The sequence below is a fragment of the Mesorhizobium sp. P2_F8 genome, assembly GCF_056403655.1.
Map to the genome: position 1 here is coordinate 1 of NZ_JBFUFB010000013.1, position 113,047 is coordinate 113,047.

110 protein-coding genes and 1 pseudogene (1 of these 111 cut by a window edge) are annotated in these 113,047 nt (G+C 63.1%); 58 read left to right on the plus strand and 53 right to left on the minus strand.

All coding sequences use genetic code 11. The features are described 5' to 3' along the window. The 7 genes and pseudogenes from AC1DZP_RS27500 to AC1DZP_RS27530 form a co-directional block, all read left to right on the plus strand. A partial coding sequence (locus tag AC1DZP_RS27500; RefSeq protein ID WP_477306754.1) for a TOBE domain-containing protein occupies nt 1–487 on the plus strand: 487 nt, incomplete at its 5' end. Nucleotides 488–533: 46 nt separating this feature from the next. Further along, nucleotides 534–1,967 (plus strand): ABC transporter substrate-binding protein, encoded by a 1,434-nt coding sequence (locus AC1DZP_RS27505; protein ID WP_477227854.1) that lies wholly within the window; start codon nt 534–536, stop codon nt 1,965–1,967. 80 nt (nt 1,968–2,047) lie between these two features. Then, nucleotides 2,048–3,109, plus strand: coding sequence for a carbohydrate ABC transporter permease (locus AC1DZP_RS27510; RefSeq protein WP_010911632.1), 1,062 nt, complete (start codon nt 2,048–2,050; stop codon nt 3,107–3,109). A gap of 3 nt (nt 3,110–3,112) precedes the next feature. Then, the gene (locus AC1DZP_RS27515; protein ID WP_095084794.1) at nt 3,113–4,051 is read left to right on the plus strand and encodes a carbohydrate ABC transporter permease; all 939 of its coding nucleotides are present in this window, start codon (nt 3,113–3,115) and stop codon (nt 4,049–4,051) included. Between the two features lies 1 nt (nt 4,052). Beyond that, nucleotides 4,053–5,141 carry an ABC transporter ATP-binding protein gene (locus AC1DZP_RS27520; protein ID WP_477306756.1) on the plus strand — a complete coding sequence of 363 codons (1,089 nt, stop codon included), beginning with the start codon at nt 4,053–4,055 and terminating at the stop codon, nt 5,139–5,141. Continuing rightward, complete coding sequence (locus AC1DZP_RS27525; protein ID WP_457152532.1) at nt 5,138–5,578, plus strand: hypothetical protein; 441 nt, start codon at nt 5,138–5,140, stop codon at nt 5,576–5,578. The genes AC1DZP_RS27520 and AC1DZP_RS27525 overlap by 4 nt, the downstream gene beginning before the upstream one ends. Before the next feature lie 41 nt (nt 5,579–5,619). Then, nucleotides 5,620–6,450: pseudogene (locus AC1DZP_RS27530) on the plus strand (ABC transporter ATP-binding protein); the annotation flags it as partial. Nucleotides 6,451–6,482: 32 nt separating this feature from the next. Here the strand turns inward: AC1DZP_RS27530 and AC1DZP_RS27535 are convergent. After that, nucleotides 6,483–7,475 carry an AraC family transcriptional regulator gene (locus tag AC1DZP_RS27535; protein WP_477306758.1) on the minus strand — a complete coding sequence of 331 codons (993 nt, stop codon included), beginning with the start codon at nt 7,473–7,475 and terminating at the stop codon, nt 6,483–6,485. A 184-nt stretch (nt 7,476–7,659) separates the two neighbouring features. Here AC1DZP_RS27535 and AC1DZP_RS27540 point away from each other — a divergent pair, with 184 nt between their 5' ends. Beyond that, nucleotides 7,660–8,874, plus strand: coding sequence for an MFS transporter (locus AC1DZP_RS27540; protein ID WP_477306760.1), 1,215 nt, complete (start codon nt 7,660–7,662; stop codon nt 8,872–8,874). Between the two features lie 130 nt (nt 8,875–9,004). Here AC1DZP_RS27540 and AC1DZP_RS27545 read toward each other — a convergent pair whose 3' ends face one another. Beyond that, nucleotides 9,005–9,352, minus strand: coding sequence for a GFA family protein (locus AC1DZP_RS27545; RefSeq protein WP_477306762.1), 348 nt, complete (start codon nt 9,350–9,352; stop codon nt 9,005–9,007). 119 nt (nt 9,353–9,471) lie between these two features. Here AC1DZP_RS27545 and AC1DZP_RS27550 point away from each other — a divergent pair, with 119 nt between their 5' ends. Next, a complete protein-coding gene (locus tag AC1DZP_RS27550) occupies nt 9,472–10,767 on the plus strand; it encodes an amidase (protein WP_477306764.1) in 1,296 nt (431 codons plus the stop codon). Nucleotides 10,768–10,780: 13 nt separating this feature from the next. On the opposite strand, the gene AC1DZP_RS27555 is transcribed toward AC1DZP_RS27550, so the two are convergent. The 5 genes from AC1DZP_RS27555 to AC1DZP_RS27575 are packed head-to-tail and all read right to left on the minus strand — an operon-like array spanning nt 10,781 to nt 15,035. Continuing rightward, on the minus strand, nt 10,781–11,170 hold the full coding sequence (locus AC1DZP_RS27555) for a hypothetical protein (protein ID WP_477306766.1): 390 nt from the start codon (nt 11,168–11,170) through the stop codon (nt 10,781–10,783). A 42-nt stretch (nt 11,171–11,212) separates the two neighbouring features. Then, the gene (locus AC1DZP_RS27560) at nt 11,213–12,193 is read right to left on the minus strand and encodes a hydroxyacid dehydrogenase (protein ID WP_477306768.1); all 981 of its coding nucleotides are present in this window, start codon (nt 12,191–12,193) and stop codon (nt 11,213–11,215) included. Nucleotides 12,194–12,198: 5 nt separating this feature from the next. Continuing rightward, entirely contained in the window at nt 12,199–12,915 is a 717-nt protein-coding gene (locus tag AC1DZP_RS27565) for a FadR/GntR family transcriptional regulator (protein ID WP_477306770.1), read from the minus strand. Between the two features lie 2 nt (nt 12,916–12,917). Continuing rightward, on the minus strand, nt 12,918–14,087 hold the full coding sequence (locus AC1DZP_RS27570; RefSeq protein ID WP_477306772.1) for a mandelate racemase/muconate lactonizing enzyme family protein: 1,170 nt from the start codon (nt 14,085–14,087) through the stop codon (nt 12,918–12,920). 60 nt (nt 14,088–14,147) lie between these two features. Next, entirely contained in the window at nt 14,148–15,035 is an 888-nt protein-coding gene (locus tag AC1DZP_RS27575; protein WP_477227860.1) for a sugar phosphate isomerase/epimerase family protein, read from the minus strand. 400 nt (nt 15,036–15,435) lie between these two features. Here AC1DZP_RS27575 and AC1DZP_RS27580 point away from each other — a divergent pair, with 400 nt between their 5' ends. The 3 genes from AC1DZP_RS27580 (at nt 15,436) to AC1DZP_RS27590 (ending at nt 18,717) form a co-directional block, all read left to right on the plus strand. Continuing rightward, the gene (locus AC1DZP_RS27580) at nt 15,436–16,491 is read left to right on the plus strand and encodes a sugar phosphate isomerase/epimerase family protein (RefSeq protein ID WP_095085008.1); all 1,056 of its coding nucleotides are present in this window, start codon (nt 15,436–15,438) and stop codon (nt 16,489–16,491) included. Between the two features lie 147 nt (nt 16,492–16,638). Then, nucleotides 16,639–17,826 carry a Gfo/Idh/MocA family protein gene (locus tag AC1DZP_RS27585; RefSeq protein WP_477306774.1) on the plus strand — a complete coding sequence of 396 codons (1,188 nt, stop codon included), beginning with the start codon at nt 16,639–16,641 and terminating at the stop codon, nt 17,824–17,826. Nucleotides 17,827–17,865: 39 nt separating this feature from the next. Next, nucleotides 17,866–18,717, plus strand: a complete 852-nt coding sequence (locus tag AC1DZP_RS27590) for a sugar phosphate isomerase/epimerase family protein (RefSeq protein ID WP_477306776.1) — start codon at nt 17,866–17,868, stop codon at nt 18,715–18,717. A 23-nt stretch (nt 18,718–18,740) separates the two neighbouring features. Here the strand turns inward: AC1DZP_RS27590 and phnE (AC1DZP_RS27595) are convergent, their stop codons facing one another. From phnE (AC1DZP_RS27595) to phnG, 13 genes are all read right to left on the minus strand, one after another. Next, the gene (phnE, locus tag AC1DZP_RS27595; RefSeq protein WP_477306778.1) at nt 18,741–20,108 is read right to left on the minus strand and encodes a phosphonate ABC transporter, permease protein PhnE; all 1,368 of its coding nucleotides are present in this window, start codon (nt 20,106–20,108) and stop codon (nt 18,741–18,743) included. Between the two features lie 103 nt (nt 20,109–20,211). Beyond that, the gene (gene phnE / locus AC1DZP_RS27600; RefSeq protein ID WP_477306780.1) at nt 20,212–21,168 is read right to left on the minus strand and encodes a phosphonate ABC transporter, permease protein PhnE; all 957 of its coding nucleotides are present in this window, start codon (nt 21,166–21,168) and stop codon (nt 20,212–20,214) included. Between the two features lie 55 nt (nt 21,169–21,223). After that, nucleotides 21,224–22,132, minus strand: a complete 909-nt coding sequence (gene phnD, locus AC1DZP_RS27605; RefSeq protein ID WP_477306782.1) for a phosphonate ABC transporter substrate-binding protein — start codon at nt 22,130–22,132, stop codon at nt 21,224–21,226. A 101-nt stretch (nt 22,133–22,233) separates the two neighbouring features. Then, a complete protein-coding gene (gene phnC, locus AC1DZP_RS27610) occupies nt 22,234–23,082 on the minus strand; it encodes a phosphonate ABC transporter ATP-binding protein (RefSeq protein WP_095084778.1) in 849 nt (282 codons plus the stop codon). Nucleotides 23,083–23,216: 134 nt separating this feature from the next. Continuing rightward, entirely contained in the window at nt 23,217–23,927 is a 711-nt protein-coding gene (locus AC1DZP_RS27615; protein WP_477306784.1) for a DUF1868 domain-containing protein, read from the minus strand. Between the two features lie 86 nt (nt 23,928–24,013). Next, the gene (locus AC1DZP_RS27620) at nt 24,014–24,631 is read right to left on the minus strand and encodes a DapH/DapD/GlmU-related protein (protein ID WP_477306786.1); all 618 of its coding nucleotides are present in this window, start codon (nt 24,629–24,631) and stop codon (nt 24,014–24,016) included. Beyond that, complete coding sequence (gene phnL, locus AC1DZP_RS27625) at nt 24,628–25,335, minus strand: phosphonate C-P lyase system protein PhnL (protein ID WP_477306788.1); 708 nt, start codon at nt 25,333–25,335, stop codon at nt 24,628–24,630. The genes AC1DZP_RS27620 and phnL overlap by 4 nt, the downstream gene beginning before the upstream one ends. A 3-nt stretch (nt 25,336–25,338) precedes the next feature. Then, nucleotides 25,339–26,115 carry a phosphonate C-P lyase system protein PhnK gene (gene phnK, locus AC1DZP_RS27630; RefSeq protein WP_023760811.1) on the minus strand — a complete coding sequence of 259 codons (777 nt, stop codon included), beginning with the start codon at nt 26,113–26,115 and terminating at the stop codon, nt 25,339–25,341. Then, the gene (locus tag AC1DZP_RS27635; protein ID WP_477306790.1) at nt 26,112–26,558 is read right to left on the minus strand and encodes a hypothetical protein; all 447 of its coding nucleotides are present in this window, start codon (nt 26,556–26,558) and stop codon (nt 26,112–26,114) included. The genes phnK and AC1DZP_RS27635 overlap by 4 nt, the downstream gene beginning before the upstream one ends. After that, complete coding sequence (locus AC1DZP_RS27640) at nt 26,551–27,471, minus strand: alpha-D-ribose 1-methylphosphonate 5-phosphate C-P-lyase PhnJ (RefSeq protein WP_477306792.1); 921 nt, start codon at nt 27,469–27,471, stop codon at nt 26,551–26,553. The genes AC1DZP_RS27635 and AC1DZP_RS27640 overlap by 8 nt, the downstream gene beginning before the upstream one ends. Then, entirely contained in the window at nt 27,468–28,580 is a 1,113-nt protein-coding gene (locus AC1DZP_RS27645) for a carbon-phosphorus lyase complex subunit (protein ID WP_477306794.1), read from the minus strand. The genes AC1DZP_RS27640 and AC1DZP_RS27645 overlap by 4 nt, the downstream gene beginning before the upstream one ends. 1 nt (nt 28,581) lies before the next feature. Further along, the gene (gene phnH / locus AC1DZP_RS27650) at nt 28,582–29,193 is read right to left on the minus strand and encodes a phosphonate C-P lyase system protein PhnH (RefSeq protein ID WP_477306796.1); all 612 of its coding nucleotides are present in this window, start codon (nt 29,191–29,193) and stop codon (nt 28,582–28,584) included. Further along, complete coding sequence (gene phnG, locus AC1DZP_RS27655; protein WP_477306798.1) at nt 29,193–29,654, minus strand: phosphonate C-P lyase system protein PhnG; 462 nt, start codon at nt 29,652–29,654, stop codon at nt 29,193–29,195. Before phnG ends, phnH begins: the two co-directional genes overlap by 1 nt. 120 nt (nt 29,655–29,774) lie before the next feature. On the opposite strand from phnG, the gene phnF reads away from it, so the two are divergent. Continuing rightward, complete coding sequence (phnF, locus tag AC1DZP_RS27660; protein WP_477306800.1) at nt 29,775–30,524, plus strand: phosphonate metabolism transcriptional regulator PhnF; 750 nt, start codon at nt 29,775–29,777, stop codon at nt 30,522–30,524. A 103-nt stretch (nt 30,525–30,627) separates the two neighbouring features. On the opposite strand, the gene AC1DZP_RS27665 is transcribed toward phnF, so the two are convergent. From AC1DZP_RS27665 to AC1DZP_RS27690, 6 genes are all read right to left on the minus strand, one after another. After that, entirely contained in the window at nt 30,628–31,644 is a 1,017-nt protein-coding gene (locus AC1DZP_RS27665) for a zinc-binding alcohol dehydrogenase family protein (RefSeq protein ID WP_477306802.1), read from the minus strand. 74 nt (nt 31,645–31,718) lie between these two features. Then, nucleotides 31,719–32,687 carry an ABC transporter permease gene (locus tag AC1DZP_RS27670; RefSeq protein WP_477227872.1) on the minus strand — a complete coding sequence of 323 codons (969 nt, stop codon included), beginning with the start codon at nt 32,685–32,687 and terminating at the stop codon, nt 31,719–31,721. Then, entirely contained in the window at nt 32,684–34,237 is a 1,554-nt protein-coding gene (locus tag AC1DZP_RS27675; RefSeq protein ID WP_477306804.1) for a sugar ABC transporter ATP-binding protein, read from the minus strand. Before AC1DZP_RS27675 ends, AC1DZP_RS27670 begins: the two co-directional genes overlap by 4 nt. Nucleotides 34,238–34,395: 158 nt before the next feature. Then, nucleotides 34,396–35,388: an ABC transporter substrate-binding protein gene (locus tag AC1DZP_RS27680; RefSeq protein ID WP_095084765.1), complete on the minus strand. Its 993-nt coding sequence runs from the start codon at nt 35,386–35,388 to the stop codon at nt 34,396–34,398. Nucleotides 35,389–35,721: 333 nt separating this feature from the next. Continuing rightward, a complete protein-coding gene (locus tag AC1DZP_RS27685) occupies nt 35,722–36,720 on the minus strand; it encodes an aldo/keto reductase (RefSeq protein WP_457152184.1) in 999 nt (332 codons plus the stop codon). Nucleotides 36,721–36,867: 147 nt separating this feature from the next. Next, on the minus strand, nt 36,868–38,373 hold the full coding sequence (locus AC1DZP_RS27690; RefSeq protein ID WP_457152185.1) for a UxaA family hydrolase: 1,506 nt from the start codon (nt 38,371–38,373) through the stop codon (nt 36,868–36,870). 228 nt (nt 38,374–38,601) lie between these two features. Between AC1DZP_RS27690 and AC1DZP_RS27695 the strand changes: the two genes are divergently transcribed. The 6 genes from AC1DZP_RS27695 to gndA all read left to right on the plus strand — a co-directional run bounded on the left by AC1DZP_RS27695 (nt 38,602) and on the right by gndA (nt 44,455). Then, nucleotides 38,602–39,504: a GntR family transcriptional regulator gene (locus tag AC1DZP_RS27695; protein WP_457152186.1), complete on the plus strand. Its 903-nt coding sequence runs from the start codon at nt 38,602–38,604 to the stop codon at nt 39,502–39,504. A 121-nt stretch (nt 39,505–39,625) separates the two neighbouring features. Further along, nucleotides 39,626–39,982 (plus strand): DUF2946 family protein, encoded by a 357-nt coding sequence (locus tag AC1DZP_RS27700; RefSeq protein ID WP_095085006.1) that lies wholly within the window; start codon nt 39,626–39,628, stop codon nt 39,980–39,982. A 97-nt stretch (nt 39,983–40,079) separates the two neighbouring features. Further along, on the plus strand, nt 40,080–40,616 hold the full coding sequence (locus AC1DZP_RS27705) for a copper chaperone PCu(A)C (RefSeq protein ID WP_457152187.1): 537 nt from the start codon (nt 40,080–40,082) through the stop codon (nt 40,614–40,616). Between the two features lie 40 nt (nt 40,617–40,656). Beyond that, a complete protein-coding gene (locus AC1DZP_RS27710; RefSeq protein WP_457152188.1) occupies nt 40,657–41,175 on the plus strand; it encodes a YcnI family copper-binding membrane protein in 519 nt (172 codons plus the stop codon). An 89-nt stretch (nt 41,176–41,264) separates the two neighbouring features. Continuing rightward, entirely contained in the window at nt 41,265–42,869 is a 1,605-nt protein-coding gene (locus AC1DZP_RS27715) for a copper resistance CopC/CopD family protein (RefSeq protein WP_477306806.1), read from the plus strand. A gap of 158 nt (nt 42,870–43,027) precedes the next feature. Beyond that, a complete protein-coding gene (gndA, locus tag AC1DZP_RS27720; protein ID WP_477227876.1) occupies nt 43,028–44,455 on the plus strand; it encodes an NADP-dependent phosphogluconate dehydrogenase in 1,428 nt (475 codons plus the stop codon). A gap of 7 nt (nt 44,456–44,462) precedes the next feature. Here the strand turns inward: gndA and AC1DZP_RS27725 are convergent, their stop codons facing one another. Then, nucleotides 44,463–45,515: a LacI family transcriptional regulator gene (locus tag AC1DZP_RS27725; protein ID WP_477306808.1), complete on the minus strand. Its 1,053-nt coding sequence runs from the start codon at nt 45,513–45,515 to the stop codon at nt 44,463–44,465. A 402-nt stretch (nt 45,516–45,917) separates the two neighbouring features. On the opposite strand from AC1DZP_RS27725, the gene AC1DZP_RS27730 reads away from it, so the two are divergent. From AC1DZP_RS27730 to mgrA, 7 genes are all read left to right on the plus strand, one after another. Further along, the gene (locus tag AC1DZP_RS27730; RefSeq protein WP_477306810.1) at nt 45,918–47,174 is read left to right on the plus strand and encodes an ABC transporter substrate-binding protein; all 1,257 of its coding nucleotides are present in this window, start codon (nt 45,918–45,920) and stop codon (nt 47,172–47,174) included. A 208-nt stretch (nt 47,175–47,382) separates the two neighbouring features. Next, nucleotides 47,383–48,279 (plus strand): carbohydrate ABC transporter permease, encoded by an 897-nt coding sequence (locus AC1DZP_RS27735; protein WP_477306812.1) that lies wholly within the window; start codon nt 47,383–47,385, stop codon nt 48,277–48,279. Next, complete coding sequence (locus tag AC1DZP_RS27740; RefSeq protein WP_477306814.1) at nt 48,276–49,211, plus strand: carbohydrate ABC transporter permease; 936 nt, start codon at nt 48,276–48,278, stop codon at nt 49,209–49,211. Before AC1DZP_RS27735 ends, AC1DZP_RS27740 begins: the two co-directional genes overlap by 4 nt. A 5-nt stretch (nt 49,212–49,216) precedes the next feature. Next, the gene (locus AC1DZP_RS27745) at nt 49,217–50,314 is read left to right on the plus strand and encodes an ABC transporter ATP-binding protein (RefSeq protein WP_095084756.1); all 1,098 of its coding nucleotides are present in this window, start codon (nt 49,217–49,219) and stop codon (nt 50,312–50,314) included. Nucleotides 50,315–50,356: 42 nt separating this feature from the next. Then, a complete protein-coding gene (locus tag AC1DZP_RS27750) occupies nt 50,357–51,103 on the plus strand; it encodes a sugar phosphate isomerase/epimerase family protein (RefSeq protein WP_477306816.1) in 747 nt (248 codons plus the stop codon). A gap of 11 nt (nt 51,104–51,114) precedes the next feature. After that, nucleotides 51,115–52,257 (plus strand): Gfo/Idh/MocA family protein, encoded by a 1,143-nt coding sequence (locus AC1DZP_RS27755; RefSeq protein WP_477306818.1) that lies wholly within the window; start codon nt 51,115–51,117, stop codon nt 52,255–52,257. Between the two features lie 119 nt (nt 52,258–52,376). Continuing rightward, entirely contained in the window at nt 52,377–53,423 is a 1,047-nt protein-coding gene (gene mgrA, locus AC1DZP_RS27760) for an L-glyceraldehyde 3-phosphate reductase (protein WP_457153347.1), read from the plus strand. A 73-nt stretch (nt 53,424–53,496) separates the two neighbouring features. Here the strand turns inward: mgrA and AC1DZP_RS27765 are convergent, their stop codons facing one another. After that, on the minus strand, nt 53,497–54,591 hold the full coding sequence (locus tag AC1DZP_RS27765; protein ID WP_477306820.1) for a S1 family serine peptidase: 1,095 nt from the start codon (nt 54,589–54,591) through the stop codon (nt 53,497–53,499). A gap of 348 nt (nt 54,592–54,939) precedes the next feature. Between AC1DZP_RS27765 and AC1DZP_RS27770 the strand changes: the two genes are divergently transcribed. Both AC1DZP_RS27770 and AC1DZP_RS27775 read left to right on the plus strand, forming a co-directional pair. Then, nucleotides 54,940–56,034 (plus strand): trypsin-like serine peptidase, encoded by a 1,095-nt coding sequence (locus tag AC1DZP_RS27770; protein WP_477306822.1) that lies wholly within the window; start codon nt 54,940–54,942, stop codon nt 56,032–56,034. Between the two features lie 153 nt (nt 56,035–56,187). Then, nucleotides 56,188–58,020, plus strand: coding sequence for an MORN repeat-containing protein (locus AC1DZP_RS27775; protein ID WP_477306824.1), 1,833 nt, complete (start codon nt 56,188–56,190; stop codon nt 58,018–58,020). A gap of 174 nt (nt 58,021–58,194) precedes the next feature. Here AC1DZP_RS27775 and amrB read toward each other — a convergent pair whose 3' ends face one another. From amrB to AC1DZP_RS27800, 5 genes are all read right to left on the minus strand, one after another. Next, complete coding sequence (gene amrB, locus AC1DZP_RS27780; protein ID WP_477306826.1) at nt 58,195–59,859, minus strand: AmmeMemoRadiSam system protein B; 1,665 nt, start codon at nt 59,857–59,859, stop codon at nt 58,195–58,197. A gap of 53 nt (nt 59,860–59,912) precedes the next feature. After that, a complete protein-coding gene (locus AC1DZP_RS27785; RefSeq protein ID WP_477306828.1) occupies nt 59,913–62,939 on the minus strand; it encodes a caspase family protein in 3,027 nt (1,008 codons plus the stop codon). A 2-nt stretch (nt 62,940–62,941) separates the two neighbouring features. Beyond that, complete coding sequence (locus AC1DZP_RS27790; protein ID WP_477306830.1) at nt 62,942–63,652, minus strand: DUF4760 domain-containing protein; 711 nt, start codon at nt 63,650–63,652, stop codon at nt 62,942–62,944. Next, the gene (locus AC1DZP_RS27795; RefSeq protein ID WP_477306832.1) at nt 63,649–64,068 is read right to left on the minus strand and encodes a hypothetical protein; all 420 of its coding nucleotides are present in this window, start codon (nt 64,066–64,068) and stop codon (nt 63,649–63,651) included. Before AC1DZP_RS27795 ends, AC1DZP_RS27790 begins: the two co-directional genes overlap by 4 nt. Before the next feature lie 73 nt (nt 64,069–64,141). Beyond that, entirely contained in the window at nt 64,142–66,346 is a 2,205-nt protein-coding gene (locus tag AC1DZP_RS27800) for a caspase family protein (RefSeq protein WP_477306833.1), read from the minus strand. A 260-nt stretch (nt 66,347–66,606) separates the two neighbouring features. On the opposite strand from AC1DZP_RS27800, the gene AC1DZP_RS27805 reads away from it, so the two are divergent. Beyond that, nucleotides 66,607–67,011, plus strand: a complete 405-nt coding sequence (locus tag AC1DZP_RS27805; protein ID WP_477306835.1) for a transcriptional repressor — start codon at nt 66,607–66,609, stop codon at nt 67,009–67,011. Here AC1DZP_RS27805 and AC1DZP_RS27810 read toward each other — a convergent pair. Next, on the minus strand, nt 67,008–67,628 hold the full coding sequence (locus tag AC1DZP_RS27810) for a LysE family translocator (protein WP_095085001.1): 621 nt from the start codon (nt 67,626–67,628) through the stop codon (nt 67,008–67,010). The genes AC1DZP_RS27805 and AC1DZP_RS27810 overlap by 4 nt on opposite strands. Before the next feature lie 10 nt (nt 67,629–67,638). Continuing rightward, on the minus strand, nt 67,639–70,593 hold the full coding sequence (gene polA / locus AC1DZP_RS27815) for a DNA polymerase I (protein ID WP_477306957.1): 2,955 nt from the start codon (nt 70,591–70,593) through the stop codon (nt 67,639–67,641). 421 nt (nt 70,594–71,014) lie between these two features. Between polA and AC1DZP_RS27820 the strand changes: the two genes are divergently transcribed. The 8 genes from AC1DZP_RS27820 to AC1DZP_RS27855 all read left to right on the plus strand — a co-directional run bounded on the left by AC1DZP_RS27820 (nt 71,015) and on the right by AC1DZP_RS27855 (nt 77,689). Further along, nucleotides 71,015–72,400, plus strand: a complete 1,386-nt coding sequence (locus AC1DZP_RS27820; protein ID WP_477306837.1) for a M20/M25/M40 family metallo-hydrolase — start codon at nt 71,015–71,017, stop codon at nt 72,398–72,400. A 126-nt stretch (nt 72,401–72,526) separates the two neighbouring features. Then, complete coding sequence (locus tag AC1DZP_RS27825) at nt 72,527–73,147, plus strand: ribonuclease D (RefSeq protein WP_095084743.1); 621 nt, start codon at nt 72,527–72,529, stop codon at nt 73,145–73,147. Nucleotides 73,148–73,240: 93 nt separating this feature from the next. Continuing rightward, nucleotides 73,241–73,444, plus strand: coding sequence for a hypothetical protein (locus AC1DZP_RS27830; RefSeq protein WP_095084999.1), 204 nt, complete (start codon nt 73,241–73,243; stop codon nt 73,442–73,444). 109 nt (nt 73,445–73,553) lie between these two features. Beyond that, on the plus strand, nt 73,554–73,808 hold the full coding sequence (locus AC1DZP_RS27835) for a GlsB/YeaQ/YmgE family stress response membrane protein (protein WP_457153965.1): 255 nt from the start codon (nt 73,554–73,556) through the stop codon (nt 73,806–73,808). 25 nt (nt 73,809–73,833) lie between these two features. Beyond that, the gene (locus AC1DZP_RS27840; RefSeq protein ID WP_013529552.1) at nt 73,834–73,980 is read left to right on the plus strand and encodes a hypothetical protein; all 147 of its coding nucleotides are present in this window, start codon (nt 73,834–73,836) and stop codon (nt 73,978–73,980) included. Nucleotides 73,981–74,170: 190 nt separating this feature from the next. Next, nucleotides 74,171–76,450 (plus strand): transglycosylase domain-containing protein, encoded by a 2,280-nt coding sequence (locus AC1DZP_RS27845; RefSeq protein ID WP_477306839.1) that lies wholly within the window; start codon nt 74,171–74,173, stop codon nt 76,448–76,450. A 48-nt stretch (nt 76,451–76,498) separates the two neighbouring features. Then, nucleotides 76,499–76,822, plus strand: a complete 324-nt coding sequence (locus tag AC1DZP_RS27850) for a hypothetical protein (protein WP_477306841.1) — start codon at nt 76,499–76,501, stop codon at nt 76,820–76,822. Nucleotides 76,823–76,936: 114 nt separating this feature from the next. Next, nucleotides 76,937–77,689 carry an SDR family NAD(P)-dependent oxidoreductase gene (locus tag AC1DZP_RS27855; RefSeq protein ID WP_095084738.1) on the plus strand — a complete coding sequence of 251 codons (753 nt, stop codon included), beginning with the start codon at nt 76,937–76,939 and terminating at the stop codon, nt 77,687–77,689. Between the two features lie 24 nt (nt 77,690–77,713). Here AC1DZP_RS27855 and AC1DZP_RS27860 read toward each other — a convergent pair whose 3' ends face one another. Then, entirely contained in the window at nt 77,714–78,634 is a 921-nt protein-coding gene (locus AC1DZP_RS27860; protein WP_477306843.1) for a zinc-binding dehydrogenase, read from the minus strand. Nucleotides 78,635–78,835: 201 nt separating this feature from the next. Here AC1DZP_RS27860 and AC1DZP_RS27865 point away from each other — a divergent pair, with 201 nt between their 5' ends. Beyond that, nucleotides 78,836–79,645 (plus strand): AraC family transcriptional regulator, encoded by an 810-nt coding sequence (locus AC1DZP_RS27865; RefSeq protein WP_477306845.1) that lies wholly within the window; start codon nt 78,836–78,838, stop codon nt 79,643–79,645. Nucleotides 79,646–79,737: 92 nt separating this feature from the next. Here AC1DZP_RS27865 and AC1DZP_RS27870 read toward each other — a convergent pair whose 3' ends face one another. Beyond that, on the minus strand, nt 79,738–81,525 hold the full coding sequence (locus AC1DZP_RS27870; RefSeq protein WP_477306847.1) for a cation:proton antiporter domain-containing protein: 1,788 nt from the start codon (nt 81,523–81,525) through the stop codon (nt 79,738–79,740). A 487-nt stretch (nt 81,526–82,012) separates the two neighbouring features. Here AC1DZP_RS27870 and cysG point away from each other — a divergent pair, with 487 nt between their 5' ends. The 7 genes from cysG to AC1DZP_RS27905 all read left to right on the plus strand — a co-directional run bounded on the left by cysG (nt 82,013) and on the right by AC1DZP_RS27905 (nt 89,439). After that, the gene (gene cysG, locus AC1DZP_RS27875) at nt 82,013–83,464 is read left to right on the plus strand and encodes a siroheme synthase CysG (RefSeq protein ID WP_477306849.1); all 1,452 of its coding nucleotides are present in this window, start codon (nt 82,013–82,015) and stop codon (nt 83,462–83,464) included. After that, nucleotides 83,461–83,766, plus strand: coding sequence for a DUF2849 domain-containing protein (locus AC1DZP_RS27880; RefSeq protein WP_477306851.1), 306 nt, complete (start codon nt 83,461–83,463; stop codon nt 83,764–83,766). The genes cysG and AC1DZP_RS27880 overlap by 4 nt, the downstream gene beginning before the upstream one ends. A gap of 42 nt (nt 83,767–83,808) precedes the next feature. After that, entirely contained in the window at nt 83,809–85,479 is a 1,671-nt protein-coding gene (locus AC1DZP_RS27885) for a nitrite/sulfite reductase (protein WP_477306853.1), read from the plus strand. After that, nucleotides 85,454–86,221, plus strand: a complete 768-nt coding sequence (locus AC1DZP_RS27890; protein ID WP_477306855.1) for a phosphoadenylyl-sulfate reductase — start codon at nt 85,454–85,456, stop codon at nt 86,219–86,221. The genes AC1DZP_RS27885 and AC1DZP_RS27890 overlap by 26 nt, the downstream gene beginning before the upstream one ends. A 166-nt stretch (nt 86,222–86,387) precedes the next feature. Further along, entirely contained in the window at nt 86,388–86,921 is a 534-nt protein-coding gene (locus AC1DZP_RS27895) for a DUF934 domain-containing protein (protein ID WP_477306857.1), read from the plus strand. A gap of 96 nt (nt 86,922–87,017) precedes the next feature. Next, nucleotides 87,018–88,625: a GMC family oxidoreductase gene (locus AC1DZP_RS27900; RefSeq protein WP_477306859.1), complete on the plus strand. Its 1,608-nt coding sequence runs from the start codon at nt 87,018–87,020 to the stop codon at nt 88,623–88,625. Nucleotides 88,626–88,818: 193 nt separating this feature from the next. Next, nucleotides 88,819–89,439, plus strand: coding sequence for a DJ-1/PfpI family protein (locus tag AC1DZP_RS27905; protein ID WP_184876947.1), 621 nt, complete (start codon nt 88,819–88,821; stop codon nt 89,437–89,439). A gap of 109 nt (nt 89,440–89,548) precedes the next feature. Here the strand turns inward: AC1DZP_RS27905 and AC1DZP_RS27910 are convergent, their stop codons facing one another. The 3 genes from AC1DZP_RS27910 to AC1DZP_RS27920 form a co-directional block, all read right to left on the minus strand. Continuing rightward, the gene (locus tag AC1DZP_RS27910) at nt 89,549–90,568 is read right to left on the minus strand and encodes a fatty acid desaturase (protein WP_477306861.1); all 1,020 of its coding nucleotides are present in this window, start codon (nt 90,566–90,568) and stop codon (nt 89,549–89,551) included. Between the two features lie 161 nt (nt 90,569–90,729). Beyond that, nucleotides 90,730–91,107, minus strand: a complete 378-nt coding sequence (locus AC1DZP_RS27915; protein ID WP_477306863.1) for a hypothetical protein — start codon at nt 91,105–91,107, stop codon at nt 90,730–90,732. Between the two features lie 98 nt (nt 91,108–91,205). Further along, nucleotides 91,206–91,406, minus strand: coding sequence for a hypothetical protein (locus tag AC1DZP_RS27920; protein WP_457151052.1), 201 nt, complete (start codon nt 91,404–91,406; stop codon nt 91,206–91,208). Between the two features lie 239 nt (nt 91,407–91,645). Here AC1DZP_RS27920 and grpE point away from each other — a divergent pair, with 239 nt between their 5' ends. Further along, nucleotides 91,646–92,278 (plus strand): nucleotide exchange factor GrpE, encoded by a 633-nt coding sequence (gene grpE, locus AC1DZP_RS27925; protein ID WP_477306865.1) that lies wholly within the window; start codon nt 91,646–91,648, stop codon nt 92,276–92,278. 107 nt (nt 92,279–92,385) lie between these two features. Further along, nucleotides 92,386–93,018 (plus strand): trimeric intracellular cation channel family protein, encoded by a 633-nt coding sequence (locus tag AC1DZP_RS27930; RefSeq protein ID WP_095084726.1) that lies wholly within the window; start codon nt 92,386–92,388, stop codon nt 93,016–93,018. 1 nt (nt 93,019) lies between these two features. On the opposite strand, the gene AC1DZP_RS27935 is transcribed toward AC1DZP_RS27930, so the two are convergent. The 7 genes from AC1DZP_RS27935 to AC1DZP_RS27965 all read right to left on the minus strand — a co-directional run bounded on the left by AC1DZP_RS27935 (nt 93,020) and on the right by AC1DZP_RS27965 (nt 100,395). Further along, on the minus strand, nt 93,020–93,376 hold the full coding sequence (locus tag AC1DZP_RS27935; protein ID WP_477306867.1) for an MmcQ/YjbR family DNA-binding protein: 357 nt from the start codon (nt 93,374–93,376) through the stop codon (nt 93,020–93,022). A 4-nt stretch (nt 93,377–93,380) separates the two neighbouring features. Then, nucleotides 93,381–94,256 (minus strand): l-ornithine N(alpha)-acyltransferase, encoded by an 876-nt coding sequence (gene olsB / locus AC1DZP_RS27940; protein ID WP_477306959.1) that lies wholly within the window; start codon nt 94,254–94,256, stop codon nt 93,381–93,383. 205 nt (nt 94,257–94,461) lie between these two features. Further along, nucleotides 94,462–96,744: an ATP-binding protein gene (locus AC1DZP_RS27945; RefSeq protein WP_477306869.1), complete on the minus strand. Its 2,283-nt coding sequence runs from the start codon at nt 96,742–96,744 to the stop codon at nt 94,462–94,464. A 143-nt stretch (nt 96,745–96,887) separates the two neighbouring features. Then, a complete protein-coding gene (acuI, locus tag AC1DZP_RS27950) occupies nt 96,888–97,877 on the minus strand; it encodes an acrylyl-CoA reductase (NADPH) (RefSeq protein WP_477306871.1) in 990 nt (329 codons plus the stop codon). Nucleotides 97,878–97,934: 57 nt separating this feature from the next. Further along, nucleotides 97,935–98,432, minus strand: coding sequence for a signal peptidase II (lspA, locus tag AC1DZP_RS27955; protein WP_477306873.1), 498 nt, complete (start codon nt 98,430–98,432; stop codon nt 97,935–97,937). Nucleotides 98,433–98,445: 13 nt separating this feature from the next. Beyond that, nucleotides 98,446–99,303 carry a TrmH family RNA methyltransferase gene (locus AC1DZP_RS27960; RefSeq protein WP_477306875.1) on the minus strand — a complete coding sequence of 286 codons (858 nt, stop codon included), beginning with the start codon at nt 99,301–99,303 and terminating at the stop codon, nt 98,446–98,448. Next, nucleotides 99,304–100,395 carry an RsmD family RNA methyltransferase gene (locus tag AC1DZP_RS27965; RefSeq protein WP_477306877.1) on the minus strand — a complete coding sequence of 364 codons (1,092 nt, stop codon included), beginning with the start codon at nt 100,393–100,395 and terminating at the stop codon, nt 99,304–99,306. A gap of 326 nt (nt 100,396–100,721) precedes the next feature. Between AC1DZP_RS27965 and AC1DZP_RS27970 the strand changes: the two genes are divergently transcribed. The 5 genes from AC1DZP_RS27970 to AC1DZP_RS27990 all read left to right on the plus strand — a co-directional run bounded on the left by AC1DZP_RS27970 (nt 100,722) and on the right by AC1DZP_RS27990 (nt 104,222). Continuing rightward, nucleotides 100,722–101,942 (plus strand): RNA ligase RtcB family protein, encoded by a 1,221-nt coding sequence (locus AC1DZP_RS27970; RefSeq protein ID WP_477306879.1) that lies wholly within the window; start codon nt 100,722–100,724, stop codon nt 101,940–101,942. Next, entirely contained in the window at nt 101,929–102,540 is a 612-nt protein-coding gene (gene prfH / locus AC1DZP_RS27975; protein WP_477306881.1) for a peptide chain release factor H, read from the plus strand. Before AC1DZP_RS27970 ends, prfH begins: the two co-directional genes overlap by 14 nt. A gap of 73 nt (nt 102,541–102,613) precedes the next feature. Next, a complete protein-coding gene (locus tag AC1DZP_RS27980; protein ID WP_477306882.1) occupies nt 102,614–103,303 on the plus strand; it encodes a helix-turn-helix transcriptional regulator in 690 nt (229 codons plus the stop codon). Nucleotides 103,304–103,392: 89 nt separating this feature from the next. Further along, nucleotides 103,393–103,788, plus strand: coding sequence for a VOC family protein (locus AC1DZP_RS27985; protein ID WP_477306884.1), 396 nt, complete (start codon nt 103,393–103,395; stop codon nt 103,786–103,788). Further along, nucleotides 103,785–104,222, plus strand: a complete 438-nt coding sequence (locus AC1DZP_RS27990) for an EVE domain-containing protein (RefSeq protein WP_477306886.1) — start codon at nt 103,785–103,787, stop codon at nt 104,220–104,222. The genes AC1DZP_RS27985 and AC1DZP_RS27990 overlap by 4 nt, the downstream gene beginning before the upstream one ends. On the opposite strand, the gene lhpI is transcribed toward AC1DZP_RS27990, so the two are convergent. From lhpI to sppA, 4 genes are all read right to left on the minus strand, one after another. Continuing rightward, nucleotides 104,219–105,184, minus strand: a complete 966-nt coding sequence (gene lhpI / locus AC1DZP_RS27995; RefSeq protein ID WP_477306888.1) for a bifunctional Delta(1)-pyrroline-2-carboxylate/Delta(1)-piperideine-2-carboxylate reductase — start codon at nt 105,182–105,184, stop codon at nt 104,219–104,221. The two genes, AC1DZP_RS27990 and lhpI, sit on opposite strands and share 4 nt — an antisense overlap. Nucleotides 105,185–105,221: 37 nt before the next feature. Next, complete coding sequence (locus AC1DZP_RS28000; protein ID WP_477227907.1) at nt 105,222–105,578, minus strand: DUF1049 domain-containing protein; 357 nt, start codon at nt 105,576–105,578, stop codon at nt 105,222–105,224. Between the two features lie 42 nt (nt 105,579–105,620). Then, nucleotides 105,621–105,905 carry an integration host factor subunit beta gene (locus tag AC1DZP_RS28005; protein ID WP_006200394.1) on the minus strand — a complete coding sequence of 95 codons (285 nt, stop codon included), beginning with the start codon at nt 105,903–105,905 and terminating at the stop codon, nt 105,621–105,623. 81 nt (nt 105,906–105,986) lie between these two features. Further along, nucleotides 105,987–106,943, minus strand: a complete 957-nt coding sequence (gene sppA / locus AC1DZP_RS28010; RefSeq protein WP_477306890.1) for a signal peptide peptidase SppA — start codon at nt 106,941–106,943, stop codon at nt 105,987–105,989. Nucleotides 106,944–107,357: 414 nt separating this feature from the next. Here sppA and lptC point away from each other — a divergent pair, with 414 nt between their 5' ends. From lptC to ptsN, 6 genes are all read left to right on the plus strand, one after another. After that, nucleotides 107,358–108,071 (plus strand): LPS export ABC transporter periplasmic protein LptC, encoded by a 714-nt coding sequence (gene lptC / locus AC1DZP_RS28015; RefSeq protein WP_477306892.1) that lies wholly within the window; start codon nt 107,358–107,360, stop codon nt 108,069–108,071. Continuing rightward, nucleotides 108,058–108,639, plus strand: coding sequence for an LptA/OstA family protein (locus AC1DZP_RS28020; RefSeq protein WP_095084711.1), 582 nt, complete (start codon nt 108,058–108,060; stop codon nt 108,637–108,639). The genes lptC and AC1DZP_RS28020 overlap by 14 nt, the downstream gene beginning before the upstream one ends. After that, nucleotides 108,639–109,457, plus strand: coding sequence for an LPS export ABC transporter ATP-binding protein (gene lptB, locus AC1DZP_RS28025; RefSeq protein ID WP_095084710.1), 819 nt, complete (start codon nt 108,639–108,641; stop codon nt 109,455–109,457). Before AC1DZP_RS28020 ends, lptB begins: the two co-directional genes overlap by 1 nt. Nucleotides 109,458–109,656: 199 nt before the next feature. Then, a complete protein-coding gene (gene rpoN / locus AC1DZP_RS28030) occupies nt 109,657–111,189 on the plus strand; it encodes an RNA polymerase factor sigma-54 (RefSeq protein ID WP_477306961.1) in 1,533 nt (510 codons plus the stop codon). A 266-nt stretch (nt 111,190–111,455) separates the two neighbouring features. Next, nucleotides 111,456–112,040: a ribosome hibernation-promoting factor, HPF/YfiA family gene (gene hpf, locus AC1DZP_RS28035; RefSeq protein ID WP_095084708.1), complete on the plus strand. Its 585-nt coding sequence runs from the start codon at nt 111,456–111,458 to the stop codon at nt 112,038–112,040. Nucleotides 112,041–112,099: 59 nt separating this feature from the next. Beyond that, nucleotides 112,100–112,564, plus strand: a complete 465-nt coding sequence (gene ptsN / locus AC1DZP_RS28040) for a PTS IIA-like nitrogen regulatory protein PtsN (RefSeq protein WP_013529589.1) — start codon at nt 112,100–112,102, stop codon at nt 112,562–112,564. Between the two features lie 73 nt (nt 112,565–112,637). Here the strand turns inward: ptsN and AC1DZP_RS28045 are convergent, their stop codons facing one another. Both AC1DZP_RS28045 and AC1DZP_RS28050 read right to left on the minus strand, forming a co-directional pair. Beyond that, on the minus strand, nt 112,638–112,895 hold the full coding sequence (locus AC1DZP_RS28045; RefSeq protein ID WP_095084707.1) for a BQ00720 family protein: 258 nt from the start codon (nt 112,893–112,895) through the stop codon (nt 112,638–112,640). Between the two features lie 65 nt (nt 112,896–112,960). Then, nucleotides 112,961–113,047, minus strand: partial view of an Hsp20 family protein gene (locus AC1DZP_RS28050; RefSeq protein WP_477306894.1) — the 3' portion only. It continues 339 nt past the right edge of the window; 87 of the gene's 426 nt are visible here — the last part of the coding sequence; the start codon falls outside the window, past its right edge — the gene reads right to left on this strand; the stop codon is at nt 112,961–112,963.

Genomic DNA, 113,047 nt, shown 5'->3' on the forward strand with positions numbered 1-113,047 from the left:
GGGCGAGACGGGCGAGACGATCGCCGTCATGCGCGATGGCGGCATCGTCCAGATCGGCACGCCGGACGAGCTTTACGAACAGCCGATCCATACCTATGTCGCCAGCAAGATCGGCTCGCCGCACATGAATCTGTTCACGGCCTCGGTGCGCGCCGACACCAGGTCTTTCGACACGCCGCTCGGGACACTGGTTCCGGCGACGGCGCCAAAGACTGCCGATGCCGGCGAGGCCGCGCTGATCGGCATTCGCCCGAGCGACATTCGGCTCGCCGCCAAGGGCGAAGCCGGGGTTGCCTCGAAGGTGCATCTGGTCGAACCGCTCGGCGACATCACGATCGTCTCGGTCGAGGCCGGCGGCGAGATGTTGCGCATGGTGCTGCCGGAAGCGATCGCCGCCAGCATCAGGACCGGCGATTCGGCATCGATCGCCATCGATAACAGGAAAATCCACGTCTTCCGCGCCGTGAGCGGCCAGGCAATGACCTGACGCGAACGGCGAGAAGCAATCCGGTTAACCAAGGGAGGAAACGCGAATGACGGCGATGACCAAAGTGAAAGGGCTAGCGACAGCCGCAAGCTTCGCTGCCACGCTACTGGTGGGAGGCGTGACCTATGCCTCTGCCGAAGAAGTGACGTTGACGATGGCGGTGCCGGATTGGCCCCCGACCCGCATTATGAAGAAGTTCTTCGACGAGCAGTACAAGCCCAAGTCTGGCAATACCGTGAAGCTCGATGTCGACTTCATTCCGTGGCCGGATTTCTACACCCGCGTCAACGCCTCGTTGACCTCGGGCGAAAAGAAGTACAACTTCATCGTGTCGGACTCGCAGTGGCTCGGCGCCTTCGTCGAAGGCGGCTACTTCCGCAAGATCAACGATCTCATCGATGCCGACCCGGAACTCAAGGCGGCGATGGAGTCGATGCATCCCGCCGTGCTCAACGCCTACTCGACCTATCCCAACAGCACGCCGAACTACTACGGCTTCCCGCAGTTCCCGGACGTGCTGGTCACCTACGGCCGCAAGGACGTGCTCTGCAACGACGACGAGCAGGCCGCCTTCAAGGCGAAGTACAATGAGAAGCTGCCCTGCACCGGCGAAGAAATCGACGCCATGGACTGGAACACGTTCGAGCATGTTGGCGAATTCTTCCAGCGCAAGAAGGGCGACAAGCTCGCCGGCCAGGTGCTCGATGACGATTTCTACGGCATCGCCTATCAGGCAGGCAAAGGCTACGACTTCTCGACGAGCTCGGTCCACACGTTCGTCTGGGAGCATGGCGGCGGCATCTGGGATGAAACCAAGGCCCCGACCGGACATGCCGAAGGCGTCGTAAACTCCCCGAAGTCCATCGAGGGCATGGAGCATTTCCTCAAATTGCTGAAGTACATGCCGCCGGTGGTCAAGACCGGCACCATGGACATCTTCGTCTCGGACCAGTTGTTCCGTGAAGGCAAGGTGGCCATGAACATCGACTGGATCGGTCTCGGCGAAGCCTCGCTCGATCCCAAGACGTCGAAGGTTGCCGACAAGCTGGTGTTCGGATTGGCGCCAGGCCTGCGCGGCCCCGACGGAAAGGTGAATCGTACGTCACAGATCGGCGGACAGCCTTTCGTTCTCACCACCTGGACGACGCCTGAGCAAATCAAGGAAGCGGTGGGCTTCGTGAAGTGGTGGCTCTCGCCCGATATCCAGCACCAGTTCGCCGCCGCCGGCGGCCAGTCCGCGATCAAGTCGGTCTACAGCGATCCGAAATACGTGACCTATCGTCCGTGGGACCGCGCCTGGGCGAACTCGCTCGACTGGCAGAAGGACATGTGGCACGTGCCGCAGTTCTTCGAACTGCTCACCCAGCAGCAGGATCAGTACGACCTAGCCATCACTGGCAAGCAGGACGCCAAGACCACCCTGGATAACATCGCCAAGTTCCAGGAGGACCTCCTGAAGAACGCTGGCCTTATCCAGTAACCTTCCAACATAGCTGCGGGGAGCGGGCAAAAGCCGCTCCCCATCATTGCCACGTCAGGCGCTCCATATTTCGGACTCTCATGACCGCTGTTTCAAGCACGCTGCTGACACCACGCCTTACCGCGGTTGTTGCCCACAACTGGAAACTCGCCATCGCTGTCGCTGTCGTCGTGTCGGCCATATCAATGGCGGGCTTGCCGGCGGCTGTCTCCTTCTGGGTGGTGGGCGCCGCGGCGGCGTTGGTCGCGGCCGCATTTACCGTCAACGCGTATCGCCGCCACTACTTCGGCGCCCTGCTGGTCGCTCCGGCAATCGCCGTTCTGTTTGTGATGAATATCTTCCCCCTGCTGTGGTCGCTGGGCCTTTCGTTCTTCGCCTACCAGGCAAACCAGCAGACGATCCGCTTCGTCGGACTCGGGAACTACGTCCGGATCCTTACCAACGATCTCGCTGCTCACGCGACTTGGGGCGCGCTGATCAATACCGCCATGTTCGTCGTGTTCACCGTCTCCGCGCAGATGATCGTCGGCTTTCTGCTGGCCATCCTGTTCGCCAAGCAATTTCCGCTGCGCAAGTATTTGTTGATCCTGGTGCTGACACCGATGATGCTTTCGGTTGTCGCCTCTGGCGTGTTCTTCACCTACTACTATGACCCGACATTCGGGATTCTCAGCTACGTCATCAATTCCATCTCCGGCAACCAGTTCATCCTGATGAGCAACAAAGTCGGTGCCGTGGCGGGAATCGTTTTCGCCGACGCATGGATGTGGTCGCCCTTCGTCATGCTCCTTGTGCTGGCGGGCCTCGTCTCGGTGCCGAAATACCTTTACGAGGCCGCTGCCATCGACCGTATTTCCAGCTGGCGGCAATTCTGGATGATCACCTTCCCCTACATCCGCGGCCTTCTGATGTTGGCCCTTCTCTTCCGCACCATCGAGGCATTCAAGCTGGCGGATCTCGTCATCCTCCTCACCAAGGGCGGCAACGACACACTGACGATCTCCTATCACTTGATCCGCATCGCCAACGAGCAGAACAAGACGAGTGAGGGCGCGGCGATCTCCTATCTGATGCTGTTCATGGTGATCGTTCTCACCAACCTCTACCTGTACCTCGCAAACCGCCGTACGAAGGGAGCCTGACCCGTGGCCGAATCGATATTGGGAAAGCTCGGCTTCGGCAGGGCCAGCGGAGTAGACAAGGCCGGCTGGGGGCGGACGCTCGCCGTGGCCGTCGTCGCCTTTATCTATTTTCTGCCGGTGCTGTTCATCATATTCACCGCCTTCAAACCGCAGGGCGACGCGCTCCTGGTGCCTCCGACGCTGTCGCCCACGTCGCTGTTCGGCTTGATTCCGGACCATTTTGTATTCAAGCCCACGCTCGAAAATTTTGGGTCCGTCTTTTCCCGCTCGATGACGCCGGACGGTGCCCCGGAAGCGACAGGATTCGACCGTTATTTCTTCAACTCGATCTTCATCGCCTCGGCGTCGGTGCTGCTGGCGCTGGTCATCGGCACCCTGGCGGCCTTCGGCTTCTCGCGCTATCCGCTGAAAGGCAATGACACCTACCTGTTCATCATCCTGACCACGCGCATGCTGCCGGCGATTGTGGTGATCATTCCGGTGATCCTGATGTTCCGCGTAGTGGGCCTGTCGGGCTCGTATCTCGGCATCATCATGCTCTACACCGCCTTCAACCTGGCCTTCACCATCTGGATGATGAAGAGCTTCTTCGATGAATTGTCGCCAGACGTCGAGGATGCCGCCCGCATCGACGGATCGTCCGGAATGCGGGTGTTCTTCAAGATTTGCCTGCCCCAGGTCATTGCCGGGCTCGCCGCTACGTTCGTGTTCGGCCTGATCCTCACCTGGAACGAGTTCCTCTTCGCCCTGTTGCTCTCGGGGCCCGACACGAGAACGGTCCCGGTCGCCATGAACCAGGCCGTGTCGTCGGGTGGACGCGGCACCGACTGGACTTTGCTTGCCGCCATCGAAACCCTGTTCCTCGTCCCAGTCTTTCTGGTCACCTTCTTCTTGCAAAACCATCTGTTGCGCGGCGTTACCTTCGGCACCGTGAAGCGCTGAAATGTCAACCATCGAACTCCGCAAAGTCACCAAGCGTTTCGGCTCCTTCACCGCGGTCAAGGACGTTGACCTGTCGGTGGCCGCCGGTGAGGTCGTCTGCCTTCTCGGCCCGTCCGGCTGTGGCAAGACGACGACCCTGCGCGTCATCGCCGGGCTGGAAAGCGTCACTGACGGCGAGGTCGTCATCGCCGGCAAGGTGATGAACAACCTGCCGCCCGAAAAGCGCGACATCGCCATGGTGTTCCAGTTCTACGCGCTCTACCCGTCGGCATCGATCGGCGAGAACATCGCCTTCCCGCTCTATCATGACGGCATTTCCAGGGCTGAGCGGACTGCCCGCGTCAACCGCGTCGCCGCGATCCTCCACTTGGAGCACGTTCTCGACCGGCTGCCGAACCAGATATCCGAGGGCGAAAAGCAGCGCGCCGCCATGGCCCGCGCCATCGTCCGCGACCCCAATTGCTTCCTCTTCGACGAGCCCTTGTCGCGTCTCGATGTCGAACTGCGCCAGAGCATGCGTGGCCAGATCAAGGAAGTGCTGCAGGGCCTCTCCAAAGCGACCGTGATCGTGACCCATGACCAGCTCGAAGCGCTCACCATGGCCGACCGCATCGCCATCATGAAGGACGGCCTGATCGAGCAAGTCGGCTCACCGCACGAGGTTTTTGCCAAGCCCGCCAATGCTTTCGTGGCGAGCTTCATCGGCACGCCGCAGATGAATCTTCTCGAGGCCGACCTCAAGACCTTCGCCGATGGCACGGCGGAGATGGCCGTGGCCGGCATTAATCTGGCGATCCGCACGGACGCGGCGGTTGCGCGCCTGCAGCCCGGCAAGGTGACGATCGGTGTCCGCCCCCGCGCCTTCACCGCGACCGATACGGGGGACCGTGGCACCATCTCCGCCCGGGCCGAGCTCATCGAGCCCATGGGCGCCGAAACCCTTATTCATGCCCGCACGGCGGCAGGCGCCGACATCCGCGTCGTGGTGACGAGAAGCCAGCGGGTCAAGGTCGGCGAGGCGCTGAATCTACGCCCCGATCCCAAGCAAACCCATGTCTTCGATGGCGCCGGAAAGGCGGTGCGGTCATGAGCGAACGTTCTTCCGGCATGAGCCGGGCCGGCGCGTACTGCCTCGAGGTCTTCATCATTGGCCTCGGCGTCATGGCGCTGGTGCTGATCTTCCAACCCTTTTCCATCGGCCTGTACGCGGTCGGCAGCGGTCTCGTGGTGCTTGCCGGACTCATCAACAACCTGCTGCCGTTGGCCCAGCCGGGCGTCAAGGTGCGCAGTGTGGTGACCGTAGCGCTGGTCGTGGCGCTGGTCTTCTGCATTGTGCTGCTGGTTTCGATCACGGCGGCGCATCTCTACGGCGTCTTCTTCCTCAATCCACCGGACCCCAACACTCTCGCCGGCAAGGCGCAGCTGGCCACGCCACCTTTCTACAAGCAGGCTTTCGTGTGGGAAATCGCCGCCGCGGCGGTGATTCTCGCGCTGGTCGTCACCGCTCTCAACAAGACAGCGCGATGATCAGCAGCTGACGCTATCCGGCAGGTCGCGCTCGCGCCGGTCCGCGCCGGTCGGTGCGCGTCGCCCTCTCAACTCTCACGCCGTCATCCTCCGGCTTGACCGGAGGACCCGATGCCGAGATCAAGGACCGCGTCGACCGCGCCGCCAGGACGCTGCGGATCGAACATTTGCTCGACCGCAAGACCGACCGGCTTTCGGGCGGCCGAGATGCAGCGCGTCTCCATCGGCCGCGCCATCGTGCGCAAGCCGCACGTGTGCCTGATGGACGAACCGCTGTCGGCGCTCGATGCCAAACTGCGCGAGGCGCTGCGCACTGAACTCAAGAACCTGCAGATGCAGCTTGGCGCCACCTTCCTGTTCGTTACGCACGACCAGATCGAGGCGATGTCGATGGGCGACAAGGTCGGCGTGCTCAACCATGGCCGCATCGTCCAGACCGGCACGCCGTATGAGATCTACAACAATCCGCGCGACACCTATGTGGCGAGCTTCGTCGGCTCGCCGCCGATGAACCTCATCGACGGCAAGCTGGTGAACGGCCGCGCGGTGAAGGCGCCGCTGAATTTCGAACTGCCTTTTCAGGGGGAGCCAAGGCGAATGCGGCGACCGATGGCCGCCCGCTCGTCTTCGGCATTCGGCCCGAGGATGTCTACCTCGAGAGCGGCGCGCCGGCCGAGGCGCACGTCCACGACGTCGAGAACCATGGCGTCGAAAAGATCCTGACGCTGCGCGTCGGCGACGCGATGCTGCGCGCCACGGTGCCGGCCAGGACCGATGTGGCGATCGAGCAGCCGGTGCGCTTTGCCTGGAACCCCGACAAGGTGGTGCTGTTCGACAAGGGCAGCGGCGTCAATTTGCGCCATGCGTCATAGGCCGCGACCTCGCTTATTTCGGCAGGTAAGTCTCATATGGCGTGTCGTTGATCAGCAGGACCCTGCTCTTCGGCGCGAAGATGGCTGGGCGCCGAGCCAATGACGCGCTTGAAGGCACGGCTGAAGGCGGCATCCGATTCATAGCCGAGACGCGCGGCAACGACGGAGATCTTCATCCGGTCGCGGACCAGCCACTGCCGCGCCTGGTGCATTCTGACCTGGGTGACATATTTAGCCGGCGTTTCTCCAACGATGGTGGCGAACCGCTCGGCAAATCCCGACCGCGAGGCGCCCATCATCCTGGCCAGCGACTCGACAGTCCAGTCGTGGTTCGGTTCGAGATGGATGGCGGCCAGCACGCGCCCGATCTCGCGGTCCCTGACCGCCGCGATCCAGCCGGACGAGTCGCCGCAACCGCGTTCGACCCATGAGCGGATGACGGTGGCGGCAAGCACGTCAGCCAGCCGCGCCATGATACCGCCGGAGCCGACGCGCTCCATCGTCACTTCGCGTGCCATCGAGTCCAGCAAATGCGGTATCCCCGGTTCGTAGGCTTCCAGCTCATGCGTGCGCATCACGTCCGGCATCATGCCGAGCAAGGGATGCAAGCCATTGAGGTTGAAATACATGCTGGCGCAGAACAGCAGCGTTCCCGGTTGGCAGTCCTTGCCGCACATCTCCGCGTTCGACGTGCAGTAGACGTCCTTGCAGACCTCTTCGAGTTCGTAGCCGTGGATCGGCCAGGCCTGGGCGCCGGGTTCGCTGGCCAGCACATGCGCCGCACCCCGCGGCAGCAGCACCGCATCGCCGGCATTCAGCTCCACCCATTCGCCGGACGGCTGCTTCAGCCAGCAACCTCTTCGGCCGATGAAATGAAACCGCGCCCCGGGTTGAGCCGGGAACTGGATGCCCCACGGCTCCTTCATTTCGCAGCGACCATATTCGACGCCATCGAGACGCAGCCCGCGCAATATGTCTGTCAGCGGGTCGCCCGTGATCGGGATTTTGGACGAATGGTCAAACATAATGGGGTTTCTAGCATGGAAACTCCAGGCGGTCACTCCCTATGTTGCGTTGCAGCCAAATGCTGCGCTGCAAACAAGATCGAAGACCGGCCACATAGCCAAGCCGAGATGGCAAGGCATGTAACGGGTGGAGCCCCGGTCGGTCGTTCCCTATGTGGCGCTGCAAACAGATCGGAGACTGACCATGGCCGAACCCGCGACAGGCGTCATCGACGCCACACTTCTGAATCCTGCAGACTCTGATGAACGAACCGAGCCGGCATGGGGCGCCGTGGTCTCGCTGGCGCTTGGTGTTTTCGGCCTCGTTACCGCCGAGTTCCTRCCGGCCAGCCTGCTGACGCCAATGGCGCGCGACCTCGGCGTCACCGAAGGCGTGGCCGGACAAGCGGTGACGGCGACCGCCATCGTCGGCGCCATTGCCGCCCCGACCATGGCCATCATCACCAGGCGCATGGACCGCAGGCTGGTGATGTGGATGCTGACGATGTTCCTGATCCTCTCCAACCTTCTGGCCACCTTCGCGTCATCGCTTACCGTGCTTCTGATTGCCCGCGTCGTGCTCGGCGTAGCACTCGGCGGCTTCTGGGCGATGTCGGCGGCGATGGCGCTGCGGCTGGTGCCGATGCGGCTGATGCCGCGCGCCATGTCGATCATCCTGACCGGCGTTTCGCTGGCGACGGTGTGCGCAGCACCGGTCGGCGCCTATGTCGGTGACATCTGGGGCTGGCGGACCGCCTTCATGATCGCCACTGTCGTCGGCGCCCTGGCGCTGCTGGTGCAGGTGGCCACCATTCCGAAGCTGCCACCCGTGGGCGTGGCAAGCTTCCGTACCTTGCTCGATGTGCTCGAGCGCCCCTCCATCAGGGTGGCACTGCTGGTCGTGCTGCTCATTGCCTCGGGACACTTTGCCGGCTTCACCTACGTGCGGCCTTTCCTCGAGAAGGTCCCCGTGCTCGACATCGAGACAATCTCGCTGGTGCTTCTGGCCTATGGCATTGGTGGCTTCTTCGGCAATGTCGCCGGCGGCATCCTGGCCGAACGCAACCTCAAGGCAGCCGTTGCACTGGCGCCCTTGCTGATTGCGGCGGCGGCTGCCTCGATGCTGGTTTTCGGTGCCTCGCCCATGGTCGCTGCCGCCGCGGTTGCGGCGTGGGGCTTTGCCTTCGGCGCGGTGCCGGTCGGGCTGCAGAGCTGGCTGGTGCGGGCCGCGCCCGATCAGGCAGAAAGCGCCGGCGGGCTGATGGTGGCGACGTTCCAGGTGGCGATTGCGCTCGGTGCTGTCTTCGGTGGCCTGCTGGTCGACCATGCCGGCGTGGCAAGCGCCTTCGCCTATTGCGGCACGGCGACATTGTTGGCGGCGATCGTGGTGTTCCTGCGCGGTCCGAAGCAGGTCAACTAGCCGTCGGACTCACCATTTGGCGATGACTTCCTGACGCCAGGCATCGGCCCACGAACCATCCCGGTTTCGGGCCGATGCTGTTATGCGGCAAGCGACAAAGCGAACCTTGCCGATGCGACGGGAGATAGATTCAGACCGAGCGGCCATCGAAGTCGAAGACTGGCAAGGTCGAAGGGTTAAAATCCGCAACGCAATGCATGTTGACGTAGGCGCTGCGTTCACGGCCTTCGCCGACATCCTCAGCGAAGGGGTGGACTCCACAGGTGCGGCAGAAGCGGTGCGCGATGGCGTGGTTACTGAATGTGTAGATGCCCAAGTCATCGCCCCAGGCCAGCACCTGCAAGGTCTCGTGCGGGATGGCACACAACAGGGCGCCCTTGCGCGAGCAGATCGAGCAATTGCACCGCACGGCGCCGGTCAGTTCGGCTTCGAACTCGAAGGCGACCTTGCCGCAGTGACAACTGCCTTTGTAGAGCATCGGATGCTTTCCTCGTGTTCGACGGGGTGCAAAACCGCCTGTGTCGGATAAAGTCTCGGCAGGCCATGTGCCGGCCGCTACATTCAAGACGTTCAAGGCGTCCGGAGTCCGACACTGAAATGCAATCAGCCCGCGATTATCTCGAAACCATCCTCGCGCGCCTCGCCGCCCGTGCCGGCGAAGAACACGTGTTCACGAAGCTCTATGCCGAGGCCGCGCGCGCCGCGGCTGACGCCAGCGATGCCCGCAAACGAACCGGTGTGACGCTGGGGCCGCTCGACGGCACCATTGTCTCGATCAAGGATCTGTTCGATGTCGCAGGCGAACCTACCACGGCCGGCTCGCTCATGCTCAGGACCGCTGCACCTGCGCTGCGCGACGCCGCCATCGTTGGCCGGTTGCGGCAGGCCGGCGCGGTGATCGTCGGCAAGACCAACATGACCGAATTCGCGTTCACCGCGATCGGTGACAATCAGCATTACGGCACGCCCGGGAATGCCACCGATCCCAGCCTCATTCCTGGTGGTTCCTCCTCGGGTGCCGGCGTTTCCGTCGGCGAGGGGACGAGCGAAATCTCCATCGGTTCCGACACCGGTGGTTCGATACGCATTCCGGCATCGCTCAACGGTGTCGTCGGCTTCAAGCCGACCGCTAGGCGGGTGCCTCTCACCGGCGCTTTCCCGTTGTCCGGCACGCTGGACTCGATCGGGCCGCTTGCCCGAACCGTCGCCCAGTGCGCCGTCGCCGACGCCGTGATGGCCGGCGAGGAAGCGGCTGCGCTGACGTCGATTTCCCTTGTAGGGCTTCGCATAGGCATCCCGCGCGGCGTCCTATTCGAAGAAACGCAAGGCGAGGTGGCGACCGCGTTCGATCGATGCCTTCGCAAGGTCGAACTGGCGGGTGCAGGGGTGGCGGATCTGTCGATAGACGATCTGCTTGGAGAGATGCGCGCGGCAACCAAGCGCGGTTCGATCGCTGCCATGGAAGGGGCGGAGATCCATGCCGACTGGTTGGCGACGGGGGCATCGGTGCCGGTCGACCCACATGTCAGCGGGCCTTTGTCGCGGGCAGCTGTGCTGCCGACGCCAGTTTACATCAGGACAATGCGTCGTCGCGCCGCGCTCGCGGCCGCCATGGACGAGCGGCTGGCATCGGTCGATATGCTGGCCCTACCGACCACACCGGTGACGGCGCCGACCATCGTTTCGATGGTCGACGATGCCGAACTGCGCGACCGCACCGAAGGCCTACTGCTGCGCAACACGCAGGTTGCCAACCAGTTCGACCTTTGTGCGATCTCGCTGCCGATGCCGGGCATGGTGCGCCCGGCAGGATTGATGCTGGTGGCGCGCAACGGCCAAGACCGGCGTCTGCTGCGCATCGCCGCTGAAATAGAGTCGCTGCTTGGCGCTTGATCGACGCGGAGTATCAGTGCGACGAACAGTGCTTGCGTTCGCTTTCCTTGGCGGTGCGTACGATGCCGGTCGCAACCAGCCAGGGCAGGCTGTACTCCTTGCCGGTGATGGTCTGCGTGCGATGCTCGATCGATCCCCTGACGACGATCTTTCCGGCGTAAAGCGCGTCTGAAAGGTCCGTTATCGCCTTGTCGGCCTGCGGCAATCCGCTACTGTCGATCGACACGCCCTTGATGATCGTGCCGGTGGCAAGGTCGAGCGCGCTGTTCGACGGGCAGGGTGCCTTGAAGCAGCGCAGCCCGTTGTCGCAGTAGACATAGCTGCTCTCCGCAGCGGCAAGCGACGGCACTCCGGCTGTCGAAGCGGTGGCAACAAACAACAGCGCGGAGCGAAGACTGGACATGGCAGCGAGCCTCGCCAGAAAATGAGGCGAAACGGCGATGCGTTACACGCTCGCAGGAAACCGCCGGCGGTAGTGATCGACCACTTCGGGGTTGCGCAGGTTGACCGGCAGTTTGTTGGCCAGCACCAGCAAGGCTTCACCGGCCGCGCCGACGCCCATGYGCATCATCGATTCCTCGGTGATCCCGGCCATGTGCGGGGTGATGATGACATTGTCGAAGCTGAAATAGGAATGATCTGGYGGCAGCGGCTGCGTCGAAAACACATCGAGTGCAGCACCGCCGATGCGGCGTTTCTGCAAGGCTTCGATCAGGGCGTCGTCATCGACGACCGGTCCGCGCGATACGTTGATCAGCAGCGCATTGGGCTTCATGCGGGCGATCCGCTCGCGATTGATCAAGCCGCGCGTCTCCGGCGTCAACGGACAGCACAGAACGATGATGTCGCTCTGCTCGACCAGGGCGTCGATGGACAGGAAGCCGACTTTCTCCGGCGCCGGCTGCATGCTGCGCGTCGTTGCCACCACCTTCAGGTCGAAACCATGCGCCGCGATATGGCCGACGGCTTGGCCAACGGCGCCAAGGCCGACGATGCCGATCGTCTTGCCGGCAAGTTCGCTGTTGGAATTGGCGTGCTCGCGGCCGGCGAGCCAGCCTTTCGCGCGCAAGTCGCGATCGACGATGCGGAAGCGGCGAAGCAGGGCAAGTGCTGCAAACATGACGTGTTCGGCAACCGAGCGCGCGTTGACCGCCGGCACATTCGCCACCAGCACGCCGGCCGCGAATGCCGCTTCCATCGGGATCATATCGAGCCCGGCGCCATGGCGGATTGCCGCCCTCAGCTTCGTGGCACCCTCGAAGAGCTGTGGCGGCAGGTGCGCGCGCACGATGACGATGTCAGCGTTTTTCGCCTCGGCAGCCAGCGTCGCGGGGTCGAGAGCAGAAGCGACAACAAGCTCGCCGGCGCCGGCCAGCATGGCAGAGGCGCGCGGATGCAGGGGGTGTGTGGTGAGGATGCGGGCCATGTCGGTCAGGCTCTTTCGAGCGTCGGGCTTTGAGGTTCCTCGCCATGGCCCTCGATCAGGCCCTTCCAGTAGCTCTCGGCGCCCTGCAGATGAGCGCTCATCAGCGCCTGGGCGAGATTGCCGTCGCGGCGCAGAAGCGCCTCGTAGATCTGGATGTGCTCGGCATGCGAGCGCACGCTGCGCTCGGGATCGTTGAAATAGATCGGCAGGCGCTGCTCGCCCATCATGTAGTAGACGCTGCAGACATTGTGGAAAACGCTGTTCTTGGTCGCGCGTACGATCTCAAGGTGGAATTCGCGGTCTTCCTTGGCCAGGCCCTCGCCTGCGGCGATGCGCTCTTCCGAAGCTTTCAGGATCTCGCGCAGACGCTCGAAATTCTCTTCGGTGGCGCGCGAACAGGCAAGCTCGGCCGCCTTGATCTCATGGATCTTGCGCAATTCGACCGTCTCGTAGATCTGGATTGGATCGAGCGGCAGGCCGGCGCGCGCGAACAGCGCCATCGCCTCGACGCTGGCCTGCTTGGTGTCGATGTAGATGCCGGACTTGGCCCTGCGCTCGACGATGCGCATGGCTTCGAGGATGGCGAGCGCCTCGCGGATCTGGCCGCGGCTGACGCCGAACTGCTCCGCCAGCTCACGTTCCGACGGCGTTCGGCCGGTCTCCTTGTCCGAATGGGRGAACAGGTAGGCAGCGAGTTCCGCGAGAAGGTTCTTTTCTTTCATTGTCAATCGCGTTGCGCGTGCGCCTCCAGGAACCGCTCCGAAATGGTGAACCCCAGACCCGGCTTTTCCGGGATCGCTATCATACCGTCCTTGGCTTCGACAGTCTCTTCGATGAGATCATGGATCATCGGGTTGGCGCCGAGCGAATATTCGACGGTGAAACTAGCCGGCGAAGCAGCACAGATGTGCAGTCCGGCGAAGAAGCAGRGCGCGCCGGCCCACAGATGCGGCGCAAAGCGCAGGTTGAAGGCGCTGGCTATGGTGCCGATCTTCATCGCTTCGCTGATGCCGCCGCAGAAGGCCGGATCGGGCTGGAAGATGTCGGCGGCTTTCAGCACGGCAAGGTCGCGAAAGGCATAGCGCGTCGCCTCACTTTCGCCGGTGGCGATCGGAACGGCGCCGCTTGCCCGCACTTCAGCCATCCCTGGCTTGTCGTCGGCGATGATCGGCTCCTCGAACCAGGCGAGGTCCAGATCGTCGACGAGGTGGATGAAGCGCTTGGCTTCAGCCACCGTGTAGGTGCCGTGGGCATCGACCATCAATTCGACATCGGGGCCGAGCGCCTGCCGTGCGGCACGGACGCGGGCGGCGGAGACATGCGCGGCACCGTCCATGGCGCCGATCCGCATCTTCAGCGCCTTGAAGCCGCCTTTGGCGACATACGATTTCAATTGCTCTCCGATGGCGTCGGCGGACGCCCATCCGCCGGACGCATAGGCCGGCATGCGGTCGAGCTTACGACCGCCGAGGAGCCGCCAGACCGGAACGCCAAGTGATTTGCCCAGGATGTCCCAGAGCGCGATATCGACGGCGCTGATGGCCGCTATGCTCATGCCGCGCCGCGCCAGTTGCGGCATGGCGTGGCCGGCGCGGGCGGCGCTGTCATGGCGAACGCCGTTGTAAAGCATCTCCCAGATGACGCCGATGTCGGCCGGATCGCGGCCGATCAATTGCGGCCCGACTTCATGGTTCAGCATGTGGACAAGCGCCCCGTAGCTGCCGGCGCTGCCGGCGGCATTCTTGCCTTCGCCCCAGCCGACCAGCCCGTCATCGGTCTCGATGCGCAGGATGGAGGCGTCAAAGGTCGTCACCTGACCGAAGTCGCTGCGGTGCTGCCGAGCGGCTTCGATCGGGATGCGGATCCACCAGGCTTGGACGGTCTTGATGCGCATTGTCTTTCCCGGCCCTGCCGCCGGTCAGGGCGAAAGGGCAATTTCCCAACAGGCAGTCGACTACTTGATCAGCGGCAGCAACGTTTCTGCGGTGATGCGCATCTGGTCGGTGTAGAATTTCTCGGTCAGAACGCTGGAGCCGTGATCCTGGATGAACTTCAGCTGCTCGGGCGAAATGTCGACCGGATGGCGCTCGACCATGTCGGGATAGGGCGCGGCCGGCGTGCGGTCGACCGGGGCGACGAACTCGTTGGTCAGCGCGCCGTCGTAGCCGACCTCCTTCAGCGTGGCGACGATCTTCGGCCAGTCGATCTGGCCGAGGCCGGCGGCAAAGCGGTTGTTGTCGGCGACATGGAAGTCGAACAGGCGCTTGCCGACCTGCCGGATCGCGTCATAGACGTTAAATTCCTCCATGTGGATGTGGTAGGCGTCGAGGCAGACGCCGCATTCGGGGCTGACCGCGTCGGCCAGCGCCAGGGCCTGGGCGCCGCGATTGAACAGATAGGTTTCGAAGCGATTGAGCGGTTCGACGGCTATCTTGACGCCGACCTTCTTGGCGTGGCTGAAGCATTCACGGGTCGCGTCGACAACCCATTTCCATTCCTCTTCCTCGGTGCCATCCGGCACCACCTTACCGACCGTCGCCGGAACCAGCGTGATGATCTCGCCATCGAGTTCGCTGATCATCGTCAGCACGTCCTTAACATACTGCACGGAACGCTCGCGCTGGCCCTGGTCCTTGGCGGCGAGGTTGCGCTCGCCCAGCATCAAGGTCACCGCGCCCCAGCAGCGGATACCATGCTCCTTCAGCAGCGCCCGCGTCTCCTTGGTCTTGTACTGCTCGGGCTCGCCGGAAATCTCGATCGACTCATAGCCGAATTTCTTGATGCGCTTGAGCGTCGTCTCCAGCGGTTCCGCGCGCATCCAGTTGTGCGTCGAAAGGTGCATGGTCTGTCCTTCCCAAATTCGTCTTTATGGTTCGCCTGCGACATGCATCGCTGAAAGGCGACGCAAGGGTTCCTCCCCAAGGCATCCCCAGCCTTTTTTCGCAAACTGGTTCGACCAATTGGGCCTAAAGCGAGGTCTACAGCAATTTCCCATGGACGGCAAGAAGCGGCGGGCTGCTGCGCTCACTCCGAATTATTTCATTGATTATATTGAGATATGTATCCCTTTTTTGCCTACCTCAGGGGTTCCGGCGATGCACTACAAGACTTGACCAAATCCTTGTATTTGGTAATACCAGAATAGCGGCGCGCACAAGCGCCCGTGTGAGAAGACCAAAGTGGCTGGCCCTGCTTCCAATCGGCGCTATGCTCGGTCGCGAGGAAAATGAGGGAGGATGCCGATGCCGACGACAATGAAGGGCCCTGGACTGTTTCTGGCGCAGTTTGCAGGTGACGCCGCGCCGTTCAATTCACTGGCTTCGATCACCAAATGGGCGGCTGGTCTTGGTTACAAGGGCGTGCAGATCCCGACCTGGGACGCGCGCTTGTTCGATCTCAAGAAGGCGGCATCTTCCAAGGCCTATTGCGACGAGGTGAAAGGCATCTGTGCCGACGCCGGCATCGAGATCACGGAACTGTCGACGCATCTGCAGGGGCAATTGGTGGCGGTGCATCCGGCCTATGATGCGCAGTTCGATGGCTTTGCGCCGGCTTCGGTGCACAACAATCCCAAGGCGCGTCAGAAATGGGCGGTCGAACAGATGAAGTTCGGCGCCAAGGCCTCGCGCAATCTCGGGCTGAACGCCTCTGTGAGTTTCTCCGGAGCGCTGGCTTTCCCTTACCTCTATCCGTGGCCGCAACGGCCAGCCGGCCTGATCGAGGAGGCTTTTTCGGAGCTCGGCAAGCGCTGGAAGCCGATCCTTGACGTCTATGAGGACAATGGCGTCGATGTCGGCTACGAAATCCATCCCGGCGAGGACGTGTTCGACGGCGCCACCTTCGAGATGTTCCTCGAAGCGGTTGGGGGCCACAAGCGCTGCAACATCAATTACGATCCGTCGCACTTCCTGCTGCAGCAACTCGACTATCTCGAATTCATCGACATCTATCACGAGCGCATCAAGGCGTTCCACGTCAAGGACGCCGAGTTCAACCCGACCGGGAGGCAAGGCGTCTATTCCGGCTATCAGAGCTGGACCAACCGCGCCGGCCGCTTCCGCTCGCTCGGCGACGGACAGGTGGATTTTGGCGGCATCTTTTCCAAGCTGACGCAGTACAACTACGATTCCTGGGCGGTGCTGGAATGGGAATGCTGCCTGAAGCACCCGGAAGACGGCGCGGCAGAGGGCGCACCATTTATCCAGCACCACATCATCCGGGTGACGGAAAAGGCATTCGACGACTTTGCCGGCGGCACCACCGACAAGAAAGTGCTGCGCGGCATGATGGGGATCTAACGCGGCTTTCCCTCCCCCTCGGGGGGGTGGTCGACGGGCCCGGGTAGGTCAGTTCAACCGAGCTCTACCTCTACGACCCACCCGATCCGCTGCGCGGATCGACCTCCCGTCAAGGGCAGGGATATTTCAGACACGAGGAGAAAAGACATGGTCGGCGCATCGAAGTCGGAAACGGGAGGCGGTCCGATCCGCTATGGCATGGTCGGCGGCGGGCAAGGCGCCTTCATCGGCGCGGTGCACCGCATCGCGGCGCGCATGGACAATGATTTCGTGCTGGTCGCCGGCGCGTTGTCATCCGATCCAGCGCGCGCCAAGGCGTCGGCCGCCGAACTCGGGCTCGACCCGGACCGCAGCTACGGCTCCTATGCCGAGATGGCCAAGGCCGAGGCCAAACGGCCTGACGGCATCGAGGCGGTGGCCATCGTCACCCCCAACAATGTCCACGTGCCGGCGGCCAAGGCCTTCCTCGAGGCCGGCATCCACGTCATCTGCGACAAGCCGCTGGCGACGACCCTTGCAGAGGCCAAGAAGCTGGCCGCCGTGGTCGAGAAGACCGGCAAGGTGTTCGTGCTCACCCACAACTACACCGCCTATCCGATGGTGCGGCAGGCGCGCGAGATGGTGGCCAAGGGCGTGCTCGGCGACATCCGCATCGTGCAATCCGAGTATCCACAGGACTGGCTGACCGAGGACCTCGCAGCCACCGGCCAGAAGCAGGCGTCGTGGCGTGGCGATCCCAAGCAGGCGGGCGCAGGCGGCGCGCTCGGCGACATCGGCACCCACGCCTACAATCTGGCGCGCTTCGTCTCGGGACTGGAGCTCGATTCGCTTTCGGCCGATCTCGACGCCTTCGTGCCGGGGAGGCTGCTCGACGACAATGTCAACGTCATGCTGCGCTTCAAGCCGGCCGGCAAGACGCATCCGGCCAAGGGCATGATCTGGGCAAGCCAGGTGGCACCGGGCCATGAAAACGGGCTGAAGCTGCGCATCTATGGCTCGAAGGGCGGGCTGGAATGGGTGCAGGCCGATCCGAACTATCTCTGGTACACGCCCTTCGGCCAGCCGAAGCAACTGATCACCCGCAACGGCGCCGGGGCGCTGCCGGTGGCAGGGCGTGTCAGCCGGGTTCCGCCGGGCCATCCCGAGGGCTACCTCGAAGGTTTCGCCAACATCTACCAGGAGGCCGCGCGCGCCATCCGCGCGGCGCGCAAGAAGGGCGGCAAGCCGGCAAAGGAAGTCGTCTTTCCGACCATTCAGGACGGGGTCGAGGGCATGGCCTTCATCGAGGCCTGCGTGAAGTCGTCGAAGAAAAATGGGGCCTGGACGAAACTATAGCTTCGACCGGCGAGGGGAATTCACTGGGGAGGGGCGTCGATGAAGATCGGCATGTGCATGTTCCTGTGGACGACGGCGGTGTCGAAGAAACACGAGCCGTTGCTCCGCGACATCAAGGCAACCGGTTTTGATGGCGTCGAGATACCGATCTTCGCCGGCACGCCCGACGACTACAAGAAACTGGGTGAGTTGCTCGACCGTATCGGGCTGGAGCGGACCGCCGTGTCAGCCATGGGCGATCCGGCGATGAACCTGATCGCGGCCGACGGCGCGACCCGCAAGGCCGGCGTCGACTATATGAAATGGGCTATCGACTGCGCCGACGCGCTCGGCGCCAGCACGCTGAGCGGACCGCTGCATTCGACGCTCGGTGCCTTTTCCGGCTCAGGGCCGACAGCCGCCGAAAAGAAGCGCTCGGTCGCTTCGCAACGCGCGATCGGCGACCATGCCGGCAAGAGGAACGTCACCATCGGGCTCGAGGCGCTGAATCGCTTCGAATGCTATCTCCTCAACACGATGGCGGATCTCTCCGAGCATATCGATGCCATCGACCGGCCGCACATCAAGGCGATGTATGACACTTTCCATGCCAACATCGAGGAAGCCGACCCGATCGGCGCCTATACAAAACACCGCAGGAATGTCGTCCATATCCATATTTCGGAGAACGACCGCGGCGTGCCGGGGCGCGGCAATATCCCGTGGAAGGAAACGTTTTCCGCCATCCACAAGAGTGGTTATGACGACTGGCTGACGATCGAGGCGTTCGGCCGTTCGCTCAAGGACCTGGCTGCGGCGACCAAGGTGTGGCGCGATTTTTCCGAGAGCCCGGAAGCCGTCTATCGCGACGGCTACAAGCATATCAGGAATGGGTGGAAGAAAGCGGCATAAGGCGTCCTGAGGCGCCGCGGTCGCTAATTTTGCTCGGCTTGGATCCTGTTGTAGTCGTGGATGGTCCGGCTCAGCCGTCGGCGCAGGAAGTTGGATATGTTGTCGAAGATGAACACGACGGCCAGCGTCAGCAGCACCATGTAGAAGACGTTGGCCCAGTTGGAGTTGGTGCGCATCGCTTCCCATAGTTTCAGGCCGATGCCGCCGGCGCCGACGGCGCCGATGATGGTGGCGCCGCGGGTGTTGGATTCCCACTGGTAGAGCGTCTGGCTGATGAAGATCGGAATCACTTCGGGCATCACGCCATAGCGCTGCACCAGCAAACCGTTGGCGCCTGTCGACTTGATGCCTTCGCGCGGCTTGTCGTCGATGTTCTCGAGACTTTCCGAATAGGTTTTGCCCAGCGTGCCGATCTCGGTGAAGAAGATCGCGGCACTGCCGGCCAGCGGACCGGGGCCAAAGGCGCGGGTGAAGAACAGCGCCCAGATCAGCATGTCTACCGAACGCATGAAGTCGAAGAAACGCTTGAGCACTTGGCTGAGCAGCCCATTCGGCGTGATGTTGCGGGCGGCGAAGAAGGCTAGGGGAAAGGCGACGATGCCACCGAGCAGCGTGCCGAGAAAGGCCATGACGATGGTCTGCAACAACTTCGTCCAGACGTCGCCGTGCTGCCACTGGGCGTTGTTCCAGATATTGTCTCCGGCCAGCGCGAGGTTCGAGGTGCCCGGCCTGAGTTCGGGGCCGGACACGATCAGCGAGACCACTTCACTGGCCGACTTGCCGAAAAAGGGCGAGCGCGTGTCGAAGACGAAATTCGCCCAGCCGAGGAAGCGCTTGCGGATCTTGACGCGGTCGACGGTGACGCGCACTTCGCCGGCGAAGCCCATCTTGGCCACCACCTCGTCGTCATGCGCGGTGATCCAGTCCGGCACCGGGCCCGAGATCACCGGCTTGCCGCCGGTCAGCGACACCGGCACCGTCACGCCATTGGCCACGATCGTCGCCTTGGTCTTGTCGAAGGTGACGGATTTGCCGGGACCGTCGATCAGGACGCTGAAGGTGCCGTCCGCGTTCTTGATGACCCAGTCTGGATTCGGGTTCTCGCCAAGCGCGGAAAAGCGCGGGTATTTCGGTGTGATTTCGGGCTGGTCGAGCCGAAATTCCGGCTGCAGGTCATAGCTGACCCACTGCGTCAGGAACAGCGGCAGTCGTTCCCAGTGCGATTCCCGCAGCACTTGCGGCAGGCTGAAGAACCACAAGGCATAGATGAGGTAAAGCAGGATGCCGACGAACAGGAACAGCGGGGCGAAGCGCTTGTACATCGGCCGCCGGAACACTTGCGGGTAGCGCTCCTCGATCGACCGGATTTCGTCGGCGGTCATCGTCGCCATGATCAAGAGCCTGATCCATCCCGATAGAACCGGGATGGGGCGCTATCCTTTGGTTTTGCCATGGTCTTTTCCGAAAACCGGATTCCACTTTTCGGGATCATGGCTAAGCACCCATCAGGAAGGCTTGTTCGCCGACCAGCTTGCGGCGCAGCCAGGCGGAGAACTGGTCGATAATGAAGATGGTCGTGAACAAGAGCAGCACCAGGGCCAGTGTCTTGGCGCCGAAGCCGCGTGAGATCGAGAGTTTCAATTCCTCGCCGATGCCGCCGCCGCCGACGGCGCCGATGATGGTCGAGGCGCGCACATTGATCTCGACGCGGAGCAGCGTGTACGACATGAAGTTGGGCAGCACCTGCGGCAGGTCGGCGAAGCGCACCCGCTCGAACCAGTTTGCGCCGACCGCCCTCAGGCCTTCCTCGGCGCGCATGTCGATGTTCTCGTTGATCTCGTAGAACAGCTTGCCGAGCGCGCCGATCGAATGCAGGCCGATGGCGATGATGGCAGCGATCGGACCGGTCGAGACAATGGCGGCGAAGAGGCCGGCAATAACGATCTCCGGAAAGGCGCGCAGCAGCTCCATGAAGCGCTTGACGACGAGCCTCAGCACCGGATGCGGAGTCAGATTGCGCGCCGCGATGAAGGAAAACGGCACGGCGAAGGTGAAGCCGACAAACGTCGAGACCAGGGCCACGTTCACCGTGGTCAGCATGAGCTCGAAATATTCAGGGATGTAAAAGCCGCCCCAGACATAGACGCGGCCGAGCGGAAAGTTGAATTCCTGGGTGCCGGTGTCATGCGGCGAGGCAATGTCGAACAGCGCCCGCCAGACGTCGTTCCAATCCTTGGGGATCAGCCAGCTCAGGAAGTCCAGAATATGCGGCAGGCGGTCGAAGAAGTGCCCGGCATTGGCTTCGTCGGCGAACCACATGCTGGCAAACATCGCGGCAAGCAGCAAACCGACGCCGAGCACCGTATAGAGCCGGCGCAGCGATATCTGGCGTCGCCAGGCATCGGCCATCTGATGGGTGGCGCCGGAGGGGGCTGTCACGGAAAGGGTCATGATCGGACAAACAGAAAGGGCGGTGCTTTCAACACCGCCCCTTCTGATTTTGCCGTTAGCCGCCGATGGCTGCCTTACGGGCTTCGACGATGACGTTGTAGAAGTCAGCCTTCACCGGAACGTAGCCCGTGAAATCGCCGCCTTCGACGCCCTCGAAGCAAGCCTTGTCCTTGGTGGGCAGGGCGGTGAAGAACGCGGTCAGCTTGGCGGTCATGTCGTCGCCGAGCGCGGTGCGCACGACCAGCGGGCCGTTCGGGATCAGGCCCGAGCGCCAGACTTCGACGAAGTCGTTCGGGTCGACAGCGCCCTTGGCGACTTCCTTGTGGAAGGTGCCGGAGGTGTAGCCGTTCTTGAAATCGCCGATGCCCGAGGAATCGTCCACCGCGACGTCGACCTTGCCGTCGCGCACGGCCAGGACGTTGTTCTCATGGCCGCCATTGAACTGGGTCGAAGCGAAGAAGGTTTCGTTCGAAGCGCCGGTGTCCTTCGGGATCTGGGTCAGCGGGATCAGATAGCCGGAGGTCGAATCCGGATCGGCATAGCCGAGCTTCTTGCCCTTGGCCGACTTGATGTCGGTGATGCCGGAAGACTTGAGCGCCAGGCCGATCGAATAATAGCCGGTGGCGCCGTCGGTCTGCTGGGTGGTGAGGATCGGGGTTACCGCCTTCGGGTCCTTGAGGGCGACGCTGGCATAGCCGGAAGCGCCGAGTTCGGCGAAGTCGAGGGTTCCGCCGAGCAGGCCCTGGATGACGCCGTCATAGTCGGCGGCGGGGAACAGCGAGACCTTCTCGAAGCCAAATTCGGCCTTCAGATGGTCGGCCAGGCACTGGTAGTTGCGCAGCCGGTCGGTTTCGTTCTCGCCGCCAAGGATACCGACGCGGAATTCCTTCATATCGGCGGCGTGGGCCATGCTGGTTGCCATGGCGAGCACCGAAACGGCGCTAAAAACTATCTTCCTGAACATTGGATATCTCTCCTGTGGGTTCCGGCCCCGCGCCGGTAGCGTTGGTTATTCTGACGGGTGCCCTTGACGCGGGCTGGCGATCCAGGTCGCTCTTTCTTGACTCAATATCCCGGGAATGCGGGCTCGAGCGGTCCGGCGGATGCAGTGATCTTTTGCTTGTAGGCGATGCTGGTCGAGGTGATGGCTTCGGAGATTTCGCCGCCATTGCTGTCGGCGCCATAGACGAGACGGACGGCCTCGCGGTTGAGCTCTTCCGGCGGGCCGTCGAAGACGACCTTGCCGGCGGCCATGCCGATGATGCGGTTGCAGTAGGCGCGGGCAGTGTCCAGCGTGTGCAGATTGGTGACGACGGTGATGCCTTCGCGCAGATTGATGTCCTGCAACGAATCCATCACCACCTTGGCGTTGAGTGGGTCGAGCGAAGCGATCGGCTCGTCGGCGAGGATCACCTTGGGCTGCTGCATCATGGCGCGGGCAATGGCGACGCGCTGCTGCTGGCCGCCCGACAAAGTGCCGGCAGGCTGCATTGCGGTGCGGGCGATGTCGAGCCGCTCGAGCGCGGCGACCGCCTCGGCGCACTCGGCGCGGGAAAACATGCCGAGCAGGTTTGACATGGTCGAACGGTGGTTCAGCTTGCCGAGCAGCACATTGGTCAGCACGTCGAGGCGCGGCACCAGGTTGAATTGCTGGAAGATCATGGCGCAGTCGCGCTGCCAGCGCCGGAGCGGCGAACCGCGGAGCTGGGAGACCTCGGCGCCGTCAAAAAAAATCGATCCCTGGCTGGGGTCGATGAGACGATTGATCATGCGAAGAAGGGTTGATTTGCCCGCACCCGAACGGCCTATGATGCCAACCATCTGACCCTGCGGGATCGAGACGTTGATATCGCTGACGGCAGTGTTCTTGCCAAATCGTCGGGTGACGCCGCGGATTTCGAGCGTGGCTGACATGGTCGTTTCCAGTCCAGTCGCGTTGAAGGTCTGTTAAGAACTTCGCTAGCGCAGCGCCATGAACCTGCGGTGTCGGATTGATGTCAGTTTTGTTACTGCCCACAGGCGCGGCGTCAGGCGCCTGTCGGTGTCGATCAGCCGAGCACCTGCAACTCCTCGAAATGCTCCATGTCCCTGAAGCTGCAGAAGGCCGGCGCCTTGATCTCGATCGCCGGAGCCTGCCGCGCGAAAAGCGCGAGAGAGTCATCGAACAGTTGCTGCCATACGGCCGCCCTGTCATCCGCAAGACGCTGGATCTGATAGGCGAAGGTGATGTGGAAGACGTAGCTGTCGTGATCGGGATGCCTGTAGCCGAACGGCACCGCCAAGGCATCGCGYCATGCGCCCATGATGCGCACGTCCTCGTCGGTCGCGCCGGCAACGGTAAGGCCGGTCGGTACGATTTCGACCACCTTGATGTTGAACGGGCCGAGGCCCTTGAATCCCTTCAAGCGTTCCAAATAGAGGCGGGTCATGGCGTCGATGCTGGTGTCGAGCGGCACGTCATGTGGCCAGTAGGGCAAGCGGCGGCGATATTCGATGATGCCCTGGAACAGCGTCATGTGCAGGCTGGAGACGGGGGTGAAGGCCAGCCGGTCGGCATCGGGCATCGCCAGCATCCGGTCGCGCACCGCAAGCACCACGGCCTCGGAGGGCGAACCGCTGACGAGATGGCTGACGACCGTGTTGCCGGGCTCGATCAGGAAATTGCCCGACATGTCGTAGCGCGTGCCGAGATGAACGGGCGGCTTCGGATTGGAGCCGGCAAAGAATCCGGCGAGCGAGGGTCTGACAGAAACAGGCATTTGCGATCTCCAGGGCAGATGGCGTCCTGCCCCGGCGATGTGTCAGGGAGATGAAACAGGCTCACCCATGACAATGATGTGATCGCCTATTCGCAATATTTTTCCAGAAAGGCCTCGGCCGACAGTTCCCGGAAATCATCCAGTGCTGTCCGCAGCTTGGCATGGTCCCAGTCCCACCAGGCGAGCGCCTGGTAGCGTTCGGCGGTGCGGCGGTCGAAACGCTCGCGGATCGGTCTGGCCGGCACGCCGCCGACGATGGTGTAAGGTGCGACATCCTTCGAGACGACGGCACCGGCGCCGACCGCGGCGCCATCGCCAACAGTGACGCCGGGCAGGATGGTCGAGCCGTGACCGAGCCAGGTGTCGTGGCCGATGGTGACCCGCTTGGCGCGTCGCTGGGCGAAGAACTCGCTCTCGTGCTCGGCGTCGTCCCAATAGTCGGAGGCGCGGTAGGTGAAATGGTGCAGCGTCGGCCGCCATGTCGGGTGGTTGGTGGCGTTGATGCGCACGCTGGCTGCAATGTTGGAAAACTTGCCGATCGTCGCGCACCAGACGGCGCAGTCCTGCATCATGTAGGAATAGTCGCCGAGGATGCTCTCGGAAACCCGGCTGCGGTCGGCGATCTCGGTCCAGCGGCCAAGCGTCGAGTTCTGTACGTCCGCCGTCGGGTGGATCAGCGGCGTCTCCGACAGTTTTTTCGTCATGCGGCGATTTTTCCGGGCGCGAAAGCGGTGACGTCGATAATGCGGTCGGCGACCGCCTCACGCACGTCGTGGTCGTGGAAGATGCCGAGCAGGGCGACGCCCGCGGCTTTCTTGGCGGCGATGAGTTCGATCACCACGTCGCGGTTCCTGGCATCGAGCGAGGCGGTCGGTTCGTCGAGCAGCAGGATCGGGTGCTCGGTGATGAAGCCGCGCGCGATGTTGACGCGCTGTTGCTCGCCGCCGGAGAAGGTTGCCGGTGGCAACGCCCAGAGTTTCTCCGGCAGGTTGAGCTGCGCCAGCAAGGCGCGTGCCTTGCCGCGCGCGTTCTCGCGGTCCTCGCCGCGCTCGACCAACGGTTCGGCGACGACATCCAGCGCCGAGACGCGCGGCACGGTGCGCAGGAACTGGCTGACATAGCCGATCGTTTGCCGGCGTATGGAAAGCACGGTGCGCGGACTGGCGGTGGCGAGATCAATCAGCCCGTCATCGTGCTTGACGATGATCTGGCCCTCGTCGACGGCGTAGTTGCCGTAGAGCATCTTCAGGATCGAGCTCTTGCCGGCGCCGGACGGGCCGCCGAGCACGGTGCATTCACCAGCCCTGATCGAGAACGAAACACCGGCGACTACAGGCAGTTTGATGCCGTCGCGCAGATGCATGGTGAAGCTCTTGGCGACGTCGGAGACAACGAGGGGCGTCGGCATGGGCTACACCTGAAGTATCGAGGAAACGAGAAGCTGGGTGTAGGGCGCGCGCGGGTCATCGAGTACGCGGTCGGTGAGACCGCTTTCGACGACGCGGCCATCCTTCATCACCATCATGCGCTGCGACAGAAGACGCGCCACGGCAAGGTCGTGGGTGACGACGATGGCGGCGAGACCAAGGTCGGTGACCAGGCCGCGCAGCAGGTCGAGCAGGCGTGCCTGCACCGAGACGTCGAGGCCGCCCGTCGGCTCATCCATGAACACCAGCCGTGGCCCGGTGACGAGGTTGCGGGCGATCTGCAGGCGCTGGCGCATGCCGCCGGAAAAGGCGCGCGGCTCGTCGTCGATGCGGTCTTCGTCGATCTCGACGCGCGACAGCCAGTCGACGGCCGTGGCGCGGATCTTTCCATAGTGGCGGTCGCCGACCGCCATCAGCCGTTCGCCGACATTGGCGCCGGCCGACACCGTCATGCGCAGGCCGTCGGCCGGGTTCTGGTGGACAAACCCCCAGTCGGTGCGCATCAGAAAGCGGCGCTCGGCCTCGCTCATCCGGTAAAGCTCGCGGAACTGGCCGTCGCGCATACGATAACTGGCGGTGCCGGAACTCGGCAACAGCCGGGTCGACAGGCAGTTGAGCAGGGTCGTCTTGCCGGAACCGGACTCGCCGACCACTGCCAGAACTTCGCCCGGCCACAGGTCGAAGGAGACGTTGTCGCAGCCGACGCGCGAGCCGTAGAATTTGGAGAGCGCCGAGACGCGTAGCAATGGTTCGTCGGTCATGGACGGGATCCTGGCATGAATTCTGTGCTATCTGCTCCCGTCGTGATTTTGCCGGCGAACAGGTCGAGAAATGCGTTGCCGATTTCGAGCAGCCGACTGGTCTCGATTGGGTGTGACCAAATAATGCTGAGTCCGAGAAGATTAATCGTGGCGGGTTCGAGCATCCTTGCGTGTTTCTCCAACATCGAGAGGAGTCGCCCTATCGCGCTGACCACTTTTTGCTTCGCGTTCTGATCGTGCGCTACGCGGTCCAAATCTACGACAACGATACCTGGAGCATGGCACTCGGATTGCAAAAGCCATTCTTCCCGGGCGACCATTTCTGGAGCCGACTGATCGAGATTGGATTGGACATGCAATGCGAGCAAACGCAGCCAAAGACACAGCAGGCTGTCGTTCATCCAGAAGCCCTTTTCATCTACTTCAACGAAAGAGCTACCCATTGGAGTGGTCCCGGATGGCCTGAATCTCCTCGCCAGCGGTATGGGGGGCAAGATGGCCGCGATGGCCCTCTTCACGCCGCTTCTCGCAGTGATCGGTGTCGGAGCAGACGAACATGTGGCCGCCATGGTCGTCGAGGATGACTTCGTCGAGATAGACATTCTCGGCCGCGCACAGCGCGCAGGGCTGGTCGAAGGTCTGCACCTCGAACGGATGATCCTCGAAGTCGAGGCTGACCACTTCGGTGAACGGCGGCACGGCATAGATACGCTTTTCGCGGCCGGCGCCGAACAGCTGTAAGGCCGGCGAGCGGTGCATCTTGGGATTGTCGAATTTTGGCGTCGGCGACGGGTCCATCACATAGCGACCCTCGACCTTGACCGGATAGGCGTAGGTGGTGGCGATGCGGCCGTGCCTGGCGATGTCCTCATAGAGCTTGACATGCATCAGGCCATATTCCTCCAGCGCATGCATCTTGCGCGTTTCGGTCTCGCGCGGCTCGAGGAAGCGCAGCGGCTCGGGAATCGGCACCTGATAGACCAGCACCTGGCCCGCCGTCAGCGGATGCTCGGGGATGCGGTGGCGGGTCTGGATGATGGTGGCGCTGGCGGTATCGGTCGTCACCGCGACATTGGCGACCTTCTTGAAGAAGGCGCGGATCGACACCGCATTGGTGGTGTCGTCGGCGCCCTGGTCGATGACCTTCAAGACATCGTCGGGACCGATGATCGAGGCGGTGACCTGGACGCCGCCGGTGCCCCAGCCATAGGGCATCGGCATTTCGCGCGAGGCGAACGGCACTTGATAGCCGGGGATGGCGATGCCCTTGAGGATCGCGCGGCGGATCATCCGCTTGGTCTGTTCGTCGAGATAGGCGAAGTTGTAGGTGGCGATGTCGGTCGGTTGAGCGGTCATTCCGCGGCCTCCCTCTTGTCGTCCGCCTTCACCGGGTTTTCGCGGGCGTCATATTCGGCGCGCATGCGGCGCACGAGGTCGAGTTCGGCCTGGAAGTCGACATAGTGCGGCAGCTTTAGGTGCTCGACGAAGCCGGTAGCCTGGACATTGTCGGAATGCGAGATGACGAACTCCTCGTCCTGCGCGGCGGCGACGACATCTTCGCCGAGTTCCGAAGCGCGCAATGCCCGATCGCACAGCGCCATCGCCATCGCCTTGCGCTCGCTCTGGCCGAAGACCATGCCGTAGCCGCGGGTGAATTGCGGCGGCGCCTTGGCCGAGCCCTTGAACTGGTTGACCATCTGGCATTCGGTGATCCGCACGGTGCCGAGCGGCACGGCGAACGGGAGTTCGGGGACATCCAGTTCCAGCTCGACCTCGCCGATGCGGATCTCGCCGACGAAGGGATGGTTACGGGCATAGCCGCGCTGCGTGGAATAGCCGAGCGCCAGCAAGAAGCCCTCATCGCCGCGTGACAGCGCCTGCAGGCGGATGTCGCGCGCCATCGGGAATTCCAGCGGCTCGCGGGTGATGTCGCCGGGGACATGGTCCTGCGGCATCTCGCCATCCGGCTCGATCAGGCCCTCGCGAGCAAGGATCGCCGAGACGCGGGGCATGGCCTGCGTTTCGGTCTCGCGCTGCAGCGGCTCGACGACATCGCCGCCGGCGGCAAGCTCGGGGTCGAGCAGCCGGTGCGTGTAGTCGAAGGTCGGGCCGAGCAGCTGGCCGCCGGGCAGGTCCTTGTAGGTCGCCGAAACGCGCCGCTCGACCAGCATGGTGGCGGTGTCGATCGCCTTGGAATAGCCGAAGCGCGGCAACGTGGTGCGGTAGGCGCGCACCAGGAAGATCGCCTCGATCAGGTCGCCGCGCGCCTGGACGATGGCAACCGCCGCCAGTTCCCGGTCGTAGAGCGAGCCTTCGCTCATCACCCGGTCGACGCCAAGCGCCAACTGTTCGACGATCTGGTCGAGGCGAAGGGCGGGCACCGAACGGTCGCCGCGCCGGCGGTCGGCGAGCAGGCTGTGGGCGTTGGCAATGGCCGCTTCGCCACCTTTTACCGCGACATACATCTCAGGCCCCCATCGTCTTGATGCGCGTTGTGCGCGGCAGACAGGCGACGCCATCCGATGTGGCGAGGATGATATCCACGCCGCGCGGAAAGCGCTGGTTATTCTGCTTCCACTGTTCGACGAAATGACGCGGCATCTGCGCCGGTGCGATCGTGGCACTGGTTTCGATGCCGGGGCCTTCGAGCAGCAGCGGGGCACCCGAAACGAGATCACTGACTTGCAGGATCAGCGTGGTGGAGCGGTCGGGATAGTCCTGCGTGCCTTGCGAAAAACCATCGAGCGCCATCATCTCGGCCGGCGTGGCGATCAAAGCGAAATGCGCATCGGCCGGCGTGTTGGCCAAGGGCGCACCGGTGTGGAAACCAAGCCAGGATTTGATCGCGGTAGAGGCCTGCAAAGCCGGGTCGAGCCAGAGTTGGGTGTCGTTGTCGCAAAGCGCCAGCGCTACGGCGCCGGCGGTCGCTGAAAGCGGCACCGGCGGGCGGGCGAAGGCGGGCAGGGGTTGCACGCTGCCCGGCCGCGCCATCGCGTCCATGACCGCGCGAAACACGATCTGGGCGTCGAAGACCGGATCGGCGAATCCGCCTTCGATCGATTGCGCTGCGATCTCCATCAGTCTTCTCCGCGAACCATGGTGAAGAAATCCACCTTCGTTGCCGCCGTCTCGGCGCGGCGCCGTTCATGCGCCGTGGCCAGAGCCGACCGCAGAGGCGCTATGAGCCCGGTCTCGACCTCGGCGCGACGCGCCGGGTCCTGCCACAACGCGTCGGCGATTGCCGCCAGCCTCGCCTTCTGCTTGTCGCGGCCAAGCGCGTAGCAATGGCCGACCTGTCCGGACGGCAGCCGGACAGTGGCGCGGGTAACGGTCGTCTCACCAACATTGAAAGGGGAGCCGCCACCGCCGATGCGGCCGCGCACGGTGACCAAGCCGGTCTCCGGGCCGCGCAGCAGCTCAGCTTCCGAGGGCAGCCCGGTAGCGTTCCAGAGCCGGACGACGTCATCGCCGCTGGATTGCGCCAGTGTTGCCATGGCGGCCTTGCGCTCGGCCTGATCGCGGGCTTCCTGTCCTCGCATGAGCAACATTCCTCTTGGCTAGATTTGTCTATTGATATAGACAACTATACAAATTATACCTATTATCTATCGCGAGTCCATGACGGGTGGATGACAAGCAATGGGAGGCTGGGGCAATTAATGGTCGGGCAGCTGGAAGCGGACGGCATCGAGCGGCGGAGTGGTGTCTCGCTGTGGCGGCAGATCGCCGACAAGATCCTGCATGCGATCGCCATCGGCGATTTCGCCGAGAATGCAGCGCTGCCGCCGGAGGTTGCGCTGGCCGAGCGCTATGGCGTCAACCGTCACACGGTGCGCAGTGCCATAGCAGCCCTTGTGCAGGAAGGGGTGCTGCGGGCCGAACAGGGACGCGGCACATTCGTGCTGTCGCGCAAGCGGCTGTCCTATCCGATCGGCGCGCGCACACGCTTTTCGGCAGGCCTGCAAGGGCAGGCGTCGGAACGGCATATAGTCCTGCTTTCCTCATCGGTGGAGCCGGCCAGCCAGCGCGTCGCCGAGGGGCTTGGCCTAGCTAGGGGGACAAACGTGATCCGGCTGGAAACGCGCGGCGAAGCCGATGGTCGTCCGGTGTCGCGCGCTGCCGGCTGGTTCGAGGCCAGGCGCTTTGCCGGCATCGATGCCGCCATGGCTGAAACCGGCTCGATCACCGCGTCGCTGGCGCGTTTCGGCATAGACGATTATCTCAGGCAATCGACCATGCTGTCAGCGCGCCATGCCGATGCCGCCGACCTTGCCGACCTCGACCTGCAGCCCGGCGCCATCGTGCTGGTCACGGTCGCCGTCAACGTCACACCCGACGGCCAGCCGATCCAGTTTTCCGAGTCACGGTTCCCGGCCGAGCGGGTCGAACTCAAATTGTCGGCGTTGTGAGCCGACACCGCCGGTTGCCTAGATTGTCGAACGCAGTTCCCTTAGGGAAGGCGCTAAGCGCTTTTCCCGGGAGAACCGCTTTACACTTTTCCTGGAATTGCACTCATCCGACTTCTATCACAGCCTTGATCAGCCCCGATTTCTCGTGTGCCCAGCGCGCGAGATCATGTGGCGTGCCGGCCAGCGTGGTGCGGTGGGTGACGAGCTTGGCCAATGGCACGGCGCCGTTGCGGATCGAGGCGGCGACGTGGTCGAAGTCGGCGCGCAACGCATTGCGACTGCCGATCAGAGTCATCTCGCGCTTGTGGAATTCCGGATCGGAGAAGGTGATGTCATCCTTGACGACGCTGACCAGCACCAGTGTTCCGCCATGCGCGACATGGGTGAAGGCCGACTGCACCGACTGGGTGTTTCCGGTGGCGTCGAAGACCACATCGAAGCCTTCGCCGCCCGTCGCCTGCCCGACCAGATCGGGCACCGCGCCGCGCGAACCATCGAGGGTCTTGAAACCGAGCTCATTCGCGGCAAAGGCAAGCCTTTCGCTGCTCATGTCGAGCAGCGTCACGTCAAGCCCGGCGATGCCGGCGAAGATGGCAGTGCCGAGCCCGATCGGACCGGCGCCGATGACCAGCGTGCGGGCGCCGGGATCGGCGCTTGCGCGTCGCACAGCATGCGCGCCGATGGCCAGGAACTCGACAGCGGCGGCGTCGGCCAGCGACAGGCCGTTTGCCGGATAGAGGTTTTGTGCCGGCACCAGAATCCGTTCGCACATGGCGCCGTCGCGATGGACGCCGAGCACCTCGATCCTGACGCAGCAATTCGGCTTGCCGTGCCGGCAGGCGATGCACTTGCCGCAGGAAAGATAGGGATTGATGACCACCGGCTCGCCAGCGGAAAGTTCAACGCCTTCGCCGGTCTCGACGATCGTTCCCGACACTTCATGGCCCATGATGCGGGGATAGGCGAGGAATGGGTGCTTGCCTTCGAAGATATGATAGTCGGTGCCGCAGATGCCGACATGGCTGACAGCCACCAGCGCCCAGCCGGGAGGTGGCGCGCTCGGCGCCGGACGGTCTTCCAGGACGAGCTCGCCAGGCGAGCGGCAGACGACGGCTTTCATGCTTCAATCCAGTTTGTCATGAAAATCGCCGGCCCATTTTCGCGACAGGGCCGGCGATCGATCTCAAATTATGGTCACTTGCTACCGCGGCGTCGCAGCCCGTCGAAATAGACGATGATGATGATCAGCGCGCCGGTGATGATGCGCTGCCAGAAGGCGTTGACGTTCAAGAGATTGGCGCCGTTGTTGATGGTGGCCAGAATGAAGGCGCCGAGCAGCGGCCCGTGCACCGAGCCGACCGCGCCGAATAGCGAGGTGCCGCCGATTACCGACGACGCGATCGCTTGCAGTTCCCAACCCTCGGCCTGGGTCGGGTTGCCGATGCCGATGCGTGAGGCCAGCAACACGCCGACGAACGCCGCGCAGAGACCCGACAGCGTGTAAGCCATGTAGATGGTTCGCTGGACGTTGACGCCGGACAGGCGCGAGGCCTCGGCATTGGAGCCGACCGAGAACAAATACCGGCCCCAACGGCTGTGATGGAGGAAGATGTAGGCCGGAATGCCGACCAGGATCACCATCCAGAACAGGTTGGGGACGCCGAGGAAGGAGTTGCGCGAGAACTCCTGAAAGGCATCGTTGTTGATCGATATCGAATTGCCGTTGGTCATCAAAAGACCGATGCCGCGCAACGACGTCAGCGTTGCCAGCGTGATGATGAAGGGTGGCAGCCCCATCTTGACGATGCCGAAGCCATGGAACAGGCCGATGGCGACGCCGACCAGCAAGGTGATAAGGATGGCGAGGAAGACCGGGATGCCGGCATTGATCAGCATCGCGGCAATGACTGTGGCGAAGCCAACCACGGCGCCGACCGAAAGATCGATGCCGCCGGTGATGATGACGAAGGTCTGGCCGACGGCCAGGATGGCGATCATCGAGCCCTGGCGCAGCAGGTTCGAGATGTTGTTGGCCGAAGCAAAGCTTGATGTCGACAGTGACAGGATGACCCACAGCAGCACCAGCAGCGCCAGCAGCGTCAGCCCGAACAGGGCATTGTAGTTGCGCTTCGGTTTCTCGGCAGGAATCGCCTCGGTGCTCATATCTGTTCTCCCAGCTTTTCTTGTTTCTCGGCGAGTGCCTGTGTGAGAATTTCCTCATGGTCGGCGGTGCGGAACCCGTGCGTGGCCACCAGTTTGCCGCGGCGGAATACGTGCAACGTGTCGGCCAATTCGTAGACCTCGGGCAGGTAGGACGAGATCAGGATGATGCCGGCTCCCTTCGACAACAACACGCTGAACAGGCGGTAGATCTCGGCCTTGGTGCCGACGTCGACGCCGACCGTTGGCTCGTCGAAGATGAACAGCCTCGCGCCGTGGGCCAGCCATTTGCCGATGACGATCTTCTGTTGGTTGCCACCGGACAGGCTGGACGCCAGTGCACTGCGCGTCGGCGTCTTGATCCTGAGATCGGCGATCTGGCGGTCGGCCTGGGTCCTTTCCTGCGCATTGGAGATCAGCAGATTGTTCGAGATGCGCTTGTAGATCGGCAGGTTGAGATTGAGGCCGACCGAAAGGTTGAGGCAGAGACCCTGATCGCGACGGCTTTCCGGTGCCAGCGCCATGCCAAGCTTGATCGCGTCATGCTCGGAGTTGATCTGGACCGGCTTGCCTTCCCACAGGATCTGGCCGGCCGATTTACGGTGGCGGCCGTAAAGCGTGGTGACGAACTCGCTGCGCCCGGCGCCGATCAGGCCGTAGAGCCCGACGATTTCGCCGGCTCGGACCGTCATCGATACATTCTCGAAGCCTTTGCCGGAAAGGTTCCTGGATTCGAGGATCGCCGCGCCCGGTGTGAAATGTTCCTTGTGGTAGATCTGTTCGATCGAGCGGTTGATCATCATCTTGACCAGCTCCGCGTCGTTGGTCTCGGCGATGTTGCGGGTGCCGACCAGCGTGCCGTCGCGCAGCACGGAAACACGATCGGCCAGCTCGAACACTTCCTCCATGCGGTGGCTGATGTAGATGATCGTCACGCCCTCGCCCTTCAGCCGGCGGATCAGGGTGAAGAGCTGGTCGGCCTCCTTGCGGGTCAGGTAGGCGGTCGGCTCGTCGAAGATCAGGAATTTCGTGCCGCGCACGGTGGCGCGGGCGGCGGCGATCAGCTGCTGCTGGCCGATGGTGAGGTCGCCGAGCGTGACATGCGCCGGCAGATCGAAGCCGAGATCGTCGATGATCTTCTGTGCTTCCTTGACCATGGCGCGTTGCTGCAGGATGCCGAAGCGCGAATTCTCCTCGCCGAGGAACATGTTGGCTGCCACCGTCAGATGACGGCAGAGCACGACCTCCTGGTGCACGGCATTGATGCCGAGTGCCATCGCCTCATGCGGTGTCGCCAAGGCTGCCGGCTGGCCCTCCCAGACCACCTCTCCGGAGGTGCGCGGCATGACGCCGGTGAGAAGCTTGATGAGCGTTGATTTGCCGGCGCCGTTCTCGCCGACGATGGCGTGGATCTCGCCGGATTTGAAAGCGAGGTTGACCGGCTTCAGCGCGTGAGTGCCGGGGTAGCGCTTCTCCAACCCGCGCAATTCGAGGATGGTCCGCCCTGGTTCCAGCACGGGTGCCGGATGCAGGTCCTGCGCCGTCGACGTCATGACAATCCTCCCAGATTGGCCTCACGATTGGCACGCTGCAAGGCAAGGATAGGCCTCGAAAGGCAGCCTAGCTCAAGCTTGTGGATTGCCAAGCCGTTTGTGCCGGCAGTGGATGTTTCCGGGGCGCGAGGCCCCGGAAACGATTTGGATGCGACGGCTCAGAGCTTCGGGTTGAGCAGCGCGTCGATCTTCGGGTCTTTCATGTTGGCCTTGGTGACGAGGTTGGCGCCGGTGTCGACATTGGCCTCGACCTTCTCGCCCTTCGAGGCGGCGAGCGCCGTCTTGATGCCGTCATAGCCCATCCGGTACGGGTCCTGGACGACGAGGCCGGAAATGACGCCGTCATTGAGGAACTTGATCAGCTTCTCGTCGCTGTCGAAGCCGATCAGCCCGACCTTGCCGGCAAGTTTGTTCTCGGCGATCGCCTGGCCGACGCCCTGCGCCATGATCAGGTTGGAGGCGAAGATGCCCTTCAGGTCCGGATTGGCGGTGATCAGATCGGTGGCGATGTTGAGGCCGGTGGTGGCCTGACCGTCGGCATATTTGTCGGCGACGAGCTCGAGGCCCGGATATTTTGCCTTGAGCTGTTCCTTGAAGCCCTGGGCGCGCTGTTCCAGCGAGCCGGCACCGGGAAGTGCCGTGATCAACGCGACCTTGCCCTCGACCTTACCGCCATTGGCTTCGCCGATGGCTGCTGCAAGACCGTCCGCGGCCACGCGGCCGCCCTGCACGTTGTCGGTGGTGAGGAACGAGGTGAAGGCCTTGGAGTCGGCGCCGGAGTCGATGCCGATGACCTTGACCTTGGCAGCGGCTTCGTCGATCGGCTTGCCAAGCGCCTTGGCTTCGGTCGGCGCGATGACGACGGCGGCCGGGTTGCCGGCGACAGCATTCTCGAGGATCGAGATCTGGCCGTTGACGTCGGTTTCAGCCTGGGCGCCGAGTTCCGGTACGTTGACGCCCAGGTCCTTGCCGGCCTTGCGGGCGCCGGCCAGAACGATCTGCCAGTAGAAGGACGTCGTGTCCTTGACGATGATCGGAATGGTCACGTCCGCCGCCGAAGCCGGCACCGAATGCATGACGCCGGCGAGCATCGAAGCTGCTGCCAGCGTCATCACGGCGCGGCGGTTGAGAATGCTGGTTACGAATTTCATTAGGAATCCTCCCTAAGTCGCCCGGTGAACGTTACGGAAGCTCCGTCCGGATAGGCGTGGCCCAAACAGAACTTTATCAATAAAAAACATTTACAGTGTTTTGATAGTGCATCGACCTGTCCGATGCAAGCGGTGTTTCGCTTCACCCTGCCGAGGTCTGGCAGGGGCAAGATAACCGCGCCACTCCTCCCTTGCCGCCGTCAAACGCTTCCGTTTCGTTCCGTGAAGACATGGAATATTAATTCCACTCTTTAGTCAATATGGAATATTCATTCTTTTGTGAGATCGCAAGAATGTGAAGCATGGGTCAGCTTTCACAGGGGGGTGGGAGCTTCACGCCAGCTCCTGCACCAGCGTATAGGGTCGGTATCTGGCGTATTCCGCCTCGGGCACGTCGACGTCGAGCAATTCGAGGTTGCGGGTCAGGTTTGCCAGCTTGGCGGTGCCGGTCAGCACCGTGGCGACCGCGGGTTCATGCAAGGGGAACTGGAACGCGGCAGCCGCCAGCGGATAGCCACCCTCGGTGGCGATCCTTTCCATCGCACCGACGCGGTCCAGCACGTCGTGGTTGGCGGGCAGGTAGTCGAAATGCGCGCCTTGCACAGGCCCGGTCGCCAGGATGCCGGAGTTGAACACACCGCCGATGACCAGTGACGTCTGTTGTGCCCTGCACAATGGCAGCAGTTCCGCTTCGGCGCTGCGGTCGAGCAAGGAATAGCGGCTGGCGAGCAGGATGCAATCAAGTGGCGCGCGACGCATCACATCGAGGCAGATCTGGACCTCGTTGACGCCAAGCCCATAGGCGGAAATGACGCCGGAACGCTTCAGCTCTTCGAGTGCCTTGAGGCCGCCATCCATAAACTCGCGAAAATGCAGTTTGGTTTTCTCGACGCCATGCGTATAGGCGCCGATGTCGTGGACGAACAGGATGTCGATCTTGTTGAGGCCAAGCCGCGCATAGCTGAAATCCACCGAACGCATGATGCCGTCATAGGAATAGTCGTAGTCCAGCGCGAACGGCAGCGGGTCGACATAGGAGTGATCGGGAACACGGTCGTCCGGCACGGGGCGGAACAGGCGGCCGACCTTGGTCGACAGCACATAGGAGTCGCGCGGCTTGTAGCGCAGGAAGTCGCCGAAGCGGCGTTCCGACAGGCCGAAACCGTAGAAGGGTGCGGTGTCGAAATAGCGCAGGCCGGCCTCCCAGGCGCCTTGCAGCGTCTCCATCGCCGACTCGCGCGAACAGGCACGGTAGAGGCCGCCGATCGCGGCGCCGCCAAAGCTGATCTCGGTGACCTCGAGCGCGGTCTGACCGATGCGGCGCTTGTTCATGCGAAAACCTCCCTGTTGCCGACCGTTGTCCGGTTTGCAGCCTTCAGATGTCAGTTCAATCTAGTGCAATTCCAGGAAAGACGTGTAACGGCTTTCCCGGGAAAAGCGCACAGCGCTTTCCCTTGGGAATTACGCAAAAACAACGGGTTAGAGCGTTGCACCAAGATGCCAGGGCACGAACTCGTTGTCGCCGTAGCCGAAATCCTCGCTCTTGGTCTTGCGGCCGGAAGCCGTCTCGACGATCAGTTCGAAGATCTCGCGGCCCATGCCGGCGATGGTTTTCTCGCCCGAGGCGATGACGCCGCAGTTGACGTCCATATCCTCTTCCATGGTGTGATACATGGTCGAGTTGCTGGCGACCTTGATCGACGGCGTCGGCCGGCAGCCGAAGCACGAGCCGCGGCCGGTGGTGAAGACGATGACATTGGCCCCGCCCGCCACCTGTCCGGTGGCCGAGACCGGGTCGTAGCCGGGCGTGTCCATGAACACCAGTCCGTTGCCGGTGACCTTTTCGGCATAGCCGAAGACGCCGTTGAGCGGCGTCTGGCCGCCCTTGGCGACCGCGCCCAGCGACTTCTCCAGGATGGTGGTGAGGCCGCCGCGCTTGTTGCCGGGGGAGGGGTTGTTGTCGATCGAGGCGCCATGCTTGGCGACGTGATCCTCCCACCACTTGACGAAACCGTCGAGCTTCTGCGCGATCTCCGGTGTTGCCGCGCGATAGGCGAGCAGGTGTTCGGCACCATAGATCTCGGTTGTCTCGGAAAGGATGCCGATGCCGCCGACGCCGGCCAGGATATCGACGGCTGCGCCCAGCGCCGGATTGGCCGTAATGCCGGACATGCCGTCGGAGCCGCCGCATTGCAGGCCGACGACGATCTCACTGACCGGGATCGGCTCACGCTTCAGCTGGCCGACTTCCTCCGCGATCTCGGCCAGCACCAGCATCGCCTTTTCGACCGATTTGCGCGAGCCACCCGCGTCCTGGATGTTGAAGTGGCGCTTGCCGGCGGCGGCGCCCTTCTGGCCATAGAGGGTGAGCTGATTGACCTCGCAGCCGAGCCCGACCATCAGCACGCCGCCGAAATTGGGATGGCGGGCGTAGCCGGCGAGCGTGCGATGCAGCACCATCATGCCGTCGCCGGTGCCGCTCATGCCGCAGCCCTGGCCGTGGACGATCGGGACGAAACCGTCGATGCCGGGATATTTCGGCAGCAGGGTCCGGTTGGCTTGGTCGGCGATGGCATGGCAAACCGTGGCCGAGCAATTGACGCTGGCGATGATGCCGATGAAGTTGCGCGTACCCGCACGACCATCGGCGCGGCGATAACCCATGAAGGTGCGGCTGCGGTCGGCTTCTGTCGCGTGCTCGGCCTCGCTCGGCGGCACTACGGGCAAACGGCCGGATTCGAAAACCAGATTGTGCGAATGAACGTGCTCGCCCGGCGCGATGTCCTGTGTCGCGCGGCCGATTGCCTGGGCGTATTTCACCACGGCCTCGCCGGCGGCGATCGGCTTGATGGCCACCTTGTGGCCGGGCTCGATCAGCGCAGTGGCGACGGCACCGCCCGGCAGCGTGGTGCCGATCTCGATGCGGCCGTTGGCGACGGCGACATTGTCGGCGGGAGACAGAAGAATGCTGTTGGAGGCGTTCACGGGCGGTTTCCTGGGTGATCCTGGGATGCGCGGGCGGATTGACACGCGCCTGTTAAAAGATAATGTCTTTTATCGTGAAAAAACAGTTTTGCGTCAATTGTTTTTTCGCTGGGGAGTTCCGCATGTCCTTGGGTGTTCCGAAAGCGATTTCGCTTTTCAGGGGTCATGGGAACGTCATATTGCGCTTCAAGCCAGCAGCCGCAAGCGACGGCGTGCAACGGGTCAGGGATGTCGAAGAGCAACAACGTCTACAAGGATGCCTACAACAGGTGCCTCAGGCTGCTCGATGAAACACGTAGCCTGCCTTCGGAGCCGGAGCTGGGTACATTGCTTGGTGTCAGCCGGACGACCGTCCGCACCATCTTGGCGCGCATGGAAGAGACCGGGCTGATCGCCTGGAACAAGCGCGCCAAGACGGTGCTGCGCGAACCGCGTCCCGATGATTTCTTCCCCGAGGAAGAGACCGACACGCTAGCCGAGATCATCGAACGGTCGTTCATGCGACGGCTGCTCGCCAGCGGCGCCGAGGCAGGCATGCAGATCAACGAGCTCGAACTGGCGCGCGAGATCGGCGTCGGCACCACCAGCGTGCGCGAGTTCCTGATCCGCTTCTCCCGCTTCGGCCTGATCGAGAAGCGCCGCAACAGCCATTGGGTGCTGAAGGGCTTTACCCGTGCCTTCGCGCTGGAACTGACCGAAATCCGCGAGATGTTCGAACTGCGGTCGGCGGCGGCCTTCGCCGCTCTGCCGCAGGACAGCGCGGTCTGGACCGATCTCGACCGGCTGGAGGACGAGCATCGCCAGCTGGCAAGCGAAATCGCCACGCGCTTCAACGAATTCTCGGAGCTGGATGAGCGCTTCCATCGGCTCATCCACCGGGCGTCGCACAACCGCTTCATCGTCGATTTCTACGACGTCATCGCCATGATCTTCCACTATCACTACCAGTGGAACAAGGCGCAGGAGCGCGAGCGCAACGAGGTCGCGATCGGTGAGCATCTCGCCTATATCGCGGCGCTCAAATCGCGCGACCTCGGCAAGGTCGACGCCGCCTGCCGCAAGCACCTGAAGTCGGCGCGCCAGACATTGCTGACCTCGATCCCGGAGAGCCGGCCGCCCCTGAAACCCTGATATGCCGCGTTGCCGCAGCATCGAATTGCCGATTTTCGACCTGTCCCTCCCGTGATAGGTATCTCTCCGGTGATTGCTTGATGAGGCAGATCGTTTGAACAGCCGGGAGAAGCGGTGGAGCATTCTGGTCGCGCTTGTCGCGGCCCATCTGCTGCTGCTCCAGTCGACGCTCGGTGCGTTCGCCTTCGGCACTGCGCCGAATGCGTCACAACTCGATGCCTTCGGCAACGTCATCTGCACCCGTGAGGGTGCGACCCAGCTTCCTGGCGGCAACCCGCCACCGTCGCATCTGCCGGCATGTTGCGTGCTTGGCTGCAGCATGTTTTCGCCGGCCTTTGCGCCGCCACCCGTTGCGGGGTTGGCACTGGGGGCGCGTTCCTTTGAGGCCGTCGCCTTCGTCTTTCCGGCGGCCATCCATCTCGACTTTGCGCGTGAGCGCTCGCCGTCGAATCCGCGCGCGCCGCCGCGGACGGCCTGAGTCTGTCTGCCCGGCGGAACCTTTCGCGGGCGTACCCATCCAAACATCAAACTGTCCGCGACCGGTAACGGCGCGACCTTCACTTCATGGAGCAACCATGTCCCAATTTTTTCGCATCGCCGCGCGTCCTATGCCCGGCAGCTTGTTGCGCAGCTTCGAGGCGCGCCTTGGCATCGCCGTACTGGCTTTTGCGCTGTTGTTCGCCGGCGCCCAGACCGGCTTCGCGCATGGGTTCAAGATCGGCGATCTCGAGATCGGGCACCCCTGGTCACGTGCAACGCCGGCAGGCGCCAAGGTGGCCGGCGGCTATTTCACCATCACCAACAAAGGCAGCACGTCGGACCGGCTGCTGTCGATTTCCACCGACATCTCGGACAAGGCCGAACTGCATGAAATGAGCGTCAAGGACGGTGTCATGACCATGCGGCCCGTTGCCGGCGGCCTGGAGATTCCGGCCGGCGGCAAGGTCGCACTGGCGCCTGGCGGCTATCATTTGATGTTCATCGGCCTGAAACGGCAACCCAAGCAAGGCGAAACCTTCTCCGCCACGTTGACCTTCGAGAAGGCCGGCACCGTCAGCGTCGACTTCGCCGTCGAGGGCATGGGCGGCGCCACGGACGACCATGCCGATTGATCGCACCATTTCGACAAAATCTGAAATCAGAGGGACCATTATGAACAAGTACCTTTTGTCGGCCGGTGCGCTTTTTCTCCTCGGGACAAGTGCTGTCTTCGCGCACATCACGCTCGAAACCCAGGAAGCGGCCGTCGGCTCGACCTACAAGGCTGTCTTGCGCGTGCCGCATGGTTGCGACGGCAAGGCGACGATCGCCGTGCGCGTGCAGATCCCGGAAGGGGTGATCGCGGTGAAGCCGATGCCGAAGCCGGGCTGGACGCTGCAGGTCAAGAAGGGCAAGTACGACAAATCCTACCAGCTCTACGGTCAGGCGGTGACCGATGGGGTCAAGGAAGTCGACTGGAGCGGCGGCAGCCTGCCGGATGAATTCTATGACGAGTTTGTATTCCGCGCGACGCTGACGGCCGATCTGCCCGTGGGCCAGAAGCTCTACTTCCCTGTCGTGCAGGAATGCGACGGCGCCGCCGATCGCTGGATCGAGATCCCGGCAGCAGGACAGGATGAAGACGCCCTGGAAAATCCGGCGCCCGGCATCAAGCTGTTGCCGAAGAAATGATGTCTTTCGGCGGCGCACTTCGTTCGCGGAATGCGCCGCCATTTCATGGCAATGGCATGATCGCGATATCCTCACTGCGGATGATTCACATGGCCAGCAAGCTCGTCAGCCGGGTTGCCGGGGGCTTTCTGGCGATGATGATGCTGCTCATCGCCATGGCCTCGACTAGTCCGGCCTTTGCCCATGCCGCGTTGATCAAGACCGACCCGGCCGACGGTATGGTGCTGGCACAGGGGCCGGCACAGTTCTCGCTGACCTTCAGCGAGCCGGTCTCACCGCTGGTGCTGACGCTGGTGAAGCCCGACGGCACGCCGGTTCCGCTGACCGCTTTCCGCCTCAGCGACCAGACGGTCGAAATCGACAATCCGCAGGACCTCAAATCCGGCACGCATGTGCTGAGCTGGCGCGTCATCTCCGCCGATGGTCATCCGGTCGGCGGCTCGCTGCTGTTTTCCATTGGCACACCAACGGAGCCGCCGGTCGCCTCCGAGGCCGTCGACTGGCCGCAGCGGTCGGCAATCTGGCTCGGCAAGGTTCTTCTCTACATTGGTCTTTTCCTTGGCGTCGGCGGCGCTTTCGCCCTTGCCTGGCTGACCCAGGGCGGGCCGTCCGGCCGGCGTTTCGCTATCGGGGCAATCCTGTGCGGGCTGGTCGCGGCCCCGCTGTCGCTCGGCTTGCAGGGGCTTGATGCGCTCGGGGCGCCGCTCTCCCATCTGGCGCAGCCGGTCATCTGGCGGACCGGGCTCGATACCAGCTTCGGCTGGACGGTGCTGGCCGCCTTGATCGCGCTGGGGCTCGGCCTGCTGTCGCTGGCCGGGCCACGCTTGGCCGCCAAGCCGGTCGCGCTGGCTGGACTTGCCGGTGTGGGTATTGCGCTGGCCGCCAGCGGCCATGCCAGTGCCGCCGAGCCGCAATGGCTGACGCGACCGATGGTGTTCCTGCACGGCGTCGGCATCGCCTTCTGGGCCGGCGCATTGATGCCGCTCTGTCTGGCGCTGAAAGGTCAGTCGGCGGAGGTCGCGCCATTCCTGCGGCGGTTCTCACGCATGATCGTGCCGGTGGTGGCCGTGCTTGTCGCTGCCGGCATCGTGCTTGCCGTCATCCAGGTGCAGACGCCGGCGGCGCTGGTCAGCACCGTTTATGGCAAGCTGCTCTTGATCAAGCTCGGGCTGCTGGTCTTCCTGTTCACGCTTGCCGCCGTCAATCGCTGGAAGCTCACTGCATCGGCCGAGGCCGGAGCGACGGAAGTGCAGCGCAGGCTCGCCCGCTCGATCGGCGTCGAAATGCTGATCGTGCTGGCGATCTTCGCTGTCGCCGCGGGCTGGCGCTTCACGCCGCCGCCACGGGCACTGGCGATCGCCGCGGCGCAGCCGGTTTCGGTCCATATCCATGCGCTGCAAGCGATGGCGGATCTCAGCATCACACCCGGCCATACCGGACCGGTCGTCGCCTCGATGATCATCATGACTGGCGATTTCGGACCGCTCGACGCCATGGAGGTGACGCTGGTGTTGTCGAAGCCCGATTCAGGCATTGAGCCGCTCAAACGTGCCGCGACCAAGCCCGGCGATGGCAGCTGGCGTGTCGACGACCTCGTCATCCCGGTTCCTGGCCGCTGGACGGTGCGCATCGACATCCTGGTCTCGGACTTCGAGATGGTGAAGATCGAAGCGCCTGTCGATATCAGACCGTAAAAGCTGGACCGCCAAGTGCCCCGAACTCGGCCGATGCAACACAATTCGGCGAGGCGGTTGACGCGGCCCGAAAGGCCCGTCAATCATCTCGCCGAAGAATGGGCATCCCGGCAAACCGCGAGCTCGAACCAACAAGATCCGAAAGCAGGGAAGAAACGATGGAAAAAGCCGAAATCGGCCTGATCGGCCTTGGCACGATGGGCTCCAACCTGGCGCTCAACATCGCCGAGCACGGGCACCGCATCGCTGTCTTCAATCGCACCAGGGCACGCACCGACGCTTTCGTCGAGAATGCCGGCGCGCTGAAGGACATGGTGGTGCCTTGCTACAGCCTGGAAGAACTCGCCGCCGCGATCCGACCGCCACGCCCGATCATCATCATGGTGCTGGCCGGCAAGCCGGTCGACGAACAGATCGAAGCCTTGCGTGGCGTGCTGTCGGCCAACGACATCGTCATCGATGCCGGCAACGCCAATTTCCGTGACACGATGCGGCGCTTCTCCGAGCTTTCGGGCTCGGGTCTGACTTTCATAGGCATGGGCGTGTCCGGCGGCGAGGAGGGGGCGCGCCACGGGCCGTCGATCATGGTCGGCGGCACCGAGGATTCCTGGAAACGCGTCGAGAAGGTGCTGACCGCGATCTCCGCCAAATTCAACGATGAGCCCTGCGCGGCGTGGCTCGGCACCGACGGCGCCGGCCATTTCGTCAAGACCATCCACAACGGCATCGAATATGCCGACATGCAGATGATCGCCGAAATCTACGGCATCCTGCGCGACGGCCTCGGCATGGGGCCGAAGGATATCGGCACGGTGTTTTCCAACTGGAACAAGGGCAGGCTCAATTCCTACCTGATCGAGATCACCGCCAAGGTGCTGGCCGCAGACGATCCGAAGACCGGCAAGCCGGTGGTCGATATCATCCTCGACCGCGCCGGCCAGAAGGGCACCGGCAAATGGTCGGTCATCGAGGCGCAGCAGCTCGGCATTCCGGCGACCGCGATCGAGGCGGCCGTGGCGGCGCGCGTGCTGTCGTCGATCAAGGACGAGCGGCAGGCGGCGGAAAAAGCCTATGGCAATATCGGCGTGACGAAGATTTCCGGCGACAGGGACGCATTGCTTGGAGATCTCGAACTGGCGCTGTTCGCCGGCAAGATCGCCGCCTACGCGCAAGGCTTTGCTGTGATGAGCGGCGCCTCCAAGGAGTTCAACTGGAACCTGCCGATGCCGACCATCGCCAGGATCTGGCGCGCCGGCTGCATCATCCGCTCGCAGATGCTCGACACCATGGCCGAGGCGTTTGGTTCCGGCGGCGCATCGACCAATCTTCTGATGGCGCCGGCCTTTATCGCCCTGATGCAGGAAGCGCATCCGTCGCTGCGGCGTATCGTGGCAAGGGCATCGGAGGCAGGCTCGCCGGTGCCGGCGCTGTCTTCCGCACTTGCCTATTTTGACAGTTACCGCCAGGGCCGCGGCACCTCGAACCTGATCCAGGCGCAGCGCGACTTCTTTGGTGCGCATGGCTTCGAGCGTATCGACGGACCGGGCGCATTCCACGGGCCGTGGGGCAGCGGTGCGGCTGGCTGAAAAATGGCTAATCCAGCGAGCGCCGATAGGCCAGGACCTCGCTCGGTACGCTCAGGCTCTGCAGCGTGCCGGGCGCGGCGCCGCCGATCCAGCCGAGAACGGAGCGGGCGAGTTCGGAGCCCGCCAGCCGGAAATTCTCGTTGACGACCAGCAATTCCGTGCGAAACAGATGCAGTAGGTCCGACGATTGCTTGGACACGACATCGACGTCACGGCCAAGCTTGAGGCCGGCATCCTCGATGCCGGCGACGATGGCCAGTGTCGCCGCGGCGGCGCTGCTGACGAAGCCGTCCGGCCGGTCTTCGCGGTGCATCACTTGCGCGGTCCGGCTCCGGATCTGCTCGATCGTATGGTCGATAGAAACAGTGTTGAAGGGGATTTCGCTGGCGCCAACCTCGCTCAGCGCATCGGCAAAGCCGTTGACGGTATGACCGTGGTAGGTCAGCCCGACGGGCGGCGACAACAAAGCGAGCCGGCGGCGGCCGATGCCGGCCAGACGACGCACGGCTTCCACCGCAAAAGCGTAGTTGTCGAAATCATGATAGGGGTGGACCAGCCCCATTTCGGTGCGGCCATGCGTGGCAAAGGGAATACCGTGCTCCAGCATGTAGCGGGCCCGTGGGTCATTCGGCTGCGTGCGTGAGATGATGACRCCGTCGGCGGAGCCCGTCTCGACCAGATAGCGTATGGGGTCGAGCGGATCCTGCGAGCGCGAATAGGGCGTGACGATCAGATGGTAGGGTGTGTCGGCAATGACCTCCGAAACGCCGTAGATGATGTCCGAGACGAAGCTCATGATCTCGCGTTCGGTGTTGAGCACGAGGCTGATGACATTGGTCCTGCCGGTGCGCAAGCGCACGCCCGCGCGGTTCGGCCGGTAGCCGATCTGCTTGGCGACGAGCTGGACGCGGCGCCTGGTTTCGGCGCCGATTTCCGGGGCGTCCTTCAAGGCACGCGACACGGTGGTGACGCCGAGCCCGGTCATGAAGGCAAGCGTCTTCAAAGTCGGCCGCCCCTGCGCCAACGCCTCTTCGTTGTTTTCCGTACGCCGTCTGTCCATTCGTCCCGCCCGTCAGGCGCATAGCAGCCGCAGGCCGGATCGGCAATCGCCGCCACAGCGATACGGTATGCGTTCCAGCCCCGGCAAGCGTCAATATACTGAAACGTTACAGGTTGCCAATATCGAGTGCCGCCACTCGCGGCGAGGCCGACGGCTGTCTTGCGGAAATCCATTGGGATTGCAGAAGAAATCGCTTTTATCATCGCCTTTGCCGGCTTTCACGCGCAGTTTGATGTCTTGCAGTGCAACGATCCATGCTGCGGCGCATATAAAAGCGATTGCTCATGTGAATTTGTTCGCGGCTCGAAAAAATATCGAACTCGTTTCGTTCATGGGGTTGCGCAGGTCACGCAATTCCCGTATCGAAAATCTGTAACGTTTCAGATTCTGGGAGGAACCGAAATGCGATACAGACTTTTGACCGCTGCGCTGGCAGCGACGGCTACTCTGCAATTTGCCGGTTCGGCCGCGGCGACGGACCTCGAAGTGATTCACTGGTGGACGTCGAAGGGCGAGTCGGCGGCGGTGTCGCAGTTCGCAAAGGCCTTTGACAATGACGGCCACGGCGACCGCTGGGTGGACAGCGCCATCGCACTCGGCGAGACCGCCCGATCGACCGTCATGCAGCGCGTGCTCGGCGGCGATCCGCCCGGTGCCGCTCAGTTCAATCCCGGCCGGCAGTACGAAGAACTGATTTCGGGCGGCAAGCTGCTCGACCTGACGGACGTCGCGACCGCCGGCAAGTGGGATGAGGTCATTCGCCCGAAGGCGATCGGTAGCGCCTGCCTCGTTGACGGCCACTGGTGGTGCGTTCCGGTCAACATCCATTCGAATTACTGGGCCTGGTACTCCAAGCCGGTGTTCGAGAAAGCGGGCGTGCCGGAGCCGAAGAACCTGGCCGATTTCCTCGCGGTCGCGCCGAAGATCAAGGAGGCAGGCCTCATCCCCTTCGCCATCGGCGGCGACGGAAACGGCTGGCAGATTCAGTTGCTCTTCCAGGACATGGTTACCGAGGCTCTCGGTGTCGCCCAGCGCGACAAGATGTATACCACCAAGAGCGCCGAAATTGCCGGCAGCCCAGAGATGAAAGGCGTCTTCACGCAGTTGAGGGCCCTGAAGCAGTTCACCGACAACGGCTATGCCAACCGCAACTGGAACGACACCACCAACCTTGTGATCACCGGCAAGGCCGGACTTCAGGTGATGGGCGACTGGGCGCGCGGCGAATTCGCGGCCGCCGGCATGACCGGAGTCAAGGATTTCGGCTGCATGATCGGCCTGAACGAGGCCAAGCCGGTGGTCAGCACCGACGGCGACATCATCCTGTTCTTCAAGCAGAACAATCCGGATGTCGAAGCAGCGCAGAAGCGTCTTGCGGCGCTGCTGATCAGCCCGGAGGTCCAGGTCGCCTTCAACAACGCCAAGGGTTCCATGCCCGTTCGTGGCGATGTCGACATGTCGACAGCCGACCCGTGCATGCAGAAGTCGCTGAAGGCGGTGGAAGACCCGGCCAACATCGTCACTGCGACGAACCGGTTCATCACCGAGAACACCAATCAGCAGCTCAATGAGCTCGTCGCGCAATTCTTCGCAGACGACTCCATGACGGCTGACGACGCCACCGCGAAGTTCGCCACGATCATCGGCAATTCCGACTAGGAAACGATCAGTGCTCGAGGCGCCGCCCTTACAGCGGCGCCTCGGTCGCGTCCCGACCCGACAGGAAGCACTCTTTTTTCTCGGCAACGGGCTGACAATCGCAGGACGGGAAGCTGCGGCGGTCTGAAGCCCGGTGGTTCGGACAACGCTGACTTTCGCGTCGGCAAACGACCCTCAAGGCGTCGGTTAAAGCGGAGAAAGACGGACGATGCAGAAGAGCTGGAGGCACAGATTTCACCTGCCCGCCGTCATCGGGACAATACCGATGATTCTCGTTGCCCTCGGCGTGTTCGTGATCGGCATCGGCTTCTCGGTGTTATGGTCCTTCACCAGTTCGAAGCTCTTCCCCACCTACGATTTCGTCGGTCTGGCGCAGTACAGGCGCCTCTGGGCCGACAACCGCTGGCTCGTCTCGGTCAACAACATCTGGTTCTTCGGCCTGATGTCCATCACCTGCAACATGGTGTTCGGCCACCTGCTCGCCGTTTTCATGGACCAGCGCATCCGCCAGGAGGACCTGTTCCGCTCGATCTTCCTGTATCCTTTCGCCATGTCGCTGATCGTCACCGGGCTGGTATGGCAGTGGGCGCTCGACCCCAACCTCGGCCTGCAGGAGGCGCTCCGCAACTGGGGCTGGTCGAGTTTCAGCTTCGCCCCGCTGGTCAGCGCCGAGACCGCGCTGTACGCACTGGTCGTGGCGGGCATCTGGCAGGGCTCGGGCGTGACGATGGCGATCCTGCTTGCCGGCCTACGCGGCATTGACGAGGATATCTGGAAAGCCGCGAGGGTCGACGGCATCCCGACCTGGCGCACGCACGTTTCCATCGTGGCGCCGATGATGAAGGGTGCCTTCGCCACCGCCTTCGTTCTCCAATGCGTAGGCGTGGTGCGCGTCTACGACCTGGTCATTGCCATGACCGGCGGTGGGCCTGGCATCGCCACGTCCATGCCGGCAGTCTACGTCATCCAGCTCATCACCGTTCGCCAGAACGTCGGCCAAGGCATGGCTGGGGCAACGATGATGCTGCTGCCGGTCCTGATCGTGCTGGCTTTCAGCGGAATTCTACTATGGCGGCGAAATCGCCTGCGGGAGGCGGGCGCATGACCGTCGGACAGATCACCGCAATTCAACCGCTCCAGGAAGCACCGCATCAGGCTGGCGTGGCGCCCTTCGGGCCGAAACCGCGACGGATATCGGCCGGCCGCATCGGCATCTATGCTTTCCTGGTCGTTGCGGCCCTCTTTTTCCTCATCCCGGTCTACATCATGATCGTCACCTCATTGAAGGGGATGCCGGAGATCAGGCTGGGACATCTTTTCAACCTTCCGGGCGAGCCGACCTTTCAACCCTGGGCCGACGCCTGGCTCCACGCTTGCACCGGTCGCGATTGCAACGGCCTCAGTCCAGGCTTCTACAATTCGGTGAAGATCACCCTGCCCAGCGTGATCATCTCGATCATCTGCGCGTCGATCAACGGTTACGCGCTGACCTTCTGGCCATACAAGGGCGCCAATCTGCTCTTCGGGTTGCTCGTGTTTGGCGCCTTCGTGCCCTATCAGGTCGTGATCTATCCATTGATCATCGGGCTGAGCTCGGTCGGGCTGTTCGCCTCGCTCCCCGGCATCATCATCGTGCACACCATCTTTGGGATGCCGATCCTGACGCTGCTGTTCCGCAATTTCTACGCGGCAATACCGGTTGAGCTGTTCAAGGCAGCGCGTGTCGACGGTGCGGGTTTCTGGCGCATCTTTTTCTACATCATGCTGCCGATGTCGGTGCCGATCACCGTCGTCGCCGTCATCCTGCAAGTTACCGGCATCTGGAACGACTTCCTGTTCGGTATCGTGTTTGCCGGGCGGTCCAACTGGCCAATGACGGTACAGCTCAACAATATCGTCAACACCACCACCGGCGTGAGGGAGTACAATGTCAACATGGCGGCAACCATTCTGACGGCTGCGGTGCCTCTGCTCATCTACTTCATCTCCGGACGATGGTTCGTGCGCGGCATCGCCGCTGGCGCGGTGAAAGGCTAGTGGATATGGCGCAGAACGGTACCAGCGTTTCGATCCAGGACCTGTCGCTGAGCTTCGGTGTGGTGACCGTACTGGAGACACTTAATCTCGATGTCGCCGAGGGCGAATTCATCGTGCTGCTCGGGCCCTCGGGCTGTGGCAAGTCGACCTTGCTCAACTGCATTGCCGGCCTGCTCGACGTCTCCGAAGGCAGCATCTTCATCAAGGGCAAGAACGTCACCTGGGAAGAGCCCAAGGATCGCGGCATCGGCATGGTGTTCCAGTCCTATGCGCTCTACCCGCAAATGACGGTGGAGAAGAACCTGTCCTTCGGGTTGCGTGTCGCCGGCACGCCGAAGGACGAGATCGCCAAGCGGATCGCGCGGGCGGCCGAGATCCTGCAGATCGAGCCGCTGCTGCAACGCAAACCGGCAGCACTGTCCGGCGGCCAGCGCCAGCGCGTGGCAATCGGACGGGCGCTGGTGCGCGATGTCGACGTGTTCCTGTTCGACGAGCCRCTGTCCAATCTCGACGCCAAGCTGCGCGCCGAGCTGCGCGTCGAGATCAAGCTGCTGCATCGCAAGCTGCAGAACACGATGATCTATGTCACCCACGACCAGATCGAAGCGATGACGCTGGCCGATCGCATCGCGGTGATGAAGGGTGGCGTCATCCAGCAGCTCGATGCGCCACAGACCATCTACAATCGGCCGGTCAACCGCTTCGTCGCCGGCTTCCTCGGCTCACCCGCGATGAACTTCATCGACGGGCAGGCCGAGACCGGCGCCACCGCGGCTTTCAAGACCGGAAATGTATCCATACCGCTCGCCCGCTACGCTTTCGACGCAGCGGGCAACAGCAGCGGCCCTTGCGTGTTCGGTATCCGACCCGAGCATGTCGCCCTTGGCGAGGCGGCAAATGCCATGCCCTTTGCCATCGATGCCGCCGTCGAGATCGTCGAGCCGATGGGCTCCGATACGCTGGTATGGACGAAGCTCGGCGGTCAGAATTTCTCCTTCCGCGTCGAGGCGGAAAAGACGCTGCGCAATGGCGAGCCAATCCGGATCGGCTTTGATCCTGCCCGCGCCTCGCTGTTCGACAGCCAATCCGGCAACCGCATGTAGCTCCCAAGCCCCACTCCTCCCCAAGCAGAACGGACAGAGACGATGAACTGGTCATTCCAACTTTACAGCGCCCGCAATTTCCAACCCTGGGAAGGCGTCCTCGAGACGCTCGGCAAGGTCGGTTACACCCAAGTCGAAGGCTTCGGCGGCGTCTATGATGATCCCAAGGCCTTTCGCGCCGAACTCGACAAGAACGGGCTCGCCATGCCGACCGGGCATTTCTCGATCGACGCGCTCGAGAACGATTTCGACGGCGTGCGCAAAATTGCCGACACACTCGGCATCACGCTGCTCATCTGTCCTTTTCTGATGCCCGACCAGCGCCCATCCGATGCCGCCGGCTGGCGCGGTTTCGGCGAGCGTCTGGCAAAGGTTGGCGACGCCGCGAAAAGGGCCGGCTACGGCTTTGCCTGGCACAACCATGATTTCGAGTTCAAGAAACTTGCCGACGGCTCGGTGCCGCAGGAGCTTATCCTCGCGGCAGCGCCGGACATCGGGTGGGAAATCGACGTCGCCTGGGTGGTGCGCGGCGGCGACGATCCGCTGGCGTGGATCGACAAATACGGCAAGCGCATCAGCGCCGTCCACGTCAAGGACATGGCCAAGCCCGGCGAGGGGTTGGACGAGGATGGCTGGTCGGATGTCGGCCATGGCACGATCGACTGGGCCGGCCTGATCAAGGTGCTGCGCGCCAAGAGCGGCGCCCAATACTACGTCATGGAACAGGACAACCCGAACGACATCGAGCGCTTCGCCCGCCGCTCGATCGCAGCCGTCAAGACCTACTAGGAGCAATCAGCATGGCAAAGAAACTTGGCATCGGCGTCATCGGCTGCGGCAACATCTCGAAGGCGTATTTTTCGCTGGCGCCGCTGTTCCGCGGCATCGAGATGCGTGCCTGCGCCGACATCAACATGGAGGCGGCGAAGGCGCGGGCAAAGGAGTTCAAGCTGCGCGCCGAAACCGTCGACGACCTGCTCAGGGCCGACGACATCGACATCATCGTCAACCTGACCATCCCGGCGGTGCACTACGAGGTGTCGAAACAGGCTCTGGACGCGGGCAAGCACGTCTATTCGGAAAAGCCCTTCGTGCTGTCGGTCAAGGAAGGGCTCGACCTGAAGAAACGCGCCGAGGCGAAAGGCCTGCGCATCGGTTCGGCGCCCGACACGTTCCTCGGCGGCGCGCATCAGCTGGTCCGCGACCTGATCGACACCGGCAAGCTCGGCAAGATCACCAGCGGTACCTGCCACGTCATGGGCCACGGCATGGAGCACTGGCACCCCAATCCGGACTTCTTTTTCCAGCCCGGCGCGGGACCGGTGCTCGACATCGGGCCGTACTACATCACCAATCTGATCCAGCTGATCGGGCCGGTGAAGCAGGTGGCGGCCTTCGCGTCGACGCCCGCCAAGGAACGCACCATCAGCTCGAAGCCGCGCGCGGGCGAAAAGATCCCGGTCAACACGCCGACGACCATCCACGGCCTGCTGGAGTTCGAGAACGGCGCCGTGGTGACGCTGAACACCAGTTGGGACGTCTGGGCGCATGGCCACGCGCCGATGGAACTCTATGGCGAGGCGGGCACGGTGTTCGTGCCGGATCCGAATTTCTTCGGCGGCGACGTTCGCTTCACCGAAGACAGCAAGCCGGTCAAGAAGCTGCCGAAATGGAAGCATCCGTTCGGTGTTCCCAACGAGCTGCATTCGCAAGGCATGATGGCCAACTACCGCACGGCAGGCCTCGCCGACATGGCGGTCGCGATCGCGGAAGGCAGGCCGCACCGCTGCTCGATGGAACTGGCGCTGCATGCCGTCGACGTGATGACTGGGCTGTTGCGCTCAGGCGAAACCGGCAAGTTCGTCGCCATGCAGACCAGCTGCGAACGGCCGGCCGCACTTGGCGTCAAGGAGGCCAAGGCGCTGTTGGCGAAGAAGAAGTAGACCAGGCACCCAACCCTCTCCCCGTTCCGGCCGGGAGGGGGTAAGGGTGGGGGCAGAGCCGACTCGCCGCGTTGTCGCGATGGCAGCCGACTGGCTCTCTTCCATTTGAGGATTTTCCCATGCCCTACATCCCCGCCGAAAACCGCTACGAGAACATGATCTACAACCGCTGTGGTCGCTCCGGCCTGAAGCTGCCGGCGATATCGCTGGGGCTGTGGCACAATTTCGGCAATGACACACCGCACAAGACCAAGCAGGCGATCGTGCGCCGGGCTTTCGACCTTGGCATCACGCATTTCGACCTCGCCAACAATTACGGTCCGCCGCCCGGCTCGGCCGAGACTGCTTTCGGCGAAATCCTGCGCACCGACTTCGCCGGTTACCGCGACGAGCTGATCATCTCGACCAAGGCCGGTTACGAGATGTGGGCCGGTCCCTACGGCGAATGGGGCGGGCGCAAGTACATGCTGGCCAGCCTCGACCAGAGCCTGAAGCGGATGGGGCTCGACTATGTCGACATCTTCTATTCGCACCGCTTCGATCCCGATACGCCGCTGGAAGAAACGATGGGCGCACTTGACCATGCGGTGCGCTCGGGCAAGGCGCTCTATGCCGGCATCTCGTCCTACAATTCGCAGCGCACGCGCGAGGCCGCCGATATTTTGAAGCAGCTTGGCACGCCTTGCGTCATCCATCAGCCGAGCTATTCGATGCTTAACCGCTGGGTGGAGGAAGACGGCTTGCTCGATACGCTCGAAGGGCTAGGCGTCGGCTCCATCGTGTTCTCGCCACTGGCGCAAGGCATGCTGACCGACAAATATCTCGGTGGCATTCCCGAAGGCAGCCGCGCCTCGCAGGGCAAGTCGCTGAAGACAGCCTTCATCAACGACAGGACCATCGCCAACATCAAGGCGCTCGACGCCATCGCCGGCAAGCGTGGCCAGACACTGGCGCAGATGGCGCTGGCCTGGGTGCTGCGCAAGGGCAAGGTGACCTCGGCGCTGATCGGTGCCAGCCGGCCGGAACAGGTCGAGGACTGCGTTGGCGCGCTCAAGGTGCTTGACTTCAGCGATGCCGAACTCGCCGAGATCGATAGCTATGCGCGCGAGTCCGACATCAATTTGTGGGCGGCTTCAGCCGAGCGCAAAGGTCCACCGAGAAAGTAAGCCATGTAAGCCGGCAAATAAAAACGGCGGGACCTCTCCCGCCGTTTTTCATGTGAGACGAATTGCCTTCGCTTCAGGGCGTGGCTGGTTTCTGGGCGGTGCCTAGCCCTGCCTTGGGCTTTGCCGGCGCTGGCGCCGGCGTTTTCATTTTCGTCTCGATCCAGCCGGTGTAGTTGGCCAGCCGTGTGTAGATGCCGTAGGCGTCCTTGTGGCCGCAGGCCGCACTTCCGTCCGCCGGACCTTCGCCCCAGCTGACGACGCCGACCTGGACCGGACCCTCGGCGCCGGTCATGAACAGCGGACCGCCGCTGTCGCCGTTGCAGGCATCGCGCACGCCGCTGGTGGTGCCGGCGCAGATCATGTTGCCGGTCAGCGGGTCTGTCATGTCGGCGGCAATCGCATTGGCGGCAGCGTCGATGCCTTTTTCCGAATATCGCATGCGGTGGGACAGATCGCCAAGCGCGGCCTTCAGATCATGCGCATAGATGGCCTTGATGCCGCTGTTGCAGGCGGTGTTGGGCTGCAGGTCGAGGTCGGCAACCATCAGCGTGGTCGGAAACGTGCCATCCTGCATCTTGCCCCAGCCGGTGACAGTGGTCTTGCCGGTGTCGGGTGTGGCGTCATGGGTGACCTTGATGGTCGGCGCATCGGCCGGCTCTGCAAGCCGCAGCAGGCCGAGGTCGTTGTCAAGCGTTTGCTCGCTGTAGCCCTCGTTGACGACGACCTCCACCACCTTGTGGCGCTTGCCCTCGCTGAGATCGGTGGCGCCGGTCAGCACGGTGACGGCGTCGGGCGAAATCGGCTGGCCCTTGTCGTTGAGGCAGTGGGCCGCCGTCAGCACCCATTGCGGCGCGATCAGGCTGCCGCCGCAGAATTGCGCATTGGCCTGCGAGGCCGGGTTCTCGTCCAGCCTGTCGGTGGTGAGCAGCGCGACCTGAAACGGATAAGCGCCCTTTTCGGCCTGGTTGCCGCCATAGACGCGATCGGCACCCTCGGGATTTTCCGCCGCAGCCTTGGCCTTGGCATCCGCAACGCGTTTCATCGGCGAGACCGCCGCTTCGGGCCTGGCGGTGTCATCCGCCTGGCTGGCGCTGACGGTGGCAAGAGCCGAGGCGATGGCGAGCGCCGACGCGGCGACGATCGGCCTGAACCGATGGATGATGTGCACCTGAAATCCTCCTGAGACACGTTCCCGAACGAGCCACTCCGGCGCATGATCAGCGAAACAGTCGCCAGCAAACCGGCGTCGCTTCGCGGATCGCGTTCCCGTGCGGAACCCGTTCAAAACCCTATAGCCCCCCACGGGCTACGTGGAAGCGATTTGTCATTCCAATGTTGTATTAATTTAGGCAGTATACCGGCGCGGGTGTCTTTGGCGGGGGCCTTCGACAGACCGCGTGGCGTGATGATCAGGTTCAGGCGCCGGTAACCAAACTCATTTTTCGGCTTCACCACGATCTCGACAATATTTCTGTATTTTGATCAAGTCCTTGCTGACTTTTGGGAGAGTCTCACCATGACAAAACTGACAAACGCTATCATTGCGTCCGCATTGCTTTCAACTGCAATGTGGACGGTCCCGGTTTTCGCCGCCGATCCTGGCTCCGCCAGTGCCGGAAATGGCGAAAGCATGCGGGACATAACTTCAGGCGACTATAAGCCCGGGCGGGCAAAACCAATCGCGTCGCCGAAGCTGACTGACGAAGACAGCCGCGCCGCACCGCTTGCTGACGAGGCAACGGCTGTCAAATCCTATGGCATCGTCGGACGTTCCGCCGATGGCAAGGAGATCAAGATCGAGCCGAGCGAAGCGTTGCGGGATCTTATCATCAAGGAACTGAACGCGCCGGCCAACGGAAAGGACGGGGCGCAGCGCAAGACCGAAGATCCTGACCTTGGCGAAGGCGAAGCCGGCCGTCAGGTTTTCGGCACCGACGACCGTGAGCAGGTCAAGAACACCAAGACCTATCCGTTCTCGGCAATCGGCTATCTCGAAGCCAAATCGCCGAAGACGGGCAACTATGGCAGCTGCTCGGCAACGCTGATCGGCCCGCGCACGGTGCTTACCGCGGCGCACTGCCTCTACAGCCATGAGGACAAGGACTGGCTGTCCGAGTATCTGTTCGTGCCAGGCCTCAACGGCAGCACAGCAGACGACGCACCGTTCGGCGCCTTCACCTATGAGAGCGCTTACGTGCTGCAGGGCTTCATCGACAACTACCAGGGCTATTATGGTTCGGTCATCCCGTGGGATCTCGGCATCATCACGCTGAAGCAGGACGTCGGCACCAACCTCGGCTGGCTGGGCTATGCCAACTATGACGATCTCGGCGACTTCACCGCCAACCTCGTCGGCTACCCCGGCGACAAGCCGATGGGCACGATGTGGAAGGCGAACTGCGAAGTGCATGCCGAAAACATCGCTCCGGAATATTTCCAGTATGATTGCGATACGTTCCCGGGGTCGAGCGGCAGCTCGGTCTATGCCTATGACAACAACTCCAAGCAGCGCATCATCACCGGCGTCAACGTGGCCGAAAGCCCCGACGCGAACACCGCCGTGCGCCTGAACGCGGCCAACATCCAGTGGATCAACAGCCTGTACAAGTAATCGCTGCGCAATCACCGTGAAGACAAAGGGCGGCGGGGCAATCCCGCCGCCCTTTTTCATGCCGATGCTTCCGATGCGGCTTCTCTTGCACGAGGTCGGCTCGCCGACTACGCTTAAGGGGCCAAGGGGTTGGCATCCAAAGGGGCTCAAGGGATGGTGCGGACAAGGACGGTGTTCGGGATCGCGGCCGCATCGATGCTGGCCGCGCTGATGCTATCACCGGCCTTCGCTGATCCGCCGACCGGTCCTGCCGGCGGCGCCTGGGCGGAACGGGTGCAGATCCTCTACCAGGCAGACACGCGCTCGGTGCTGCGCAGGATGGTCCGGGTTTGGGATTTCCATCCGGAGAAAAACCTCGACTTCGTCTGGGAGCCGGCGGCTGGCCAGTCGCCCGACCGGACGATCACTGAGGACGGCACCATCAACGGCAAGGGCAGGCTGGTGTGGCGGGTGCGTGGCTCGGCGAGCTATGATCCCAAAACCATCTATTCCAGCTATTTCGGTGACGTCCACAATGGCCGGCCCGACGGGCAAGGCCGGCTCGAGCTGCGTTCTGGCGAGGTTTTCGAGGGGCATTGGCTTGCCGGACAACTCGACGGCAAGGGCATTCATGTCGATGCCGACGGCAACCGCTATGAGGGTCAGTTCGTCGCCGGCGCGCCGAATGGCGAGGGGCGACTGCTGTCGAAGACCGGCGAGATTTTTGCCGGCTCATTTGTCGACGGGTTGAAGAACGGCAAGGGCCGCACGCGGCTTGCCGGAGGCACGATCTACGAGTCGCAATGGGCAATGGGCAAGGAGGTCGGCGGAATGCGTCCCGACGTGCTGGCCGATGCCAGGGTCGGCGGGCTGCTCAAGGCGCAAACCGGCGGCGGCGATGCCGACAAGGTCGAGATCGGCGTTGCGGTCGACCAGCGCATGACCCAGCAGTCCGATATGCAGTACCAGCATCTGGTGCGCGACGAGGATATCGCGATCTATCCGCTGTCGGACCAGTACAATGACAGCTGGAACGGCACCGGCCAGGTCACCACCAGCAATGTCTATGAAGGTATGAACTGGGAGGAGGCGCCGGCCTTTGCCGAGGTCGACCTGAAGACGTCAGACCAGTCCAGGGTCAAGCTCGACAGTCTGGAAATGAAGGTCGCCGCCAGTGATGCCTATCGCAAGCCGATGTTGTCGATATCGGAGCATTTCGGCTGCGTCGGCTTCCGTCCGGATTTCTCGATCATCAACAATGGTTGGGGCGAGCCCAAGGACATGAAGATGTCGATCCAGTTCACCACGGTCGACGACGAAGGCAATCCGACAGGTGATCCCAGCCGCATGTTCAGCAAGGATGTCGGCAGTTTCGGCGAGGGCGTCGACGTGTCGATCAAGAGCGTGCTCGCAGAGGCTGGCGTCGACACGGCCAGCCTGGAGACGGGGCGGTTTCCCTGTCCTTCTGTCGATAGTCTCAACGTCTGCCGCAGCCAGCTCACCAACAAGATCAAGTTCGGCGAGGTCGCCGATTATCTCGGCACCATGCAACAGGCGATGACGCTGAATGCGATCGGCAAGTTCGACTATTCCTGGTCGGACGACGAGGGTCATGTCTACCAGCAGAGCGAGCCGTTCCGCACCTCTATCACCATGGCTGTTTTCGAGACGCCGGAAGCGATGGCCGAATGCGGCGATGGCGGCGGCGGCACGCCGGAAGCGATGCGCTACCAGAACATCGAGTTCCCGATCGGCAAGCATGATTACACCATCGCCATGCCGGTGCGCGGCAACAAAAAGATCAGCGCCTACACGGCGCGGCTGAAGATGTGGTCGTCGATGTCGTCGATCCATAGCTTCAGCATCGCCGCGCATTTTGCCGATGGCAGCGTGCGCGAGAGCAAGCCGGTCACCTTCTTCTATTTTCGGCCGAAGCAGTCGCTGTTCGAGACCAAGACCGAGCCGGCGGCCTGCTATCTGCCGCGCGATATGGTCGGCTGCGGTTAGGGTGTATTGATATTCAGGTGATGCCGGCCTGCAAACGGCAGTTTCCTGCGCTTCCGGTGCTCACGTACTTTAAGTACGCTCCGCTCCGGTTCTCGGAACCTACCTTGTTTGGTCGCTTCGCGCCCGTCTTCGACTCCAGCTCGGCCTGACCTGAATCTCAACACCCTGGCGCGCCTATTTGCGGCCCATCTCGAAATAGTTGGGCAGCGGCAAAAGCCTCGTGAACATCGTGCCCTGGGCGAAGACGCGCAGTTCCAGCATCGATCCCGACGACCGCTCGGCGCTCTGGTCGAAGAGGAAATTGCCGAGCGAATAGATCTCCGCAACATCGCCGCCGGCAAGCGGAACGATCGCCTCGCTCGATACATGCGGATGGCCGCCGACGATGACCGATGCGCCACGCAGCCGCATCTGGTCGGCAAGCATCTCCTCGCGCGCCGACGGTTCGGTCTTGTACTCGCGGCCCCAGTGGACGAAGGCGACGACCGGCCGCTCGGCGTTTTCGTGCAGCAGCCGGTCAAGCAGGGCAGGCGTCAGCAGATCAGTGTTCTTCGAGCCGTTGGTGTCGATGTCGGTCAGGCCGACAAGGTCGAGATCGGCAAGCGCCAGCGTCTCACCCTGGCCGAAATGCGGGATGCCGGCTGCGTTCAGCGCGCGCAGCGTCTCGGCATAGCCTGACGGGCCGAGATCATAGGCATGATTGTTGGCGAGCCCGACACCGGCGACATGCAGCCTCTTCAGCATGTCGACGGCCAGGTCTTGCGGCATCGCCAGCGTCATGTCGTCGATCGCTTCCGGCACGTTGGGCAGGATGACGCCTTCGAGGTTGACGATCAGCGGCCGTGAACCGGTGAGCGCCAGGACGCTGTCAACGATCCGGTCGGCAACACCGTCGCGGACCAGTATCTTCTTCATGGCACGGCCGAAATTCACGTCGCCGGCCAGATAGTAGATCCTGTCCTTCGGCCGTGCCGGGTTGTTGAAACCGGGAGCGAAGGCACCGAACAGCGCCACGACATAGCTGGTGGTCCGCTCGACATAATCCGGCGTGTGTTCCTGCGAATTCTCGTTGGCGACGACCAGCGGCTGGGCGCCGAACAGTTCGCGCTGCAGCCTGGTCTGGATGTACAGCGCGCCAACGGAATCGGCGTGATCGGGCTGGCGAAGCGCCGCTATGCCGTCGAGCGACCCGGCGGCGAGCATGTTCAGCGTCTGCTGGTCGAAGCGCCGTGCGTCGTGCTGCGGCAGATAGTGCGAGAAGTCGGTGGATTCGACGATCAGTGTGTCCCGGTCGACTATCGGCTTCAGGGCCTCGGCCAGCCTGTCCCAGTCGCCGCGCCGCGCCTTGACCGACATCGCCACCGGCACGATTTTCGCATCGGGGAAGTAGTGGTGCAGGAAAGGCAGCAGGGCGTGCACGCCATGTTCCTTGTCGAACAGGCAGGACTCCTCGACCATGTCGCCGTGCGTTTCGAGCTGGCGCACTGCTTGTACGTCCGCCGCGACCGGACCAAGCACGGTATCGAAGCCGCGTACCGAGGTGGCGTACAGGTTGTGCGTCTTGTGGAAATGGTCCGGCGACAGGATAACGATGCGCTTGTAGCGGAAGCCGGACGCCGCCCGGAACCCCAGCGCCACCAGGTCTGCGGCCAGGAGATGATGCGGGACTGTGATGCCGGTCAGCCGCTGGTTCGATGGCTCGATATCGGCGACCTTTGCGATGGCATCCTTGAACAGTTTGGCGTCGTCGTAGAAGGGCGGAAAGTTGTCAGCGCCGGGCGGGCAAATTATGGGCGCGGCAACGGCGTGAAAGAGTGGGGTAAAGAGGCAGAATAGCATTGCTGCGATTGCCGGCCACAGTCGCGCGAGGGGGGTGTCTTGGCGCAGTCCCCTCATGGCTCGGCGAGCACGATGTTCTCCACGCCGCCGACATAGTAGAACGGCTTCTGCTTTGATGACGTCAGCCTCACCACCTCGCGCGAAATGTAATCGGCAAGGCCGAACAGCGTGACACCGCCGTCGGACGTCCTGGCCTTGCCGCGCAGGCCTTCGAGGATCGAATAGGTGAAGACGCCGTGGCCGAGTTCGGGCAGTTCGGCGGCGGTGTTGTTGGCGGCGGTGGCCGAAAACACGACGATGCGCGCATCCTGCGCGTCCTTTTCCAGGCGCGGGTTGAAGGCGTTGGCGGCATGGCAGGTGTCGAGCAGCATGAAGCGCATGCCCTTGGCCCGCTCGACCGATTTCTGGATGTCCGACCAGTCGACAAGCGAGGAGCGCTTCCAGCGCTCGGCATCCTGTTTGCGGCCGTCGGTCGGGATGAAATAATAGTCCTCGTCGATGTTGATGCCGTGGCCGGCGACGAAGATGATCGTGGTGTCGTGCTCGCCCGGTCTGTCGAGGAAATCGGCGAGCTGGTCGTCGATCGTGTCGGAGTCGGGCTCCATGATGCCGTCGGCGCTGGCGATTGAATAAGTCTGCTTGGCCTTGTCGGGGGCCTCATCGAGCGCTTCACGGTTGACCAGAACCAGCGTCTCCATCGATGAGAACAGCGGCGCCGATTTCTGCGCAATCACCTTGAGGAATTCGGTGGCATCATCGACGGGGTAGCGCAGGTCGCAGGCGTGGCCCGAACAGGCGTCGGTCAGGAACGGATATTTGTCGACGCCGATGACCGCGACATAGAGCTTGCCCTTCGCCTCGGCCTTCTCGGTCTTCCTTGCCAGCGCCGTTACGCTGCGTTCGGTCAGATAACCGAATTCGTTGGTGCCGGTGATGCGGATGGTGTTTTCGCCATTCTCGACCGGTATCTCGACGATGGTGTTGTCGCCGTCCACCGACCGGGCGGTGACGTCGCCGACATTGCGGCTGTTCGACAGGATCGAGAAGCCGGCGACATCGGTCCCGGCTTGCCCGGCGCCGGTGATCTCGACGGCGACATAACCGTCACGCACCTTGCTCTGGTCGGCGGCGAGACGGATGTCGAACTCCGGCGGCTTGCGCTGCAGCAGTTTCTGCAACTCGTTGTCGACGCCTGGCCGCATCTCCTTGACCGCCTGTTTGGCGCTGCGCAGGATGATCGCGCGGCGAACCATCTCCGGGCTCCAGAGATATTTCTTCAATTGGCCGGCGCGGATGAAGCGGCCTTCATGGTCGCGGCCCTGGTTGACCTGCCAGCCGATCAGCTTGTCGCCTTCATCCGAGGAATAGTAGTAGCCCTGCGGCATCCACGCGATCCATTGCGAGCCGGTGAAGAACATCGAGACGATCAGCTCGTGCGTCTTCAGATTCCAGAGCCTGAGCGTCTGGTCGGCGCTGCCGGTGACCAGCAGGCCGGCTTTTTCCGAAGCGACCATGGCATTGATTTCGCCGGTATGGCCGGTGAATTCGCCCGACACTCTCGCTGTCGGCGTCCTGTATTCGAGCATCGTGCCGTCATTGCCGCCGGTGATCAGGCCAAGGCCGTTATCGATCAGCGTGAAGGCCGAATGGACAAAGCCATTGGTGGCATCGTTCTCGATGCTGCGCACCATCTTGCCGCCATTGGCGATCTCCAGCACCGCGTTTTCCAACGCGTCCTTGCCTCCCTCCCTGGCGCGCAGCGACCACCGGCCGTCTGTCAACGCGGCGCGGGCAAACGAGCCCGGCTCCGCCAGCGGCTGCGGGTCGTCGAAGAACCGCTCGGTGGTCGGCAGCACCAGCCTGTTGTCCAGTGCGCCTTGTTCCTCCGGACAGGACACGCGCTCGGGGCAAGGGTTGGCATTGCCCCAGGCGATGACGTCATTCGCTACGTCGATGCCGACGGCGGTCACCGGCTCACCCACTCCCTGCAGCAGGGCCTTGCGCTCGCCAGTCGTGGGATCCCAGACCTGGATGGCGTTGCGCGTGCCGCCGGCGGTCGCCACCAGCGAACCATCGGCATTGGCGGTGCTGGCATAGACCGTGCCGTCATGGCCGGTATAGTCGAGCACCCTCTCGCCGGTGTCGGTGTTCCAGATGATGGAGCGGTGCTTGTCGGCGCAGCGATAGCCGCAAGAGGCGACCAGTCGCGACCCCTTGGCAAAGGTCAGCGAGCCGATGAGGAAATCCTGCGTTGGCATGGCGCGCACCATTGTGCCGTCTGCTGCGTGCCAGAACTGCACCTGCCCGTCCTTGCTGCCGGTGGCAAACAGGCTGCCATCCGGCGAGACGGCCAATGCCATGACACTGATATCCCGCAACGGTTCGGCCTCGGCCGGCAAGGCGATCTCCTCGCCCTTCGCGACGTCCCAGAGCCGGATGCCGTTGTCGGTGGTGGTCGCCGCCAGCCTAGTCCCCGCGGCCGCGAAGGCGAGCTTGTCGATGTGCCAGGAATCGGCATCGAGCTTCTTGTCCAGCGTCCACCCGGTCGCGGATTTGTCGTCCCGCCGCCAGAGATAGACGACACCGTCGGCGCCACCAGCAGCCAGGGTTTTGCCGTCGGGCGAGAAAGCGAGGTCGTAGGTCGCGTAGTCGGCGGCCTTGAGCACCGCCTTCATCTTGCCGGTGGCAAAGTCGAACAGCCGGATGTCGCCATAGGGTGGCTTGTCGCCGAGGCTGGCGCCGAAATAGCCGCCGGCGGCAATCGTCTTGCCATCCGGCGAGACCGAGACCGCGAAGATCTTGCCGTCGCTGCCATTGCCGAGATAGCCGCGAATGGTGCGCAGCGTCACCCCGCTCTGCCAGTCCCAGATACGGATGGTCTTGTCGTTCGATGCCGAGATGATGTCGTCGCCGTCGGGCGTGAAGGTGAGGTCGGTGACCTGGGCACTATGACCGCCGGTGTCGAGATCGAGGTGGAAGTCAGCCGCCTCTTCGGCGTTAGCAGCCGATGCGACAGCAAGCGCACCGGCCATGGCGAGCCAGCAGCAGGCACGCAGGAGGCGGCGGGCTGCTCCTCCCATCGCTATTTGACTTCGGCCGCGGGTTGCCCTTTGCGCACATAAGCCTCGATCGCCGTGGCGAAAGTCGGTGAACCCGCCTGGCGCTGCTTGTCGACATAGCCGGCAAAATAACTCCAGAACGAGACGGCATAGTCGCGGAAATAAGCGTCGGTCACTTTGCGCGAACACAGATCGCCGTCGATGCAGAACGACAGGCGGTTGAGGAAATAGACGATGCGGTCGAAGTTTTCGCTGAAATCGGCGAGTGGCATGTCGCCACCGCTGGCGGTCATCGCCTCGATGCCGATCCGCTGCCGGAACACCTGCTCCTCGGTCGGCGAGGGGTTGGCGCTGAGCAGATTGTCATATTTGGCGTTGAGGGCCGCAAGACGATCTTTCAGCGCGCGTTGCGCCTGCTGATAGTCCTTGGTTTCCCAGAGCTCAACCAGCGACATGGTCTGCTCGACGCGCTTCTGCTCCTGGTTGGCGAGGAACTGGTAGATCGAAAACATCAAGGTGAAGATGATGGCCAGACGCACCAACAGGCCCGACCAGGCATAGACCAGCATGCGCCAGTCGCGGTCGGTGAACGGGTTCGCTTCCTTCTTGATCTCGTGGCTGCTCGGCCAGGGAAACCCCTCGGTGGTTTCCGGCAAAGCCGGCTTCGTGGCTGGCGCCTTTGCGGTGGCGGCGGCAGCTGCCGTTTGCCTGGTGTTGGCCGCCGGCTTTTTCATTGGCAGCTGTCCAGTTCGATGACGGCGGAGGGATCCAGCACGATGCCGGGCGCCTCCAGCTTCTTTTTCAGGCATTCCAGCTGCAGGCGCGAAATCATGAACTGCACATCGGGCTCCGCCGCCCCCTTGTTCGGTGATGGCAGCGCCTCGACCACGCCCCGCGAGGCGCAGTTGCTAAGATCGACGACAACCGCTCCGTTGCCGCTTTTGGCGATCTGATCATACTGATCGAGAAAACAGGTTGCCAGTTCAGAGTTGGTGACGATCTGATTGACACAAAGGCCGCAGGCCTCGTCCGCCGAAGCATTGGCGATCAGCAACAGGCTGCCGGCAAGGCCAGCCACCGATCCACGCCAGGAAAACATAGATTTCTTCACAATCGATCCTATCCGCTTCGTCAGGCGGTCATGCGCCATTGCGCCCGCCGGGAATGTTCTCATATCGCGCCGATCGCGCAAGAGCCGGTCCGGCCCTTGTGCCGGCATTCGGTCAGGCGCGTGGCACCGTTTCCATAGGGAAGATCATCACCGCGCCCTTCGGGCCGCTCTTGTCGGCGAGCCGCATCACCGAGCGGGTTGCCGGCGCCATGCCGATATCGGTCAGCATGTCGGAGAAGCTGGCAGGGCCTAGCCCGCGCGTCATGGACGCAACGCCGTCCTGCGCCAGGAAGCTCAGATCCTCCTTCTCGCTTTCCGGCGGCGCCTCGGTCAAAACCGCGATCATCCTTTCCATGCCGAAGCTGGTGTCGGTGAAGGCCAGCAGCCCCTCTTCGAGCGAGGCTTGCGGCGCCAGGCGCTCGGCGACGATGTGGGTGATCGAATAGTCGCTGCCGACATAGAGCACGTTGATGTCGACCAGCAGATCAGAGCTGTTCTTTGCCAACACATGCACTTCGTCGCCCGGGGAGACGCGAGGCACCACCGAAGCCTGCAACGGTTCGAGACCATCCTTGTCACGGCGTTTGACCTGGAACTGGACATCGACGTCCTCCGGCTTGTAGTCGGATGCCGCCGCCAGCCGCGACAGCCCGGTGGCACGGAAGATGGTGCGCAGATTTCTGGTCGTGGCCTCGACCAGCTTTTTCCGGTCATCCATGTGAATGATGATCAGCGGCGGCTTGCTGCCGTCCTTCAAGGTCACGTCGCCCGAGGCCGGCAGGAACCACAGCGCTGGCTTGTCGGTCGCGTCCTTGGCAGCGCCGGCAATGGCATTCTCGCGCATCACCGCAAAGCGAAGCTCGGCGCTCTTGCCGGGGTCGACCAGTTCGATGTTGAAGCCGGTTTCCTTGGCCGTAGCCAATTCGTCGAGAACCGAATTGACCAGAGCGGTTTGCTTTTCCAGTCCCTTGGTCGCCGCCGGCCGCGCCACGGCGAGCTTGTAGTCGACGGCGATCTCGGCCACTCGCGCATAGGCGTTGGCGGGAATATCGGCGAGCTTCAGCGCCGGCTTTTTGTCGAATTCGACCGGCTTGACCCGGCTCTCCAGGTTCCTGGCTGACTGCACCTCGAGAAAGCCGACAGCGTCAGAAAGCTGCGACAGCGCCGACGGCAGGATGGCGAGCTTGCTGCCGGGGGTGAGGCGATGCAGCAGGCCGGCGCCGATCGTCGCGTCGCCATCCTTGATGACAACAGGCCATTGCATGACCGCGTCCGTCTTGTCGGTGCCGAACACGCGGGCATCGAGTTCGCCCTCGAACAGCGGTGTCGGGCGCGTGCGGCTGTCGGCCGAATATTGCTGCAGCACGGCCTGGCCGAGCTGGCGATAGGTGACGTTCGGGTTCTCGGCCAGTTTCGACAGGATGGTGAAGGTGAACAGACCGAACCGGGGTGCATCGGTCGTGCCCTTGGGCAGCGGCATCTCCGGCGTCGTCTCCACTGTCTGCGCGGCATAGAAGGCGACCAGCTTGCCCTTGGTGATCGGTTCGCCGCCGGTCGGGGTCAGGTTGAAGGCGGGCTTGCGCTTGCCGTTGTCGTCGACGCCGCGCGAGCCGGCGGCGGATGTCACCTCGTCATAAGCCTTGATCGCCGCGGCCCGCTCGGCTTCGCTGCCGCCGACCAGGTCGGCGAACTCGACCTTGCGCTCCATCTCGTCGTCGACTTCGACAGCGCGGGTCGCGGTGCCGGAATGGCAGCAATCGAACACGACCCAGACGAAGGCGCCTTTGTTGCGGATGGCGTCGAGCGCAGCACCGATCTCGTTGTCGACCAGCGCATTCGGCACGCCAGCATCACGGTTGATCCATTTGTCGATGTCGACGGGCAGGAAAATCTCGTCGAGCCCGTCGGTCTCGTCGCCCTTGACCCTCTCCGGCTGCTGGGCGCCGTGACCGGACAGGTGCAGATAGACGAAATCGTCGCGCTGCACCTTGGCGGCGAGGTCGGCCAGCGCGGCCTTGATCGCGGCATGGGTCGGCAAGCCATTTGCGCCTGGGACGTCCTTGGCCAGCAGCGTGACATTCTCGGGCGCGAACCGCACCGGGTCGGGCACGTTCTTCAACAGGTACTCGTGGACCAGGCCCGCATCGTTCTTCGGTCCGATCAGCCAGTTCCTCTGCGGCAGGTTCGGATATTCGGTGCAGGCGACCAGCAGCGCATGGTAAGTGCGCGATGCTGCCATGGTCCTGAACGACACCGCGCCAGCCATCGTCAGCGCGGACGTGCCGACCAGCAGCGTCCGCCGCGTCAATTTGATCATGATTGCTTCCCCAAGCCCGATCGAATTCCCAAGCGCGGCAATCCTTGCCGAAGATTTTGTCAGTATTTTGAATGTTGCATCGCAGAGCAACCCGCCTGTTACCCCGTTCCGGTCGACGATAGGCTTTCTCGACAGCCTTCCGGGGCAGAGATGTTGTAAACAGTAGCAAAAATGCCTGTTCGTCGCTATCTGGATGGATAGGGATCGTTTGCGCGCGGAAATGATGCGCGAGCGACGCAGGACAGGTTGGAAACAGGATCATGGCGGCAAGGGATGTGCTGACGAAGAACCAGCTGTGCGTGCTCGAGAAACTCGAGGCCRCCAGCGGGCCGCTCAGCGCCTACACCTTGCTCGACCAGCTGCGTGAGCGCGGTTTTCGCGCGCCGCTGCAGGTCTACCGGGCACTCGACACGCTGGTGAAGTCCGGCTTCGTGCATCGGCTCGAAAGCATCAACTCCTTCGTCGCTTGCGCCGAGCCGCATGACCACAGCCATTCGATGACCGCCTTCGCCATCTGCGACACATGCGGGCAGGTCACCGAAATGTCCGATCACGATGTCGACCACCGGCTGGACGAATGGGTGCGCTCGACAGGCTTCGCCGCCAAGAAGGCGGTGATCGAATTTCGCGGGACATGTGCGAAGTGTTTGGCTGAAGCGGCCTAACGCGCGGTCGACCAGGCAAACCAGAACGCAACGAGCGCCAGCAAGGCCGAAAGCAGCCGTCGGCTGGTTCGTTCCAGCCGTGGATCGTTGAGGAATGGCTGCAGCGCTCCCGCTAACACGACTATCAGTCCATGGATGGCTGTCGCGATGGCCACATAGGTCAGGATAAGCAGGACAGTCTGCGCAAGTATCGGCCGTCCGGCCTCGACGAAGGTCGGCAGCACGGCGACATAGAAGATCGCCGCCTTCGGATTGAGGAGATTGGTGACAAATCCGCGCCAGAAATACTTCCCACCCGGATTGCCCTTGTTCGAAACCACATCGGTTCCAGCGGTCCAACCCTCCCAAGCGAGATAAAGCAGGAACAGAATGCCTGCCCAGCGGAGACCCTCGTAGAGCAAGGGCGACGCCTGAATCACTTCGGCGACGCCCAGGGCGGCGATGCCGCCAATGGCCGCCAGACCCGACGCGATGCCCGCCACGGTGGCGAAGCCCGCCCTGCGGCCGTGGCTCGCCGAAACCAGTGCCAGGTAAGTCATGTTGGGGCCTGGCGTCAGTTCGATCAGCATCGACGCCAGCGCGAATGAGAGGAATGTGGCCGTTGAGAACGGCAGCATTTCGCTCACTTCAATGGGCCTCGTCCCAGTTGTTGGCGGCGCGGGCGTCGACATGCAGCGGCACCGACATCGACACCGCCGGCATCGCCGCGTTCTCCATGATGTGACGCACGACGGGGATCGTCGCCTCGACTTCCGCCTCGACCGTCTCGAAGATCAGCTCGTCATGCACCTGCAGCAGCATGCGGGCCGACAGCTTCGCCTTCTCCAGCGCCTCGTCCATGCGCACCATGGCGCGGCGGATGATGTCGGCGGCGGTGCCTTGCAGGCGGGCGTTGATCGAGGCGCGCTCGTTGAACGCGCGGACCGAGGGATTGGAGGATCGGATGTCAGGATAGTGGATGCGGCGGCCGAAGATCGTTTCGACGAAGCCGTGCTCGCGGGCGTAGGCCTTGGTCTCCTCGATGTAGTCGCGGATACCGGGGAAGCGCTCGAAATACTTCTTGATGTAGTTGCTTGCTTCTTCGCGCGGGATCGACAGCTGGTTGGCGAGGCCGAAGGCGGAAATGCCATAGATGATGCCGAAATTGATCGCCTTGGCGCGACGGCGGACTTCCGAAGGCATTCCTTCTACCGGCACATTGAACATTTCCGATGCGGTGATGGCGTGGATGTCGGCGCCGTCGGCGAAGGCCTGTCGCAATTGCGGGATTTCGGCGACATGGGCGAGCACCCGCAATTCGATCTGGCTATAGTCGGCCGAAACCAGCCGATTGCCCTTGTCGGCGATGAAAGCGGTCCTGATCTTGCGGCCTTCAGCGGTGCGCACCGGGATGTTCTGCAGGTTCGGATCGGATGACGACAGCCGGCCAGTCGTCGTCGCCGCCAGTGCGTAGGAAGTGTGGACGCGCTTGGTGTCCGGATGGATGAAGCCGGGCAGCGCATCGGTGTAGGTCGATTTCAGCTTGGTCAGCTGGCGCCAGTCGACGATCTTGCGCGGCAGTTCATGGCCTTCGGCGGCGAGGTCTTCGAGAAGCTGCGCCGAGGTCGACCATTGCCCGGTCTTGGTTTTCGAACCCCCGGGCAGACCCATGCGGCCGAACAGGATGTCTCCAAGCTGTTTTGGCGAGCCGATGTTGATGCGCTCGCCGATGAGCTGATAGATTTCCTCTTCGAGGCGAGCGGCGCCCTGCGCCAGTTCGCCCGAGAGCCGCGACAGGATCTGCCGGTCGACGGAGATGCCGCGCTGTTCCATGCGCGCCAGCACCGGCACCAGCGGCCGCTCCAGCCGTTCATAAACCGACACCAGGCCCTTGGCGGCAAGCCGCGGCTTCAGCACCAGCCAGAGCCGCATCGTCATATCGGCGTCCTCGGCGGCATGAGCCGTCGCCCTGTCGATGTCGACCTGATCGAAACCGACGGAGCTTTTGCCCGAGCCGGTAACCTCCTTGAGCTGGAGAGGGGTGTGGCCAAGCCATTTCTCGGCAAGCGAGTCCAAGCCGTGACCATGAGGGGTGCCGGCATCGAGCACATAGGAGATCAGCATGGTGTCGTCAAAAGGCGCGACATCGATGCCGTAGCGGCTCATGATGACCAGATCGTATTTCAGGTTCTGTGCGATCTTGAGAACCGACCGGTCCTCCAGCAGCGGTTTCAGCACGGCCAGCGCCTCGCGAAGCTGGATCTGGTTTTCGACCGCGCCGCCCCCGAGCAGATCACCGTTACCGCTCTTGTGGGCAAAAGGAATGTAGGCGGCGCGGCCGGGCGCCGTGGCAATGGACATGCCGATCAACTCGGCCTGCATCGGATCGGCCGACGTCGCCCTCACATCGAAAGCGGCAAGGCCGGTCTCGGTTGCCTCGGCGACCCAGGCTTTCAAGGTCGCGACATCGCGGATGCAATGATAGGCTGACGTATCGATCTTGCGGGTGGCGGCGCTCTCCAACCGCAGTGCGGCGAGCAGGGAAGGGGTGTCGCCGCTGATGGGTTTGTCGGCGCCCGGGGCCTGGTTTGCCGCGCCGTCTTCGCCGGTCTGGGCAGGTCGGACGTTGGAAGTTCCCGCGCCGACATCGGGGCCATGCGCGGCGTCGGCACGCTCGACGGTCACCGCGACGGCCTGGACGTCGCCGGCCTCGGTGCCGGTCGCTTCCGCCACCCGGCGGGTCAGCGAGGTGAATTCCATGGTCTTGAGGAAGCCGATCAGCTTCGGTCCGTCCGGCGCGTGCAGGATGAAGTCGTCCAGACCCTCTGCCACCGGAACGTCGGCCTTCAGCGTCACCAACTGGCGTGAAATGCGCGCCTTGTCGGCGTTGGCGATGATCGATTCGCGCCTTTTGTCCTGCTTGATCTCGCCGGCGCGGGCCAGCAGCCCGTCGAGGTCGCCAAACTGCTGCAGCAACTGCGCCGCCGTCTTCGGCCCGATACCGGGCACGCCGGGCACATTGTCGACGGAATCTCCAGTCAGCGCCTGCAGGTCGACCATCTTTTCCGGCGGCACACCCCATTTCTCGATGACTTCCGGAATGCCAATCTGGCGGTCCTTCATCGGGTCGTACATGCCGACCGTGGCGCCGACCAACTGCATCAGGTCCTTGTCGGAGGAGATAATGGTGGTGTCGCCGCCCGCTTCCCGGGCCAGCCTGGCATAAGTGGCGATCAGGTCGTCGGCCTCGTAGCCTTCGATCTCGATGCAAGGCAGGTTGAACGCCCTGGTCGCCTGGCGGATCAGGCCGAATTGCGGGATCAGGTCTTCCGGCGGCGCCGAGCGGTTGGCCTTGTATTCGGGGTAGAGATCGTTGCGGAAGGTTTTCGAGGAATAATCGAAAATAACGGCGAAATGCGTCGGCACAATGCCTACATCGGTGTTGCGGGCATCCAGCATCAGCTTCCACAGCATGTTGCAGAAGCCGGAAACGGCGCCGACCGGCAGGCCGTCGGATTTGCGGGTCAGCGGTGGCAGAGCATGATAGGCACGGAAGATGTAACCGGAGCCGTCGATAAGGAAGAGATGATCGCCTTTTTTCATGTCGGCAGGGATAGCGCGGCTCGATGCTGCGGTCCATGCCAAAGGCGCCGGCACCCACCGGTTCCGGCAACACCCTGACAGAATGGCAGCGGCCGGACTGCTCACGCCCATGTTACAAAAGTGTAATTTTCATGCCCTTGAATCGCCACGTTCAAAGACCCAAATAAACGTGATCGGCAGTTTTCGCCGAAGTCCGGAGCAAGGCCCGTCCCCCGCCTATCCCGGACACCTGCGGCAGCCTATCCCCCCTCTCCGGGCTGCCGCATCGTTTCGAGTAGAAGGCCGCCGTGGTTCCCCCTCCACCACGGCGGTCTTTTTTTGTCGTTCGAGGGGCATTGCGCGCCTTGGTCCAATCGTCCCGGGCTTTTCGTTCGCCCAGTCTGCCTTTACGGTCCCGGCACTGAATCGAAAGGCTTCACAAATGTCCGCAGTTTCCCCCGTTCTCGATCGCCTCGACAAGAATCTCGACCAGAGCCTTGAGCGCCTGTTCGGCCTCCTCAGGATCAAGTCGATCTCCACCGATCCGGCCTATGGCGCCGACTGCCGCAAGGCGGCGGAATGGCTGGTGGCAGACCTCAAGCTGATCGGTTTCGACGCCAGCGTGCGCGACACGCCCGGATACCCGATGGTCGTTGCGCATCATGATGGACCAGCCGGCTCGCCGCATGTGCTGTTCTACGGCCACTACGACGTGCAGCCGGTCGATCCGATCGAATTGTGGGAAAGCGATCCGTTTTCGCCTGCGGTCAAGGAAATCGAGCCCGGCCACAGGGTGATCACCGGGCGTGGTTCGGCCGACGACAAGGGCCAACTGATGACCTTCGTCGAGGCATGCCGGGCCTGGAAGCAGGTGCATGGCAATTTGCCGTGCCGAATCACCATCCTGTTCGAGGGCGAGGAGGAATCCGGCTCACCGTCGCTGAAACCGTTCCTCGAAGCCAATGCCGACGAGCTGAAGGCCGATTTCGCGCTGGTCTGCGATACCAGCATGTGGGACCGCGACACGCCGTCGATCTGCGTCGGGCTGCGCGGAATGGTCGGTGAGGAGATCACGGTGAAGRCCGCCGATCGCGACCTGCATTCGGGCCTCTATGGCGGTGCCGCCGCCAACCCGATCCGCATCCTGGCCAAGGTTTTGGCTGATATCCACGACAAGGACGGCCACATCACCATTCCAGGCTTCTATGACGGCGTCGAGGAAACGCCGTCGCAGATCCTGAAATCATGGGAGACGCTTGGCGAGACGGCCGATATGTTCCTCGGACCCGTCGGCCTGTCGATCCCGTCGGGTGAGAAGGGCCGCTCGGTGCTGGAACTGACGTGGGCGCGGCCGACGGCCGAGTTCAACGGCATCATCGGCGGCTACACCGGCAAGGGCTTCAAGACGGTGATCGCGGCGGAAGCCTCGGCAAAGGTCTCGTTCCGCCTCGTCCACAAGCAGGACCCGGCCAAGATCCGCGCTGCGTTCCAGAAGTTCGTCAGGGAGCGCATTCCGGCCGACTGTTCGGTCGAATTCCACCCGCATGGCGGCTCGCCGGCAATCCAGCTTTCCTATGACTCGCCGTTCCTGGCCAAGGCCAAGAACGCGCTGTCCGACGAATGGCCGAAGCCGGCGGTGACGACGGGCGGCGGCGGCTCGATTCCCGTCGTTGGCGACTTCCAGACTTATCTCGGCATGGAATCACTGCTGGTCGGCTTCGGCCTCGACGACGACCGCATCCACTCGCCCAACGAGAAATACGAGCTGAGCTCCTTCCACAAGGGCCAGCGTTCGTGGGCGCGGATTCTGGAGGGGTTGACGCGCTGAGGTGGCGAGACCCCAGTTTTCCTGTTGATTTTTCAACGGATCGCGGCGAGGACGGGCCACGAGACAAAAGCGTTGCGGCACCCCCTTGCGCTTCAAGTGATGCCGCAGACTCGACCGGAGAAGACAATGGCCGACATCCGTTTCCACAAAAATGACCTGCCCGACCTTTCGCACTACAATGTCGGGGCGGTGGCCATCGACACCGAGACGCTAGGGCTCAACCCGCATCGCGACCGGCTGTGCGTGGTGCAGATTTCGCCGGGCGACGGCACAGCCGACGTGATCCAGATCGCGCCAGGCCAGAAGAAGGCGCCTAACCTTGTAAGCCTACTGAGAAATCGTGGCGTGACCAAGCTGTTCCACTATGGGCGCTTCGACCTTGCCGTGCTTTACAATGCGTTCGGGGTGATGCCCGAGCCGGTGTTCTGCACCAAGATCGCCTCGCGGCTGACCCGCACCTACACCGACCGGCACGGGCTGAAGGACATCTGCTTCGAGCTTCTCGGCGTCGGCCTGTCCAAGGCACAGCAATCGTCGGACTGGGCGGCCGAGACGCTGTCGCCCGAACAGCTCGAATACGCCGCTTCCGATGTGCTCTATTTGCACCGTTTGCGCGATGTGCTGGCCGGGCGGCTGGCGCGAGACGGGCGCACCAAGGAGGCCGATGCCTGCTTCCGCTTCCTGCCGACGCGTGCCAAACTCGACCTCATGGGCTGGGACGAAGAGGATATCTTCGCCCACAGCTGATGACCTTGTTTAGACTCTGCTGACCCGTTTGGAACCAGATGCAGGGCGCCGCGTTCTGTCGGCTGAGTCTGGTCTGTTCAAAGGGGGGACGACATGGCGGACAGAAAGCCGATAGCGACCGCGCCGACCGACGGTTCAAAGGTCTCCGTCACCTGGAAGGACAGCGACGGCGTCATCAACGAATCCATCGCGCAATATCGCGACGACGGCTGGTGGGTCTACACCGACAGTCATACGCAAAAGAAGGTCGAGCCGACCAGTTGGCGGCCTGCCGCAAGCGACGATGACGACCAATGAGCGCGCCGCTGGCGAGGCTGGCAGCTTTCGAATAGCCTGAAATGGTTGATATCGAGGCCGATTCGGAGCTTTCCGCTCCGCGCTCGCCTCTTGCTCGGAGGAAATCGTCATGGGTGTCGAAAGCCTACTCGTCTTCATCATCATTGGTGCCATCGCCGGCTGGCTCGCCGGTCTCATCGTGTCCGGCTTCGGTTTCGGCCTGATCGGCAACATCATCGTCGGCATCGTCGGCGCGTTCATCGCCGGCTGGCTGTTCCCGCGGATCGGCTTCTCCATCGGCGGCGGCGTTCTCGCAGCAATCATCCACGCCACGATTGGCGCCATCATCCTTTTGGTGCTGGTCAAGGTCCTGAAACGAGCTTGACGCTCGACAACCGAAAGAGCGCGCCATGAAACAGAATACGCTCTATCTCGTCATTGGCGCGCTCGTCGTCGTGGTCATCGCGCTCGGCATCTACGTCTATCGCGAGCAGACCAAACCGAAGGGCGTCGAGCTCAAGATCGACGACAAGGGCATCTCGATCCAGCAGAATTGATCGCATCGGACCGACGCCGACCGCCGTCGCCTTGTTGCGTAAACGGGCGGCGCTGATATGCCATTCCGGCCGATCCGCAAGCAATTGAATCCACATTGCTTCGATTTTTCTCGACTTAACCCGCCTTTAAACCGCCGCATCTACTCTTCAACCCGAACGCCATAGGCATCGGGGATATCAAGCACAGCGCATGGCGAACCGCAGAGACAGTCGCATCGAACCCAGTTTCGAGGGACCGCCGCAGGCGAAATCCTCGGCGGGTCTTTCGGTGAACGAGGAGGATCGCGTCTTGCCGAGCAACAGCAAAGCCTCCGCAAAACGCAAGCCGGCCAAGGGAAAATCGTCGCGCGGCGGGCGCGGCAGAGGCCGGCGCGGCCTGTTCGGCGTGCTCGGCCGGCTGTTCTACTGGTGCTTCGTGCTCGCCATCTGGGGCGGCATCGCGGCGGCCGGCATCGTCATCTACTACGGCGCCAAGATGCCGGCGGCGACAACCTGGTCGATCCCCGACCGCGCGCCCAACATCAAGATCGTCTCAGTCGACAACCAACTGCTCGCCAATCGAGGCATGAGCGGTGGCGAGGCCGTCGGCCTGCACGAAATGTCGCCCTATATCCCCGAGGCCGTCATCGCCATCGAGGATCGCCGCTTCTACTCGCATTTCGGCATCGACCCGATCGGGCTGTCGCGCGCGATGGTGACCAATCTGCTTGGCGGGCATTTCTCGCAGGGCGGTTCGACGCTGACCCAGCAATTGGCCAAGAACCTGTTCCTGACGCCAGACCGTACGCTGGAGCGCAAGGTGCAGGAGGTGCTGCTGGCGCTGTGGCTCGAGCACAAGCACACCAAGGACCAGATCCTCGAAATGTACCTCAACCGGGTCTATTTCGGTTCCGGCGCCTACGGCGTCGAGGCGGCCTCGCGCCGCTATTTCGGCAAGAGCGCGCGCGACGTCACCCTGTCGGAAGCAGCCCTGCTTGCCGGCCTGCTGAAGGCGCCGTCGCGGCTGTCACCGGCGCGCGATCCGAAGGCCGCCGAGGAACGCTCGCAGCTCGTGCTTGCCGCCATGCGCGACGAGGGCAAGATCAGCGCCAAGGAGTTGACTTCCGCGATGAGCGCGCCGGCGACGCGCGCGCCGTCGTACTGGACCGGCTCGGAGAACTACGTCGCCGACACCATCATGGAAGAACTGCCTGACCTGATCGGCGACGTGCGCGGCGACATCGTCGTCGACAGCACCGTCGACCTGACGCTGCAGAAACTCGCCGAACAGTCGATCCGCAAGCTGATCGACGACAGCGGCAAGAAGCTCAACGTCACCCAGGGCGCCCTGGTGTCGATCGACGATTCCGGCGCGGTGCGCGCCATGGTCGGTGGCTACGACTATTCGACCAGCCAATTCGATCGCGCCTCGGAAGCACGCCGTCAGCCCGGCTCGGCGTTCAAGCCATTCGTCTATATGGCCGCCCTCGAGGCCGGGCGCACGCCCGACAGCGTGCGCAACGATGCGCCGATCAAGATCGGCAACTGGACGCCTGACAATTACGGCGGCAAGTATTTCGGCAAGGTGACGCTGGCGACCGCGCTGGCAAAATCGCTGAATTCGGTCGCTGCCCAGTTGACCATGGAGGTCGGGCCGAACGCCGTCGTCGAGGCGGCACACCGAATGGGGATCCAGTCGGAGCTGCAGTCCAACACCTCGATCGCGCTCGGCACCTCGGAGGTGACGCCGCTGGAACTGACATCGGCCTACGTACCCTTCGCCAATGGCGGCTACAAGCCGGACATCCATTTCATCCGCCGCGTGACGACCACCGACGGCAAGGTGCTCTACGACAGCGGCAGCGGCAGCGCGCCGCGCGTCGTCAAGCCCGAGATCGTCGGCATGATGAACTCGATGATGACCGGCACAGTCGAGACCGGCACCGCCAGGAAGGCGGCTTTTGCTTGGCCGTCGGCCGGTAAGACCGGCACCAGCCAGAATTCGCGTGACGCGTGGTTCGTCGGCTACACCGCCAATCTCACCACCGGCGTCTGGTTCGGCAATGACGACGGCAGCCCGATGAAGAAGGTCACAGGCGGCGCGTTGCCGGCGCAGGCCTGGCACGAATTCATGGTCGCCGCGCATGAGGGCGTGCCGGTGCGGCCGCTGCCCGGCACCTGGAAGTCGACCCCCGCCGACACGATCGTGCCCGACGAGATACCTTCGGCAAACAACAGCCAGCCGGCGCCGATTCCGCCCGCGTCCGTTGGCCAACAGGCGCCGGCCGCGCAGGCTGCTGCGCCGGTCGCGCCTCCGCCAACCCCGGTCCGCGCCGTGCGTCCCGCCCAGACCGTTGATGCCGATGGCCTTGCCATGCCGGAGGACGAGGGCGCCACCGCTTCGATCAAGCATCCGGTGCCGCCCGGCAATGTCGGCGGTCCGCTGAAGAAGAAGCAGACCTCGATCCTCGACATCCTCGGCGGCGGCTAAGCTGCTCCGGAGGCCGGTCGGCTGTCGCTACCGATGGACGAGGCTGGAATGGACGACGTCAAAAGGGAAAAATTCAACCATTTGAGCTGGTGGCAATGGCTCTTGCTATTGTCGATGCCAGCGTGCGTTGTGGTGTTCAGGCATTTGCCGAACCTGCGTTTTTCTGATCCAGCGTATCTGTTCCACGAAAGAATAGGCGCGATCATCGGAACGGTCATTATTGGGTGTCTGGTACCTTATGGCATTGCCTGGGTCTGTGGGCACCTGATGCGGAGATCACGCGTCGGCTTCCAATGTGTTCTCTGGTTTTTGGCACCGGCAACTTTTCTTCTTAATCTCGCCCTGCTTTTTGATTGCCCGACCTGCTACTAGCGAGAAGGACGCTGGCCTGTCGGCTTCCCGGTCTCATGTCCGGTCGAATGGTGACATTTCGGCCTCTCGCTACGTCGGCGGCATTCGGCTACATCTGCCGACTGGAGACCCAAAATGGCTGAACTCGACACCCGAAAAACCATCGTGCTGACCGGCGCCAGCCGCGGCATAGGCCACGCCACGGTCAAGCGCTTTTCGCGCGAGGGCTGGCGCGTCATCACCTGTTCGAGGCAGGCTTTTGCCGAGGATTGCCCGTGGCCGGCCGGGCCGGAAGACCACATCAAGGTCGATCTCGCCGACCAGGAAGATGTCGGCATCGCGGTGTCGGAAATTCGGCACCGGCTGGAGTCGCATGGCGGCCAGCTGCACGCGTTGGTCAACAATGCCGGCATTTCGCCGAAGCTCAAGGACGGCAACAGCCGGATGGACTCGATCGATACGCCAATGCATGTCTGGCGCGACGTGTTCCAGGTCAATTTCTTCGCGCCGATCATGCTGGCGCGCGGTCTGTTCAAGGAATTGGCGGCGGCCAAGGGCTCGATCGTCAACGTCACGTCGATCGCCGGCACGCGCGTGCATCCGTTCGCCGGCACCGCCTATGCGACGTCGAAGGCGGCCCTCGGCTCGCTGACGCGCGAGATGGCGCATGATTTCGGCCCGCACGGCATTCGCGTCAACGCCATTGCGCCGGGCGAGATCGACACCGCGATCCTGTCGCCGGGCACGGACAAGATCGTCGAGACCATTCCGCTCAGGCGCCTTGGCACCACCGCGGAAGTCGCCGACATCATCTTCTTCCTGTGCTCGCAGCAGGCGTCCTATGTGACCGGCTCGGAAATCCACATCAATGGCGGCCAGCACGTGTGAGCGGCCGACTCAGGCTAGGGCTGCTCATCCGGTTATGGTGAGAACAGCCTTGCCGCTGATGCTGCGCTGTCGCAGTGCGTCGAGGGCTTGGGCGACGTCTGTCCACGGGACGGTCAAGACCACGCGCGTTTCGAGCCGGCCCGCCGCGACCATGGCGAGTAGCGAGGCGATATCCGCGCCAATGCCTGAACCGGAAGTGTAATACGCGAAAGTCTGAAGCCTCGCCCCCTCGTGACCCGGAACGAACTGGCGGAATCCGACTGGCGTGAGTTCGCCGCTGCTCGAGCCGAACATGACGATGGTCCCGCCAGGTGCGACGCGTTCGATCGCGTGTGCGAGGCTTTCGCCGCCGACTGATTCAGTGATCAGCGCAAACGGCCCCTCAGCCCGCTCGATGGACTCGACAACCTGCCCGGCTCCCAGGCGGCGGAGATCCTCGTCGTGTCGGGAGGCAGCGACCGCTGTCACCGAAGCGCCTTGCTGGCGGGCGATCTGGATCTGGAAACGCCCGACCGCACCGCTTGCACCGGTGATCAGGACCTGCTGGCCGGCCAGGTCACCGCCATGGCGCAAGGTCCGTAGTGCCGTCGTGCCCGCGACCGGAAGCGTGGCTGCGGAGGCCAAGCTGACGTCGTCCGGCAGGACGGCGAGACGGTCGGTTGAAACGGCGACACGTTCGGCCCAGCCGGCCTGGTCGACCAAAGCCGCGACCCGGGCGCCCGCGGCTGGCCCGGAGCCATCGGCTGCTGGGCGTTCGACAACCCCGACGATGTCCTGGCCGGGTATCCAGCCGTTCGGCCGAATGGCGAGCAGGCGCAGTTCGCCGCGGTTCAACGAGGTTGCGTGGACCGAGACAAGCGCCTCGTTCGAGGCCGGCTGAGGCTCGTCGAGCTCCGCGAGCTTCAGCCCGGCTGCGCTATCCGGAGAGATGGCCAGGGCGAGCATTGTTCATACCTCATTGCTGCGTGGTGGGCGCATAGCCTTGGGGCGGCTGCTAAGCATCGGTCTCGCTTGCGGGCAGATGGCCGCCGATCGAAGAACCCCGCAGCGCGCCTCAGACGTGCTCATTCACAAGCCGGAACCTATCGACTTTCCCGCTTGAATAATTTAGATATCAACGCAATCAATCGCTAAAAACAGTCAATCATGAGACAGCCTCTCCGCTACCCCTGGCTCGATTTCGATGTGGATGCGCTTTCCGAGCCGGCGATTGCCGTGCGCGTTGATGTCACCGAGACCAGAGCTGAGGTTCCCTCGCATTGGCACCGCAAAGGCCAGCTTATCTTCGCGCTCGGTGGTGGTGTCACCTGCCGCGTCCCCAGCGGCCTGTGGATGGTGCCGCCGCATTGCGGCGTGTGGATCCCCGGCAGTGTGGAGCACAGCAACATCGCTACCGCCAACGCCCGGATTTTCTTCGTGTACATCGAGCCGGGAGCCGCCGATCTGCCGGACCGGTGCTGCACGCTGTCGATCTCGCCGCTGCTGCGCGAACTGATCGTCGAGCTGGCCGATCACGGGCAGGACGACGATTCACGGAAGGCCGTTTTGACCACGGTTCTGCTCAGCGAACTGCCGCGCATGCCTGTCCAGCAGCTGCATATGCCGATATCGTCAGAGCCGCGCTTGAGGCGGATCGTCGATGCCTTGGCCGAGAATCCTGCCGACCGCAGCAATCTGGCAGAATGGGCCCGGCGTGTCGCTCTCAGCGAGAGCAGCCTGGCTCGCCTGGTGGTGAGAGAGACGGGCCTGAGCTTCGGACGCTGGCGCCAGCAACTGCATCTGATCGTCGCGATACGGGAACTGGCCTCTGGCGCGAGCGTGCAGCAGGTCTCGGCAGATCTCGGCTACGAGTCCGTGACGGCCTTCATCACCATGTTCAAGAAGGCGCTGGGCAAGCCGCCTGCACAGTATCTCAGCAGCGTTGCGCAGAATGGCGGCTCAGCATTCGTTGCGTGATCAATTCGATTGAGGGCGGACGGTTGAGGTCGACAGATGCAATCTGTCGCCGGCCATCGGCCAGTGGCGACCCGTTATCGTTCTGGATCGGCTCAGGCAGCGGACGGTTCAGAGGCCTCGGGGGGCTTGTGCCCAAGCACCTCTTCGACGATGCCGCGGGCGATCTCGCGCTCGCCCATGATGACCGTGTCGGCGCCGAGCCCCTTGAGGTGCTCGACCTCGGCGTCGGAATGGGCGCGGGCGATGACGTTGATGCCGGGGTTGGCGGCCCGCGCCCGCAGCACGATCTGGCCGGCCTCGAAGGCATTGGGGATGGCCAGGATCAGCCGCCTGGCGCCTTCAGGATTGGCGGCGGCGAACACTTCGGCATTCGCCGCATTGCCGGACACGGTCTCGATGCCGTCGGCCTTCAGCCTGGCCAGCGTCTTGTCGGCATCCTCGATGACGAGGAAGGGTAGGGCGGCCTCTTTCAGCGCCGCGCCGACGAGGCTGCCGACACGGCCATAGCCGATCAGGATGGCGTGGTTGGCGAGGGTTGTCCTGGGCGGCGGCCCATCTTCCCTGTTGGTCGTCGCCGCAACCGAGGCCACCTGGCCGGGTTCCGTCGCCGGACCGAGCGGCTTTGTCTCGACTGGCGGCGCCGTTCTGGCGGCGCGGGCTTCAAGCCATGGTTTCATCCAGTCGATGGCGAGGAACATCAGCGGGTTAAGGACGATCGACAGGATGGCGCCGGCTAGGATCAGGTCACGGCCTTGTTCGGGCAATAGTTTCAGCCCGACACCGAGTTCGGCCAGGATGAAGGAAAATTCGCCGATCTGGGCAAGGCTTGCCGAAATCATCAGCGCCGTGGCCAGCGGATAGCCAAAGGCAATGACGATGACGAATGCCGCAAGCGATTTGCCGATGACGATGATGGCGAGCGTCGCCAGGATCGGCCAGCCGTTGCTGATCAGGCTGAACGGATCGAACAGCATGCCGACCGAAACGAAGAACAGCACGGAGAAGGCATCGCGCAGCGGCAGCGATTCCTCGGCGGCGCGATGGCTGAGCTCCGACTCGCTCATGATCATGCCGGCAAAGAAGGCGCCCAACGCCAGCGAAACCCCGAACAGCTTGGCCGCGCCAAAGGCGACGCCAAGCGCGATGGCCAGCACGGCGAGCCGGAACAGTTCGCGCGAGCCGGTGTGGGCGACATAGTGGAGGATCCACGGGATGACCCGGCGGCCGACGACAAGCATGACGACGACGAAGGCGGCGACCTTGGCCAGCGTGATACCAACGACGCCCCAGATGCCGTAGCTGGCCGGCAGCGACAGCAGGCCGCTGACATGGGTGTCCGCCTGCTCCTGGCCGCCGAGCACGCCGGCAAGGGCCGGCAGCAGTACCAGCGCCAGCACCATGGCCAGGTCCTCGACGATCAACCAGCCGACGGCGATGCGGCCGCGCTCGGTCTCGATCATCCGCCGCTCCTGCAAGGCGCGCAGCAGAACCACGGTCGAGGCGACCGAGAGCGCCAGGCCGAAAACCAGGCCCGCGCCCATCGACCAGCCGAGCATCCAGGACAGCCCGGCGCCGAGTGCGGTGGCAAAGCCGATCTGGACGATGGCGCCAGGCACGGCGATGGCGCGCACCGACAGCAAATCCTTCAGCGAGAAGTGCAGGCCGACGCCGAACATCAGCAGGATGACGCCGATTTCGGCGAGCTCATCGGCAAGGCCGGCATCGGCGACGAAGCCGGGCGTGTTCGGCCCGACCAGCACGCCGGCTACGAGATAGCCGACCAGTGGCGGAATGCGGAAGCGATTGGCGAGAGCCCCGAAGACGAAAGCCAGCCCCAGACCGGCGACGATGGTGGCGATAAGGGGCGTGTCATGCGGCATTGTCTATGGAGCGCCTTTCGAACCAGAGATGTCGGATGTGCGCCGCCCGAAGCCGCCGCCTGTTTGCAATATGGTGGAAGGGGCGTCGACGATGCAACCCGCAAGCGCGCAAAATCGACGGCGAGAGGCGCAGAAAACAAATAGCCGTCAGATTCACGCAGATCAAGTCACCGCCTGATCGAAAAAGGGCAGCGATTTTGCTGCCCTGCATGGGTTTTGGTACAGGCGGCTTTAATCTACTAAATTGGTAGAATTTAGAAAAAACTGTTTTGAGATATTTTCCGTCGGGCGCTAAAAGAGGCGCAAATCAAGGCCTGCGGCAGCAGCTTGAATCCGCTCCATGTGCCAACGAGGAATATTTTTCTCTTGGCCGACAGGCTTTCAGAAAAGCGATTGCATCCCGACAAGCGATGCGCGAGTGCGTTCCTTCTGGTTTTTCGCGCCCGCGCGTAGAACTGCAGGCCTGTTCAGGATTACGCTCGCGTCCATGTCGCACACAACTCCCAAGCTCAATGCCTTCCCCATCTTCTTGCGGGTCGAAGGGCAAGCCGTGGCCATCGTCGGCGGCGGCGACGAGGCGCTGGCCAAGGCGCGGCTGATCGGGCAGTCGAGCGCGGTCCTGCGCATCATTTCCGAACACGCCGAGCCCGACCTGTTGGCCTTCATCGTTCAGGCTGGCGCGAACCATGTGGCCGCCACGTACGACGCGTCGCAGCTCGAAGGCGCGGTCATGGTGTTTGCCGCCAGCGGCGACGAGGAACTCGACCGCCGCGTGGCCGCGGACGCGCGCCGTCTGGGGATCCCGGTCAATGCGGTCGACCGGCCGGAGCTGTGCGATTTCTTCACCCCGGCGGTGGTCAACCGCGCGCCGGTCGCCATCGCCATCGGTACGGAAGGGGCGGGACCGGTGCTTGCCCAGATGCTGCGCAGCCGCATCGACCAGCTGCTGTCGCCGTCGCTTGGCCCGCTGGCAACGCTTGCCGCGTCGTTTCGCGGTGCTGCCGAGAAACTGCTGCCGAAAGGCAATGCCCGCCGCCGCTTCTGGAACGACTTTTTCGGCGGCGCGCCTGCCCATGCGGTGGACGCAGGCCAGCTGTCGCAGGCGCATGACGCCGCCGTCGATCTTCTGCTTTCAAACACGCCACCTTCGGGCCATATCGCGCTCGTCGGTGCCGGTCCGGGAGCCGAGGATCTTTTGACCTTGCGCGCCCACCGCCTGCTGATGGAAGCCGATGTCATTGTCCATGACGCGTTGGTGCCGGAAGCGGTCGTTGCCATGGGACGTCGCGATGCCGAGCGCCTGCCGGTCGGCAAACGCAAGGGCTGCCACACCAAGAGCCAGGCCGAGATCAATGCGCTGCTGGTCGAGCTTGGGCGCCAAGGCAGGCGTGTCGTGCGGCTGAAGTCGGGCGATCCGCTGGTGTTCGGCCGGGCCGGCGAGGAGATGGCAGCACTGCGTGATGCCGGCATCGCCTATGAGGTGGTTCCGGGTGTTACCGCAGCCTTCGCCGCCGCCGCCGATTTCGAATTGCCGCTGACCTTGCGCGGCGTTTCCTCGTCGATGGTGTTCACGACCGGCCACGACCTCAAGGGCAATTCACTGCCCGACTGGGCCAGGCTTGCCATTTCGGGCGCGACCGTCGCCGTCTATATGGGCCGCTCGGTGGCGGCCGAGGTTGCCGGCCGGCTGATCAAGGCCGGTCTGTCGCCCGATACGGCGGTGGCCGTGGTCGAAAATGCCAGCCTCGCCAATCGCCGCCGCTTCCACGGCACGCTTGCCGACCTGCCGTCGCTGGAGGCGCGTGCCGATCTTTCCGGCCCGGTCATGACCATCATCGGCGATGCGGTTGCCGGCGCCAACTTTGAACGGTCCGAGCCGCTCGCGGCTCACAGGCATGCAGGCGTGTCCGCAGCTGCCACTGAGGGAGTTCAGCAATGAAGATACTGACCGCCAACCGCCTCAGTGACGGTATTGCCGTCTGGTATGCCGATGGCGGCTGGGCCGAGACGGTAGACCATGCCGACCTCGCGCACGACAAGGCGGCCGAGGATCGGCTGGAGGCGATCGGCGCCAAGGCGTATGCCGACAACGAAGTGGTCGACGTCAATTTGATCGACGCCGATGTCGTCAACGGCAAGGTCGAGCCGGTGCGGTTGCGCGAGAAGATCCGTGCCGCCGGCCCGACCGTCCGCAACGATCTCGGCAAGCAGGCTGCCAAGCAGGCGACTCGGGCAGCTTAACAAGACACCAGGCATGGGCGGACGCGCCCTGAAAGACGAAGCATGTACCGTTACGATGAGTTCGACCACGATTTTGTCCAGGCCCGCGTCGCCGAGTTCAGCGACCAGGTCCAGCGCCGCCTTGCCGGCGAGATCACCGAGGACCAGTTCCGGCCGCTGAGGCTGATGAACGGCGTCTATCTTCAGCTGCACGCCTACATGCTGCGCATCGCGGTGCCCTATGGCACGCTGAACGGCAAGCAGTTGCGCATGCTCGGCCACATCGCCCGCAAATACGACAAGGGCTACGGCCATTTCACCACGCGCCAGAACATCCAGTTCAACTGGCCCGCGCTGTCGGATATTCCGGCGATCCTGGCGGATCTGGCAAGCGTCGAGATGCATGCCATCCAGACCAGCGGCAACTGCATCCGCAATGTCACCGCCGATCATTTCGCGGGCGCTGCCGCCGATGAGGTCGCCGATCCGCGCCCCTATGCCGAAATCCTGCGCCAGTGGTCGTCGGTGCACCCGGAATTCTCGTTCCTGCCGCGCAAGTTCAAGATCGCGGTGACTGGTGCCGAGCGTGACCGCGCCGCCATCCAGACCCATGACATCGGCCTGCACCTGAAGAAGAACGCCGCCGGCGAACTCGGCTTTGCCGTCTATATCGGCGGCGGCCAGGGCCGCACGCCGATGGTGGCCAGGAAGATCCGCGACTTCCTGCCGGAAGCCGACCTTCTGTCCTACTGCACGGCGATCCTGCGCGTTTACAACCTCTATGGGCGCCGCGACAACAAGTACAAGGCGCGCATCAAGATCCTCGTCCACGAGACCGGCGTCGAGGAAATCACCCGCCAGGTCGAGGCCGAGTGGCAGGAATTGAAGGACGCCGAGCTGAAATTGCCGGACGCTGATATCCGCGCCATCCAGGCCTATTTCGCGCCTCCGGCGCTCACCGACCGGCCGGACGGCGACGCAGCGGTTAAGCTGGCGCGCCTCGATTCGAAGAGCTTTTCCGATTGGCTCGACCAGAACGTGGTGACGCACCGCCATCCCGACTATGCGGCGGTGACCATTTCGCTGAAGGGCATCGGCGAGGTGCCGGGCGATGCCTCCGACAGCCAGATGGAAGCAGTCGCCGACATCGCCGAGAAATACGCCTTCGACGAGCTTCGTGTCAGCCATGAGCAGAACCTGATCCTGCCGCATGTGGCGCGCGCCGATCTCAAGGCGGTCCATGACGCACTGGTCGACATCGGGCTGGCGACGGCCAATTCCAACCTGATATCGGACATCATCGCTTGCCCGGGCCTCGACTATTGCGCGCTGGCGACGGCGCGCTCGATCCCGATCGCGCAGGAAATCTCGCGCCGCTTCGCCTCGCTGGAGCGGCAGCGCGAGATCGGCGAACTGAAGCTGAAGATCTCCGGCTGCATCAATGCCTGCGGCCATCACCATGTCGGCCATATCGGCATCCTCGGCGTCGAGAAGAAGGGCTCCGAGCTCTATCAGGTGACGCTGGGCGGCTCGGCCGACGAGAATACTTCGGTCGGCGAGATCATCGGTCGCGGCTTCAGCTCGGAAGAGATCACCGACGCCATCGAGCAGATCGTCGAGACCTATCTCGGCCTTCGGCTCAACCCACAAGAAAAATTCATCGACGCCTACCGCCGAGTCGGTCCCGCGCCGTTCAAGGAGGCGCTCTATGCTGGCGAAGCCAAGGCCGCTTGACCAGATCGTCGACGTCGTCGATGACGGCATAGCTGCGAAAGCGGCGGGGCTCGATGCGCTTTATGGCCATCTGACCCCGCTAGAGATCATCGAACGCTCGGCCCGCGAACTGTTCCACGACGAGATCGCCGCGGTGTCGTCATTCGGCGCGGATTCGGCCGTGCTGCTGCACATGATCTCCAAGATCGACCGGACGCTGCCGGTCATCTTCCTCGACACCGGCAAGCATTTCGAGGAGACGCTCAGCTATCGCGACGCGCTTGCCGCCGATTTCGGGCTGCCCAACATCCGGGTGATCAAGCCCGAAGAAGCAGCGCTCGAACGGATCGACCCGACGGGCAATCTGCACCAGAGCAATACCGACGCCTGCTGCGACGTGCGCAAGGTCGAGCCGCTGGCGCGTGGCGTTGCACCTTTCCGCGCCTGGTTCACTGGCCGCAAGCGCTTCCAGGCCTCGACCCGGGCAACGCTTCCTGTGTTCGAGGCGGTCGGCCCGCGCATCCGCATCAATCCGCTGGCGCACTGGACGACATCGGACCAGGCGGACTACATGCGCGCGCATGCGCTGCGCGAAAATCCGCTGGTCGCCTATGGCTATCTGTCGATCGGCTGCTTCCCGTGCACGCAGCCGGTGCAGCCCGGCGAGGACGCGCGCAGCGGCCGCTGGGCCGGTCATGCCAAGACCGAGTGCGGCATTCACCTGTCGGGACTGGAAAAGTCGCTGACCGACGCATCGCTCTAGGGTATGTGATATTCAGGTGATGCCGGCCTGCAAATGGCGGCTTCCTGCGCTTCCGGTGCTCACGTACTTTGGTACGCTCCGCTCCGGTTCTCGGAAGCCACCATTTTCGTCTCGGCCTGACCTGAATTTCAACACCCTGGGATTCTTTGGGCTTTAGGAATTTTTGATGACCGAACCGACCACACCGGAGACCCGCCTCTGGACCCCGACGGGTTTTCGCGAGGACGAGTGGGCTCATGCCGAAGGCGCGGACGCGCTGTCCGGCAATGGCCGCTTCATCCTGCCGCTGCAGGCGTTCCTCGCTCCCGACCCGGAGGTGCGCCGGTCCGCCAGGGAGCGGCTCGGTGTCGCGCTGCAGCCCGGCGACCAGCTCGAGAAGATCGCTGATCTGCTAGACCAATTGTCGCTGGTGGCGCTGGCCTTCCCGGCCTTCAGCGATGGCCGTTCCTTCTCCAAGGGCGAATTGCTGCGCAGCCGCTATCATTTCGAGGGTGCGGTGCGCGCCACCGGCCAGGTGCTGGTCGACCAGTTGCCGCATATGCTGCGGCTCGGCTTCGACGAATTCGAGATATCTAACCCGGTGCTGTTGAAACGGCTGGAAGAGGGCCGCACCGGCGGGTTGGGGCTCTACTACCAGCCAACTGCCATGCCGGAGCCCAGGGGACCAAAGTATTCCTGGCGGCGCGTTCGCGTCAGCTGACGCAGCGGTAATTCCACGCGTCTTTACATCGGCTGTGATCGGGCCTTCTCTTGGCCATCCGGACGGAAACATCCGCCGGGTGTCCGGGAGGAGATCATGGATTTCGACTATGTCATTGCCGGTGGCGGGTCCGCCGGCTGCACGCTTGCCGCGCGGCTCTCCGAAGATCCATCGAAAAAGGTATGCCTGATCGAAGCCGGCGGCGAGGGCAAAAACGTGCTCATCCGCGCGCCGGCAGGCGTCATAGCGTTGTTGCCGGGCCGGCCGAAGATCAACAACTGGGCCTTCGAGACGGTGCCGCAGCCAGAGCTTGGCGGCCGCAAGGGGTACCAGCCGCGCGGCAAGGCGCTGGGTGGCTCGAGCGCCATCAATGCCATGCTCTACACACGCGGGCACCGCAGCGACTATGACGAATGGGCCAATCTCGGCTGCGACGGCTGGTCATGGGGCGAGGTGCTGCCTTATTTCCGGCGTGCGGAAGGCAATCAGCGTGGTGCGGATGCCTTGCACGGTGGCGAGGGGCCATTGCGGGTCGCCGAGCAGCAGGAGCCGCGTGCGCTCTCCAAGGCCTTTGTCGAGGCCTGTGGCGAAAACCAGGTCCGGCGCAACGATGATTTCAACGGCGTCGAACAGGAAGGGGCCGGACTTTATCAGGTCACGCAATTCTGGGGCGAACGCCGCAATGGCGAGCGCTGTTCGGCAGCCGCAGCCTATCTACACCCGGCGATGAGCCGGCCAAACCTCACCGTTGTCACCGGAGCGCACGCCACGGGTATCGTCCTTGAAGGCAAGCGGGCTGCCGGCGTGCGTTATCGCGCCGGCAAGAATGAAGCCGTTGCGAAAGCCAGGCGCGAGGTCATCGTCTGCGCCGGTGCCTTCGGCTCGCCGCAGCTCTTGATGCTGTCGGGGATCGGCCCGGCTGTCGAGCTTGCAGCCCACGGAATTCCGATCGTCCATGAACTGCCCGGCGTCGGCAAGAACCTGCAGGACCATCTTGATTTCATCATGGGCTGGAAATCGAAGAATACCGACATGATGGGCATTGGCCTGCGCGGTCTGCCTGGACTGCTGCGGCATCTGCGGCGCTGGCGCAGGGATGGCAGCGGCATGATCGCCACGCCCTACGCGGAGGGCGGCGCCTTCCTCAAATCCGACCCGGCGATCCACCGTCCCGACCTGCAACTGCATTTCTGCATCGCCATCGTCGATGATCATGGTCGCAAGCTGCATATGGGTTATGGCTTTTCCTGCCACGTCTGCGTGCTGCGGCCGCATTCGCGCGGCGAGGTCGGGCTGTCGGCGCGCGACCCGCTGGCGCCACCGCGAATCGATCCGCGTTTTCTGTCCGACAAACGCGACGCCGAACTGTTGCTCAGGGGTGTCAGAATGATGCGCGGCATACTGGAGGCGCCGGCGCTGGCCAAATACCGCGCCAAGGAAATCTACACCGCCGGCGTATCGAGCGATGCCGAGCTGATGACCCATATCCGAGCCCGCGCCGATACGATCTATCACCCGGCGGGCACCTGCAAGATGGGCATCGACGACATGGCGGTGGTCGATCCGCAGCTCCGCGTGCGCGGCATACGGGCCTTGCGGGTGGTCGACGCCTCGGTGATGCCGACGCTGATCGGCGGCAATACCAATGCGCCGACCATCATGATCGCCGAAAAGGCAGCGGATATGATCAAGGCGGTGGCCTGAAGGAGTTCTGGTCGAACCAGTGGTGCTATTTTCTCGCCTGTTTTGAAGCGATCTATGGCGATGCCATCCCCGGCCGACGGGAACTGGTCTTACCAACGGGGGATTTGTGCTTTCCCTTTCGCCTTCCTGCCCTTAGGATAGGTCCATTATTTCATCATCCGAAATAAATGTGGCCACAAGGGAGGAACCGGGAATGGCTGGCAAGAAGATATTGATGCTCGTTGGCGAGTTCAGCGAGGAGTACGAGATTTTCGTCTTTGAACAGGCCATGCATGCCGTTGGCCATACGGTGCATGTCGTGTGCCCCGACAAGAAGGCCGGCGACATCCTGAAGACGTCGCTGCACGACTTCGAAGGCCACCAGACCTATACGGAAAAGCTTGGCCATGACTACATCCTCAACAAGACCTTCGCCGAGGTGAAGCCGGACGACTATGATGCCGTCTATGCGGCGGGCGGACGCGGACCGGAATACATCCGCATCGACAAGCGGGTGCAGGCGCTGGTGCGGCATTTCCATGAGGCCGGCAAGCCGATCTTCACCATCTGCCACGGCGTGCAGATCCTGATCGCCGTCGACGGCGTGGTGCGGGGCCGGGAAGTCGCAGCACTTCACTATTGCGAGCCGGAGGTGACGCTGGCCGGTGGCATCTACATTGACGTCGCGCCGACCGGCGCCCATGTCGACGGCAATCTCGTTTCAGCCAAGGGCTGGCCGGGCCTGTCCAATTTCATCCGCGAATGCCTGAAGGTGCTGGGCACCGAGATCCGCCATGGCGAGATCCTGATGCGCGAAGAGCGTCAGGCGGCCTGACCCCGCCGGGCAGTTCCAGGAAAAGGGTGAAAGGTTTTCCGTCCGGAATTACGCAAGACAAATCCAGGATTTGCCAGTTGCCGCCGCGCCGTATGGTGCGGCGGTTTCTTTATGCCGCCAGCGCCTCGCGGAACGACACCAGCTTGCGGCGGTTCTCGTCCCACAACGCCAGTTTGACGCAGCGCAGGCTGTCGAGCAGCGTGACGCGACCGATGCCGCGCAGTTCCGGATAATCCCGCAGCACTTCCTGCAACCGGTAGCCCGGCACCTTGGCGGAGAGGTGGTGGACGTGGTGGACGCCGATATTTCCGGTGAACCAGTTCAGCACCGGCGGCAGGTCGTAGTAGGACGATCCGTGCAAGGCGGCGTGCTGGAATTCCCAGTCCGCATCCTTTGCCCATTCCGTTTCCTCGAACTGGTGCTGGACGTAGAACAGCCAGATGCCGGCCGAACCGGCGAGGATGACGATCGGCAGATGGACAACCAGGAACGCACCGGGGCCGACGAACCAGATGAGGATAGCCGCCGCAACCGCGATGCCAAGATTGGTGGTCATTGACGACACCCAAGGCGTCAGGCCGCCACGCATCATGCCGACAGGCAGCCTTTGCTCGAAGATGAACAGCCAGATCGGTCCCAGCCCGAACATCACCAGCGGGTGGCGATAGAGACGATAGGCGAGACGGCCTCGCCATGACAATTGCCGGTATTCGGCGACGGTCAAGGTCCTGATGTCGCCCATGCCGCGTTCGTCAAGATTGCCGGCGCTGGCATGATGGGTCGCGTGGGCGCGCCGCCAGCAGTCGTAGGGCGTCAGCGTCAGGATGCCGAGCGCGCGGCCGATCCAGTCGTCGGCATAACGATTGGCGAAGAAGGAACCATGGCCGCAGTCGTGCTGGATCATGAAGATGCGCACCAGAAACCCGGCCGCCGGAAAAATGAGGACCAGACCCCACCAATGACCGTAGGAGTAGGCGGCCGAAGAGAGCGCCCAGAGCGTGACGAAGGGAATAAGGGTGATGGCGAGTTCGAGCGCGCTGCGGCGCCTGTCCGGCTTCTTGTAGCGTGCCAGAATCTTCAGCCAGGCGCGCTTGCTGTTGGCAACCGCCTCAGGGGAAATCATGTTCATCAGGAATCATAGGCGGGGTGTCCCACCACCGCAAGACATGGATCACGCAAAATTACTGTGCGTAATTGTCGCGTGGCACGGCGGTCGACCCGGTCAGTCCCAACTTGACCCAGTCGACGATTCACCCTGGAGCGCCCGGGTTTTCTGCTTTGGGGCGATCACTACTCCCGATCGAGGATGGGGCAGCCGCGCTCGGTTCCAAAAGTCACGCGCACGCGGTCGCCATACTGTCTGCCCCGGACGTTGATCTCGCGGCGGCCGATGGACTCTATCCTTGCCCGGCGGATGCCCATCCGTTCCGCCTTGTCGAGAGCGCGGTCTTCCGTGCAGCCTCGTGAGTGACGACGGTCGCGCCAGTCGTCGCTGTGGACATCGCAATCGTCGTAGTTGGGATCGCAATCTGGCAGGAGCTTCAGCCGCGGGCCATGTTTGCCCAATTCCAGCTGCAGACTCTCTGCCTGTGACGGAAAGGCCACCAATGCAACGGCGCCAAGGCCGACAAGCGCCGACAGCAATGAGGTGATCGAAACCTTGCGCACTACGTCCTCCATGTGAATCATAACGCATCCATCACTAGATGGTTCGGCTCTCTCAGGCTATTGCCGATGGAGGGTTGTTGCCAGATCGATCGTTGCGTTTACTGCCGGCGCCAGCCGGCGTCGCTGTCCTCCACCCCGTCGAGGCGGTCGAGCAGCTCCCTGAGGCGGTCGGGAATGTCGGTCTCGGTGCGGAAGGCCGGCAAGGTACGCAGAAAGCGCGTCACCGCCTCGGCACCGAACTGGCGCCTGACCTCGGTGGCCAACCGTTCTCCCTTTTCGCCTTTGTTGCGGGTCATAATCTCAAAATCCTGTGTCAGCTTCGAAACTCCTCCAGCAGGGGAATGGTTCCCGCACCACGCCTTTGTGGCAAGCAAAGCCGTCATTTAAGGTAAAGCTTGAATTAAAATCGCAAGGCCGTGCCGTTCGTTGTCCTGCCCTGGTCAAGGGCCTCTACCATCGCTTACCCCTTGATTTTTGGCCGCCAAACCTCGATATCGGGCTCAAAATCCATATCATTCGAGATTGACGGGAAACGGCGATGAGCGACCAGGCAAAAGACGAACGCGCGCCCGATGAAGTCGAGGCGACCGAGGCCAATGCCGAGCGCACGGAAGGCAGCATCGATGGCGACTATGAAGCCCTTGTGCGGCTGCTGAAGGAAAATGAGGATCTGAAGGACCGCGCGCTGCGCGTCGCGGCCGAGATGGAAAACCTGCGCCGCCGCACCGCGCGCGACGTACACGACGCGCGCACTTACGCGGTGGCGAATTTCGCGCGCGACATGCTGTCGGTGTCGGACAATCTGCGCCGCGCGCTCGACGCTATCCCGGCTGAAGCAAAGGCATCCGGGGACGCCGGCTTCAAAGCGCTGATCGAAGGCGTCGACCTTACAGAGCGCGCCATGCTGTCGGCGCTGGAACGGCACGGGGTCAAGAAACTCGCGCCTGAAGGCGAGAAGTTCGATCCCAATTTCCACCAGGCGATGTTTGAAGTGCCCAATCCTGATGTCCCGGCCAACACCGTGGTCCAGGTCGTCCAGCCGGGCTATTCGATCGGCGAGCGGGTGCTGCGCCCGGCCATGGTCGGCGTCGCCAAGGGCGGCCCGAAGTTTACCGCCGAAGCCCCAGTCGAGCCTGGGCCTGTCAATGAGCAGGCTGAGAAAGACGCCTGACGAGAGTGAGTAGCGAATAGGGGTAGCGATTCGGAAATAGTTGATAGCGGCCAAGTGGCTTCGTGCTATTCCCTATTCGCTACTCCCTTCTTGCTATTCGCTCACTCATGAACCCCATCGCGCTTCTCGACTATGCCGGCGTCGCCGTCTTTGCCGCGACCGGGGCGCTTGCTGCTTCACGCAAGCAGCTCGACATTATCGGTTTCCTGTTCCTGGCCAGCGTCACCGGCATTGGCGGCGGCACGTTTCGCGACCTGATCCTCAACGTGCCGGTGTTCTGGGTGGGAAACCGGGACTACGTGCTGATCTGCGCGGTGGTGGCGGTCCTTGTCTTCTTCACCGCGCATCGTGTCGAATCCCGATACAAGCTGCTGCTGTGGCTCGACGCCATCGGGCTGGCCGCCTTTTCGGTGATGGGCGCGGCCAAGGGCCTGGCAATCACCGGTTCGCCGGTGGTTTCGATCATCACCGGCATGCTGACCGCGACCTTCGGCGGCATATTGCGCGATCTGCTGGCCGGCGAGCCGTCGGTGCTGCTCAGGCCGGAGATCTACGTCACGGCCGCCCTGGCGGGCGCCGCTATCTTCACATTGGGTGACGTCGCCGGATTGCCGCAGATTGTCTCGGGGTTGGCCGGCTTCGTCGTGGCGTTCGCCGTGCGCGGCGGCGCGCTACGTTTCGGCTGGTCGTTTCCGTCGTACAGGAGCCGGCCTGGCCGGCGGCCGGAGGATATTCCGTGAATCAGGCCTTCGCTGCCTGCCAAGCGTTCATCAGCTTTTTGGGCGCTTGTCGGATCCATGTCTGTTCGAGCCGATGGCGCAATTCTTCGGGCGGAATTTGACTCAACCTGACAAGGATCGCCGGCCAGCCCTTGTAGTGATCCGTCTCGAAATAGATTGCGGGCGCCGCTTCCAGCAGCATCTCTTTCTCGTCGAGCGGGCACATCAGGACGACCGTGTCGGCGTCCTTGACGCGGGCGAGCAATTTCTTGCCAACCTTCAGCGCCGGCGTCCCATAAGATGTCGTTTCGATGGTGTCCGGCAAGCCGCTCGCGGCACTTCGCAATGCTTCGAAAACGGTGGAAAGCTCGTCGCTCACCGTTTCACGCTGCGAAGCGCTGGGCTTCCCCGCCGTAGTAGTTGACGTAGCGGGCGCCGATTTCCTTGACCGGCATTACGACGAACACGTCGACCGTCGAGAATTCGCGGTCGATGACGCAGCCATCGCCGATGCGGGCGCCGACGCGCAGATAGCCCTTGACCAGCGGCGGCATCGCTGCGATCGCCGCCTTGGCATTGACCGCCTCGATCGGCATCAGATCCATCGAACAGTAGCGCCCGGACACCGCGCGCACGTCCCAGGCCGAATTCGTCCGGCAGTGATGGGCGAGATAGGTAAGCGCCTCGGCATGCGCCGCCGGCACGGTGCCGTGGAACGACGCGCAACCGGTCATCACACCGATTTCGTAGTGGTTGATATAGGTCCAGATACCTTGCCACAGCGCCTCGATGGTGCGCTTCGAACGATATTCAGGCAAAACGCAGGAGCGGCCGAGCTCGAGAAAACGCTGGCCGGGGTGACGGGCGATAAGATTGGTCAGCTCGAATTCACCTTCGGAATAAAAGCCTCCAGCGGCGGCCGCGATTTCTTGCCGCAGCAGGCGATAGGTGCCGACGATGCGGCGATGTTCTGGGCCGGAAAGCGAAGTATCGAAGACGAGCAGATGGTCGCAGAGCGGATCGAACCGGTCGGTGTCACGGCGATCCGGCGCCTGGAACAAATCCTTCCTGGCGCCGAGTTCATCGTAGAACACCCTGTAGCGGACTTCCTGCGCGGCCGCGATCTCGGCCTCGTTGCGGGCGAGCCGCACTTCGAGATTACCGATACGGCCGAGTGCTGCGCCCTTTATGACGGAATCGACGTTACGTCCGGCAAGCAAGGCGCTGCTGGCGTTCGGCCGAGTGTCACATTCCGGCATAACTGTATGCACGAGGATTCTCCTTCGAGCCATCCCTCTTGGCACGGGGATACGGTGTAGGTGCAACAGGATTGTGACAGTACCGTGATACGACGTCGTGGGCAATACTTCGTCGGCTGGCGAATACGGTCAACCGGCTACGTTACGCCAGCGGGCGGTGTGGATGGGCTGTCGAAGTTCCTGACCTTCGGCTCGGGATCATGCCCTAGGCCGCGACCTGTCCCTCGACGGCATTGACCAGCGCGTCAGGGTCGAGTGGCTTGGTAACGAAGCCGCTGGCGCCATGGGCAAGCACCGCATGGCGGGTCTTTTCCTGGCTATCAGCCGACAGCACCATGATCGGCACCGGCGGCACGGCGGTCTCCTCCTCGTAGCGGCGGATGGCGGCAATCGCGTCCAGCCCGTCCATGACCGGCATGTGAAGGTCCATCAGAACCACGTCGAAGCGATGGTTGTGCCCGGCGCCGGTGACAGCCTCGACGGCCGCCTTGCCGTTGCCGACCACCTTGACGCGATGCCCGGCCTTCAGCAGCGTGGCGCGGGCAAGCATGGCGTTGATGTCATTGTCCTCGGCGATCAGCACCGACAGGCCCCGCTGGCGGCTGCCGACGGCACGAAACGCCGGCGCGTGGCGGTTTTCTGGCTGCGGCGGGGCGAGGGCGGGAGCATTGCTGCTCAACAGCACACGCAGAAGCGTTCCGCCCCGCACCGGCCTGGCAAGGAAGGTCGCGTAGCCGCTGGCGCGAAATTCGCCAAGCATGCCGCGGTCGGTCGGTGCGATCAGTGTAATGGCCTCGCAGTCGGCGAAACCGCTCTGGCGAAGACGCTTGAGCAGCCTTCCATCGCTCGCTTCCATCGCCGCGTCGACCAGGAGCATATCGCAGCCGTCGGCGAAGGGCGCGGCCTGCGCGACGGTCGTGGCGACATCGACCGCGCCGCCATTGGCGCGGATCGTGCGGGCGATGGCATCGGCCTCGACGGCATTTTTCGACAGGATCACTGCGCGCTTGCCCGAGAGCGCGTTCTGCCAGCCCTGCGGCGCTTCGGTGGCCGATATTGCCGGGATTTCAAAGACGAACTCGGATCCCTGACCGAGCCGGCTCGATACTGAAATCGTGCCGCCCATGGCGGCCACCAGGCGTTTGGAGATGGCGAGGCCGAGGCCGGCCCCGCCATGCGTGCGCGTCGACGTGCCGTCGGCCTGCTCGAACTCTTCGAAAATGCGCTCCAGGTCGTCTTCATGCAGACCTGGACCGGTGTCGGCAATGGTGAAGCAGATGCGGTCGGTGGTTTCGGTGCGCGCGCGTGCGATGCTCACCAATACACCGCCGCTGTCGGTGAACTTGATGGCATTGCCGATGAGGTTGAGCAGCACCTGCCTGACCTTGCCCGGATCGGCGGTGATCAATTGCGGCACGTCGGGTTCGACATGGCAGCCCAGCCCGATATCCTTGGTGAAGGCGCGGGCAGCGAGCAATTCGACGATGTTGTCGGCGATCTCGCGCACCGACATCGGCTGCGGCTCCGGGTCGAAGCGCCCCGCCTCGATCTTGGAGTAATCGAGCAGATCCTCGATCAGGGCGAGCAATGCGCTGGCCGAGGTCGAGACGGCGCCGACATAGGTCTGCTGTTCCGGCGACAGCCTGGTGTCGGCCAGCAACCTGGCCATGCCCATGATGCCGTTCATCGGCGTGCGAATTTCATGACTGACCGTGGCGAGGAAGCGCGATTTGGCCTGGCTGGCGTATTCGGCCCGCTCGCGAGCGGTGATCAGCGAGGATTCGGCGCGTTTGCGGGCGGTGATGTCGCGCGCGATGGCGCGATGCGAAACGGCGCCGCTGTCCTTGTCGCGCACCGACAGTTCGATCCAGGAAAACCAGCGCGGACCGCTCGGCGTGCGGATGGAGACATCGGTGGAACTCAGGCATTCATGATCGGAAAAGGCAGCATCGGGAACGATGCCGACATCGATGCCGAGTTCCGCCAGGGTCTTGCCGGCGAGGTCGCGTTGATCGCTTTCGACGAGGTCGGCGAAGATCTTGTTGGCATAGACGATGTAGCCATCGCGGTCGCGATGAATGACGAGGTCGCCAAGTGCGTCGATCAGGCCGCGAAAGCGCTCCTCGCTCTCCTGCATTTCCCACATGCGGTCGGCAAGCGTCTCGATCTCGGCGCGGCTGCGGGCGGTGGTCTCGTCGAGCAGGACCGCCGTTCGGTGTTCGCTCCGCCTGACGCGCAGATGCAGGGCAACGCCGGCTAGGCCGACTGCCAGCAATGCGACGCTGATAAAGATCGGTGCTCCGGTCAGATGCGCAAGGCCTGCCAGCACGACGATGGCGGCGAAGGCCAGCAACGGAAGGCCTTCRCGCCCGGCGGGTTCGGGCTCGGGCACCAGCGGCGGCGCGGCGACAAAGCGCCGCGTTGGCGTCGGCGCCGCATCGACGTCTTCGCCCGTGTCCACCTGTTGGCTGCCGGATTCCGCGATCATGCGAAACCCTTGCCAGATAGAGATTATGGAAAATTGCGGCGGATCGTTCGAATTTTAGCGGATGAGTGCTTTTCGCCCCGGCGGTGATGGATTTGCCGGCCCACGTGGCAATTCCGTCCGCCTTCTCAGGGCAGTCGAGCGGCTCACATATCCACGACGACGCGCCCGCGGATCTTGCCGTCGACGATGTCATGCGCGGCATCGATGATGCCGTCGAAACCGATGGTCGTCGCCAGGCTGGCAAGCTTCTGCAGATCGAGATCGGTGCCGATGCGCCGCCATGCTTCGAGGCGGACTGCCTTCGGCGCCATCACCGAATCAATGCCCAGCAACGAGACGCCGCGCAGGATGAAGGGGGCGACGCTCGCAGGCAGGTCCATGCCTCCGGCCAGGCCGCAGGCGGCGACCGCTCCGCCATAGGAGGTCATCGACAGGACGTTGGCCAGCGTGTGGCTGCCGACCGCGTCGACGCCGCCGGCCCAACGCTCCTTGGCCAGCGGCTTGGCCGGCTGGGCAAGCTCGTCACGCGATATCACTTCGGCGGCGCCAAGGTTGATCAAATAGGGACTTTCGGCGTTGCGGCCGGTGGAAGCAACGACATGGTAGCCGAGGCTGGACAGGATCGAGACCGCGACCGAGCCGACCCCGCCGGCCGCCCCCGTCACCACCACCGGGCCGCGATCGGGCAGGATGCCGTGTCGTTCCAGCGCCATGACGCAGAGCATGGCGGTATAGCCGGCGGTGCCGACCGCCATTGCGTCATGCGGGCTCATCCCTTGCGGCAGCGGCACCAGCCAGTCGCCCTTGACGCGGGCGCGGCCGGCGTAGGCGCCGAAGTGGGTTTCGCCGACGCCCCAGCCGTTCAGGATGACCTTGTCGCCGGCGCGCCAGTCAGGATGGGAAGACGAGATGACGGTGCCGGCGAAATCGATGCCCGGCACCAGCGGCCAGCGGCGGATCACCGGCGCCTTGCCAGTGATTGCAAGACCGTCCTTGTAGTTCACCGTCGTCGCCTCGACCGCGATGGTGACATCGCCTTCCATCAGGTCGGCCTCGGTGAGATCGGTCACGGCTACCGACTGCTTTTTCTCGGCGTCACGCGAAACGAGGATGGCTTTGAAGGTTTCGGGCATCTCTTTCTCCGCGATCTTGTTTGGCGACATGGACTGTGCGGCGATGGCCGCACGGGGTCAATCTTTGGAAGACTTGGCATTCGAAGGTCTGGCCTCGCGCCGCCAGCCGAACAGTTCGTCAAAGACGACCAGGGCCGCGCCCACCGAGATGAAGGCATCGGCCAGGTTGAAGACGGCGAAGGACCAGACCGGCGTATGGAACAGGATATAATCGATGACATGGCCGTATATGGCGCGGTCGATCAGATTGCCGAGGGCGCCGCCGACGATCAGAGCAAAGCCGGTGCGAGCAAGGATCTGGGACGGCGCGATCCGCGTCGCCAGGAACAGCACGAAGGCAACGACCGCCAGCGAGATGACAATCAGCCCGGTGTCGCCGAAGGTCGAGAACATCGAGAAGGCGATGCCGGTGTTGTAGGTGCGAAACAGCGCCAGGAACGGCACGAGATCGAGCTTTTCCTGAAAGGGCAGGCCGGTCTCGACCAGATGTTTTATCCACTGGTCGAGCGCTATGGCCGCGACGACGAGCATCGCGTAGGGGGACCATGATCTCACGGGCGGGCAACCTTCATTGCTGGTCCACGATTGGTTCGAGCTTCAGCGCGCCGCGCCGGATCTCGAACAGCATTATGCCGGTGGCAACGGCAAGATTGAGCGAATCGGCGCGGCCAGCCTGCGGAATTCTAAGCAGCCTGTCGCAACTCGCCGCCAGGCTTTCGGGCAGCCCCTGCTGCTCGTTGCCCATCATCAGCAGCACCGGACCGCGGGAAAAGTCGACCGAGCGGTAGTCGACCGCGCCTTTCAGGTGGGTGCCGGTGACAAGGCCCGAAAATCCGCCTCGCCAGGCAAGGAAGGCCTCGGTCGTCGCCTTGGCCACCGGCACGGCAAAGATCGACCCCATGGTAGCGCGCACCGTTTCCACCGAAAAGGGATCGGTGGTGTCGCCGACCAGGATGACACCCTTGGCGCCGACAGCATCGACGGTGCGGATGACGGTGCCGAGATTGCCGGGATCGCGCACCCGGTCGAGCGCCACCCAGACATCGCCATTGTCGGCGCGGATATCCTTCAAGGCCAGGAATTTTTGCGAGAAGACCCCGACCACCATTTGCGGATTGTCGCGGCGGGTGATGGCGACGAGCACCTTTTCCGACACTTCGAGCACCGTGCCACCGGCGGCAACCGTGCGTGCAGCGACCTTCTCCACCGCGGCGTTGCCGCGTCCGGCCTTGGCGAAAACCAGTGTCCTGATCTGCCAGCCGAGATCGAGCGCATCGATGACCAGCTTCAGCCCCTCGGCCATGAAGGCATTCTGCTGGTCGCGGAATTTCTTCTGGGCGAGCGCCTTGATGTCCTTGACCAGCGGATTGGCGAGGCTGGTGACTTCCTTCACCAGTCCGGGTGCGCCTGCATGCCGCTCGTTCATTCAGGCCACCCAACGCGAAAACAGAGAGGTCGAAAGCGCCCGGCCGGCGGACTTTTCACGGATGATGAGCTCACCCGATTCGACCGTACCGCCCATGCCGGCAAAGGTGTCGCGCATCAAGGCATGGATGGCGAAGAAGGAGGCGCGGATCGAATAGGCGGTCAGCACCACGGCGAGTGGTCTCGGCGTCAGGATCGCGCGGCAAAGGTCGGTCAAATCAGGCAGGTCCTCGAACAATTGCCAGACTTCACCCTTCGGGCCGCGGCCGTAGGCCGGCGGGTCGAACAGGATGATGTCGTAGCGGCTGCCGCGCCGTTCCTCGCGCTCGGCGAATTTCACCGCATCGTCGACGATCCAGCGGATCGGCTTGCTGCCAAGCCCGGCCATTTCCTGGTTTTCGCGGGCCCAGCCGATCGCCTTCTTCGAGGCATCGACATGGGTGACCTCGGCGCCGGCGCGGGCCGCCACCAGCGAGGCAAGACCGGTATAACCGAACAGGTTCAGCACCTTGACCGGCCGCTTGGCCGCAGTGATCAGCCCGGCCATATGGTCCCAGTGCGAGGCCTGCTCCGGAAAGACGCCGACATGGCGAAACGAGGTGAAACGGCCGAGATAGTCGATGCCGTCATGCTTCATCGGCCAGGTCTCGCCGAGCGGCGTCTTCGGGAACCGCCAGCGGCCGATGCCTTCCTCGTCAGTATCGCCGGTAAAAATGGCGTCGGCGCGCTCCCAGTCCTTTGCCGGCAAGGCCTTTTGCCAGATCGCCTGGCCCTCGGGCCGCACGATGCGGTAGGGGCCGTATTGTTCGAGCTTCTGCCCGGCGCCGCTGTCGAGCAGCGCATAATCGGCATTCGGCGCCACTTCGAGGATCACGGGGAGGTGCTCGGTGGGCAGGACGCCATCGCGCCGGGCAAGGATGCGCGGCGCCGATTTCGGCTCGGAGCGGTCATCGACCTTCGCCTCAAGCCGCTCGCGCGGCTGCGGTTCCGGTCTGCCGGGAGCGCGGCCGGCCTGCGGACGTGGCTGGTCCCCCGCACCCTTCGCGGATTGATGCGGACGGTTGTCGCGGCGTTTGTCGCGAAAAGACTTCAAGCGGGAGCAACTCCGAGCGGCGTGGCCGCTTTTGGCATGCGGACAGCGGCGGTGCAACAAGCGATGGCCTGCAGGTCGATTGGCGCAGGCCTGAAGCCTTCGCGTTCGAAACAGTGCGGCGGGTGTTGCAGCATTGCGCTTGTTTTTCCACGCGCTTCGTTTATGAGGCCCGGATTGTTTTCTGGAATGGGAGCGAAAGATGACGAACATCTTCACCGCGCACCCCTCGAGGGTTCCGGCGTAAGCCAGCATCTTGCTGACTGCCGCCGGTCGAACGGATGCCTGATGGCGTCCGATTTCTGACCTGTATCCAGAAGTGTTCCATCATGGGCAATTTGATTGGGAGCTCAGGCTCCCCTGCGCCGCGCGTCGTCGCGACGGCGCATATCCAGCATTGTTTTTCACCGCGTACCTGGATCGAAGGAGCGGCGCTTCAGCAGCTGAAAACCGTTGCGGCTCTGCCCGGCGTTACCTCGGTTGCGGCGTTCCCCGACCTGCATCCCGGCAAATATGGGCCGACCGGGATTGCGGTGTTGTCGGAACGGCTGCATCCGCAGCTGATCGGCAATGACATTGGCTGCGGCATGTCGCTGTTCGAGCTCGATCTACCGCTGCGCAAACTCAGGATCGACAAGGCCGTCGAATGCCTGCGCCAGATCGAAGCGGAGGATATCGACCCGCGTGCGGAGCTCGCTGGCGCGGACCTGCCGCTGGATCTCTACCCCGATGCGTTGGGCACGATCGGCGGCGGCAATCATTTCTGCGAGCTGCAGGCGGTTGACCAGGCGATCGATGCGGCTGGTGGAGGCCTGTTCGACCGCCAGAAGCTTTATCTACTGGTGCATTCCGGCTCGCGTGGGCTTGGTGCCTTTGTGTTCGGGCAGATGCTCGACCTTCAATCCGCGTTCATAGCCGGGCTTGATCCGCAGTCCGTCGAGGGAAGGAACTGGCGCCGCCAGCATGATCTCTGCGTCACCTGGGCATCGCTCAACCGCAGGCTGATCGCCGAGCGTGCGGCAAGCGCCTTGCGCAGCGAGGTCCGGGTGGTGGCTGATGTGCCGCATAATCTAGTCCGCAACCGGGCCGATGGTTTCGTCCATCACAAGGGGTCGGCCGCGGTGCGGATGGGAGATGTCGCGCCGATCGCGGGTTCGCGCGCCAGCCTGAGCTATGTCGTGCGGGCGCTCGACGGGACGGGTTCATCGCTGGGCGGCATTTCGCACGGCGCCGGGCGCAAATACGACCGCGCCACCATGCATGGCCGCACGGGGCGCAACAGGTCGGAGCGCGACGCCCTGCTGAGGAACGTATGGGGAGGGCAGCTGATCTGCGATGACCGTAACCTGGTCATCGAGGAAGCGGCTTCGGCCTACAAGGATGCCGGGCAAGTGGTGCAAGATCTCGCCGATGTCGGCTTGGTCGTGACGCTGGCGGCGATGAAACCGCTGGTGACTTACAAGAAGGCGATAGACGGCCCGCTCGACCGGACGCGCAAGAAGCCATCGCGTGAACAAGCATCGAGGAGGGCAGATCATGGCCGCAGTTGACATGCTTCTCACATCGGGCAGCGGGCCGGTGGAATGCCGCATCGCCCTGATGGCTCTGGTCGACATAATCAAGAGCGAAGCCGGCAGGCTTGGCTATGCGATCGAAGTTACGCTTGGTCACGAACCGGACCGGCATGGCGCCAAATCCGCCATACTCAGCCTTGAGGGGCGCAACGCCGAGGCACTCGCCGAGGAATATTGCGGCACCGTCAAGTTCGTCTTCAAGAGCCCGGTGCGGCGGGGCCACAAACGGCAGAACTGGTTCGTCGGCGTGCAGACCGTGGATTTGACGGTGGCCGCTGCCTTGTCGGTCGCACTGTCCGATGTCCGGTTCGAAACCTTGCGGGCTGGTGGTCCCGGCGGACAGCATCAGAACACCACCGACAGTGCGGTGCGGGCCGTTCACCTGCCGACAGGCATTGTCGTCACGGCACGCAACGAGCGATCGCAACACCGCAACAAGGCGATCGCACTGAGGCGGCTGGAGGCGATGCTGCGCGTCCTTGCCGACCGTGAAGTCGACATGTCGAAGACGCAGATGTTCGTCGCCAACAAGGCCTTGGAACGCGGCAACGAAGTCAAGGTATTCCATCTCTGATGTCGCGGCTTGGACCACCCGTACACTTCCGAACGAGATGCATTATCGTGGAGACTACAAAGCCCGGAGAATCATGTCCCGCTCTGAACGCCTGCTCGACCTGATCCAGACGCTGCGCCGGCATCGCAGGCCGGTGAGCGGGCAGGCGCTGGCCGATGAGCTCGGGATTTCGATCCGCACGCTCTACCGCGACATCGCTACGTTGCAGGGCCAGGGCGCACCGATCGAGGGTGAGGCGGGACTGGGCTATGTGCTCAAGCCTGGCTTCATGCTGCCGCCGCTGATGTTCAGCGACGAGGAGATCGAAGCCATCGTGCTCGGCTCGCGCTGGGTCGCCAAGCAGCCGGACCAGCRTCTGTCGGCGGCCGCCGCCAACGCGCTGGCCAAGATCGCTGCCGTGCTGCCGGATGATTTGCGCGAGGATCTCGATGCGAGCACGCTGCTGGTCGGGCCTCCCGCAGCAGTCATCGAGGGCATCGACCTCGGCCTGGTGCGGCAGGCGATCCGCAACGAGCGCAAGCTCGGCTTTTTGTACCGCGACGCCGGCGGCGCGGCCTCCGAACGGGTGGTCTGGCCGTTTGCGCTGGGATTCTTCGACAAGGTGCGGGTCGTGGTGGCGTGGTGCGAGATGCGCCAGGATTTCAGGCATTTTCGCGCCGATCGGATATCCGGCCTCAACGCCACCGATACGCGCTATCCGCGCCGTCGCCAGGCGCTCCTCAAGGAATGGCGGGCAACGCTCGACAAGCCGCGCAGTTCGTGACCGTGCGGTTCGTGACGACTGCTGCCAGAATCTGACAGTAGCTCATTCTATGGTCGCCAAGTTGAAACACTGAACCTTGGAGAGCAGACATGATCGCCCCGAATTTCGTCATCCTCTATGTCGACCAGCCGCAGCAGAGCGGCACCTTCTATAGCGCGCTGCTCGGTCGCGAGCCCGTCGAAAGTTCGCCGACCTTCGTGCTGTTCGTGCTCGATGCGGGCTTCAAGCTCGGACTCTGGTCGCGCCATACCGTGGAGCCGGCCGCAGCGACGGCAGGCGGCGGCGCCGAAATCGTCTTTGCGCTGGATACGCCGGACGCGGTCGATGCCGCCCATGCCGACTGGGCCGGGCGCGGGCTGAAGATCCTGCAGACGCCGACCGACATGGATTTCGGCCGCACCTTCGTCGCGCTCGATCCCGACAATCATCGCCTGCGCGTTTCCTGGCTCTCCGATGGGGAACAAGCCAATGGGGGACAAAAATGAGTGCGCATTGGATTGCGGTGGCGTCGGCCGAACATGTCCGGCGCGGGCGCCAGGGCGGCTTCATGCAGGTCAATCACGGCAAGGCAGCACCCCTGCGCCGCGTCAAGCCCGGTGACGGCATCGCCTATTATTCGCCAACCACCATTCTCGGCGAGAAAGACGGCCTGCAAGCGTTCACGGCAATAGGCACGGTGCGGGAAGGCGAGCCCTATCAGGGCGATATGGGCGCCGGCTTCACGCCGTTCCGCCGCGATGTCGCTTGGGCAAAGGCCGAGGAAGCATCGATCAAGCCGTTGCTCGACAGGCTGGACTTCAGCGCCGGCAAGTCCAACTGGGGTTATCAGCTGCGCTTCGGCCTTTTCGAAATCAGCGCGCATGATTTTTCGCTGATCGCAGAGGCGATGGGCGCCAAAACGGCTGCGGCGGTGAGCTAAGCCACGAGCGCCTTGTAGATGGCAATGCCGGCGGCAAGGTCCTCGAGTGCTGCGCCAACCGATTTGAACAGCGTGATCTCACTGGCGCTCTCGCGCCCCTTCTTCTGACCGCGCGTCAATTCGTGCAGGTCGGCGACAATGGCGTCCGGCTTCWGCACGCCGGAGGCCAGAGGCTGGACGATGTCGCCAGCCTCCTTGGTGGCGCCGGTGCGGGTGTCGACATAGACGCGGGCAAGCGCGATCGCGTCATCATCGCTTTCGCGCATCGTCGGCGTAAAGCCGCCGACCAGGTCGACATGGGTTCCCGGCTGCAACAATGCGCCCTTGATCAGCGGTGTCGTGGTGATCGTCGCCGAGGAGACGATGTCGGCCTGCCCAAGTTCGGCATCGAGATCGCTTGCCGCGCTAGCCGTGAAGCCTTCGGCGCGCAGGTCGGCTGCGACCTTCTCGGCATTGGCAGGGGTACGGTTCCAGATGCGGATGGTCTTGATCGGCCGCACGGCGCTATGCGCCTTGGCGAGGAAGGGCGACAGCGCGCCGGCGCCGACCACGAGCAGCCGCGAGGCGTCCTCGCGGGCGAGATAGGAAGCAGCCAGCGCCGAGGCGCAGGCGGTGCGCCACTGCGTCAATCTCTGGCCGTCGATCAACGCTTCGGGTTCGCCGGTGGCGCCATTGAGCAGCAGATAGAGCCCCATCACCGCCGGCTTGCCGATAGCGTTGTTGTCAGGCGAGACGGTGACGATCTTGACGCCGATGTGACCACTGGCCGACGTGCCGGCAGCGTTGAAGTCGGTCCATGCCGGCATCAAAAGCAGTGTCGAGGCGGCGCCGTCGGGCCGTTCGACCGAGTGATGATGTCTGACCGGCTGCACCGCACCGTCACGAAACGCGGCGCGCAGCGTATCCACGAGTCCGGAAAAGGTCAGCGCATGATCGACCTCGGCGGCCGAAATGGTCAGCATGGAAAACTCCGCGGAGAGAAAACCGCCGACCGGCGGTTCAAGTGGTTGGCTTCGGCAAGGCCGATGCCTGGGCTGACCCTTGGGCCGATCCTTGTGGTGCCGCCGGCGCGCGGCTAACCGCCTGGCGCAGGTTCTCGGCTTCGACGCCACGCTGGCGCGCCAGCTTGCGGTAGCGGCCCTGCTTGACCCAGGTTGCCAGGCTGCCAACGACCATGCCGATGGCGAGCGCCAAAAACAGGAAGATGAACAGCGGCAAGGTCAGCGTCAGCTTTGGATTGCCGGGGTTGAACGGGTCCAGCGTGAAGGCGACCAGTTCGCGATTGGCGACGGCGAGCGCGATCAGGATGATCGCCAGGGGCACGAAGACCACGATGAGCATGAAGCGATTGAACATGATGTTTTCCGTCGGAAAGGCTGTCTGGCGCTGACGCCGCGCCTATTTGCCGCCGTTCAGCCTTTCGCGCAGCTCCTTGCCGGTCTTGAAGAACGGCACCCATTTCTCCTCGACCTCGACGGACTCGCCGGTGCGTGGATTGCGGCCGGTGCGGGCGGGACGGTTTTTCACCGAAAATGCACCGAAGCCGCGCAGCTCGACGCGATTGCCTTCGGCAAGAGCGTCGGTGATCTCATCGAAGATCGCGCCGACGATGTTTTCGACGTCGCGCAGGAAAAGATGCGGATTGCGCGTGGCAATAATCTGCACAAGTTCGGACTTGATCATCAGACGGGTCCCCGTGAAAGCAGTACGGTCAAAATTATGAGGATGATTTTATTTGCTTTTTCACTTGCCCCAAACGGCATCTCAAGGGTGCCAGACGGAAACGAGACCGTCAAGAAACAAGCGGTCGGCGCCGAGTTCATGAATGACATCGCCGCTGTAGGCGGGCAGGCCGAGCGCGCTGCCGATGGTTTGCGCCATCGCTTTCGAGAACAAAAAGCCGCCGCGCCGTTGCGTATCCTTCCACTCGACGACCTTCAGTTTGGCATCGACGCCCTTGGTCGCCAGCCAGCCGACCGCCTCGGTCTCGCCGCCGACAGCGTCGATCAGCCCGTTGGCGACGCCCTGGCGGCCGGTGAAGATCGAGCCATCGGCGAGCGCCAGCGCTTGCTCGCGGGTCATCTTGCGGCGCTCGGCGACGATGCCGACGAACCAGTCGTAGCTGTCGAGGATGAGCTTGCGGACCATGGCGCGCTCGTCGTCATTGGTCGGCTTGAAGGGAGATGGCGAGGCTTTCAGCGGCGAGGATTTCACTTCCTCCAGCTTGACGCCGAGCTTGTCCATCAGGCCGCTGACATCAGGATACTGGATCAGCACGCCGATCGAGCCGACGATCGAGGTCTTGCGGGCAACGATGTGATCGGCGGCGCTGGCGATCATGTAGCCCGCCGATGCGGCAAGCGTGCCGACTTCCGCGACCACCGGCTTGTCGGCGGCCAGCTTGCGCACCTCTTCATAGATCGATTCACCGCCGACCGTGGTGCCGCCAGGCGAATCGATCGACAAGATCACGCCTTTCACCTTCGACGACTGGCGGATGGTTTCCAGCCGCTTGATGAGCTCCTCGTCCTCGGTGATGGTGCCTTCGATCTTGACCTTGGCGATATGGTCGACGGCCGAGCCGGTGAAATCGTCGCCATAGAACCAGGTTGAAAGTGCAATCACCCCAAGTGCCACGATGCCGATGGCGGCAATCCGCCAGAATGTCAGCTTGCGCCGCAAGCGGCGGCGGTCGATCAGGTCGTCGGCTCTCAGTGCCATGGTCAGCCTTTCAGTCGGCGGGAGGAGACGCTTTTAGACCATCATCTTCCCATCTGGAAGCAATTCTCTTTTCCGGCGCAACAAGACAATCCGCGCGGACAGTCGAGTTGGCCATGCCGGATGCGCCATCGGGCAGGTCAGGGCGGGCTCCGCCCCTCTCCAGGCACAGGTCTCTTCACGTATTTGTGCAATCGCCGCGAGGTCTGGCGGCGAAGATCGGCAGCTGATAAATTTTACGCCGCGTGTCTGTTTCTGCTATGAAGAACGGGCAGTTGTGCGGATCTCATTTTCATCTGTACAAACGCGGCTGTCACATTTTTGCAGTTTTCATGGGCTTGTGCTTGCTTGCAGGCGGCGGCGTCCCACCTATAGGCGGTGCTCGCGGGTGGGCAAGGGGTTAGAAGAAAGCGTTGAATGTTAGCGCGACCGATTGAATCGACCAACGCCGAGACGGAGTTGGCTCCCCCGGCGGACGTCCGGATGCGTGGCGATGCTTTCGACCGCGCCCAGCGTCATTCGCGCCGCGTGCGCGTTCTCAAGTTTGCCGTGCCGCTGGCCGCGGTTCTGATCGCTGTCGCCTTCCCGGTCTATTCCTATCTGGCCGCACCCGTCTCCGTCGCGGTCCAGGCGGAAGGTACCGCTTTTTCCAACGGCAAGCTGGTGATGGCCAATCCCAAGCTCAACGGGTTCACCAAGCAGAAGCAGCCCTATTCGATGACGGCGCTGCGCGCCATCCAGGATGTCGGCACGCAAGGCATCATCGAACTGGAAGGCATCGACGCCAAGATTCCGGTCGGACCTGACAATATCGCGGCGATCAAGGCCTCGCACGGCACCTACGATCGCAACGGCAATACGATGAACCTGACCAGCGACGTTGACATCACCACAACTGACGGCATGCGGGCCAAGTTCAAATCGGTCTTCCTCGACATGGGCAAAGGCACTATGAAGACGGGAGATCCCGTCGATGTCAGCCGTGAGGGGTCACGGATCACGGCGGATTCGATGTCGGTCCAGGACAATGGCAAGGTTCTGGTTTTCGAGAACAAAGTGCGCGTCAACATCGATTCCGCCGCCTTGAAGACGGCAGAGGGAAACAGCGGAGAAATCAATGCGGCTCAGTAGTTCGACGCGGCTCGCGGCTGCAACTTCGGCGTTGCTGCTGCTCGGGCTGGTGCCGTCATTGGCGCAGTCCACCAGCCAATCAGGTCTGAAACTGTCCGGCGACAAGCCGATCCAGATCGAAAGCGACAAGCTGGAAGTCCGCCAGGCAGAAAATGTCGCCATCTTCACGGGCAATGTCAGCGTCGTCCAGGGGCCGACATTGATGAAGGCTGGCAAGATGACGGTCTATTATGTGAAGGATCCCAACGCCGCGGCCAAGGGCACGGAAGCCGCAGGCGCGGCGATGACCGGCTCCGCCAACATCGACCACCTGGAGATTTCCGACAAGGTTTACATCAAGTCGGACGCGCAGATCGCCACCGGTGACCAAGGCAGCTTCGACATGAAAAGCCAGGTTCTGGTGCTTTCGGGCAAAAAGGTCGTCCTGTCGCAAAACGATAACGTCCTGGTCGGCTGCAAGCTCGTCGTGCAGATGAAAACCGGGCTGGCCCAGGTTGATCCATGCGCTGGGCAACGCGTCCAGATGTCGATCACACCGCCGCCGAAATCGGGAGCGGCGAACCCCTGATGGCCAGCCTGTCGTCGCTGACGGCGCGTCTTCCGGGACGGGCCGCCGGCAAGCTTTCGGCGCCGGCCACGGTGACCGTCGATACGGGAAAGTTCAAGGGAACCTTGATCGCCAAGGGTCTGACCAAGAGCTACAAGGGCCGCAAGGTCGTCAGCGGCGTCACCATCGGTGTGCGCGCGGGCGAGGCGGTTGGACTGCTCGGCCCCAACGGCGCCGGCAAGACGACCTGCTTCTACATGGTCACCGGCCTGGTGCCGGTGGACGAGGGCACGATCGAGATCGACGGCTTCGACGTCACCTCTATGCCGATGTACCGTCGTGCGCGCCTCGGCATCGGCTATCTGCCTCAGGAGGCATCGATCTTTCGTGGCCTGAGTGTCGAGCAGAACATCCGCGCCGTGCTCGAAGTGGTCGAAAAGAGCCGCAAGGAGCGCGAACGCAATCTCGACGAACTGCTCGAGGAATTCCACATCAGCCATCTGCGCAAGGCGCCATCCATGTCGCTTTCCGGCGGCGAGCGGCGGCGCCTGGAAATCGCGCGTGCGCTGGCAACGCGCCCGGCCTACATGCTGCTCGACGAGCCGTTTGCCGGCATCGATCCGATCGCCGTCGCCGATATCCAGCAACTGGTGCGTCACCTGACGGCGCGGGGCATCGGCGTCCTCATCACCGATCATAATGTGCGCGAAACGCTTGGCCTGATCGACCGCGCCTACATCATCCACGCCGGCCAGGTGCTGACCCATGGGCGGGCCGACGAAGTGGTGGCAAACCCGGATGTCCGCCGGCTCTATCTCGGCGAGGGCTTTACGCTCTGAGCGTGAAATTTGTTTCCTGACACGATTTTTGGTGCCTTCACCGCGCTTTTTCTCCGATTTTGCCGCCAGATAACGCTCCGGTAAGTGAGTTTTGCTAGCTATTGCCTTGACAAGCAAAAGCTGGGCCAGTTTCTATGACCCGCTGCAAAAATTCCTGTCCGGAAGCCCGGATGCGTAGACGAGGCGTTTGAACCAGACAATGGCGTTGGCGGCGAAACTACAGCTACGACAATCGCAGTCGCTGGTGATGACGCCGCAGCTGATGCAGTCGATTCGGCTGCTGCAATTCACCCATACCGAGCTCGAGCATTTCATCGATGACGAAATCGAGCGCAATCCGCTGCTGGAGCGCGCGGAGCCGCAGGACGATGCAGCCAGCGACCAGTCGCAGAAGATCGAGGCGGAGCCGCAAGCCGCCGCTGCCGCCGATGGCGACTGGTTCGAAAACGAGACGCAGTGGAGCGCCGAGGCGATCTCCGACAAGCTCGATACGTCGCTGGAAAACCTGTTTCCCGACGATCCGGGGACGAGCGAGCGGCTCGGTCCCGACCTGACGGCGCAATGGAAATCGGCTTCCGGCAATGGTGCGAGTTCCTCATCCGAGGGCATTGATGCCGGCGACATGGCGGCCGCGGCGATCACGCTGCGCGACCATGTCGGCGAACAGGTGGCGCTCGCCTTCGTCGATCCGGCGGCACGGCTGATCGCCGCCGACCTTGCCGACGGCCTCGACGAGACCGGCTATCTGCGCGGCGACCTCGCCGAGATCGCTGCGCGTCTCGGTACGGACGCTGCTGCGGTGAGAAAGGTGCTGGCGGTATGCCAGACTTTCGAGCCGGCCGGCCTGTTTGCCCGCGACCTTGCCGAATGCCTGTCGCTGCAGCTTGCCGTGCGGGATCGGCTCGATCCGGCGATGAAGGCGCTGGTCGCCAATCTCGAACTGCTGGCACGTCGTGATTTCCATGCGCTGAAGCGGATCTGCGGCGTCGACGAGGAGGATCTGCTCGACATGCTGGCCGAGATCCGTGCCCTCGATCCCCGGCCCGGTATGGCGTTTTCGGGCGGCGCCAGCGATGCGATCGTTGCCGATGTCGAGGTGCGTGCCGCCAATGACGGCAGTTGGACGGTCGAGCTCAATGCCGAAACGCTGCCGCGTGTGCTGGTCGATCATATCTATTTCGCCCAGGTTTCGCCGCAGGCGAAGAACCAGGCGGAAAAGGATTTTCTCGCCGAATGCCTGCAAAACGCCAACTGGCTGACGCGCAGCCTCGACCAGCGGGCAAAGACCATCCTCAAGGTCGCCTCGGAGATCGTTCGCCAGCAGGACGCCTTCCTCGTCCATGGCGTGCGCCAGCTGAAGCCACTCAACCTGCGCACGGTGGCCGATGCCATCGGCATGCACGAATCGACCGTCAGCCGGGTCACCGCGAACAAATACATGCTGACGCCGCGCGGCGTGTTCGAACTGCGGTACTTCTTCACCGCCTCGATCGCCGCGTCGGGTGGCGGCGATGCGCATTCCTCGGAATCGGTGCGTGACCGCATCAAGCAGCTGATCGATGAGGAAAAACCCGTCGACGTGCTTTCCGACGATGCGATCGTCGACATGTTGCGCGAGAGTGGCGTCGATATCGCCAGGCGCACGGTCGCCAAGTACCGGGAAGGCATGAATATTCCCTCCTCGGTGCAGCGCCGGCGCGAGAAACGGGCGCTGGCCAGCGCCGGCCGCTGACACGGTTCGATTTTCCACAGGCCAGCACTTCATTGACAAGCCGCGGCGAAGTGGCTAGAAGCCCGCCCGCATGAGTGGGGCTAGATGCCCGCGTGTGGATGGTCCGTCACGACGTTGGCCTCGGGACGGTCAAAAGGGCGGCTTGTGATCAACCGGAAAGTTCGGATTTAAAATCGGCGCGAGTGACGCCGCAAAGCTTGTGCGCACGGACCACGAGTATAAACTCGGGCSAGTTTGAAGCCTGAGCAAGGAAGGTCAGTTTTCAGATGAATCTGCGCATATCGGGAAAACACATGGATATCGGCGATGCGTTTCGTACACGCATCAACGATCGTGTCGGCGAAGCGATCGGCAAATATTTCGATCGCGGCTTTGCCGGACACGTCACAGTCATCAAATCAGGTTCGCGCTATTCGGCGGATTGCATGATCCGGCTGGATTCCGGTGCTTCGCTGCAGGCCACCGGCGACGCCCAGGATCCGACGGTTGCCTTCGAGGCCGCCGCCGATCGCCTGGAAACGCGGCTGAGGCGCTACAAGCGCCGGCTGAAATCGCACAATTCAGGCGCCGCCAATGGCGATCCGACCGACATTGCCTACACGGTGATGGCGCCGCTGGCCGATGACGACGAGGATATTCCGGATAATTTCGCGCCGGCCATCGTCGCCGAATCGACCATGACGCTGAAGACCATGTCGGTGGCGTCGGCAGTCATCGAGCTCGACACCAAGGACAGCCCGGTCTTCGTCTTCCGCAACGCCGGAAACGACCATCTCAACATCGTCTATCGCCGGCCCGATGGAAACATCGGCTGGATCGACCCGTCCACGACCAAGGTCGCACAAGGATAAGAGCCGGCCGCACGAGGGGTGAGGACTGGTGACGGCAGGCGAACAAGGGATTTTCAAGCATGGATCTGAGCGATCTTATCAACGTTCCGGCGATACTGCCGGCGTTGAAGGCGAACTCCAAAAAGCAGCTGTTGCAATTGCTTTCCGAACGGGCAGCCGCGATTTCGGGCATCCCGGAGCGGGAAGTGTTCGACACCATCCTGCAGCGTGAACGACTGGGCTCGACGGGCGTGGGCAACGGCATCGCCATTCCGCATGGCAAGCTGGCCGGCGTGAAGCGCATCGCCGGGGTTTTCGCCCGGCTGGAGACGCCGGTCGACTTCGAATCGCTGGACGATCAGCCGGTCGATCTGGTGTTTCTGCTGCTGGCGCCGGAAGGGGCCGGCGCCGACCATCTCAAGGCCTTGTCGCGCATCGCGCGGGTGTTGCGCGACGCCGACACGGTGGCCAAGATCAGGGGGACGCGTGACGCCGCGGCAATCCACGCGCTTTTGTCGGATACCCAGGCCTCGCACGCGGCCTGACATTTTCTGATTGGAACATCCAGCCAAGGGCCGCCACGGGCGGCCCTGTCCATTTAAGCCCGGCCCGCCGGGTTTAGTGAATGGCGACCGTGGTCAGGTCGTTTTCCATGGCGCCGGCCAGCGCGCGGTCACGCGCATCCGAAAGCAGGATCGGCTGGCCGTTGGCAGCAAACAGCGCCCACAGTTCCATGCCGGGCGCGATTTCACCGAGGTTCGGGAAACGGCCGAGCAATTCGTCGCTCGAGACCTTGCGCAGATAGGCGACCGAGCCCTCGCCGAGATGGGCGAATTCGCCGCTGGTCATGGTGAGATTTTCATCAGTTCTGGTCATTTCAAAGCCTCCTTGGCGCGAGGACGCCGCTCAAGGCCATCCCGCATGAGAGCCATCGGTAAAGATCAGTCTTTCACCGATATGTTTATTTTCCGTACCAGCCGTTCGGACTCCGGCCGATCGAGATCGATCGACAAAAGGCCGTTCTTCAG

Bases quoted from the DNA above. Each gene is read 5' to 3' on its own strand.
- AC1DZP_RS27855 (WP_095084738.1), top strand. From the start codon at position 76,937: ATGGCTGAACTCGACACCCGAAAAACCATCGTGCTGACCGGCGCCAGC.
- AC1DZP_RS27510 (WP_010911632.1), top strand. From the start codon at position 2,048: ATGACCGCTGTTTCAAGCACGCTGCTGACACCACGCCTTACCGCGGTT.
- AC1DZP_RS27665 (WP_477306802.1), bottom strand. From the start codon at position 31,644: ATGAAAGCCGTCGTCTGCCGCTCGCCTGGCGAGCTCGTCCTGGAAGAC.
- acuI (WP_477306871.1), bottom strand. From the start codon at position 97,877: ATGCCCGAAACCTTCAAAGCCATCCTCGTTTCGCGTGACGCCGAGAAA.
- AC1DZP_RS27960 (WP_477306875.1), bottom strand. From the start codon at position 99,303: ATGAACGAGCGGCATGCAGGCGCACCCGGACTGGTGAAGGAAGTCACC.
- AC1DZP_RS27930 (WP_095084726.1), top strand. From the start codon at position 92,386: ATGAACCCCATCGCGCTTCTCGACTATGCCGGCGTCGCCGTCTTTGCC.
- AC1DZP_RS27985 (WP_477306884.1), top strand. From the start codon at position 103,393: ATGATCGCCCCGAATTTCGTCATCCTCTATGTCGACCAGCCGCAGCAG.
- AC1DZP_RS27900 (WP_477306859.1), top strand. From the start codon at position 87,018: ATGGATTTCGACTATGTCATTGCCGGTGGCGGGTCCGCCGGCTGCACG.
- sppA (WP_477306890.1), bottom strand. From the start codon at position 106,943: ATGGCACTGAGAGCCGACGACCTGATCGACCGCCGCCGCTTGCGGCGC.
- AC1DZP_RS27640 (WP_477306792.1), bottom strand. From the start codon at position 27,471: ATGACCGCTCAACCGACCGACATCGCCACCTACAACTTCGCCTATCTC.
- phnL (WP_477306788.1), bottom strand. From the start codon at position 25,335: ATGCCGACGCCCCTCGTTGTCTCCGACGTCGCCAAGAGCTTCACCATG.
- AC1DZP_RS27865 (WP_477306845.1), top strand. From the start codon at position 78,836: ATGAGACAGCCTCTCCGCTACCCCTGGCTCGATTTCGATGTGGATGCG.
- phnH (WP_477306796.1), bottom strand. From the start codon at position 29,193: ATGGAGATCGCAGCGCAATCGATCGAAGGCGGATTCGCCGATCCGGTC.
- AC1DZP_RS27840 (WP_013529552.1), top strand. From the start codon at position 73,834: ATGAAACAGAATACGCTCTATCTCGTCATTGGCGCGCTCGTCGTCGTG.
- AC1DZP_RS27585 (WP_477306774.1), top strand. From the start codon at position 16,639: ATGGTCGGCGCATCGAAGTCGGAAACGGGAGGCGGTCCGATCCGCTAT.
- phnD (WP_477306782.1), bottom strand. From the start codon at position 22,132: ATGTTCAGGAAGATAGTTTTTAGCGCCGTTTCGGTGCTCGCCATGGCA.
- AC1DZP_RS27770 (WP_477306822.1), top strand. From the start codon at position 54,940: ATGACAAAACTGACAAACGCTATCATTGCGTCCGCATTGCTTTCAACT.
- AC1DZP_RS27555 (WP_477306766.1), bottom strand. From the start codon at position 11,170: ATGTCCAGTCTTCGCTCCGCGCTGTTGTTTGTTGCCACCGCTTCGACA.
- AC1DZP_RS27710 (WP_457152188.1), top strand. From the start codon at position 40,657: ATGAACAAGTACCTTTTGTCGGCCGGTGCGCTTTTTCTCCTCGGGACA.
- AC1DZP_RS27550 (WP_477306764.1), top strand. From the start codon at position 9,472: ATGCAATCAGCCCGCGATTATCTCGAAACCATCCTCGCGCGCCTCGCC.
- AC1DZP_RS27795 (WP_477306832.1), bottom strand. From the start codon at position 64,068: ATGGCGCATGACCGCCTGACGAAGCGGATAGGATCGATTGTGAAGAAA.
- AC1DZP_RS27830 (WP_095084999.1), top strand. From the start codon at position 73,241: ATGGCGGACAGAAAGCCGATAGCGACCGCGCCGACCGACGGTTCAAAG.
- AC1DZP_RS27520 (WP_477306756.1), top strand. From the start codon at position 4,053: ATGTCAACCATCGAACTCCGCAAAGTCACCAAGCGTTTCGGCTCCTTC.
- AC1DZP_RS27715 (WP_477306806.1), top strand. From the start codon at position 41,265: ATGGCCAGCAAGCTCGTCAGCCGGGTTGCCGGGGGCTTTCTGGCGATG.
- prfH (WP_477306881.1), top strand. From the start codon at position 101,929: ATGGCCGCAGTTGACATGCTTCTCACATCGGGCAGCGGGCCGGTGGAA.
- lptB (WP_095084710.1), top strand. From the start codon at position 108,639: ATGGCCAGCCTGTCGTCGCTGACGGCGCGTCTTCCGGGACGGGCCGCC.
- gndA (WP_477227876.1), top strand. From the start codon at position 43,028: ATGGAAAAAGCCGAAATCGGCCTGATCGGCCTTGGCACGATGGGCTCC.
- AC1DZP_RS27670 (WP_477227872.1), bottom strand. From the start codon at position 32,687: ATGAGCACCGAGGCGATTCCTGCCGAGAAACCGAAGCGCAACTACAAT.
- AC1DZP_RS27800 (WP_477306833.1), bottom strand. From the start codon at position 66,346: ATGATCAAATTGACGCGGCGGACGCTGCTGGTCGGCACGTCCGCGCTG.
- AC1DZP_RS27675 (WP_477306804.1), bottom strand. From the start codon at position 34,237: ATGACGTCGACGGCGCAGGACCTGCATCCGGCACCCGTGCTGGAACCA.
- AC1DZP_RS27870 (WP_477306847.1), bottom strand. From the start codon at position 81,525: ATGCCGCATGACACGCCCCTTATCGCCACCATCGTCGCCGGTCTGGGG.
- amrB (WP_477306826.1), bottom strand. From the start codon at position 59,859: ATGCTATTCTGCCTCTTTACCCCACTCTTTCACGCCGTTGCCGCGCCC.
- AC1DZP_RS27730 (WP_477306810.1), top strand. From the start codon at position 45,918: ATGCGATACAGACTTTTGACCGCTGCGCTGGCAGCGACGGCTACTCTG.
- AC1DZP_RS28045 (WP_095084707.1), bottom strand. From the start codon at position 112,895: ATGACCAGAACTGATGAAAATCTCACCATGACCAGCGGCGAATTCGCC.
- AC1DZP_RS27575 (WP_477227860.1), bottom strand. From the start codon at position 15,035: ATGCACCTTTCGACGCACAACTGGATGCGCGCGGAACCGCTGGAGACG.
- phnK (WP_023760811.1), bottom strand. From the start codon at position 26,115: ATGACCGACGAACCATTGCTACGCGTCTCGGCGCTCTCCAAATTCTAC.
- AC1DZP_RS28000 (WP_477227907.1), bottom strand. From the start codon at position 105,578: ATGTTCAATCGCTTCATGCTCATCGTGGTCTTCGTGCCCCTGGCGATC.
- grpE (WP_477306865.1), top strand. From the start codon at position 91,646: ATGAGCGACCAGGCAAAAGACGAACGCGCGCCCGATGAAGTCGAGGCG.
- lptC (WP_477306892.1), top strand. From the start codon at position 107,358: ATGTTAGCGCGACCGATTGAATCGACCAACGCCGAGACGGAGTTGGCT.
- AC1DZP_RS27695 (WP_457152186.1), top strand. From the start codon at position 38,602: ATGTCGAAGAGCAACAACGTCTACAAGGATGCCTACAACAGGTGCCTC.
- AC1DZP_RS27740 (WP_477306814.1), top strand. From the start codon at position 48,276: ATGACCGTCGGACAGATCACCGCAATTCAACCGCTCCAGGAAGCACCG.
- polA (WP_477306957.1), bottom strand. From the start codon at position 70,593: ATGAAAAAAGGCGATCATCTCTTCCTTATCGACGGCTCCGGTTACATC.
- ptsN (WP_013529589.1), top strand. From the start codon at position 112,100: ATGGATCTGAGCGATCTTATCAACGTTCCGGCGATACTGCCGGCGTTG.
- mgrA (WP_457153347.1), top strand. From the start codon at position 52,377: ATGCCCTACATCCCCGCCGAAAACCGCTACGAGAACATGATCTACAAC.
- AC1DZP_RS27785 (WP_477306828.1), bottom strand. From the start codon at position 62,939: ATGGGAGGAGCAGCCCGCCGCCTCCTGCGTGCCTGCTGCTGGCTCGCC.
- olsB (WP_477306959.1), bottom strand. From the start codon at position 94,256: ATGCCGGAATGTGACACTCGGCCGAACGCCAGCAGCGCCTTGCTTGCC.
- phnF (WP_477306800.1), top strand. From the start codon at position 29,775: ATGGTCGGGCAGCTGGAAGCGGACGGCATCGAGCGGCGGAGTGGTGTC.
- AC1DZP_RS27580 (WP_095085008.1), top strand. From the start codon at position 15,436: ATGCCGACGACAATGAAGGGCCCTGGACTGTTTCTGGCGCAGTTTGCA.
- AC1DZP_RS27505 (WP_477227854.1), top strand. From the start codon at position 534: ATGACGGCGATGACCAAAGTGAAAGGGCTAGCGACAGCCGCAAGCTTC.
- AC1DZP_RS27590 (WP_477306776.1), top strand. From the start codon at position 17,866: ATGAAGATCGGCATGTGCATGTTCCTGTGGACGACGGCGGTGTCGAAG.
- AC1DZP_RS27890 (WP_477306855.1), top strand. From the start codon at position 85,454: ATGCTGGCGAAGCCAAGGCCGCTTGACCAGATCGTCGACGTCGTCGAT.
- AC1DZP_RS27535 (WP_477306758.1), bottom strand. From the start codon at position 7,475: ATGTTTGACCATTCGTCCAAAATCCCGATCACGGGCGACCCGCTGACA.
- AC1DZP_RS27775 (WP_477306824.1), top strand. From the start codon at position 56,188: ATGGTGCGGACAAGGACGGTGTTCGGGATCGCGGCCGCATCGATGCTG.
- AC1DZP_RS27845 (WP_477306839.1), top strand. From the start codon at position 74,171: ATGGCGAACCGCAGAGACAGTCGCATCGAACCCAGTTTCGAGGGACCG.
- AC1DZP_RS27895 (WP_477306857.1), top strand. From the start codon at position 86,388: ATGACCGAACCGACCACACCGGAGACCCGCCTCTGGACCCCGACGGGT.
- AC1DZP_RS27905 (WP_184876947.1), top strand. From the start codon at position 88,819: ATGGCTGGCAAGAAGATATTGATGCTCGTTGGCGAGTTCAGCGAGGAG.
- AC1DZP_RS27885 (WP_477306853.1), top strand. From the start codon at position 83,809: ATGTACCGTTACGATGAGTTCGACCACGATTTTGTCCAGGCCCGCGTC.
- AC1DZP_RS27835 (WP_457153965.1), top strand. From the start codon at position 73,554: ATGGGTGTCGAAAGCCTACTCGTCTTCATCATCATTGGTGCCATCGCC.
- AC1DZP_RS27825 (WP_095084743.1), top strand. From the start codon at position 72,527: ATGGCCGACATCCGTTTCCACAAAAATGACCTGCCCGACCTTTCGCAC.
- rpoN (WP_477306961.1), top strand. From the start codon at position 109,657: ATGGCGTTGGCGGCGAAACTACAGCTACGACAATCGCAGTCGCTGGTG.
- AC1DZP_RS27850 (WP_477306841.1), top strand. From the start codon at position 76,499: ATGGACGACGTCAAAAGGGAAAAATTCAACCATTTGAGCTGGTGGCAA.
- AC1DZP_RS27860 (WP_477306843.1), bottom strand. From the start codon at position 78,634: ATGCTCGCCCTGGCCATCTCTCCGGATAGCGCAGCCGGGCTGAAGCTC.
- AC1DZP_RS28005 (WP_006200394.1), bottom strand. From the start codon at position 105,905: ATGATCAAGTCCGAACTTGTGCAGATTATTGCCACGCGCAATCCGCAT.
- phnG (WP_477306798.1), bottom strand. From the start codon at position 29,654: ATGCGAGGACAGGAAGCCCGCGATCAGGCCGAGCGCAAGGCCGCCATG.
- AC1DZP_RS27735 (WP_477306812.1), top strand. From the start codon at position 47,383: ATGCAGAAGAGCTGGAGGCACAGATTTCACCTGCCCGCCGTCATCGGG.
- AC1DZP_RS27810 (WP_095085001.1), bottom strand. From the start codon at position 67,628: ATGCTGCCGTTCTCAACGGCCACATTCCTCTCATTCGCGCTGGCGTCG.
- cysG (WP_477306849.1), top strand. From the start codon at position 82,013: ATGTCGCACACAACTCCCAAGCTCAATGCCTTCCCCATCTTCTTGCGG.
- hpf (WP_095084708.1), top strand. From the start codon at position 111,456: ATGAATCTGCGCATATCGGGAAAACACATGGATATCGGCGATGCGTTT.
- phnE (WP_477306778.1), bottom strand. From the start codon at position 20,108: ATGGCGACGATGACCGCCGACGAAATCCGGTCGATCGAGGAGCGCTAC.
- AC1DZP_RS27990 (WP_477306886.1), top strand. From the start codon at position 103,785: ATGAGTGCGCATTGGATTGCGGTGGCGTCGGCCGAACATGTCCGGCGC.
- AC1DZP_RS27910 (WP_477306861.1), bottom strand. From the start codon at position 90,568: ATGAACATGATTTCCCCTGAGGCGGTTGCCAACAGCAAGCGCGCCTGG.
- AC1DZP_RS27750 (WP_477306816.1), top strand. From the start codon at position 50,357: ATGAACTGGTCATTCCAACTTTACAGCGCCCGCAATTTCCAACCCTGG.
- AC1DZP_RS27970 (WP_477306879.1), top strand. From the start codon at position 100,722: ATGGGCAATTTGATTGGGAGCTCAGGCTCCCCTGCGCCGCGCGTCGTC.
- AC1DZP_RS27755 (WP_477306818.1), top strand. From the start codon at position 51,115: ATGGCAAAGAAACTTGGCATCGGCGTCATCGGCTGCGGCAACATCTCG.
- AC1DZP_RS27685 (WP_457152184.1), bottom strand. From the start codon at position 36,720: ATGAACAAGCGCCGCATCGGTCAGACCGCGCTCGAGGTCACCGAGATC.
- AC1DZP_RS27545 (WP_477306762.1), bottom strand. From the start codon at position 9,352: ATGCTCTACAAAGGCAGTTGTCACTGCGGCAAGGTCGCCTTCGAGTTC.
- AC1DZP_RS28020 (WP_095084711.1), top strand. From the start codon at position 108,058: ATGCGGCTCAGTAGTTCGACGCGGCTCGCGGCTGCAACTTCGGCGTTG.
- AC1DZP_RS27880 (WP_477306851.1), top strand. From the start codon at position 83,461: ATGAAGATACTGACCGCCAACCGCCTCAGTGACGGTATTGCCGTCTGG.
- AC1DZP_RS27635 (WP_477306790.1), bottom strand. From the start codon at position 26,558: ATGGGTAGCTCTTTCGTTGAAGTAGATGAAAAGGGCTTCTGGATGAAC.
- AC1DZP_RS27790 (WP_477306830.1), bottom strand. From the start codon at position 63,652: ATGAAAAAGCCGGCGGCCAACACCAGGCAAACGGCAGCTGCCGCCGCC.
- phnC (WP_095084778.1), bottom strand. From the start codon at position 23,082: ATGTCAGCCACGCTCGAAATCCGCGGCGTCACCCGACGATTTGGCAAG.
- AC1DZP_RS27705 (WP_457152187.1), top strand. From the start codon at position 40,080: ATGTCCCAATTTTTTCGCATCGCCGCGCGTCCTATGCCCGGCAGCTTG.
- phnE (WP_477306780.1), bottom strand. From the start codon at position 21,168: ATGACCCTTTCCGTGACAGCCCCCTCCGGCGCCACCCATCAGATGGCC.
- AC1DZP_RS27645 (WP_477306794.1), bottom strand. From the start codon at position 28,580: ATGTATGTCGCGGTAAAAGGTGGCGAAGCGGCCATTGCCAACGCCCAC.
- AC1DZP_RS27620 (WP_477306786.1), bottom strand. From the start codon at position 24,631: ATGACGAAAAAACTGTCGGAGACGCCGCTGATCCACCCGACGGCGGAC.
- AC1DZP_RS27680 (WP_095084765.1), bottom strand. From the start codon at position 35,388: ATGAAATTCGTAACCAGCATTCTCAACCGCCGCGCCGTGATGACGCTG.
- AC1DZP_RS27525 (WP_457152532.1), top strand. From the start codon at position 5,138: ATGAGCGAACGTTCTTCCGGCATGAGCCGGGCCGGCGCGTACTGCCTC.